Genomic DNA, 110,658 nt, shown 5'->3' on the forward strand with positions numbered 1-110,658 from the left:
CGGTGACCGCGGTGGTATTGGCGAAGATGCGGATATGCCCGGCGGCGTCGCTGCCGTACTCGGTGAACTCGCTCTTCAGGTATTCCACCTGGCGCATGATCAGCCGCGCGTGCTGTAGCAGGCGCTGGCCCGCCGGGGTCAGTTCGACGCCGCGGCTGTCGCGATACAGCAGGCGGCTGCCAAGCTGGCCTTCGAGCGCCTTGACCCGCGCGCTGGCGGCGGCCGGGGAAAGGAAGGCGCGGCGCGCGCCCTGGGTCAGGCTGGGCGACTCGGCGATATGGATGAACAGGCGCAGGTCGGCGAGATCGAAATGCATGGGCACTCCATGGCGTTCGGCAAATCCGAACGCGCCATTGCGTAATTGCAAATTCTCAAAACGCTAGCATCCTATCATTCTCCTCCCATCACCCCCTAGGTCATGGGAAGCCACGCATGAGTGAGTCCGCTTTCGCCCCCTGGATCGGTCGCCAGGAAGAAACCCACGATCAATTGAGCCGCAACCTGGTCAAGCGCATCGCCGCCACCTTCGGCGAGCCGACCCCGGCCCACGGCGAAGCGCTGCCGCCGCTCTGGCACTGGGCGTTCTTCCAGGACCCGGTGGAGGCCGCCGGCCTCGGCGTCGACGGCCACCCGGCGCGCGGCGGTTTCCTGCCGCCGGCGGACGATCGCAACCGCATGTGGGCCGGCGGGCGCCTGGAGTTCCACCAGCCGCTGCGGGTCGGCGGCGAGGCCAGCCGCACCTCGACCATCCTCCGGGTCGAGGAGAAGCACGGTCGCAGCGGCGCGCTGCTGTTCGTCACCCTGCGCCACGACTACCGCCAGGACGGCCAACTGGCGCTGAGCGAAGAGCACGACATCGTCTACCGCGAACCGACCCCGCCCAAGCTCGGCGGTACCGAGGCCTTGCCCGAGGGCGACTGGCGCGAGGCGCTGGAGCCCGATCCGGTGTTGCTGTTCCGCTACTCGGCGGTGACTTTCAACGGCCACCGCATTCACTACGACTGGCCCTATGTCACCGATGCCGAAGGCTATCCGGGCCTGGTGGTGCACGGTCCGCTGATCGCCACCCTGGCCCTGCGCGCGTTCTGCCGGGCCAATCCGCAGGCGCGCCTGCGTCGCTTCGCCTATCGCGGCCTGCGCCCGCTGATCTGTCCCGAGCCGTTCGAGGTCGGCGGCCGCCTGCTCGCTGCCGGCAAGGCCGAGATATGGGTCGGCAATGGCGCCGGCCTGGCCCAGCGCGGCGACGTGGAATTCGACTGAAAGGGCCCCAGCGCCCATCCAACGACAAGAATCGAGGAGTCACCGATGAATCCGAACAGCGAAGAGCTGAACGCGATCCGCGAGGGCGTACGTGCCCTCTGCGCCGAATTCGACGCCGCCTACTGGCGCCGCATCGATGAGCAGCGCGGTTTTCCCGAGGCCTTCGTCAAGGCCCTGACCGACGCCGGCTGGCTCTCGGCGATGATCCCGGAGGAGTACGGCGGTTCCGGTCTGGGCCTGGCCGAGGCCTCGGTGATCCTGGAGGAAGTCAACCGCTGCGGCGGCAACTCCGGCACCGTGCACGGGCAGATGTACAACATGTTCACGTTGCTGCGTAACGGCAGCGAGGCGCAGAAGCGCTTCTACCTGCCGAAGCTGGCCAGCGGCGAGCTGCGCCTGCAGTCGATGGGGGTGACCGAGCCGACCACCGGCACCGATACCACCAAGATCAAGACCACCGCCGTGCGCAAGGGCGACCGCTATGTGATCAACGGGCAGAAGGTGTGGATCTCGCGGATCCAGCACTCCGACCTGATGATCCTGCTGGCGCGCACCACGCCGCTGGCCGAGGTGAAGCGCAAGTCCGAAGGCATGTCGATCTTCCTCGTCGACCTGCGCGAGGCCATCGGCAAGGGCCTGTCCGTGCAGCCGATCGCCAACATGGTCAACCACGAGACCAACGAGCTGTTCTTCGACAACCTGGAGATCCCCGCCGATAGCCTGATCGGCGAGGAAGGCAAGGGCTTCCGCTACATCCTCGACGGCCTCAATGCCGAGCGCACCCTGATCGCCGCCGAATGCATCGGCGACGGCCGCTGGTTCATCGACAAGGCCAGCCACTATGCCCGCGACCGCGTGGTCTTCGGCCGGCCGATAGGGCAGAACCAGGGCGTGCAGTTCCCCATCGCCGAGGCGCACATCGAAGTGGAGGCCGCCGACCTGATGCGCTGGCGCGCCTGCCAGGAGTACGACGCCGGGCTCAACGCCGGGGCCAGCGCGAACATGGCCAAGTACCTGGCGGCGAAAGCTTCCTGGGAGGCGGCCAACGCCTGCCTGCAGACCCACGGCGGCTTCGGCTTCGCCTGCGAGTACGACGTCGAGCGCAAGTTCCGCGAGACCCGCCTGTACCAGGTGGCGCCGATCTCCACCAACCTGATCCTGTCCTACGTGGCCGAGCACCTGCTCGAACTGCCGCGCTCGTTCTGAAGCGGGAGCCGCCCATGCAGATCGACCGTCTCGACCACCTGGTGCTCACCGTCCGCGACATCGACGCCAGCATCGATTTCTACACCCGCGTGCTGGGCATGCGCGCCGTTACCTTCGGCGCGGGTCGCAAGGCCCTCGCCTTCGGTGCGCAGAAGATCAACCTGCACCAGGCCGGGGGCGAATTCGAACCCAAGGCCGAGCGACCTACGCCAGGGTCCGCCGACCTCTGTTTCATCGTCGCCACGCCACTCGAGGCGGTGGCCGAGCAACTGCGCCAGCAGGCCGTGGAAATCCTCGAGGGCCCGGTGCAGCGCACCGGCGCCGGCGGGCCGATCCTCTCGCTGTACCTGCGCGACCCCGACCTGAACCTGATCGAACTGAGCAACCCGCTGTAGGCCGCGTGCCTCGGGACAACTACAAGAGAGCGTTGGTCATGACCGACTACACCCAGCAACTCGCCGGCTTTCTCACCGGCCTGCGCTACCAGGACCTGCCGCCGGCGGTGTTGGCGCGGATGGAAGAATTGTTCCTCGACTGGCTCGGCTCGGCGCTGGCCGGCAAGGGCCAGCATCCGATCCCATTGTTCGAGCGCTACGCCGAACGCATGGGCCCGGCCGACGGTAGCGCGCAGATCCTGCCCAGTCGGCGGCGCAGCTCGCCGTATTTCGCCGCCCTGGTGAACGGCGCGGCTTCCCACGTGGTGGAGCAGGACGACCTGCACAACAGCTCGGTGCTGCACCCCGCGGCGGTGGTCTTCCCTGCTGCCCTGGCCGCGGCCCAGGACCTCGGCCGCAGCGGCGCCGAGCTGATCCTCGCGGCGGTGGCCGGCTACGAGGCCGGCATCCGCATCGGCGAATTCCTCGGCCGTTCCCACTACCGGGTGTTCCATACCACTGCCACGGTCGGCACCCTCGCCGCGGCAGTGGCGGTGGGCAAGCTGATGGACTTCGACCGCGAGCGCTTCGTCGACCTGCTCGGCAGCGCCGGAACCCAGGCCGCCGGGCTCTGGGAGTTCCTCCGCGACGCCGCCGATTCCAAGCAGTTGCATACCGCCAAGGCCGCCGCCGACGGGCTGCTCGCCGCCTATCTCACCGCCGACGGCCTGAGCGGCGCGCGACACATCCTCGAAGGCGAGCAGGGGATGGCCGCCGGGATGTCCAGCGACGCCGACCCCGAGCGCCTGGTGGATCGCCTCGGCAGCCGCTGGGCGTTGCTGGAAACCTCGTTCAAGTTCCACGCCTCGTGCCGCCATACCCATCCCGCGGCCGACGCGCTGCTGGCGCTGATGCAGCGCGAAGGGCTCGATCACTCGCAGATCGCCGCGGTCACCGCGCGGGTCCACCAGGGCGCCATCGACGTGCTCGGCCGGGTGGTCGAGCCGCAGACCGTGCACCAGGCGAAGTTCTCCATGGGCACCGTGCTGGGCCTGATCGCCGTGTACGGCAAGGCCGGCCTCGGCGAGTTCCATCGGCATGCGCTGAGCGACCCGCGGGTCGCAGCGTTCCGCGAGCGGGTCGAGATGCGCCTGGACCCGGATGTCGATGCCGCCTATCCGCAGCGCTGGCTCGGGCGGGTCGAAGTACTCGATCGCCAGGGGCGGCGCCATACCGCCGCCATCGACGAACCCAAGGGCGATCCCGGCAATACCCTCAGCCGCGACGAACTGGCCGATAAGTTCCGCCGCCTGCTGGCGTTCTCCGGCGCGGCCACCGACGCCGAGGCGGAAATCCTCATCCAGCGCGCCTGGGGCCTGCGCCAGGCGCCTTCCGTAGCGCCGCTGATCTGATCAACCGAACCAGCCGCACCTCGTCTTCGACGGACGAGGGCAGGGAGTCCGACCCATGACACAATCCCACCGACCGCGCCCGCTCGACGGCATCACCGTGGTCAGCCTGGAGCACGCCATCGCCGCGCCGTTCTGCACCCGCCAACTGGCCGATCTCGGCGCGCGGGTGATCAAGATCGAACGCCCCGGCGTCGGCGATTTCGCCCGCGGTTACGACGAGCGGGTCAACGGCCTGTCGTCGCACTTCGTCTGGACCAATCGTTCCAAGCAGAGCCTCAGCCTCGATCTCAAGCAGGCCGAGGCGCTGCCGTTGCTGGAGAAGCTGCTGGCCGGCGCCGACGTGCTGGTGCAGAACCTCGCGCCGGGCGCCGCCGCGCGCCTGGGCCTGTCCTACGAGGCGTTGCGCGAGCGCTTCCCGCGACTGATCGTCTGCGATATCTCCGGCTACGGCGAAGGCGGTCCCTACGAGAAGAAGAAGGCCTACGACCTGCTGATCCAGAGCGAGGGCGGCTTCCTTTCGGTGACCGGCGGCGCCGGGCCGAACGAGATGGCCAAGGCCGGCTGTTCGATCGCCGATATCGCCGCCGGCATGTACGCCTACAGCAGCATCCTTTCGGCCCTGCTGCTGCGCGAGCGCACCGGCGAGGGCAGCCGCATCGACGTGTCGATGCTGGAGAGCCTGGTGGAGTGGATGGGCTACCCGATGTACTACGCCTACCAGGACGCGCCGCCGCCGCCGCGCGCCGGCGCTTCGCACTCGACCATCTACCCCTATGGGCCATTCCCCGCCGGCGACGGCGGCACAGTGATGCTCGGCCTGCAGAACGAGCGCGAGTGGCGGGCCTTCTGCGACAAGGTCCTGCGCCGCCCGGAGCTGGCCGACGACGAACGCTTCTCGGCGAACTTCAAGCGCTCGGCCAACCGCGAGGAGCTGCGTGCGCTGATCGTCGAAGCCTTCGCCGCCTTGCCGGCCGCCGAGGTGGTGGCGCGCCTGGAACAGGCGCAGATCGCCAACGCCCACGTCAACGACATGGCCGGGGTCTGGGCGCACCCGCAGTTACAGGCGCGGCAACGCTGGACCTCCATCGACAGCCCGGCCGGGCGCCTGCCGGCGTTGTTGCCGCCGGCCAGCAGCAGCGCCTTCGTTCCGCGCATGGATGCGGTGCCGGGGCTGGGCGGCGACAGCGACGCGCTGCTTGCCGAACTGGGCTGTACCGCGGCCGATATCCAGCGCCTGCGCGCGACCGGAACGGTATGAGGAGGCGGACATGAACCGACAGATCGTGCGCAGCGCGCTGTTCGTCCCGGCGACCCGCCCGGAGCGGATCCCCAAGGCCCTTGCCAGCGGCGCCGACCGGGTCATCGTCGACCTCGAGGATGCGGTGGAGGAGGGGCTGAAGGTCGAGGCGCGGGCCAATCTCCGGCGTTTCCTCGTCGATACGCCGGAAGCCCGGGTGCTGGTGCGGATCAACGCGGCGGAGCATCCCGGGCATGCCGACGACCTGGCGCTGTGCCGCGACCACGCCGGAGTGATCGGCCTGCTCCTGCCGAAAGTGGAGAGCGCCGCCCAGGTGCGCTACGCCGCCGTGGCCAGCGGCAAGCCGGTCTGGCCCATCGTCGAGAGTGCCCGCGGCCTTGCCGCGCTGGGCGAGATCGCCGCCGCCGCGGGGGTCGAGCGGCTGTCCTTCGGCAGCCTCGACCTGGCCCTGGACCTCGATCTCAACAGCGGCAGCAACGCCGCCGAACAGATTCTCGGTCACGCCCGTTACGCACTGCTCCTGCAAACGCGCCTGGCAGGCCTGGCGCCGCCGCTGGACGGCGTCTATCCGGCGATCCAGAACCGTGCCGGACTGGTCGAGGCAGTGCGCTTCGCTCGCGACATGGGCTTCGGCGGGTTGCTGTGCATCCATCCGAGCCAGGTCGAGCCGATCCACCAGACATTGATGCCGAGTCCCGCGGAACTGGAGTGGGCGCGTCGGGTGGCAGAGGCCGGCGCCTCCGGTGCCGGCGTCTTCGTGGTCGACGGCGAGATGGTCGACGCGCCGGTGCTGGGGCGCGCGCGACGCCTGCTGGAGCGGGCCGGGGAGGGTGGCTGAACGCGTTCGACAGACGCGAACGCGGGCTTGAGCAATGGCGAATTCTCCGAACGCGCCGGCTGCGTCAGGCTCGTCGATACCTCGAAAGCACAACAACAATCTGAGGTCACGAAATGTTCAAGACGATGGTACGGGCGCTGTTGTGCGCCCTGGCGATCGGTGGCTCCTCCCTGGCGAATGCCGCGCAGCCGATCGTCATCAAGTTCTCCCACGTGGTCGCGGAAAACACGCCCAAAGGCCAGGGCGCGCTGCTGTTCAAGAAACTCGTCGAACAGCGCCTGGGCGGCCGGGTCGAGGTAGACGTCTATCCCAACTCGTCGCTGTTCGGCGACGGCAAGGAAATGGAGGCGCTGCTGCTGGGCGACGTGCAGATGCTGGCGCCGTCCCTGGCCAAGTTCGAGCAGTACACGCGCAAGGTGCAGATCTTCGACCTGCCGTTCCTCTTCGACGACATCCAGGCGGTCGACCGCTTCCAGCGCAGCCCGCAGGGGCGCGCCTTGCTGACCAGCATGCAGGGCAAGGGCATCCTCGGCCTGGCCTACTGGCACAACGGGATGAAGCAGCTCTCCGCCAATCGCCCGTTGCTGGAGCCGGAAGACGCGCGCGGGCTGAAATTCCGCGTGCAGGCGTCCGACGTGCTCAACGAGCAGTTCCGCCAGCTCCGCGCGATCTCCCGGAAGATGTCCTTCGCCGAGGTCTACCAGGGCTTGCAGACCGGCGTGGTGAATGGCACCGAGAACACCTGGTCGAACTACGAGAGCCAGAAGGTCAACGAGGTACAGAAGTATTTCACCGAGTCCAACCACGGCCTGGTGGACTACATGGTGATCACCAACGCGAAGTTCTGGAATGGCCTTCCGGCGGACATCCGCGAAGAACTGCAGCGGATCATGGACGAGGTCACCGTGCAGGTGAACCTCGAGGCCGAGCGCCTCAACCGCGACGCCCGCCAGCGCATCCTCGCCAGTGGCGCCAGCGAGATCCATACCCTGAGCCCGCAGCAGCGCGCCGACTGGCGCCAGGCGATGCAGCCGGTATGGCAGAAATTCCGCGGCAATGTCGGTGCCGATCTGCTCCAGGCCGCCGAAGCTTCCAACCGTCCCGATTGACCCGTCCGGCCCCGCCCGGCCGGGCGGGGCATTGTGGAGAACGCTGCGATGAATCGACTCGTGCGCGTCTGGAACCGCTTCGAGGAGGGCGCTATCGCCTTCCTGCTGGCGGCGATGACGCTGGTGACCTTCCTCTATGTGGTGATGACCAACGTCTTCACCCTGTTCTACGACCTCGGCGACCGCCTGCCGACACTGCGGGCTCCGCTGTACTCGATGGGCGACGCGATCCTCGGGGTAGCCCAGGATATGTCCTGGAGCAACGCGCTGACCAAGGCGCTGTTCGGCTGGCTGATCTTCCTCGGCATCGCCTACGGCGTACGCACCGCCGGCCACCTCGGGGTGGATGCCCTGGTGCGCCTGGCGCCGCGTCCCTTGCAGCGCCTGATCGGGATACTCGCCTGCCTCTGCTGCCTGGGCTACGCCGGGCTGTTCATGGTCGCCAGCTACGACTGGGTGAAGACCCTGTTCGTCGCCGGCATCGGCGCCGAGGACCTCGACCACTTCGGCATCCTCCAGGCCTACATCGCGGTGGTGGTGCCGGTCGGCTTCGGCCTGGTGCTGCTGCGCTACCTGGAAATCCTCGTCAACCTGTTGCGCGGTCGCCAGCTCGGGCTGGGCCTCGCCGACGAGGCCGCCGAGGCCTCCAAACTGGCCGGCGAAGAGGCCGGGGAGAACCGTCCATGACCGTGCTGATCCTGTTCCTGCTGCTGTTCCTGTTCATGTTCATCGGCGTGCCCATCGCCATCTCCCTGGGGCTGTCCGGCGCCCTGACGATCCTGCTGTTCAGCCCGGATTCGGTGCGCTCGCTGGCGATCAAGCTGTTCGAGACCTCCGAGGCCTACACCCTGCTGGCGATCCCGTTCTTCCTGCTCTCCGGCGCGTTCATGACCACCGGTGGCGTGGCGCGGCGCCTGATCGACTTCGCCAATGCCTGCGTCGGGCATATCCGCGGCGGCCTGGCGATCGCTGCGGTGCTTGCCTGCATGCTGTTCGCCGCGCTGTCCGGTTCGTCGCCGGCGACAGTGGCGGCGGTCGGCTCGATCGCTGTGGCCGGCATGGTCCGCTCCGGCTATCCGCGCGCCTTCGGCGCGGGGATCATCTGCAATGCCGGGACCCTGGGCATCCTCATCCCGCCATCGATCGTGATGGTGGTCTACGCCGCCGCCACCGAGACCTCGGTGGGCAAGCTGTTCGTCGCCGGGGTGGTTCCGGGGCTGCTGCTCGGGGTGATCCTGATGGTGGTGATCTACATCGTCGCGCGGGTCAAGAAGCTGCCGGCGCAGCCGCGCGCCAGCTTCCGCGAGTGGCTGGCCGCCGCACGCCGTGCAGGCTGGGGCCTGTTGTTGCTGGTGATCATCCTCGGCGGCATCTATTCCGGGCTGTTCACCCCCACCGAGGCGGCGGCGGTGGCGGCGGTGTATTCGGCCTTCGTCGCGCTGTTCGTGTACAAGGACATGCGCCTGCGCGACTGTCCCAAGGTGCTGCTGGAGTCGGGGCGGCTGAGCATCATGCTGATGTTCATCATCGCCAATGCCATGCTCTTCGCCCACGTGTTGACCACCGAGCAGATCCCCCAGCAGATCACCGAATGGGTGGTGCAGGAAGGCCTGACCCCGATCGGCTTCCTGCTGATGGTCAACGTGGTGCTGCTGGTCGCCGGCAGCTTCATGGAGCCCTCGGCGATCGTGCTGATCCTGGCGCCGATCTTCTTCCCCATCGCCATGAAGCTGGGCATCGACCCGATCCACCTGGGCATCGTCATGGTGGTGAACATGGAGATCGGCCTGGTACACCCGCCGGTCGGCCTCAACCTGTTCGTCACTTCGGCGGTCACCGGCATGCCGCTGGGGGCGACCATCCGCGCGGCGCTGCCGTGGCTGATGATCCTGCTGCTGTTCCTGATCCTGGTGACCTACGTGCCGTTGATCTCGCTGTGGCTGCCGGGCCTGCTGGGCATGAGCTGAGGTCGCGGCGGCGGGGCGCGGGACGCGCTCCGCCGCTGGCGCAAGGCTACGATCGGCGCGGCTTATAGCTACTATCGGCGCTGTCGCGCAGTGGTAAGACCATGGTCGTATGGTTCGTGGGGTGTGCGCTCGCTACAACTGGGCACAACAAAAACAACACTCACGTACCGAGGTTAAAGCCATGTCTGCGGCATCCCTGTACCCCGTGCACCCGGAAGCGGTGGCACGGACCTTCACCGACGAAGCCACCTACAAGACGATGTACCAGCAGTCCGTCGTCAACCCCGACGGCTTCTGGCGCGAGCAGGCCCAGCGGATCGACTGGATCAAGCCGTTCGAGAAGGTCAAGCAGACCTCCTTCGACGACCATCACGTGGACATCAAGTGGTTCGCCGACGGCACCCTCAACGTGTCGCACAACTGCCTCGACCGTCACCTCGCCGAACGCGGCGACCAGGTGGCGATCATCTGGGAAGGCGACGATCCCGCCGACCACCAGGAAATCACCTACCGCCAGCTCCACGAGCAGGTCTGCAAGTTCGCCAACGCCCTGCGCGGGCAGGACGTGCACCGCGGCGACGTAGTGACCATCTACATGCCGATGATCCCCGAGGCCGTGGTCGCCATGCTCGCCTGCACCCGCATCGGCGCGATCCACTCGGTGGTCTTCGGCGGCTTCTCCCCCGAGGCCCTGGCAGGACGCATCATCGATTGCAAGTCGAAGGTGGTGATCACCGCCGACGAAGGCGTGCGCGGCGGCAAGCGCACTCCGCTGAAGGCCAATGTCGACGACGCCCTGACCAACCCGGAAACCTCCAGCGTGCAGAAGATCATCGTCTGCAAGCGTACCGGTGCGGAGATCAAGTGGAACCAGCACCGCGACGTCTGGTACGACGACCTGATGAAGGTTGCCGGCAGCACTTGCGCACCCAAGGAAATGGGCGCCGAGGACCCGCTGTTCATCCTCTACACCTCCGGCTCCACCGGCAAGCCGAAGGGCGTGCTGCATACCACCGGCGGCTACCTGGTGTACGCCTCGCTGACCCACGAGCGGGTCTTCGACTACCGTCCGGGCGAAGTCTACTGGTGCACCGCCGACATCGGCTGGGTCACCGGCCACACCTACATCGTCTATGGCCCGCTGGCCAACGGCGCCACCACCATTCTGTTCGAGGGCGTGCCGAACTACCCCGACGTGACCCGCGTGGCGAAAATCATCGACAAGCACAAGGTCAACATCCTCTACACCGCGCCGACCGCGATCCGCGCGATGATGGCCGAAGGCAAGGCGGCGGTGGCCGGTGCCGACGGTTCCAGCCTGCGTCTGCTCGGTTCGGTGGGCGAGCCGATCAACCCGGAAGCCTGGCAGTGGTACTACGAGACCGTCGGCCAGTCGCGCTGCCCGATCGTCGACACCTGGTGGCAGACCGAGACCGGCGCCTGCCTGATGACCCCGCTGCCGGGCGCCCACGCGATGAAGCCGGGCTCTGCAGCCAAGCCGTTCTTCGGCGTGGTACCGGCACTGGTGGACAATCTCGGCAACCTGATCGAGGGCGCCGCCGAGGGCAACCTGGTGATCCTCGACTCCTGGCCGGGCCAGGCGCGGACCCTGTTCGGCGACCATGACCGCTTCGTCGACACCTACTTCAAGACCTTCAAGGGCATGTACTTCACCGGCGACGGCGCGCGCCGCGACGAGGACGGCTACTACTGGATCACCGGGCGGGTCGACGACGTGCTCAACGTCTCCGGCCACCGCATGGGCACCGCCGAGGTGGAAAGCGCGATGGTCGCCCACCCGAAGGTCGCCGAGGCGGCGGTGGTCGGCATGCAGCACGACATCAAGGGGCAGGGCATCTATGTCTACGTCACCCTCAACTCCGGGGTCGAGCCGAGCGAGGCGCTGCGCCAGGAGCTGAAGCAATGGGTTCGCCGCGAGATCGGTCCGATCGCCACGCCGGATGTGATCCAGTGGGCGCCGGGACTGCCGAAGACCCGTTCGGGCAAGATCATGCGGCGCATCCTGCGCAAGATCGCCGCGGCCGAGTACGACACCCTCGGCGACATCTCCACCCTTGCCGACCCGGGCGTGGTCCAGCACCTGATCGAGACCCATCGCTCGATGCAGGCCGCCTGACTTCCGCCTGATCCGAAACGACCCCGCGCGGTGCGAGCCGCGCGGGGTCTTTCATTTGGCGCGGGCCGAGGAGGAGGGCGTTTCGAATGGGCTCGCGCCGGGAATGGGGCGGCGGTAACACTTCGGTGATGCGCGCCTGCGCATAATTGGGGCGAGAGGAAACGCCACGCACAGCCAAGGTGCGACACGGGGTAGCAGTCGAGGTGAGTCGTAGCGGCCAAGCCATTGAAGGAGAAGGAATTGGCAATTTATGGCTTGAGATTTGCTTTACTCATTGATTACACTTCGCGCTTTCCGGGCACAAATGTCGCTGCCTGTCAATATCGCCGAATGCCCTCTTCGGTGCTTTTATAATTAGTTGTCGCATTGAAGAAATAACCACTTTCGGCCTGTCGCTAGAATGCCGCTCACCCCAGCTGGCGCCCTGTCCACGAGAAGGCGCCATGCGCAAGAGCCGGTGATCACGCATATCCGTCGGCAGCCTGGGCAAGGTTCTATTTCTCCTGCCAATCGATGCCATCCCCTTCGAAGGAGTTCCAGATGAAGAAGCTCGCACTTCTCGGCGCCCTGGCGCTGTCCGTGCTCTCCCTGCCCACTTTCGCCGCCGACAAGCCGGTGCGCATCGGCATCGAGGCGGCCTACCCGCCGTTCTCGCTGAAGACCCCGGACGGCCAGTTGGCAGGCTTCGACGTGGATATCGGCAATGCCCTCTGCGAAGAGATGAAGGTGCAGTGCAAGTGGGTCGAGCAGGAGTTCGACGGCCTGATCCCGGCACTCAAGGTGCGCAAGATCGATGCGATCCTCTCGTCGATGACCATCACCGACGAGCGCAAGCGTTCGGTCGACTTCACCAACAAGTACTACAACACCCCGGCGCGCTTCGTGATGAAGGAAGGCGCCAGCCTCAACGATCCCAAGGCCGACCTGAAGGGCAAGAAGGCCGGCGTGCTGCGTGGCAGTACCGCCGACCGCTACGCCTCCGCCGAACTGACCCCGGCCGGCGTCGAAGTGGTGCGCTACAACTCCCAGCAGGAAGCCAACATGGACCTGGTGGCCGGTCGCCTCGACGCGGTGGTCGCCGACTCGGTGAACCTCGAGGACGGCTTCCTCAAGACCGATGCCGGCAAGGGCTACGCCTTCGTCGGTCCGCAACTGACCGATGCCAAGTACTTCGGCGAAGGCGTCGGCATCGCCGTGCGCAAGGGCGATAGCGAGCTGGCCGGCAAGTTCAACGCGGCCATCGACGCGCTGCGCGCCAACGGCAAGTACAAGCAGATCCAGGACAAGTACTTCAGCTTCGACGTCTACGGTTCGAACTGACGCTATCCGTCAGAGGTGGCACAAACGTCCGCGACGCCTCGCGCTGTTTGTGCCACTTTTTTATTGACTGGACGCCACTGCTTTAGCGCTGCATTAGCTGCATAGAGGTACCGTTTTGATGATCACTGGCTACGGTGCGACCATCGTCGATGGCGCCTGGCTGACTCTCCAGCTGGCCCTGCTTTCCATGCTCCTGGCCATCGTCCTCGGCCTGCTGGGCGCGGCCTTCCGCCTGTCGCCGGTGCGCTGGCTGGCCTGGTGCGGCGACCTGTACGCCACGGTAGTGCGCGGCATCCCCGACCTGGTGCTGATCCTGCTGATCTTCTACGGCGGCCAGGGCCTGCTGAACTGGGTCGCCCCGCAACTCGGCTACGACGACTACATCGACCTGAATCCCTTCGTGTCCGGCGTCGGCACCCTCGGCTTCATCTTCGGCGCCTATCTCTCGGAGACCTTCCGCGGCGCCTTCATGGCGATTCCCAAGGGGCAGGGCGAGGCCGGCTACGCCTACGGCATGAGCCACCGCCAGGTGTTCTTCCGCATCCAGGTGCCGCAGATGATCCGCCTGGCGATCCCCGGCTTCACCAACAACTGGCTGGTGCTGGTCAAGGCCACCGCGCTGATTTCCGTGGTCGGCCTGCAGGACATGATGTTCAAGGCCAAGCAGGCCTCCGATGCGACCCGCGAGCCGTTCACCTACTACCTCGCCGTGGCCGGCCTGTACCTGCTGGTGACCAGCGTGTCGCTGCTGTTGCTGCGCCTGCTCGAACGCCGCTATTCGGTCGGCGTGAAAACCGCGGAACTGTGAGTCAAGGGGCCCTATCGTGATCTTCGATTTCTCCGTCATCTGGGACAGCCTTCCGCTCTATTTCGACGGCCTGCTGGTTACCCTCAAGCTGCTCTCGATCTCCCTGCTGATCGGCCTGCTGCTGGCGGTGCCGCTAGCGCTGATGCGGGTCTCCAAGCAGCCGCTGGTGAACTTCCCGGCCTGGCTCTATACCTACGTGATCCGCGGCACGCCGATGCTGGTCCAGCTGTTCCTGATCTACTACGGCCTGGCGCAGTTCGACGCGGTGCGCGAGAGCGCGCTGTGGCCCTGGTTGTCGAACGCCTCCTTCTGCGCCTGCCTGGCGTTCGCCATCAACACCAGCGCCTATACCGCCGAGATCCTCGCCGGCAGCCTGAAGGCCACGCCCCATGGCGAGATCGAGGCGGCCAAGGCGATGGGCATGTCGCGCCTGAAGATGTACCGCCGCATCCTCCTGCCGTCGGCACTGCGGCGCGCCCTGCCGCAGTACAGCAACGAAGTGATCATGATGCTGCAGACCACCAGCCTGGCGTCCATCGTCACCCTGGTGGACATCACCGGCGCCGCGCGGACCGTCTACTCGCAGTACTACCTGCCGTTCGAGGCGTTCATCACCGCTGGCCTGTTCTACCTGTGCCTGACCTTCATCCTGGTGCGCCTGTTCAAGCTTGCCGAGCGCCGCTGGCTGGCCTACCTGGCGCCGCGCAAATCCTGATCCGGAGGACCGCATGGAGCGTATCGACCACCTGCTGCCGTGGAGCACCCTGGGAAGCGAGAAGCGCCTGAGCGTGTTCCGCTTCGGCTGCGGCGCGCGCAAGGTCTACATCCAGTCCAGCCTGCACGCCGACGAGCTGCCGGGCATGCGCACCGCCTGGGAGCTGAAGCAGCGGTTGCGCCTGCTGGAGGCGGAAGGCCGCCTGCGCGGCACCGTCGAGCTGGTGCCGGTGGCCAATCCGGTCGGTCTCGGGCAGATGATCCAGGCGCTGCACCAGGGGCGCTTCGAAATGAGCAGCGGGCGCAACTTCAATCGCGATTTCCCCGACCTGCTGGACGCGGTGATCGACAGCGTCGGCGAGCGTCTCGGCAGCGATCCGGCGGCCAATGTCGCGCTGGTCCGCCAGGCCCTGCGCGCGGCGCTGGACGCCCTGCCGCCGGCGACCTCGGAACTGGAGGGCATGCAGCGCGTGCTCTATCGCCACGCCTGCGACGCCGACCTGGTGCTCGACCTGCATTGCGACTTCGAGGCCGCCATCCATCTCTATACCCTGCCGCAGCAATGGCCCGCCTTCGCCTCCCTGGCCGCACGCCTGGGCGCCGCCGTCGGGCTGCTCGCCGAGGAGTCCGGCGGCGGTTCCTTCGACGAGGCCTGCTCGGTGCCGTGGCTGCGCCTGTCGCGCCTGTATCCGCGCGCCGAGCTGCCGCTGGCCTGCCTGGCGACCACCGTCGAACTCGGCGGCCAGGCCGACACCACCGTGCAGCAGGCCGAGGCCAACGCCGCGGCGATCCTGGCCTTCCTCGCCGAGCAGGGCTTCGTCGAGGGCGAATGGCCGGCGGCGCCCGAAGCCTGCTGCGAAGGCTTGCCCTTCGAGGGCACCGAATACGTCCACGCCCCGCATACCGGCGTGGTGAGTTTCCTGCGCCGGCCGGGCGAATGGGTGGAGGCGGGCGAACCGCTGTTCCAGGTCATCGATCCCCTGGCCGACCGTGCCAGCACCGTGTGCGCCGGGGTTTCCGGCGTGCTTTTCGCCATCGAACGGATGCGCTACGCGCAGCCGGGACTCTGGCTGGCCAAGGTGGCCGGTCGTCAACCGATCCGTCAGGGACGCTTGCTCAGCGACTGATTAGCCGAGAACACACACATGTACAAACTGGAAGTCCAAGACCTGCACAAGCGCTACGGTAGCCACGAGGTGCTCAAGGGCGTCTCGCTGGCGGCGAAAGCGGGCGACGTGATCAGCATCATCGGCTCGAGCGGTTCCGGCAAGAGCACCTTTCTGCGCTGCATAAACCTGCTGGAACAGCCGCACGCCGGCAAGATCCTGCTCAACGGCGAGGAGCTGAAGCTGGTGCCCGGCCGCGACGGCGCGCTGAAGGCCGCCGACTCCCGCCAGTTGCAGCGCATGCGCTCGCGCCTGTCGATGGTGTTCCAGCATTTCAACCTGTGGTCGCACATGAGCGCCCTGGAGAACGTCATCGAGGCGCCCGTGCATGTGCTCGGCGTGTCGAAGAAGGAAGCCATCGAGAAGGCCGAGCACTACCTGGCCAAGGTCGGCGTGGCGCACCGCAAGGACGCCTACCCGGCGCACATGAGCGGCGGCGAGCAGCAGCGCGTGGCGATCGCCCGGGCGCTGGCGGTGGAGCCGGAAGTGATGCTGTTCGACGAGCCGACCTCGGCGCTCGACCCCGAACTGGTGGGCGAAGTGCTGAAGGTCATGCAGGACCTGGCCCAGGAAGGCCGCACCATGGTGGTGGTGACCCACGAGATGGGTTTCGCCCGCGAGGTGTCGAACCAGTTGGTGTTCCTGCACAAGGGCCTGGTCGAGGAACACGGCTGCCCGAAGGAAGTCCTCGCCAACCCGCAGTCGGACCGCCTCAAGCAGTTCCTCTCCGGCAGCCTCAAGTAACATTCATCGCAGAGGCCGGCTAAGCTGCTCCCATGACTGCCCAACCCCAACGCATCGGTTTCCTCCTCTGGCCCGCCACCCGCGCGCTGACGCTATCGCTTGCCGAGGAAGCCCTGCGGGCGGCCCGGCGGTTGCACCCCGAGGCGCTCTACGAGCCGCTGTTCCTGCTCGCCGAAGCGCCGGCCGAAGAGGAGGGCTGGCGCCTGCCGGGAACGGCCTGGAACGGCAGGCTGGAGCAATGCTCGCGGCTGTTCCTGGTCGCCGACGAGGCGCCGGCGGCGGTGTCGCCAGCGCTGGGCCTGGCGCTCAAGCAACTGGCGCGTTCGGGAGCGGCGATCGGCGCGCTGTCCGCCGGCATCTACCCGCTGGCCCAGCTCGGCCTGCTCGACGGCTATCGCGCCGCGGTGCACTGGCGTTGGCACGATGACTTCACCGAGCGCTTCCCCAAGGTCATCGCCACCAATCACCTGTTCGAGTGGGATCGCGACCGCATGACCGCCTGCGGCGGCATGGCGGTACTCGACCTGCTGCTGGCGCTGCTGTCCCGCGACCATGGCGCTGAACTGGCCGGCGCGGTCTCGGAAGAGCTGGTGGTGGAGCGCATTCGCGAAGGCAACGAGCGCCAGCGCATCCCGCTGAAGAATCGCCTCGGCTCCAGCCATCCGAAGCTGACCCAGGCGGTACTGCTGATGGAAGCCAATATCGAGGAGCCACTGACCACCGACGAAATCGCCCAGCATGTGTGTGTTTCGCGGCGCCAGTTGGAACGGATCTTCAAGCAATACCTGAACCGCGTACCCAGCCAGTACTACCTGGAGCTGCGCCTGAACCGCGCGCGGCAGATGCTGATGCAGACCAGCAAGTCGATCATCCAGATCGGCCTGTCCTGCGGTTTCTCTTCCGGGCCGCATTTCTCCAGCGCCTACCGCAACTTCTTCGGCGTCACTCCGCGCGAGGACCGCAACCAGCGGCGCGGCGGCAGCGCCTTCGAGACGACCTTCACTCCCGTCGAACGCGGCTGATCGCCAACGGCGCGGCGGTTTCAGCCGGGCTTTGCGACGCCCCGGGAGGCGGATCGCCTCGGGAAGTCGCCGAGTTCGCGACGGGCCGTCGGAATGATCGTCTCCAGCAGTTCCAGCGGAACGTCGCTGGCGAACAGGTTGACCACGAAACGCCGGCCGGCGTCGTCGCGAAAGACCTCGAACAGCGGCTGTTCGCCGCGCCAGCACTCCAGGCCGAGGCCGTCGCGCGGATTGACGTCGGAGGCGAAGACGAGACGGTAGTCGATTCCCTCGATGGGCATGGCTTGTTTCCCTGCTGTTCCCGCCCGCGGGGCGGCGTAGAAGAAGTATGCACCCGAGTGCATCGCGCGTTTACACTGCGCCTTCCCGATGCTTTCTGTCGCATTTCCGAAAGCCGCGGAAATTCCCGGGTTGGCGCTATAACAAGTTGTCGCATGGCGGCAATGCCGGCCCGGTCCCAATCCCTACAATCCTTTCATCGATAGCCGCCTTCAGGCAGGAGAAACACCGATGTCCGCTCCCCATGCGCAGGTAGAACGTGCCGATTTCGACCGGTATATGGTCCCCAACTACGCCCCCGCCGCCTTCATTCCGGTGCGAGGCGAGGGATCGCGCGTCTGGGACCAGAGCGGCCGCGAACTGATCGATTTCGCCGGCGGCATCGCCGTGACCTCCCTGGGCCACGCGCATCCGGCGCTGGTCAAGGCGCTCACCGAGCAGGCCCAGCGCATCTGGCACGTTTCCAACGTCTTCACCAACGAGCCGGCCTTGCGCCTGGCGCGCAAGCTGGTGGACGCCACCTTCGCCGAGCGGGTGTTCCTCGCCAACTCCGGCGCCGAAGCCAACGAGGCGGCCTTCAAGCTGGCTCGCCGCTACGCCAACGATGTCTACGGCCCGCAGAAGTACGAGATCATCGCCGCCAGCAACAGCTTCCACGGGCGCACCCTGTTCACCGTCAACGTCGGCGGCCAGCCGAAGTATTCCGATGGCTTCGGGCCCAAGTTCGAGGGTATCACCCACGTTCCCTACAACGACCTGGAAGCGCTGAAGGCGGCGATCTCCGACAAGACCTGCGCCGTGGTGCTGGAACCGATCCAGGGCGAGGGCGGCGTGCTGCCGGCGCAGCAGGCCTACCTGGAAGGGGCGCGCAAGCTGTGCGACGAGCACAACGCGCTGCTGGTCTTCGACGAGGTCCAGAGCGGCATGGGCCGGGTCGGCGAGCTGTTCGCCTACATGCACTACGGCGTGGTCCCGGACATCCTCTCCAGCGCCAAGAGCCTGGGCGGCGGCTTCCCTATCGGTGCGATGCTGACCACCGGCGAGATCGCCAAGCACCTGTCGGTCGGCACCCACGGCACCACCTACGGCGGCAACCCGCTGGCGTCGGCGGTGGCCGAGGCGGCGCTGGACGTGATCAATACCCCGGAAGTGCTGGATGGCGTGAAGGCCAAGCATGAGCGCTTCAAGTCCCGCCTGCAGAAGATCGGCCAGGAGTACGGCATCTTCGGCGAGATTCGCGGCATGGGCCTGCTGATCGGCGCGGCGCTGACCGACGAGTGGAAGGGCAAGGCCAGGGATGTGCTCAACGCCGCCGAGAAAGAGGCGGTCATGGTGCTCCAGGCCAGCCCGGACGTGGTGCGCTTCGCGCCGAGCCTGGTGATCGACGACGCCGAGATCGACGAAGGCCTGGAGCGCTTCGAGCGCGCCGTGGCCAAGCTGGTCCGCGGCTGAGCGAACCCACGGAGCCCCGGCGCAGGCCGGGGTACCCGATGCGACATCCCGGAGCGGCCCGCGCCGGAGCCGGGAACCGTGCCGCCGTGCGTGGCGCGGGATCTTCCCTGCTGGACGTTCGAAACCGTGGCACAGGAAGGTGCCGCGGTCCCGCGCATGGATGCGGCAATCATCGTTGTCTGAGAAAGGAGTGACGCCATGTTGGTGATGCGCCCCGCCCAAGCGGCCGACCTGCCACAGGTGCAGCGTCTGGCGGCGGACAGCCCGGTAGGCGTCACGTCCTTGCCGGATGACGCCGAACGCCTGCGCGACAAGATCCTCGCTTCCGAGGCCTCGTTCGCCGCGGAGGTAAGCTACAACGGCGAGGAAAGCTATTTCTTCGTCCTCGAGGACAGCGCCAGCGGCGAGCTGGTCGGCTGCTCGGCGATCGTCGCCTCGGCCGGGTTCTCGGAACCGTTCTACAGCTTCCGCAACGAAACCTTCGTGCACGCCTCGCGCTCGCTGTCGATCCACAACAAGATCCATGTCCTCTCGCTGTGCCACGACCTTACCGGCAACAGCCTGCTGACCAGTTTCTACGTACAGCGCGACCTGGTGCAGAGCGTCTATGCCGAACTCAACTCGCGCGGTCGCCTGCTGTTCATGGCCAGCCATCCGGAGCGCTTCGCCGACGCGGTGGTGGTGGAGATCGTCGGCTACAGCGACGAGCAGGGCGAATCGCCGTTCTGGAACGCGGTCGGGCGCAACTTCTTCGACCTGAACTACATCGAGGCGGAAAAGCTCTCCGGGCTGAAGAGCCGCACCTTCCTCGCCGAACTGATGCCGCACTATCCGATCTATGTGCCACTGTTGCCGGATGCCGCCCAGGAGTCCATGGGCCAGGTCCACCCGCGAGCGCAGATCACCTTCGATATCCTGATGCGCGAAGGCTTCGAGACCGACAACTACATCGACATCTTCGATGGCGGCCCGACCCTGCACGCGCGTACCTCGGGGATTCGCTCGATCGCCCAGAGCCGGGTGGTTCCGGTGAAGATCGGCGAGGCGCCGAAGAGCGGGCGTCCATACCTGGTCACCAACGGCCAGTTGCAGGACTTCCGCGCGGTCGTGCTGGACCTGGACTGGGCGCCCGGCAAGCCGGTGGCCCTGAGTGTTGAAGCCGCCGAGGCCCTGGGCGTCGGCGAAGGCGCCAGCGTGCGCCTGGTAGCGGTCTGAAGGAGCCAGTCATGATCGTACGTCCTGTTACCAGCGCCGACCTGCCGGCCCTGATCGAGCTGGCGCGCAGCACCGGTACCGGTCTGACCACCCTGCCGGCCAACGAGCAGCGCCTGCAGCATCGCGTCAGCTGGGCCGAGAAGGCCTTCCGCGGCGAGGCCGAACGCGGCGACGCCGACTACCTGTTCGTCCTCGAGGACGACGCCGGCAAGGTCGTCGGCATCTCCGCCATCGCCGGAGCGGTGGGGCTTCGCGAACCCTGGTACAACTACCGGGTCGGCCTCACCGTGAGCGCCTCGCAGGAACTCAACATCCATCGCGAGATCCCCACGCTGTTCCTGGCCAACGACCTGACCGGCAATTCCGAGCTGTGCTCGCTGTTCCTCCACGCCGACCACCGCAGCGGCCTCAACGGCAAGCTGCTGTCGCGCGCGCGCTTCCTGTTCATCGCCGAATTCCGCCACCTGTTCGGCGACAAGCTGATCGCCGAGATGCGCGGCATGTCCGACGAGGAGGGGCGTTCGCCATTCTGGGAAAGCCTCGGCCGGCACTTCTTCAAGATGGAATTCTCCCAGGCCGACTACCTCACCGGGGTCGGCAACAAGGCCTTCATCGCCGAGCTGATGCCGAAGTTCCCGCTCTATACCTGCTTCCTCTCCGAGGAGGCGCGCGGGGTGATCGGCCGCGTCCATCCGAACACCGAGCCGGCGCTGGCCATGCTCAAGGCCGAGGGCTTCAGCTACCAGGGCTACGTCGACATCTTCGACGCCGGCCCGGCGATCGAGGCCGAGACCGACAAGATCCGCGCCATCGCCGAGAGCCAGAACCTGGTGCTGGCGGTGGGCACTCCCGGCGACGACGCCGAGCCCTACCTGATCCACAACCGCAAGCGCGAAGACTGTCGCATCACCGCCGCGCCGGCGCGGGCCGCCGCCGGCACCCTGGTGGTCGATCCGCTGACTGCCAAGCGCCTGCGCCTGTCGGCCGGCGCCTCGGTACGCGCGGTGCCGCTGTCGGCGCAGAAGCGCGGTTGAAAGCCTGATGGAGGCGTCCCGGCGAGGGCGCCCGAGGAGTCGATGATGAGTACCCATTACATTGCCGGCCAGTGGCTGGCGGGCCAGGGCGAGACCCTGGAGTCCCTCGACCCGGTTGGCCAGGGCGTGGTCTGGTCCGGGCGCGGCGCTGACGTCACCCAGGTCGACGCTGCCGTGCGCGCCGCCCGCGAGGCCTTCCCGGCCTGGGCGCGGCGCCCGCTGGAGCAGCGCATCGAGTTGCTCGAGCGCTTCGCTGCGACCCTCAAGTCCCGCGCCGACGAGCTGGCCCGAGTGATCGGCGAGGAAACCGGCAAGCCGCTGTGGGAGTCGGCCACCGAAGTGACCAGCATGGTCAACAAGGTGGCGATCTCGGTGCAGGCGTTCCGCGAGCGCACCGGCGAGAAATCCGGTCCGCTGGCCGACGCTACCGCCGTGCTACGGCACAAGCCGCATGGCGTGGTGGCGGTATTCGGTCCCTACAATTTCCCCGGCCACCTGCCCAACGGGCATATCGTCCCGGCGCTGCTGGCCGGTAACTGCGTGGTGTTCAAGCCCAGCGAGCTGACCCCGAAGGTCGCCGAGCTGACGCTCAAGGCCTGGATCCAGGCCGGCCTGCCGGCCGGCGTGCTCAACCTGGTCCAGGGCGGTCGCGAAACCGGCGTCGCGCTGGCCGCCCACCGTGGGCTCGACGGTCTGTTCTTCACCGGGTCCAGTCGCACCGGCAACCTGCTGCACAGCCAGTTTGGCGGCCAGCCGCAGAAAATCCTGGCGCTGGAGATGGGCGGCAACAACCCGCTGGTGGTGGAGGAGGTCGCCGACCTCGACGCCGCCGTCTACACCATCATCCAGTCCGCCTTCATCTCCGCAGGCCAGCGTTGCACCTGCGCCCGCCGCCTGCTGGTGCCGCAGGGCGCCTGGGGCGACGCACTGCTGGCGCGCCTGGTGGCGGTCAGCGCTACCCTGCGGGTCGGTCGCTTCGACGAACAGCCGGCGCCGTTCATGGGCGCGGTGATTTCGCTGAGCGCCGCCGAGCACCTGCTCAAGGCCCAGGAGCATTTGATCGGCAAGGGCGCACAGCCGCTGCTGGCGATGACCCAGCCGATCGACGGCGCCGCCCTGCTGACCCCGGGCATCCTCGACGTCAGCGCGGTGGCCGAGCGACCGGACGAAGAGTTCTTCGGGCCGCTGTTGCAAGTGATCCGCTACTCCGATTTCGCTGCGGCGATCCGTGAAGCCAACGCCACCCAGTACGGCCTGGCCGCCGGGTTGCTGTCGGATTCCCGCGAGCGTTTCGAGCAGTTCCTCGTGGAAAGCCGCGCCGGCATCGTCAACTGGAACAAGCAGCTCACCGGCGCCGCCAGCAGCGCGCCGTTCGGCGGTATCGGCGCGTCCGGCAACCACCGGCCGAGCGCCTACTACGCCGCCGATTACTGCGCCTATCCGGTCGCCTCGCTGGAAAGCCCCAGCGTGTCCCTTCCTGCCACCCTGACTCCCGGGATCAGCCTATGAATGCCCATGAAGTGAATTTCGACGGCCTGGTCGGCCCGACCCACAACTACGGCGGCCTGTCCTACGGCAATGTCGCTTCGCAAAGCAACAGCCAGGCGGTGTCCAACCCGAAGGAAGCGGCGAAGCAGGGTCTGGCGAAGATGAAGGCGCTGATGGAGATGGGTTTCAAGCAGGGGGTACTCGCTCCGCAAGCCCGCCCGGATACCGCTGCGCTGCGTAGCCTGGGCTTCTCCGGCAGCGACGAGGAGGTGATCCGCCGCGCGGCGAAGGAAGCGATGCCTCTCCTCGCCGCCTGCAGCTCGGCTTCGAGCATGTGGACCGCCAATGCCGCCACGGTCAGCCCGAGTGCCGACACCGCCGATGGCCGCGTGCATTTCACCGCGGCCAACCTGAACTGCAAGTTCCACCGATCCATCGAGCATCCCACCACCAGCCGCGTGCTGGCGGCGATGTTCAACGACGAGCGGCATTTCGCCCATCACGCGGCGCTGCCGGCAGTGAGCCAGTTCGGCGACGAAGGCGCGGCCAACCACACGCGTTTCTGCAAGGACTATGGCGATGCCGGCGTGGAGTTCTTCGTCTTCGGTCGCAGCGCCTTCGACAGTCGCTTCCCGGCGCCGCAACGCTATCCGGCGCGCCAGACCCTGGAAGCCTGCCAGGCCGTCGCGCGTCTGCACGGGCTGAGCGAGGCCGGAGTGGTCTACGCTCAACAGAACCCGGCGGTGATCGACCAGGGCGTGTTCCACAACGATGTGATCTCGGTGGGCAATGGCGAGGTGCTGTTCCATCACGAGGACGCCTTCCTCGATACCGAGAAGGTCCTTGCCGAACTGCACGACAAGCTGGGCCGCCGCGGCGGCCGCTTCCGCGCCATCTGCGTGCCGCGCGACCAGGTCGCGGTGGAGGACGCGGTGAAGTCCTACCTGTTCAACAGCCAACTGCTGTCGAAGGCCGACGGTTCGATGCTGCTGGTGGTACCGGAGGAGTGCCGGAACAACCCGCGGGTCTGGAACTACCTGGACCAGCTCACCGGCGACGACGGTCCGATCCGCGAAGTGAAGGTCTTCGACCTCAAGCAGAGCATGCAGAACGGCGGCGGTCCGGCTTGCCTGCGCTTGCGCGTGGCGCTGCAGGAACGGGAGCTGGCGGCGGTGAATCCGGGGGTGATCATGAGCGCCGGCCTGTACGACACGCTGGTAGCCTGGGTCGACCGGCACTACCGCGACCGCCTGAGCGAGACCGACCTGGCCGACCCCCAACTGCTGCTGGAGTGCCGGACGGCATTGGATGAACTGACGCAGATCCTTAAACTGGGCTCGGTTTATTCCTTCCAACTCGATTGAGAGCCTCGCCACCATGTCCGATAGCCTGCAACTGATCCTCGAAGATACCGACGGCACCCAGCTGGAAACTTCCTGCACCCGTTTCGCCGTGGTCTGGCAGGGCAAGGAAGTGTGGGTCCAGCAAGCCGGCAACGGCCAGTTGCTGATCGGCGTCGACGTCGAAGACGGCGATACCGAATACACCAACCTGCTGCTGCGGCCGATGGCGACCAACCTGGTCAGCCTGCAACTGGAGATGGAGCCGATCGAAGAGGGCGACGACCACGAGCACGGCCCCGACTGCGGCTGCGACCACACCCACTGACTGAGGACATCCCATGCTCGCCCTCGGCAAACTGCTCGACTTGACCCTGGCCGGCCGCGAGCCGACCGAGAAGATCCAGCTCACCGCCGACGGCACCCGCCTGCACTGGCTGGCCGAGGGCGCGCTGGAAGTCACGCCGATCGGCGCCCGCGATAACGGCGTCGACCTGTTGCTCTCGGCCGGTATCCACGGCAACGAGACCGCGCCCATCGAACTGCTCGAACGGCTGATCCGCAAGGTCGCCGCTGGCACCCTCAAGCCTGCCGCCAGGGTCCTCTTCCTGTTCGGCAACCCCGAAGCCATCCGCCGCGGCGAGCGCTACGTCGAACAGGACATGAACCGCCTGTTCAACGGTCGCCACGAGGAGGGCAGCGGCAACGAGGCCTTCCGTGCCGCCGAGCTGGAGCGCCTGGCCCAGGTGTTCTTCAGCAAGACCGAGCGAGTCCACCTGCACTACGACCTGCATACCGCGATCCGCGGCTCGAAGATCGAGCAGTTCGCCCTCTACCCCTGGGCCGAGGGCCGCCAGCATTCCCGCAGCGAACTGGCCCGCCTGCGCGACGCCGGCATCGAGGCGGTGCTGTTGCAGAACAAGCCGGGCATCACCTTCAGCGCCTACACCTACGGCCAGCTCGGCGCCGAGGCCTTTACCCTGGAACTGGGCAAGGCACGTCCGTTCGGAGAGAACCAGGAGGTCAACCTGGAGCGCCTGGAGCGGAGCCTGGAGCTGCTGATCGACGGCAGCGAGGAACAGCCGGACGGCTCCCGGCTCGACGGCCTCAAGCTGTTCAGCGTGTCGCGCGAGGTGATCAAGCACAGCGACCACTTCCGCCTGCACCTCGACGACGACGTGGCCAACTTCACCGAACTCTCGCCGGGCTACCTGCTGGCCGAGGATATCGGCGGCACGCGCTGGGTGGTGGACGAGGTCGGCGCGCGCATCATCTTCCCCAATCCACGGGTGAAGAACGGCCTGCGTGCCGGAATCCTGGTGGTGCCGGCCAAGCTCTGAGGCGTATCGGCCTTCCCTCTCGATCATGACGGAGCGCTTCGGCGCTCCGTTTCCGTTGCGGCCGGGAAGATTTCCCGACTTCCCTTGTGGCTGTCGGTAGAGCGCCGTAGGATCGGGCTTTTCCGCCGAACCGAGGAGCCCTCCGTGCCTGTCATCGACCTGCGCAGCGACACCGTCACCCAGCCCACCGCCGGCATGCGCGAAGCCATGGCCGCGGCCGAACTGGGCGACGACGTCTATGGCGAGGACCCCACGGTCAACCGCCTGGAGGCCGAACTGGCGGCGCGCCTGGGCTTCGCCGCGGCGCTCTTCGTACCGACCGGGACCATGAGCAACCTGCTCGGATTGATGGCCCACTGCGAGCGCGGCGACGAATACATCGTCGGCCAGCAGGCGCATACCTACAAATACGAGGGCGGCGGTGCCGCGGTGCTGGGCTCGATCCAGCCGCAGCCGATCGACGGCGAGGCCGACGGATCGCTCCACCTGGACAAGGTCGCGGCAGCGATCAAGGCCGACGATTTCCACTTCGCCAGGACCCGCCTGCTGGCCCTGGAAAACACCATGCAGGGCAAGGTGCTGCCGCTCGACTACCTGGCCGCGGCGCGCGCCTTCACTCGCGCGCGTGGCCTGGCCCTGCACCTGGATGGCGCGCGCCTGTACAACGCGGCGGTGAAGCTGGGCGTAGACGCCAGCGAGATCACCCGACACTTCGACTCGGTGTCGGTGTGCCTGTCCAAGGGCCTCGGTGCGCCGGTGGGCTCGGTGCTTTGCGGCAGCGTAGAACTGATCGGCAAGGCCCGTCGCTGGCGCAAGATGGTCGGCGGCGGGATGCGCCAGGCCGGCCTGTTGGCGGCTGCCGGCCTGTACGCCCTCGACCACCAGGTGGCACGCCTGGCCGACGACCACGCCAACGCCGCGCGCCTGGGCGACGGGCTGCGCGAACTGGGCTATGCGGTGGAGCCGGTGCAGACCAACATGGTCTATGTCGATGTCGGCGAGCGGGCGGTCGCGCTGCGCGACTTCCTCGCCGAGCGCGGGGTGCGGATCAGCGCGGCGGCGCGTTTGCGCCTGGTCACCCACCTGGACGTTTCCGCCGAGTCCATAGGACAAGTACTGGATGCCTTCGCGGCCTTTCGTCGCTCATAAGCGAAAAGGTCGGCAATAGGCAATAACTATCGCGCAAATACACTACAACCTTGCCCAAGGGCCGATATAATGCGGCCCTTTGCCGGCGATTCGTGGCCGCCAATTTTCCGTGGAAGAACCTATGAAAAGCGCTGAAATCCGTGAAGCCTTCCTCCGCTTCTTCGAAGAGAAGGGACACACCCGTGTCGCTTCCAGTTCGCTGATCCCGGCGAACGATCCGACCCTGCTGTTCACCAACGCGGGCATGAACCAGTTCAAGGACTGCTTCCTCGGCCTGGAAAAGCGCGCCTACACCCGTGCGACCACCAGCCAGAAATGCGTGCGCGCCGGCGGCAAGCACAACGACCTGGAAAACGTCGGCTACACCGCGCGGCACCACACCTTCTTCGAAATGCTGGGTAACTTCAGCTTCGGCGACTATTTCAAGCGCGACGCCATCCATTACGCCTGGGAGTTCCTCACCGGCGAGAAATGGCTGAACCTGCCCAAGGAAAAGCTCTGGGTCACCGTCTACGCCACCGACGACGAGGCCTACGACATCTGGACCAAGGAAGTCGGCGTGCCCGCCGAGCGTATGGTGCGGATCGGCGACAACAAGGGCGCGCCCTATGCGTCCGACAACTTCTGGGCGATGGGCGATACCGGACCCTGCGGTCCCTGCACCGAGATATTCTTCGACCATGGGCCGGAGATCTGGGGCGGCCCGCCCGGTTCGCCGGAAGAGGACGGCGACCGCTACATCGAGATCTGGAACAACGTGTTCATGCAGTTCAACCGCACCGCGGACGGCGTCATGCACCCGCTGCCGGCGCCGAGCGTGGACACCGGCATGGGCCTGGAGCGCGTCAGCGCGGTACTCCAGCACGTGCACTCGAACTATGAGATCGACCTGTTCCAGAATCTGCTGAAAGCCTCCGCCGAGGCCATCGGCTGCGCCAACGACGACGCGCCGTCGCTGAAGGTGGTAGCCGATCACATCCGTTCCTGCAGCTTCCTGATCGCCGACGGCGTACTGCCGTCCAACGAGGGTCGCGGCTACGTCTTGCGGCGGATCATCCGCCGCGCCTGCCGCCACGGCAACAAGCTGGGCGCCAGGGGCACCTTCTTCCACAAGATCGTCGCAGCGCTGGTCGCCGAGATGGGCGATGCCTTCCCCGAGCTGAAGCAACAGCAGGCACACATCGAGCGCGTGCTGAAGACCGAGGAAGAACAGTTCGCCAAGACCCTGGAGCAAGGCCTGAAGATCCTCGAACAGGACCTCGCCGAACTGCAGGGCAGCGTGATTCCCGGCAACGTGGTGTTCAAGCTGTACGACACCTATGGCTTCCCGGTCGACCTGACCAATGACATCGCCCGCGAGCGCGAGCTGACCATCGACGAGGACGGCTTCGAGCGCGAGATGGAGGCCCAGCGCGAGCGCGCCCGCGCTTCCAGCGCCTTCGGCATGGACTACAACAGCCTGGTCAAGGTCGACGGCGAGACCCGCTTCCTCGGCTATCAGGGCGTCTCCGGCGCCGGGCAGATCGTCGCGCTGTTCAGGGACGGCCAGGCCGTCGAGCGCCTGGAGGAGGGCGAGGAGGGCGTCGTGGTCCTCGACCAGACGCCGTTCTACGCCGAGTCCGGCGGCCAGGTCGGCGACAGTGGCTACCTCGAGGCGGCTGGCGTGCGCTTCGACGTGCGCGATACCACCAAGGCTGGCGGCGCGCACCTGCACCATGGCGTGGTCGCCCGGGGCAACCTGAGCGTCGGCGGCGCGGTCAAGGCCGAGGTCGACGCCTCGGTACGCCAGGCCACCGCGCTCAACCACTCCGCGACCCACCTGCTGCATGCCGCGCTGCGCCAGGTACTGGGCGACCACGTACAACAGAAGGGCTCGCTGGTGGACAGCCAGCGCCTGCGTTTCGACTTCAGCCACTTCGAGGCGATCAAGGCGGAACAACTGAAGGCCCTGGAGGATATCGTCAACGCCGAAATCCGTCGCAACACCGAGGTCGAGACCGAGGAAACCGATATCGACACCGCCAAGGCCAAGGGCGCCATGGCGCTGTTCGGCGAGAAGTACGGCGACCAGGTGCGCGTACTGAGCATGGGCGGCGATTTCTCCGTCGAGCTGTGCGGTGGCACCCACGTATCCCGCACCGGCGACATCGGCCTGTTCAAGATCACCAGCGAGGGTGGCGTGGCTGCCGGCGTACGCCGTATCGAGGCGGTCACCGGCGCGGCGGCGCTGGCCTACCTGAACGGTGCCGAGGAGCAGCTCAAGGAAGCCGCCAGCCTGGTCAAGGGCAGCCGCGACAACCTGCTGGACAAGCTCGGCGCCCTGCTGGAGCGCAACCGCTCGCTGGAGAAGGAGCTGGAACAGCTCAAGGCCAAGGCTGCCAGCGCGGCCGGCGACGACCTTTCGGCGGCGGCGGTGGAAATCAAGGGCGCGAAGGTACTCGCCGCGCGCCTCGATGGTCTGGACGGCAAGGCGCTGCTGGCGCTGGTCGACCAGTTGAAGAACAAGCTCGGCCGCGCAGTGATCCTGCTCGGCGGCGAGCTGGACGGGAAGGTCGTACTGGTCGCAGGCGTGACCCAGGACCTGACCGGCCAACTGAAGGCCGGCGAGCTTATGAAGCAAGCCGCGGCGGCAGTTGGTGGCAAAGGTGGCGGACGCCCGGATATGGCCCAGGGCGGCGGCACCGATGCAGCGAAATTGGACGAGGCCCTGGCCCTGGCCCAGCGCTTCGTCGAGCAAGGGCTCTGATGCCATGCCGGCTCCGCGCCAGAGCGACGCGGGGCCGGGCGGCCAGCGCCCCTTGATGCCCGGCCGGCGGTGCGCCCCGCCAGTCCGGGTAGCGAAAGAATGTGGCAGGTTCAAAAGGGCGCCCTTCACGGAATCAGGCGGTTTGAAATGGCTTTGATCGTACAGAAGTTTGGAGGGACCTCCGTCGGCACCGTCGAGCGTATCGAGCAGGTGGCCGAGAAGGTGAAGAAATTCCGCGAAGCGGGCGATGACGTCGTCGTGGTGGTATCCGCCATGAGCGGCGAGACCAACCGTCTGATCGGCCTGGCCAACCAGATCATGGAGCAGCCGGTTCCGCGCGAACTGGACGTCATGGTCTCGACCGGAGAGCAGGTGACCATCGCCCTGCTCAGCATGGCCCTGATCAAGCGCGGCGTGCCGGCGGTCTCCTATACCGGCAACCAGGTGCGTATCCTCACCGACAGTGCGCACACCAAGGCGCGCATCCTGCACATCGACGACACCCACATCCGCGCCGACCTCAAGGCCGGCAGGGTAGTGGTGGTCGCCGGTTTCCAGGGCGTCGACGGCAACGGCAACATCACCACGCTGGGCCGCGGCGGTTCCGATACCACCGGGGTGGCCCTGGCGGCGGCGTTGAAGGCCGACGAATGCCAGATCTACACCGACGTCGACGGCGTCTACACCACCGATCCGCGCGTAGTGCCGCAGGCCCGTCGGCTGGACAAGATCACCTTCGAGGAAATGCTGGAAATGGCCAGCCTCGGTTCCAAGGTGCTGCAGATCCGGGCGGTCGAGTTCGCCGGCAAGTACAACGTTCCGCTGCGCGTGCTGCACAGCTTCCAGGAGGGTCCGGGCACCCTCATTACTATCGATGATGAAGAGGAATCCATGGAACAGCCGATCATCTCCGGCATCGCCTTCAACCGCGACGAAGCCAAGCTGACCATCCGTGGCGTACCCGATACCCCCGGCGTGGCCTTCAAGATCCTCGGGCCGATCAGTGCCGCCAATGTGGAAGTCGACATGATCGTGCAGAACGTGGCGCACGATAACACCACCGACTTCACCTTCACGGTGCATCGCAACGATTACCTGAACGCCCTGGAAATCCTCAAGCAGACCGCCGCCAACATCGGCGCGCGCGAAGCCATCGGCGACACCAACATCGCCAAGGTTTCCATCGTCGGCGTCGGCATGCGTTCGCACGCCGGCGTGGCCAGCCGCATGTTCGAAGCGCTGGCCAAGGAAAGCATCAACATCCAGATGATCTCCACCTCGGAAATCAAGGTTTCCGTGGTGATCGAAGAGAAGTACCTGGAACTGGCGGTACGTGCTCTGCACACGGCGTTCGAGCTCGACGCGCCGGCGCGACAGGGTGAGTGACGCTGGCAGGCGAAAGGCGCGGCAACCCCGCGCCTTTTGTCGTTTTTGACCGTTTGGCAGGAACTTTCATTCCGGCGGGACTGGTCAATACTGGGTGAAGGATCGCGCTCTTGATTTCTGCGGATCCGCCGCCATTTCTTTTTTGCAGACTGTTGTCCTGAAATATTCGCGTGAGGAGAAAGGAATGCTGATTCTGACTCGTCGGGTCGGAGAGACCCTGATGGTAGGTGACGACGTCACCGTGACGGTACTGGGTGTCAAAGGGAACCAGGTGCGCATCGGCGTCAACGCGCCGAAGGAAGTCGCCGTACACCGGGAGGAAATTTACCAGCGCATCCAGAAAGAGAAAGATCAAGAGCCAAACCATTAATTTTTATCTAATTTTCCCTTTGCAAACGGGGTAAAGATGGGTATCATGCGCCCCGTGTTGCGGAGAGGTGGCCGAGTGGCCGAAGGCGCTCCCCTGCTAAGGGAGTACACCTCAAAAGGGTGTCGGGGGTTCGAATCCCCCCCTCTCCGCCATTCAAGTGTTAGAGGTTGATTCAGGCGGCGAAAGCCATCTTGGTAACTAAGTTACTGATTTGATTGAAAAAATCGCTTGACGGATAAAATCCACAATCTATAATGCGCCCCCACGACGCACTCATAGCTCAGCTGGATAGAGTACTCGGCTACGAACCGAGCGGTCGGAGGTTCGAATCCTCCTGAGTGCGCCATATTTCGAAGGGTTCCTCTCGTCAGGGGCTCGGCGAGCGAAGGATCGACAGTTGCGGTCTTTCACGGTAAAACAAGCGTTACCGGCAGGTGGCCGGAAAAAGCACCGACACGCACTCATAGCTCAGCTGGATAGAGTACTCGGCTACGAACCGAGCGGTCGGAGGTTCGAATCCTCCTGAGTGCGCCATACCGAAAGGGCCTGCAGCAATGCAGGCCCTTTTTTCTTTGCCCGGGATTTTTCTTCCGCCGGAACGCGGCCCCGTCGTCAGGCGGGGCGGGAAGGGGTCAGACCAGCACCGAGTACCAGAACACCCGGCCGATCACGTTGATGTGCTCGGCGGCTTCCTGGGGCTCGTAGCGCTCGTCCGGATGCTCGTCACTGTTGAAGCTGCGAATGCGCAGGCCGCCGCCTGGAAGGCGGTAAAGCAGTTTAACGCGCAGTTGGCCGTCGTGGTCGAAGGCGTACATGTCGCCGTCCTTGATCGTCCGCGCGCTAGTGTCCACGCCTACCGTGCTGCCGTCCGGCAGCACCGGCTCCATGCTGTTGCCGCTGACCGTGACGCAGGCGGCACTGGCCGGATCGATGTTCTTCTTGCGCAGGGTGTACTTGCCGAAGCGCAGCTTGCGCCCGCCGGTCTGCAGGATCACCGTGCTGCCCTTGCCGCCGGACAGCTCGATCTCCTTGTAGAAGGGCAGTTCGATCTCGTCGGCATCCAGGGGCGTTTCGTCGTCCCATGACTCTACTGCGCCAAGCCAACTGGCATTGGGTCCTGCATTCGCCTGGCCGCGCTCGGCGAGCATCTCGCCACGACCTTCCGCCAGCCACAGGGGGTTGACGCCGCAGGCGCCGGCGATCTGCGCGACGAAGCTGGTGGCGCGGGACTTGCCGCGCTCCAGATCGGAAATGGAGGTCTGGGTCATGCCTACCGCCTGGGCAAGCTGGACCTGGCTGAGATGGGCGTGCTTGCGCGCCGCCTTGATGCGATCTTTGAGTTCCATAGGGGGCAAGACTAAGGGTGTGCCTGTGGCATTGCAAGCCTCCGTATATGGGTATTACCATAATTTCAGCGCTTTCCTACTCACCTCGGGTAGGACGGCGGCCCAACACAGCCACTGCGGGTGGCTAATGCGAGCGGCCAGCCAGGTGGGCCGGCCAAGGAGGGAATACCATGTTTCAAAGTACCGAGCAGGCGCTGGCCGTGGCCTACTGGATGTTCGAGCACCAGCCGGGACCGAAGTCGTCGACGGCGATGGTGATCGATGGCCTGCGCGAGCGCTTCGATCGCAGCTTCATCGAACACCTGCCCAGCGGTTTGAGTCCGCACGAATGGCAGGCCCAGGCGGTGATGACCGTGCGTTTCGCCCAGCGCCAGCTGGCTGCGCACCCACTGGAGCTGGCGGTGGTGCGGGCCGAGTTCGCCCGCGGGCGGGATTTCGTCCTTGGCCTGGCGGCTTTGCGCGACTGGCTGAAGCCCGGGGCCGACCCGATCGAGCAGCGGGCAACCCTGGCCTTGCTGATGCGCATGTTCCGTCGTCCGCCGTCGAGCATCCGCGAGATCGAGCGACTCAGCGGGCTGTCGAAGAGCACCCTGCATCGCTGGGACAAGGAATGGCGCGAGCGGGTCGTCGCTTTGCTGCGCCAGGCCTTGCAGCGGCTGGAGGAGCCGATGGCGGAGGTGGGGATCGTGGGCGAGCGCTAAAAAAATTTCTGTATGAAAACGGGTTTTCCCATATTGACGCTATGGGACGATAAAGGTATAAATTCTCCACGATTGAAATTCCTCTGGCCGAAGCCCGCCGATGCGGGCTTCGGCCGTTCCGGGCCCGCCTTTTCGGCGGGCCTTTGCATTTCCGGGAGTCATCCATGTCCGAGCCAAGCTCTGCGGCCTCCGCCGCCAGCGCAATGGCTGGCGTCGGCCTGGCCATGTACCTGCCGGGTATCGATGGCAACGCCTTGCTGGGAGGCTTCGGCGGCGCCATCTTCTTTGTCGTGTTCGCCCGTGACTACAACGCCCTGACCCGCCTCGGCTACCTGCTGGTGTCCTGGGTCGGCGGCTATTACGCCGGAATCGAGGCGCTCGGCCGCGGATTGACCCAGACCAGCGGCATGGCCGCCTTCGTCGCCGCGACCCTCTGCGTGACCGGCGGCATCGGCATGCTCGAGTGGATGCGTGGCGGCGAACTGCCCAGCTGGATGCGCGGGCTGTTGCGCCGCCGGGGAGGCAAGTCCGATGGTTGATCCGCTGTCCACCCTGACCGTGCTGGTCTGCTCGGCGATCTGCATGCGCCTGATCACCTATCGCCGCGCCGGCGCGCGTTTCCGGCCCGGCGTTTCCCTGTGCGCCTACCTGCTGGCGTTGTGCACCGGCTGCCAGGCGCTGGGAATAGTGGCCGGGTTGTATCGTGCCGAGCACCTCTCGCCGTGGATGCTCGGGGTACTGCTGGTGCTGCTGGTCCTGCTGTTGCAGGCGCGCGGCAACCTGGCGCGGGTCCTGCGCCTGCATTGAACGAACGTACTTCGCTCCGGCCTGGCCGGCGGTTGTATCCGCCGCGTCGGTGCCTGTCCGTCATCCATCCATCCTGAAAAGGAGTTCGCCATGTCCAGTGCAACCGTGCGCCTGGATCACGCCGCCCTGCGCGAAACGTTGCGGCAGTTGTTCGGCCTGCCCGCCGGCAGCGTCATCGATGCCGATCAACTGCTGGCCCCGCCGGCCATCCCCTTCATGACCTTGCGCCTGGAGTCCTCGAGCCTGCTTGGCAAGGTGCGGCGGGAGTTTTCCGCCAGTGGCGAGCAGGAGTCCCTGCTGGCCAGTTGCGAGAGCATCTTTCGCCTGACCTGGCATGGTCCCGAGGCGCACCAGTACCTGCAGGATGCCCGCTGCCTGCTGCAGTCAGGCAATGCCGGCGAGCGCCTGCGCGTGCTGAAGGCCAGCCTGCTGTGCCTGACACCCATCGAAAACCTGTCCGTCGTGCAGGATGGCCAGGCGCTGGGGCAGGCTCGTTTCGACCTTGTTCTCGCTCACGAACACGTGCTGCTCGTCGACCTCGAGCGCACCGCTCCCGGGCAGGCCTCCGGGGGGACGGGTGGAACGGCTTCCTAGAGGTCGTTGCGATGCATCGTAGCGATGCCATCCATACATAGAGGAGAGATCCATGGTCATGTTGATCAGTCGTCGCGTCGGCATCGTTCGCCTGGATGCGGTGATTTCCGAAAACCTCGCGCAGGCTGCCGTCAGCGCGCGCGGCGACCAGCTCATCACCATCGTCGGCAGCATTGTCGACCATGCGCCCGCTGGCGAGCCGTTGCCCTCCTTGCTGCCGATGGAGGGAGGCAGCCGCGCGTTGAACGAGTGCCGTGTGCGCAAGGGCATCGCTGCCTTGACTTCACTGCAAGGCGCTTCCGAAACGGTGGACGTGCAAACGGGATTCCACCTGTATCGCGGTCTGTTCATCACGCGCGTTGTTGCCCGGCGAACCGCAGAAAGAGGATTGAGCCTGACCATAACCGCCAGCCAGAGGCGTGCGCGGCGGGCAGGCGGTAGGTTGCTGAAGACTGTCGTCCGTCTTTTCCATGCAGGCAGGGCGACACCCTGCCCGGCACGCTAAGGGCGATGCCGGTCCTGCTTTCATCGGTATGAGGACGGCCCGGCCTTAGCTCCCGGGATCGACTCGCTCCACCCGGTACCTTCCCTTTCCCTTCACACATCCCTCCTGATCGAAGCTCACGCTTCTCGCTCCCCGTCGCTTGTCGGCCTTGTACTGATAACGCACCTCCGCATTGTTCCCGCTGACCCGGTCCGGCTTGCCCAGCGCCCGCTCCACATCGGAGCGGGTCATTCCCGCCATGATCCGCTGCTCCACGATCGCCTTGCGGCGTTCCTTCTCGTCCAGGCGTCTGCCGCAGCGATCTTCTCTTTCTCCGATCACCGCGAGCGGCACGCTTTTCCGGCCGATGGACGCCTTTTTCGTCTTCGTCTCGGCCCTCGGCGTGACGCTCCTGCCTCCCGGCGGCGGGTTGTCCGCCACGACGGTCTCGCCGGCCTGCCCGGCGGGGCAACCGAGTTGGGTGAAGCTGACATGGCCGCTGGCGTCTTCGCAGCGGAATACCGCAGCGGCCTCGCAGGTGGACGCCAGCGAGAGGAGGAGAAGGAGGGACAGGGAACGCATGGCCGGCACTCCGGGTCGGATAAGGGTGAGTGCAGGCTAACGCGTTCCCTTTTTCCGCGGGGCCGAGTGTCCTGAGTGAAATTTCCGGCGTCGCAGTCAGGCGTCGAGTGACGATGAACTTTGTGCCGCAAGCGCTTGTTCTTGCCGCCATTTTGTAACGCGCAAAACGCAAGCGGAGTGTTATCATTATCCGTATCTGCCCCGAGAGGGCCCTTGGAACACCCCCATGGACTTACCCAGTAGAAACTCGAACAGTTTCCCGTTTGACCAATCACGTTTCTGATTGACCCCTTTGGCGTGCTCCGCTACTGGGGGTGGAGCGCGCTATGACCGAAGTAGAAGCCAAGAAGCCGCAGGAAAGCCTGCAGGACCGCCTAGCGCAGGTGGTCGAGCTGCTGCATCGCCACAAGGTGGTGGAGGACCTGACCCATCGTCAGGAAGGCCAGCACCATGACCGGGTGGAAAACCTCGTCCACCGGCAGAATCTCGTAGAACTCCAGCGCAAGCTGGAGGAACTGCACCCCGCCGACATCGCCCACATCCTCGAATCGCTGCCGCTGGACGACCGCCTGACGGTCTGGCAGCTGGTCAAGTCCGAGGACGACGGCGACATCCTCCTCGAAGTCTCCGACGCGGTCCGGGAAACCCTGATCGCGGACATGGACGACCACGAGATCATCGCCGCGACCAAGGACCTGGACGCCGACGAACTCGCCGACCTGGCGCCGGAACTGCCGCGCGACGTGGTCCACGAACTGATGGAAAGCCTCGACGCGCAGCAGCGCGAGCGAGTGCGTTCGGCGCTGTCCTACGAGGAGGACCAGGTCGGCGCGCTGATGGACTTCGAGATGGTCACCATCCGCGAGGACGTCAGCCTGGAAGTGGTGCTGCGCTACCTGCGCCGCCTGAAGGAACTGCCCGGGCATACCGACAAACTGTTCGTGGTCGACTACGACGGCGTGCTCAAGGGCGTGCTGCCGATCAAGCGCCTGCTGGTCAACGATCCGGACAAGCAAGTGCTGGAAGTCATGGCCACTGACCCGGTGACCTTCCACCCGGACGAGGACGGCTACGACGCCGCCCAGGCATTCGAGCGTTACGACCTGATTTCCGCGCCGGTGGTGGACAAGGGCGGCAAGCTGATCGGTCGTCTGACCATCGACGAGATGGTCGACCTGATCCGTGAGGAAAGCGAAAGCGAAGTCCTCAACATGGCCGGTCTGCGTGAAGAAGAAGACATCTTCGCCTCGGTCTGGAAGTCGGTGCGCAACCGCTGGGCCTGGCTGGCCACCAACCTGATCACCGCCTTCGTCGCCTCGCGGGTGATCGGTCTGTTCGAAGGCTCCATCGAGAAACTGGTGGCGCTGGCCGCGCTGATGCCGATCGTTGCCGGCATCGGTGGCAATTCCGGCAACCAGACCATCACCATGATCGTCCGCGCCATCGCGCTCGACCAGGTACAGCCGACCAGCAACAGTCGCAACCGCCTGCTGCGCAAGGAGCTTGGCGTCGCGCTGGTCAACGGCCTGGCCTGGGGCGGAGTGATCGGCGTGGTGGCCTTCTATCTTTACGGCAACTGGGAACTGGGCGTGGTGATGACCGCCGCGATGACCCTGAACCTGCTGCTGGCGGCGATGATGGGAGTGCTGATCCCGATGACCCTGCATCGTTTCGGACGCGATCCGGCGATGGGCTCCAGCGTGATGATCACTGCGATGACCGACAGCGGCGGTTTCTTCATCTTCCTCGGCCTGGCGACGATCTTCCTGATGTAGCCGGAGCGCCACGCGAGAAGCCGCCCACGGGCGGCTTTTTTCATGGCGGTCAGATCAGCGGGGAAACCTTCGGTGGCGACCAGGACAGCACGCTCAGGCAGCGATCGCCGCCATTGACGAAATACTCGTCGACGGCCTTGGTCTCGCGGGCGACGAAGCCCTCGCGACGGCATTCCTGGTCCAGCCAGCCGCCTTGCTCGACCCGGTACAGCCAACCCTCGGATGCCGCACAGGCTGGCCAGAATTCCAGCAGGTCGGCAGCGTCGAGCTGGCGCAGGCCTTCGACTTCGACGAACTCGACGCGCCAGGTGCGCTGGTTGGCGAGGTCGCGGACGAGGATGGTCAGGCCGGCGCGATCCTGGCGGCACTCCAGGAACCAGGGGTCGACGCAGGGCGGCGCCTGGAGCAGAACCGCCAGCAGTGGCTCCGCGCGTTCAGCCACGGACGCGCAGGGTCAGGCCCTTGAGGAAGTTACGCAGCAACTGGTCGCCGCAGGTCCGGTAGTTGCTGTGGCCGGGCTTGCGAAACAGGGCGCTCAGCTCGGGTTTGGAGACCGGGAAGTCGACGCTGTCGAGGATGGCATGGAGGTCTTCCTCCTTGAGTTCGAAGGCGACCCGCAGCTTCTTCAGGATCATGTTGTTGCTCAACGGCAGCTCCAGCGGCGGTAGCGGACGCGACTCGTCGCGACCGCGGCGCTGGATGATCAGTCCGTCCAGGCAGCGCGCCAGGTAGCGGTCGGGGCAGGCCTGGAAGCCGTCTTCGTCTTCCTTCTTCAGGTAAGCCTCGAGCAGGTCCGCTTCGACTTGCTCGCCGAACGGGGCGGCCAGTTCGGCCAGATGTGCATCGGGAAGATCCAGCAGGTAGCGCAGGCTGCGTAGTACGTCGTTGTTGAGCATCGTGCTCTCCGGAACGGTTGGCGATGAAAAGCCCCGCGGGGCGGGGCTCTTCAGGGAGGCTCAGACCAGCTCGGCCCAGAGGTCGTACTCGTCGGCATCGGTGATGCGCACGCGGACCTTGTCGCCCGGCTTCAGCTCGTCGCTGTCGACGAACACGTTGCCGTCGATTTCCGGAGCGTCGGCCCAGGAGCGGCCGACCGCGCCCTGTTCGTCGACTTCGTCGATCAGCACTTCGATTTCCTTGCCCACCTTGAGCTGCAGGCGAGCGGCGGAAATCGCCTGCTGGTGGGCCATGAAGCGTTCCCAGCGGTCCTGCTTGACCTCGTCCGGCACCGGCTCCAGGCCCAGCTCGTTGGCCGGAGCGCCTTCGACGGGGGAGTACTGGAAGCAGCCGACGCGGTCGAGCTGGGCTTCCGTCAGCCAGTCGAGCAGGTACTGGAAGTCTTCTTCGGTTTCGCCCGGGAAGCCGACGATGAAGGTCGAGCGGATGGTCAGTTCCGGGCAGATCTCGCGCCACTGCTTGATCCGGGCCAGGGTCTTGTCCTCGAAGGCCGGGCGCTTCATGGCCTTGAGCACCTTCGGGCTGGCGTGCTGGAAGGGGATGTCGAGGTACGGCAGGAGCTTGCCGGCGGCCATCAGCGGGATCACGTCGTCGACGTTGGGGTACGGGTAGACGTAGTGCAGGCGAACCCACACGCCCATGCTGCTCAGCGCCTCGCAGAGTTCCTTCATGCGGGTCTTGACCGGCTGGCCGTTCCAGAAGTCGGTCTTGTACTTCAGGTCCACGCCGTAGGCGCTGGTGTCCTGGGAAATCACCAGGAGTTCCTTGACCCCGGCCTTGACCAGGCGCTCGGCCTCGCTCAGCACGTCGCCGACCGGCCGGCTGACCAGCTTGCCGCGCATGGACGGGATGATGCAGAAGCTGCAGCTGTGGTTGCAGCCTTCGGAAATCTTCAGGTAGGCGTAGTGGCGCGGGGTCAGCTTGACGCCTTGCGGCGGGACCAGGTCGACCAGCGGGTTGTGTTCGGTCTTCGGCGGCACCACTTCGTGCACCGCGGTAACCACCTGCTCGTACTGTTGCGGGCCGGTGACCGCCAGCACGCTTGGATGCACGTCGCGGATCGCGTGCTCTTCCACGCCCATGCAGCCGGTGACGATGACCTTGCCGTTCTCGGCGATGGCTTCGCCGATCACTTCCAGGGACTCGGCCTTGGCGCTGTCGATGAAACCGCAGGTGTTGACCACCACGACGTCGGCGTCTTCGTAGGTCGGAACGACCTCATAGCCTTCCATGCGCAGCTGGGTGAGGATGCGCTCGGAGTCGACCAGCGCCTTGGGGCATCCAAGACTGACGAAGCCGACTTTGGGAGTGGGGGTGGACATGGCTAACCTCGGTAGGCGGGCGCGCTTGCTGGCGCCTCTGATCAAAAAGTGCGCAATTCTAGCGGCAGCGCCGCGGCTTTTCCAGTCTCCCGTGCAGCTCTTTTCCGGCCCTGGAAAAACTCACCGCGGGCGCTCGGCAATCGGCTCCCCGGCCTTCTATAGTCATAGCAGTCCGTGGCCTCGGCGCTTGCATCGCGGACGGCATGGGCGCAGCATTTGCCGAATTTTTCCGGGGGAAAGCGTTTCATGAGTGATGCAGCGACGCGTGCCGAGGAGACGTCGGAGGGGCATTCCAGCTCTGCCATCGGCCTGATGGTCGGGGCGGTTGGAGTCTGCTATGGGGATATCGGCACCAGTCCCTTGTATACCCTGAAAGAGGTCTTCATCGGCGGCTACGGGGTGCAGGCCAACCACGATGGCGTCCTTGGCGTGCTGTCGCTGATCTTCTGGTCGCTGGTCTGGGTCGTTTCCATCAAGTACGTGATCTTCGTCCTGCGTGCCGACAACCAGGGCGAGGGCGGGGTGATGGCGCTGTCGGCCCTGGCGCGCCGGGCGGCGGCGCCGTTCGGCAGGCTGCAGACCTTCGTGGTGGTTGCCGGCCTGATCGGCGCGGCGCTGTTCTACGGCGACAGCATGATCACCCCGGCGATCTCGGTACTGTCGGCGGTAGAAGGGCTGGAGATCGCCTTCGACGGCCTGGAGCACTGGACGGTACCGCTGGCGCTTATCGTGCTGATCGGCCTGTTCCTGATCCAGAAGCACGGCACCGCGCGGATCGGCATCCTGTTCGGCCCGGTCATGGTGCTCTGGTTTGGCGCCCTGGCGGCGCTGGGCGTCTACGGGGTGATCCAGCAGCCGGAAGTGCTGCAGGCGATGAACCCTGTATGGGCCGTGCGTTTCTTCAGCTCGCATCCCGGCATCGGTGTCGCCATCCTCGGCGCCACCGTACTGGCGCTGACCGGCGCCGAGGCGCTGTACGCCGACATGGGCCACTTCGGTCGCAAGCCGATCGCCCGTGCCTGGTTCCTGCTGGTGCTGCCGGCGCTGGTGCTGAACTACTTCGGCCAGGGCGCGACCATCCTTTCCAACGCCGAGGCGGCGCGCAACCCCTTCTACCTGCTGGCGCCGGGCTGGGCGCTGCTGCCGATGGTGGCGCTGTCCACCCTGGCCACGGTGATCGCCTCCCAGGCGGTGATCTCCGGCGCCTTCTCCCTGACCCGCCAGGCCATCCAGCTCGGCTACGTGCCGCGGATGACCATCCAGCACACTTCCAGCCACGAGCAGGGGCAGATCTACATCGGCGGGGTGAATTGGGCGCTGATGGTCGGCGTGGTCCTGCTGGTGCTCGGCTTCGAGTCCTCGGCGTCGCTGGCGGCTGCCTACGGCGTGGCGGTGACCGGAACCATGCTGATCACCACCCTGCTGATGGGCGTGGTGATCTGGCGCCTGTGGAAATGGCCGCTGTGGCTGGGCGTCCCGTTCTTCTGCGTGATGCTCGCGGTGGACAGCCTGTTCTTCGCCGCCAACCTGCCCAAGGTGATCCAGGGCGGCGCCTTCCCGGTCATCGCGGGTATCGTCATCTTCATCCTGATGTCCACCTGGAAGCGTGGCCGCCAACTGCTGGTGGAGCGTCTCGACGAGGGCTCGCTGCCGCTCTCGGTGTTCATTTCCAGCATGCGCGTGCAGCCGCCGCACCGGGTCCAGGGGACCGCGGTGTTCCTTACCGCGCGTACCGACGCGGTGCCTCACGCGCTGCTGCACAACCTGTTGCACAACCAGGTGCTGCACGAGCAGGTGGTGCTGCTCACCGTGGTCAACGAAGACAGCCCACGGGTTTCGCCGGATCGCCGTTTCGAGGTCGAGGCCTATGGCGACGGGTTCTTCCGGGTGATCCTGCACTTCGGCTTCATGGAAGAACCGGACATCCCGGCTGCCTTGCGCCTGTGCCATCTCAACGAACTGGACTTCAGCCCGATGCGCACCACCTACTTCCTCAGCCGGGAGACGGTGATTCCATCCAAGCGCATCGGCATGGCGCGCTGGCGCGAGGGGTTGTTCGCCTTCCTGCTGAAGAACGCCAACGGCAACCTGCGCTATTTCAACCTGCCGCTCAACCGGGTGATCGAGTTGGGAACCCAGGTCGAGATCTGATCCGCTCCGCTGCAAAAAAGCGCGCCCGATTGGGCGCGTTTTTTGCGCGTTTCTCAGCGCCGTTGCGGCAGCATCCGTACCAGGGTGTTGTCGCGGCTGACGAAGTGATGGAAGAGCGCCGCGGCGGCGTGCAGGCCGATCAGGAAATAACCGGCGTTGCCGATGGTTTCGTGCCATTCCTTGATTTGCCCGGCGAGGTCGGGGTTCTTGTCGACCAGCGGCGGTAGCTCCAGGCCGAAGAACGGTATCGGCTTGCCGGCGGCGCTGAGGATCAGCCAGCCGGCGAAGGGCAGGCCGATCATCATCAGGTAGAGGGCGTAGTGCATCAGCCTGGCCAGCGTCGCCTGCCAGGCGGGGATGGCGGGCTCTATGCGCGGGGTAGGGGTGGCCAGGCGCACCAGCAGGCGCAACCAGACCAGCAGGAAAACGCTCAGGCCAAGCATGAAGTGCCATTGCTTGAGCAGTTCGCGGGTTTCGCTGCCCTTGGGGAAATTGCCCTTCAGTTCGATACAGGCGTAGACCCCGGCGATCAGCAGCAGGGTCAGCCAGTGCAGGGCAATGGTCAGGCTCCCATAACGGGATTCGGTGTTTTTCCAGCTCATCACGGTTCCTTCTCTTCGGCTCTCGGGAGCCCGCTCTGCGGCGGGTCGGCCGGTATTCTCGGCGGCTCCGCTGAAGCCAGCCTGAATGCCCCCGGCAGGCTCAGTCTAGCTGGCGCCGGCCGGGGACAAGAAGGGCGGAGCGGGGAGAGCTTGATCGCGATCAGGCGTCGGGAGCGTTCTCGCGGTCGCGGATGGCCTGGAGCATCTTCTTCGCCAGGGACAGGTAGTCCTCGTCGAAGTGGTGGCCGCCCGGCAGTTCGAGCTTCTCGCCGACGGCCTGGGATTGGGTACAGCCGCTTTCGTCCTTTTCTTCGGCGCCATAGATGCAGAACACCTTGGCTGCCGGCAACCTGGCCATTTCCGGGCCGGTGGCGGCTTCCTCGCCGGCCTTGCCCAGCCAGCCTTCCACTTCGATCTCGAAGCTGCCGGTCCGCGCCAGCGCCAGCAGCAGCATGGCTTTCACTTGCTGCTGGTCCTTTCCGGGCAGGCGGTTGTAGATCGCCGGCAGGATGTCAGCGCCGAACGAGTAGCCGGCCAGGACGAAACGTTTCGCGCCCCACTTCTCGCGGTAGTGTTGCATCAGCTTGGAGAGGTCGGCGGCGCTCTGTTCCGGGCTCTTGTGTTGCCAGTAGTAGCGCAGGGTGTCGATGCCGACCACCGGGTAGCCCATGCTGGCCATATGCTCGGCAGAGTCCTTGTCCAGGTCGCGCCAGCCGCCGTCGCCGGAATAGAACAGGGTGACGATGTCCGAGGGTTTCGCCGCGGGGACCTCGAGTACCGGCAGGGCCTCGGCGTTGCCTTGCAGTTGCAGGCGCAACTGATGGGCGAGCACGTCGGACAGCGGGGTGTCGTAGTCGCTGATGCTGGTTTCCGCGCTCGACTGCTTGCGGACGAAGACTGCGGTGTCGTCGTCCGGGTTGTCGTTCCAGGCCAGCAGCCACTGGCCGTGCGACGCCTGGTGCGGCAGCGGGGCGTCGCAGTCGCGCTCGGCCAGGGCAATGTCGAAGCCGACCGAGAGCGCCTTGGCCTTGTCGTCGTCCTGGCTGGCGAGCCAGCGCCAGGCGGTGGTCGAGCCCGGGCCGATGCCGGCGACCAGGTTCGGCTTGCCGCCGAGGTGGGCAATGACCGCTTCGAGCCGGGACTGCTGCGCCCTGCAATCGCCGTTTTCCGGGGGGAAGTACTGGATCACCCGGGCGGCGCTGTCGTGAGCCAGGTTCAGCATCTGGGCGTCGTTCAGTTGCTGTTCGGGGGCGGCGATCACCACCACCCGCGAGCGCGGCTTCTCGCCGGGTTCGGCAAGGGTGGCGTGGCCGCCGTCGTCGAGGTCCAGGGCTTCCAGTTTCGCCTGGGCCGCCGGTCGGCTCCAGAGCAGCAGGGCGGCACCGACGATCAGCACCAGGGCGGCGACCAGAAAACGGCGCCAGTGACGTTTCACGACAGACATATCAGCGTTTCACCAATCCAGTCAGGCCGCCGGCGATCAGCGCGGCGGTATCGGCCAGGGCCACCAGCGGGTCGAGCCCGGCTGGCACGGCCAGGTAGCGGGGTTCCCAGTCGGGCTGGAACTTGTCCTTGAAGCGTCGCAGCCCCTGGAAATTGTAGAACTGTTCGCCCCGCCGGAAGACCAGCGCGCCCAGGCGCTGGGTCAACGGCGCGCCGCGCCTTGGCTGGAGCCCGGCCAGCGGCACCATGCCGAGGCTGAAGCGCGCGTGGCCCTGGGCCTTGTAGTGGAGGATGAGGCCGAGCATGAGGAACTCCATGGTCAGCTTCGGCGCGTCCGGGTGCACGCGCATCAGGTCGAGGCTCGCCAGTTCGCGGCTGTCGGTCTCCAGCAGGTTGGCGAAGGCCACCGGCTTGCCCTGGTGGCGGACGATGGCGATGCGGAAGAAGTTCAGGTACGTCGGGGTGAAGCGGCCCAGGGAGAAGCCTTTCTCGCGCACCTGCTTGCCGCCCAGCCAGGCGTCCGATATCGCCTTCAGCTCGTCCAGCGGAGCCTGGCCCGGTTCATGGAACTCCAGGGCCAGGCCGTCGCGCTGGCCGCGGTTCCAGGTGTAGCGCAGGTCTTTCATTTCCTTGCCCTTGTTCTCCAGGTCGAAGCGCAGCAGGTCGACTCGCGCTTCTTCGCCGAGCTTGAGGGCGGTCAGGCCAATGTCCATGTAGAACGGCAGGTTCTCGGCACGCACCTGGTAGAACACCGGGCGGGCATGGTGCAGGTCGCAGAGGTCGCGGAACTGCCAGATCAGTTCGGCGCGCTGCATGGCCGGGCCGATCGGGTCGTACAGGGCGATCATGCTGCGACCGCGGCGGGCGTACATGAGGAAAGCGTCGTCGCTCTCATGGAAGAGCAGGGCCTTGTCGCCGGTCAGGGCCAGGCCGCCATCCGGCTGGTCCGAGTGGCGGATGATCCGCGCCGCGCGCTGCAGCTCTTCCGCGTTCGGCTCGCGGATCGCCGGCGGTGCCGCGCGCAGCAGCCAGCCAAGGGCCAGGGCCAGGAGCAGCAGGCAACTGCCGAGGGCGGCGCGCAGGGCGCGCGGGGCGTCGGCGTCCAGGGCGAACTGCCACCAGAGCTGGTTGCTGTAATGCACGTCCTGGTTGGCGAACAGCAGCAGCCAGACCGAGGCGCCGACCACGCAGATGCTGGCGCCTACGTAAAGCGGCGAGAAGGGTACTTCCATCAGCCGGCTGGGACGGTAGAAGGAGCGGCGGAACATGGCGAGCAGCGCGGCGGTCAGGCTCAGCAGGCTGGCTTCCTCCCAGTCGAAGCCTTTCAGCAGCGAAAGCAGGGCGCCCACCAGCAACAGCACCAGGGTCAGGGCCCAGGCGGCCGACAGCCGTCGGCGCAAACCCTGCGCGAGCAGGAGGCAGAGCACGCCGATCAGGCTGGCGACCAGGTGCGAGGCATCGATCAGGCGATGTGGAATGAGGAAACCGAGGTGTTCCAGGCGGGTGTCGATCGCCGGTGTGGCGCCGGAAAACAGCAGCACGACACCGGAGAGGAAGACCAGGATCGCCAGGATCGGTGCGGCGAAACCCGAGGCGACGCGAATCGCCTGGCGCGTCACCCACAACCGGCGCGCTTCGAGGAACAGCAACAAAAGGCAGGCCAGCAGCAGTGGCAGCACCACATAAATCAAGCGGTACAAGAGCAGGGCCGCGGCCAGCGGCGCGGCGCCCAGTTGGCCGGCGAACGCGGCCAGCAGCACCGCCTCGAACACCCCGACTCCGCCCGGTACGTGGCTGAGTACGCCGGCGGCCAGGGCGAGCAGGTAGACCAGCAGGAACGCCGCGAAGGGTGGGGTTTCCGGCAGCAACAGATAAAGGACGGTAGCGGCGGCGGCGACGTCGAGGGCGGTGATCAGCAGTTGCAGCAGCGATAGGCGCAGGCCTGGCAGGCGCAGGCTGCGGCGGCCGAGGCGGACCAGCAGGCTGTCGGGGGACGGCCGTTCTCCCGGCAGGCGGTGCCGGGCCAGGAACGCCACCAGGCCGACAGCCAGCGACAGGACGGCGATCGCGATGACGGCGACCAGGGCGCGGGGCAGGTGCAGCGCCGACGCCGCATCGTCGAGGTCGCAGAGTGCGGCGAGTGCCGCCAGCACCGGCAGTGCGCAGCCCAGGGAAAGGCTGGCAAATAGCGTCATCCGGGCAATTTCGGCAGCGCCGATGCCATGCCGGGAATACAGTCGGTAGCGTACGGAGCCGCCGGAAAGCAGCGACAGGCCTACCGCATTGCCGATGGCGAAGGCGCTGAAGCCGCCGGTGGCCAGGCTGCGCATGGGCAGCGTGACGCCAGCGAAGCGGCTGGCCGACCACTCGTAGCCGAGCAGGATGACGAAGCCGAGGGCGGTCGCGCTCAGGGCGCCGAGCAGCGCCGGCCTGGGCACGTCGGCGATGGCATCGTGGAGGGCGCCGGGATCGATCTCCCGTAGCAGGTGGTAGCAGGCCACCAGCGCCAGGCCGAACAGCAGCAAGGTGAAGACCAGGCCGATGGGCTGGCGGTAGGCGGTAATCCGATCGATCAGCCGGATGCGTTGTGGGGACGCGGGAGAGCTGGGTGGAGCGGGATGTTCTGGAACGGGAGCGTCGGTGCGCATCAGCCACCTCATGGGAATTTGCGCGACAGAGTATGGCCTCTCGGGCGAGTTCCCAAGTGGTCGCAGCAGATTTTTTCTGTGCGGGGCGGCGTCCTGTCACAGGGAGAAGACCGCCGGGTTTTTCAGGAGTTGCGTCGGCGAAGTGGCCGAAGGCCATTTGCTGGTGTTCGTTCAGCGATGGTTCAGCTTGCCGTGGGCATAGTGGCGGCTTGCACTGTCCGACCATTTCCGAGGGGGGAAGGGTGACGATGATCCAGGCGGGCATTCATGTCGGCGCCGGAGTCGTGCTGGGCGTGGCCGCTGGATGGTGGCTGGGGGATTGGGAACAGTCGTTGCAGGTCAAGGATTCGGTGGCGCGGGTCGATTGCCTGTTGTACGGCGCCCTGCTGGTGGTGTTGCTCCGCCACGACGGTTGGTTGCGCCGCCTGGGCCTGTTGGGCCTGGGGCTGTTCTGCGGTTCCCTGCTGGTCTATTCGGTGAATCCGGCAAGCCTGTTCGCTGCGAAAGAGTCCTGGAGCCTTGCGCGGATCTCCATGCGGGCCTTCGGTCCGCTGGTGATGCTGGTCGTGGGGATGGCCTGCGCGCGCCTGGCACACGAGTTGCGCTGACGCAGGCGTTGCGCTCACGCCGGAGTCAGGTGACGCGATTCCTCGCGGTATTCCTTCAACCAGCGCAGCACCTCCACGGCCTCCCAGCGAGAGGGGTCGTACAACGCATAGATCTCGCCCTGGTAGCCGACCACATCGAGCGGCCGGTGGAAGCCGGCGCGCTGGAACAGCGCCTCGATCTCGGCGAAGCAGGTGTTGAAGTGCACGCGGGTGAACGGCGTCTTGCCGTCGGTGACCAGGCCGTCCATCTGCAGTTCGTCCACTGCCTGGCGGATGTCGTCGAGTTCCATCCGGTTCACGCTGCGCTTCAATTGTTCGACGTTCAGCATCTGTCTGTCCTTTCCGTATCCGTTACCGAGCATTCATCGAAGGCTGAGCTGGCTGTACGAATATACAGTTAAATGTGCGATGATGCGAGCGAACGGAGGGCGAGGCGATGCAGTGGAACAGGAGGGGCGGAATGCAAAAAGCCCCGGCGCTATCGCTAGTGCCGGGGCTTTTCGAATGTGGTTGCGGGAGCTGGATTTGAACCAACGACCTTCGGGTTATGAGCCCGACGAGCTACCAGACTGCTCCATCCCGCGTCTGTGTGGGCGCATTCTACGGACTCTCGTCGGGCTGTCAATCGATTTTTCGAAAAAAGTGTTTTTTCTTCAAATGCTTAGCGCTTGCCCAATGTTAGAATTCAGCGCTCCGGGGCAGGCCCGGCGGGGCTTGTAGCGAGATTCCGGTGCGGAAAATCATCCATATAGACTGCGACTGTTTCTACGCCGCCCTCGAGATGCGCGACGACCCCAGCCTGCGCGGCAAGGCGCTGGCGGTTGGCGGTTCGCCGGACAAGCGCGGAGTGGTCGCCACTTGCAGCTACGAGGCGCGAGCCTATGGCGTGCGCTCGGCGATGGCCATGCGCACGGCGCTCAAGCTGTGTCCCGATCTGCTGGTGGTGCGCCCGCGTTTCGATGTCTACCGGGCGGTGTCGAAGCAGATCCATGCGATCTTCCGCGATTATACCGATCTGATCGAGCCGCTTTCGCTGGACGAGGCCTACCTGGACGTCAGCGCTTCGCCGCATTTCGCCGGTAGCGCCACGCGGATTGCCCAGGACATCCGCCGCCGGGTGGCCGAGGAGCTGCACATCACCGTTTCGGCGGGCGTCGCGCCGAACAAGTTCCTGGCCAAGATCGCCAGCGACTGGCGCAAGCCGGACGGGCTGTTCGTGATTACCCCGGAGCAGGTCGACGGGTTCGTCGCCGAGTTGCCGGTGGCCAAGTTGCATGGCGTCGGCAAGGTCACGGCGGAGCGCCTGGCGAGGATGGGCATCCGCACCTGCGCCGACCTGCGCCAGGGCAGCAAGCTGAGCCTGGTGCGCGAGTTCGGCAGCTTCGGCGAACGCCTGTGGGGACTGGCCCATGGTATCGACGAGCGACCGGTGGAAGTCGACAGCCGGCGCCAGTCGGTGAGCGTCGAATGTACCTTCGATCGCGACCTGCCGGACCTGGCGGCTTGCCTGGAGGAACTGCCGACCCTGCTCGAGGAGCTGGACGGACGCCTGCAACGCCTGGATGGCAGTTATCGGCCGGACAAGCCGTTCGTGAAACTGAAGTTTCACGATTTCACCCAGACCACAGTGGAACAGTCCGGCGCCGGGCGCGACCTGGAGAGCTACCGGCAATTGCTCGGCCAGGCCTTTGCCCGTGGCAATCGTCCGGTGCGCCTGATCGGCGTCGGCGTGCGCCTGCTCGACCTGCAGGGCGCCCACGAACAACTCAGGCTGTTCTGATGCTCCTCATGGCCTCAACGAAGTCGCGAGGCTCCGCGGCGACGGCTCTTCCCCTACCGGCAAGGCGCTGAAGCGGCCGAGATCCTGCAGCAGTTCCAGGCGTGCTGCACGGAGTGGGCCGCGTATGGCTTCCTGTTGTTCCACGTCGAGCGGGCGGTCGTCGCCATCGCTCACCGGACCGTGGTGACGGTCCGCGCCACGCAGTGGGAAGCTCACCTTGAAGCCTTCGCCCAGGTAGGCGATGCGCGTGGTATCGGCGCTCACCGCATAGTCGCGATGGTAGTCCGCTGCGAGCAGGTCCTGTCCCAGCGAGTAGTCGCGGGGCGGATTGCGTACGCCCAGCAGCGGCAGGAGCGTTGCGGGCAGGTCGATGTGGCTGGTGATGCCGCGGACGGCACGGGGCGCCTGTCCGGGAATGCTCAGCACGGCGACGGTGCCGGTCTGGTAGCGATTGAACTCGGTATTGTGGCCCCAGCGCGAGCGTTCCATGAACTCTTCCCCATGGTCGCCGAGCACCACTACCGCGGTGTTTTCCAGCAGGTGCTGGTTTTCCAGGTGCTGCAGCAGGCGGCCGATCTGTGTATCGACTTCACGCACGGCATTCAGGTAGCGGTTCTTGATCAGCGGCATCTGCGCCTGGAAATCGGTGGTCAGGTAGTTGAAGTTGACCAGATAGGGGCGGATTTTCGCGGTCTCGTCGCGGAAGCTGTAGTTGGCGTGGCTCGACTCGAGGAACAGGCAGGCGAAGAACGGCCGGTCGGGTAGTCGGCGATCGACGAAGCGCAGCAGGTCGTCGGTGTTCCGGGCGTCGCGCTGCCAGGCAGGCTCCGGGCTATCCAGCACGTGCAGGTCCTGGGGGCGCAGGTTGACGAACACGCTGCGGTCGAAGGGCGGATAGCTGAAACGTTGCGCGGCATTGATCCGGAACTGGTAGTTCTGCTGCCTGAGTACCTCCATGAGCACCGGCGGCTGGCCGGCCTTCAGCACGGCGTCCCAGTAGCCGCCGTGCAGCCCGTAGAACATGCCGAAGACGCCCATCTGGGTCAGGTTGCCGCTGCTGTAGTGGTTGTCCAGGCGGATCGCCCGGTTGGAGAAGTCCCACAGCCTGGGCATGTAGCGCGGATCGAGCATGTCCCCGCGGAGCGACTCGGCGACGATCCAGACGATGTTCAATGGGTGCGCCGGGGCGCTGATCTCCAGCGGCCGGAGAGGATAGTGCAGGTCGCTCTGCTGCTGGAGCAGCTCGCGCTGGGTGGGCGTCGGCTGGATGCCCAGGCTTCGCGCCAGGCTGCGGACGGTCAATGGCAGGTAAAGCGGATAGCGTTCGCTGGCCAGCAGGATCGGCCGGTAGTCGCGCAGGGAGCTGAACGCATAGACCAGGCGTTCGCCCAGGGCCAGGCAGAGGAAGGCCGCCAACAGGTAGCGCCAGGCGCGCCGAGGGAGCGCGGGAAGGCGTTCGCGGCTGACCTGGCAGGCGCTGTACAGCAGCACCTGCAGGCAGAGCAGGGCCAGGGCCGCCAGGCTTGCGCTGAGCAGGGTGCCGTCGCCGCTGCCGAGGCTGGAGAGGCCGCCGGGCGAGACCAGCAGGCCGATGCTGAAACCGTTGAGGTGGAATCCGTACAGGTCGTAGAGGGTGCGGTCGGCGTAGAGCAGTATCTGTACCGCCGCGCTGCCGACGATGGCCAGCACGCCTGCCAGCCACGGACTGAGGCGCACGGGAGGGCGATCATGGAAATGCAGGAGCAGTCGGCAGGCGAGGTACACCGGGACTATATAAAGGAAGGCGTAGCTCAGGCTGGCAGCGACGCTCCAGAGCGGCAGCCAGGCGTCGTCGAAGACGATCCCGTCCTGCAGGCGCAGCACCTGCCAGAGCACCACCAGCCACGACAACAGAAAGAAGCGGTTGAGTGTCTCGGTGCTGGGTGGGGCGAACATCAAGCGTCTCCGGGCGAGGATGCGGAAGCCTAGGGACGTGGTGGTCAAGCGGGAATGAAATGGATGTCAAAAAAATGTAAACGGGCGGCGCCGGGTAGCGCCGCTTCAGGCTTCAGTCGTGCTCGGGAACCAGGCGCAGCGGCTTGCCTTCGGCCGGCCACAGGCGCAGCTCGTCGGACGGCGAAATGTCCCAGTGCTGGACGCTCTGCAGCAGGGCCAGGAAGCGCCGTTCCTGCTCCATGATCTCCGCTGCGCACAGGCGGCGGGTGCTGCCGATGGCGCCGAACTGAAGGAGGTCGTCCTGCAGGGTGTAGCTGGCGAACCAGTGGTTGCAGCCGCCATTGCCGAAGGCGCGGCCCTGGCCGTCGAAGGTCAGGCTGATGTGGCTGTAGTCCATCGTCGGTTGTGCGCCGACCCAGTCGACCTGGTAGGCCTGCTCGGTTTCCAGGGTGGTCTCCTGGCTGGCGCAACCGCCCAGGACCAGGGCGGTGGAGGCGAAGAGGGCGAGAGAGGGTTTCATGGCGTTTCCTTTGCGCATTTCGTACGGGCGATAGTTCACAGACCGTCGGTCGGACGGAGCGTTCGCCCTACTGGCATTTCGGGCACAGGTGCTTGCCTTCGCGGCTGCTCCAGCCCAGTTCGTGAATGCGCTCTTCGGCGGCCGGCGCCAGGGCCTTGCGACCGAGACTGGCGTCCACGGCGAACTCGAAGTCGAGACGAGCCTGGCACTGGTCGCAGTCGACCTGCCAGGTATGGATCGCCAGTTCGCGGAATGCCGGGCCGCGGGCGACCGCCAGCCACTGGCCGGGTGGGTTGATCAGGTGGCGAACCTTTTCCACGGTCAGGCGCATGCTCAGGGTCTTGCTGCCCTTGAGGCTGACCAGCAGCACGTCGTCGGCCTTGATCGAGCCGCCGGTGCCGGTGACCTGGTAGCGCCCCGGGGAGAGCGCGCGGCATTCGTTGAGGGTGTATTGCGGGTTGAGCAGGGTGTAACGGAAATCGTGTTCAGCCATGGAGCCTCCAATCAGCCGCGCATGCTACCACGCCATCAGGCCCGGACCCGATTGCGCGGCGTCCCGTCCTGCCAGGCGGCGATGTTGTCCAGGGTGGTGTCGGCGATCGCCGCCAGGGCCTCGCGGGTAAGGAAGGCCTGGTGGGCGGTCACCACCACGTTGGGGAAGCTCAGCAGGCGTGCCAGCACGTCATCCTGCAGGGGCTGGTCGGAGCGATCCTCGAAAAAGATATCCGCTTCCTCTTCATAGACATCGAGGCCGAGGTAGCCCAGTTGTCCGCTCTTCAGCGCCTCGATCAGCGCCGCGGCGTTCACCAGGGCGCCACGGCCGGTATTGATCAGCATCGCGCCGGGTTTCATCGTCGCCAGGCGCTGCGCGTCGATGAGGTGGCGGGTGTCGGCGGTCAGCGGGCAATGCAGGCTGACGATGTCGGACTCGGCGAGCAGGGCGTCGAGCGCCAGGTAGCGGCCGCCGAGCGCTTGGATGCGCGGATTGGGATAGGGATCGTAGGCCAGCAGCTCGCAGCCGAAGCCGGCCATGATGCGGGCGAAGGTCTCGCCGATCTGTCCGGTGCCGATCACTCCGACGCGTTTGCCGTGGAGGTCGAAGCCGGTCAGCCCATGCAGCGAGAAATCGCCCTCGCGGGTCCGGTTGTAGGCGCGGTGCAGGCGCCGGTTGAGCGTCAGGATCAGGCCGACCGCGTGCTCGGCGACAGCGTGCGGCGAATAGGCCGGGACGTGCACCACCGGCAGGCCGAGCGCTTCGGCGGCGGCCAGGTCGACGTGGTTGTAGCCGGCCGAGCGCAGGGCGACCAGGCGCGTGCCGCCAGCGGCCAGGCGTTCCAGCACCGGCCGCGAGAGGTCGTCGTTGACGAAGGCGCAGACTACTTCGAAGCCCTGGGCGAGGACCGCCGTGTCCGCCTGCAGGTGGGCCTGCTGGAAGTGCAGTTCGAAGCCGTGCCGGTGGTTGCTGGCCTGGAAGCTCTCGCTGTCGTAGGCCTGGGTGCTGAAGAACAGGATGCGCATGGTCAGAGTTCGCTGGAGTCGAGGCTGGTGGAGGAGAGGTGGGTGGTGGCCGAGGCAGTGTCGGCCAGGGCCTCGATGGCCTTGTCCAGCTCGTCCAGGGCCGCGGCCGCCGCCGGATCGTTCTGCTTGAGCAGGGTTTCGCTGGTCTGGCAGGCCGCGCGCAACTGCGGCACGCCACAGTAGCGGGTGGCGCCATGCAGCCGGTGGACCCTCTCGAGCAAAGCGGTGCGGTCGTCGTTGTCGCGGGCCTGGCGAATCGCCTGGCGGTCCGCCGCCAGCGAGGCCAGCAGCATCGCCAGCATGTCGGCGGCGAGGTCGGCCTTGCCGGCGGCCAGGCGCAGCCCTTCCTCGGGGTCGAGCACGCTCAACTGGCCGAGCTGCGGCGCACGGCTCATGCTGGCCAGCGACTGGCCCAGGCTCAGTCCGGTCCACTTCAGCACTACCTGGGCCAATTGCTGTTCGTCGATCGGCTTGGTCAGGTAGTCGTCCATGCCGGCCTGCAGCAATGCGCGCTTCTCGTTGGAAAGCGCATGTGCGGTGAGCGCGATCACCGGCACCGGGCTGACTTCCCGCTCGGCCTCCCAGCGGCGGATCGCCTCGGTGGCCTGGCGGCCGTCCATGCCGGGCATCTGCACGTCCATGAAGACCAGGTCGAAGCGCTCGCGCTGCACTACCTCGAGGGCCGCGTAGCCGCTGTCCACCGCGGTGACCTGGGCGCCGAGGTCGCTGAGCAGGGTCTGCACCAGCAGCAGGTTGGCCGGGTTGTCGTCGACGCAGAGCAGCCGTGGCGGCCGTCCGGAAACCATGGCGTGGGGCTTGTCGCTGCGCGTCGGGCGGACTTGAAGCAACTCCTGCAGCTTGCGTTGCAGCTTGCGGGTGCAGGCGGGCTTGGCCTCGACCTGTTCGTCGGGCAGGGTCGCGTGGTATTGCGCCTGCTCGGTGGTCGGGCAGAGCACCAGGGTCTTGCAGCCGAGCCGTTCGAATTCCCAGAACGACTGGCTCAGCTCTTCCGGCGGATGGATCGCGGCCGAGACGCCGAGCACCGCCAGGCTGATCGGCAACTGGCCGGGCGGCGGGTTGCGCAGGCTTTCCTGGAGGCTGTCGAGGTCGGCGAATTCGCTCACTTCCAGGCCGAAGTCGGTGAGCTGGTGGTGCAGCGAGCGGCGCGTCAGTTCCTGCGGTTCGAGCAGCGCCACGCGTTGGCCCGCGGCCCAGGAGGCGCCCGGCTCCTCGTTGTCGTCGCGACTTTTCGGCAGACTCAGGCTGATCCAGAACTCGGCGCCTTCCCCAGGCGTACTGTCGACGCCGATCTCGCCGCCCATCTGCTCAATCAGGCGCTTGGAGATCACCAGGCCCAGGCCGGTGCCACCGGCTTGCCGCGACAGTGAGTTGTCGGCCTGGCTGAAGGCCTTGAACAAGGCTTGCTGGTCTTCCTCGGAGAGGCCGATACCGGTGTCCTGGACGCTGATCCGCAGCTGCGCGCGGTCGTCGCTTTCGTCCTCGAGCATGGCGCGTACGGCGACGGTGCCGCCCTGGGTGAACTTGATGGCGTTGCCGACCAGGTTGGTGAGGATCTGCTTCAGCCGCTGCGGGTCGCCCTGCAATTGGATCGGGGTATCCCGGTAGACCAGGCTGACCAGTTCCAGTTGCTTCTCGTGGGCGGCCGGAGCCAGCATGGTCAGGGCGTCCTGGATCAGGTCGCGGAGATTGAAAGGGAGGTTTTCCAGAACCAGCTTGCCGGCCTCGATCTTCGAGAAATCGAGGATCTCGTTGATGATCCCCAGCAGGCTTTCCGCCGATTTCTGGATGGTCGTGAGGTAGTCCTGCTGGCGCGGGCTGAGCTCGCTCTTCTGCAGCAGGTTGGTGAAACCGAGGATGCCGTTGAGCGGGGTGCGGATCTCGTGGCTCATGTTGGCGAGGAACTCGGACTTGATCCTGCTCGCCTCCAGGGCCTCCTTGCGCGCCAGGTCCAGCTCGATGTTCTGGATCTCGATGGTTTCCAGGTTCTGCCGTACGTCCTCGGTGGCCTGGTCGATGTTGTGCTGCATTTCCTCCTGGGCGCTCTGCAGCGTTTCCGCCATGCGGTTGATGCCAGAGGCCAGTTCGTCCAGCTCGTTGCTGCCCATCGGTGGCAGGCGGGTTTCCATGCGGCCTTCCTTGAGCTGGGCGACGCCCTGGCTGATCAGTTCCAGCGGCGCGTTGATCGCGCGGCTCATGCGCAGGGCGAGGAGGGCGGTGACGCCGAGGCCGGCGGCGATCAGCAAGAGGCTGGTGAACAGGCTGCGATATCCGCGCAGCAGAGTCCCGTGGTGCGACAGTTCCAGTTCGACCCAGCCGAGTACGCGCTCGTCGTCAGGCTCGGTGGCGCCGGACAGGCTGTGGTGGCGGCCAAGAACCGGTAGCAGGAAGTGCGTGGTGTCCAGTTCGGTGGACATGCTCAAATGGCTGGCGTCGCCGGCCGGGGCGACGGTGAGCATGCTTGGCCCGGCATGGGCGAGGCGTTCCTGGCGGGCGTCGAGGAAGGTCACCGCGCGCACGTCCGGTTGGTCCAGCGCCTCGTTGGCGATGCGGTTGAGCACGGCGGTATCCTTTCGCGCCAGCGCGGTGGCGGCCAGCGGCGCCAGTTGTTCGGCGATCAGTTGCCCGCGCTCGATCAACTGGGCGCGCATGTCGGACAGCTGGACCCAGGTGAAGTAACCGCCAAGCACCATCGCCAGCAGGCTGGTGGGGAGCAGGGTGAGCAGCAGTACGCGCCCCTTGATGCCGAGATCCTTGAACACACGTCTCTCCGTCGAGCCAGATCGGGATGGCCGACGCTCCCCGGCCATACGTTTACCCCGCGCAGTTTAGCGGGTCGCGGAAGGGGAATCTGCACCGATGTGCGCAGCCCGGCGGATTCGGCTTGCGACGAAGCGGAAAGATCGTGAATACTGGCACGATTGCTAATCAATCTTATTTGGCTGCCATGTTCCCATCCCTGACGCCCGACCCCCGACTGCTGGCCATCGAGGACGATCCGACACTGGGCGCACATCTGTTCCAGCACCTCAATGGCAGCGGTTTCGAGGTGACCTGGTGCCGAGACGGGGAAGAGGGGTTGGCGGCTGCGCGCAGCGGCGGCTATGACCTGATCCTGATGGACATCATGCTGCCCGGGCGCGATGGCCTCGAGATTCTTCGCCAACTCCGCCAGGAGCAGGCGCTGCCGGTGATCCTGATGTCAGCCCTGGGCGCCGAGCAGGACCGCATCGCCGGGTTCAGCCAGGGCGCCGACGATTATCTGCCGAAGCCTTTCAGCCTGGCCGAGCTGCGGGTACGCATCGATGCCATCCTGCGTCGGATCGCCCTGGAGCGGGGGGGCGCGCCGGGCCGCTGCGCCGAACCGCTGGCGCGGCCCTCGCTGCAATTCTCTGCCGATGTCTGCGATGTCAGCCTTGGCGAGCGGTTCGCCGGCCTGACGCCGACCGAATACCGCCTGCTGGAAACCTTCCTCGCCGCGGAAGGCGAGACCCTGACCAAGGCCTTCCTTTACCAGCATGTCCTGCACCGCGGTCATACCCAGCATGATCGCAGCCTGGACATGCACGTCAGTCACCTGCGGCGCAAGCTGCAACGCCTCGGTTACGCCGGTCACCAGTTGCATACCGTCTGGGGCAAGGGTTACGTCCTGACACCGGCGCCATGATGCCCAACCGTCATTCGCTGTTCTGGCGCCTGGCCCTGGTGCTGGTGGCGTTCTTCCTGCTATCGGTATGGCTGTCCTGGACCTGGGGACGCAGTGCCGAACTGAAGGGTTACTACCTGTCCGCCGAAGCCCGCTCCGCCTTGGCGGATTATGCGCGGCGAGCCGAACGTGCCTGGCTCGACGATGGCCGCGAGGGCATCGACCGTTGGCTGGCCGAGCCGCGCCAGCGGGCGCTGGACTGGGTGGTCGTGCTCGACGGACGGCTGCAATCGCTGGGCAGTCGTCCGCTCACCACGGAGGAAGCCGAGCGCCTGACTTTCCTGCGGGGCGTCGACTGGCCGATGAGCTCCCGCTCGTTGTCGCGGCCGTTCATCAGCCTGCGCTTCCCCGAACATCCGGAGCAAGGCCGGGTGGTCCTGCGTCTTCCCGCCGAGTTCGTCCCTCCCGGCTTGTCGCCGGCCAAGCGCCTGGTCACCCATGGCCTGGTGCCGGCCGGGCTGGCCCTGCTGCTGGGAGTGTTGCTGTATCGGCGCTGGATAGTGCCGCTGGGACGCCTGCGAGCGCAGGCCAATGCCCTGCGCGGCAACGACCTGACGGCGCGTACGCAGGCAGAGATCAGCCGGCGCAGCGACGAGTTGGGCGATCTGGGGCGGGCGTTCGACCATATGGCCGAGCGACTCGACGAGCACATGGTGTTGCAGCGCCAACTGCTCCGCGATCTCTCCCACGAGCTGCGCACGCCGCTGGCGCGCCTGCAGGTGGCGGCAGAGGGCACGCTGTCCGCGCAGCTCCTGCGCGAGCGCCTGGAGCAGGAGGTACAGGGCATGCAGCAACTGGTGGACAACACCCTGGAGCTGGCCTGGATGGACACCGAACGCCCGGTATTGGCGCTGGAGGACATTTCCATCCCGGCGTTATGGGACCTGCTGGTGGAGAACGCACGCTTCGAAAGCGGCTGGGCCGCCGAGCGGTTCCGCAGCGCTCTGCCCGAGGATTGTGTCGTGCGTGGCAACCTCAATGCACTTGCCCAGGCCCTGGAGAACCTGCTGCGCAACGCCATCCGGCATTCGCCGGAAGGCGGCGTGATCCGCCTGCATGGTCGGCGCGAAGGAAGTTGCTGGTGGCTTTGCCTGGAAGACCAGGGCGAGGGTGTGGCCGAGCACCAGTTGGAGACCATCTTCCGCCCGTTCACCCGGCTGTCTTCGGCACGTACCGGCAAGGGCTTCGGCCTGGGACTGAGCATTGCCCGTCGCGCCGTGGTGCTCCAGGGCGGCCGCCTATGGGCGGAAGCCGCCGATCCGGGGCTGCGCCTGTGCCTGGTGCTGCCTTCTGCCTAGCGAGGCGCAGGTGCCTTTACATTTGGCCTGGATGTAAATGATCTTTACTCTCTTTTGTTAATGATTATCATCCGTGCCGATCTCCTCGGCCGGCCTTGTTCCGGGTCTGCGCCCTGTCCTACCCGTGCCGAGACGTCACCCGCGCAACGCCGGCGACCCAGGCTTCAGAAAAAACGTCAACGTATCCCTCGTGGCTCGCCTGCTACCCGTTTTCCCTCGACAGGAGTAGTCACGCATGTACCCCCAATTCCGTCGCGGCCATCTCGCCGCTGCCGTCCTTTTCGCTTCATCGAGCCTGCTGGGCGGGCAGGCCCTGGCCGAGGACGAGCGCCTGGAAGAACTGGACGAACGCGCCGAATCGGTGGTCCAGCTGGGTGACGAGGTGGTGCTGGGCACCGCCGAACAGGAGCTCAAGCAGGCACCGGGGGTATCCATCATCACCGCCGAGGACATCAGGAAGCGCCCGCCGGTGAACGATCTCTCCGAGATCATCCGCACCATGCCCGGGGTCAACCTCACCGGCAACAGTTCCAGCGGCCAGCGCGGCAACAACCGGCAGATCGACATCCGCGGCATGGGGCCGGAGAACACCCTGATCCTGGTCGACGGCAAACCGGTCAGCTCGCGCAACTCGGTGCGCTACGGCTGGCGCGGCGAACGCGACACCCGCGGCGACAGCAACTGGGTGCCGCCGGAGGAGGTCGAGCGCATCGAGGTCCTCCGTGGGCCCGCGGCGGCACGCTACGGTTCCGGCGCGGCGGGCGGGGTAGTCAACATCATCACCAAGCGCCCGACCGATCGTTTGCGTGGTTCCATGACGGTGTTCACCAACATTCCGGAAAGCTCCAAGGATGGCGCCACGCGCCGCGCCAACTTCAGCCTTAGCGGGCCGCTGACCGAAGCCTTGAGCTTCCGCGCGTACGGCAGCGCGAACAAGACCGATTCGGACGATACCGACATCAACCTCGGACATACCGTCAACCCGAGCCGTACCGTGGCCGGACGCGAAGGGGTACGCAATCGCGATCTCAGCGGGATGCTGTCGTGGCAGGTGACCCCCGACCAGGTCGTCGATTTCGAAGCGGGCTTCAGCCGACAGGGCAATATCTATGCCGGCGATACCCAGAACAACAACGGCACCGCCAATACCCAGGGACTCGCCGACGACGGTGCGGAGACCAACCGCATGTATCGCGAGAACTACGCCATCACCCACAACGGGACCTGGTCGTTCGGTACTTCCAGGTTCGTCGCCCAGTACGACTCCACCCGCAACAACCGTCTGGAGGAGGGGCTGGCCGGTTCCGTCGAGGGGCAGATCGGCGCCGACCGTTCGTTCAGCACCAGCAAGCTGGAGAACTATCGCCTCAGCGGCGAACTCAACCTTCCGTTGCATGCGTTGTTCGAGCAGGTGCTGACGGTGGGCGCGGAGTGGAACAAGGAAACCCTCAACGACCCGTCCTCGCTCAAGCAGGGCTTCGTGGGAAGCGATAGCTTGCCGGGGACCCCCGCGGCCGGCTCGCGAAGCCCGAAAAGCAAGGCGGAGATCCGCGCGCTGTACGTGGAAGACAATATCGAACTGCGCCCCGGCACCATGCTCACCCCCGGGCTGCGCCTGGACGATCACAGCGACTTCGGCCTGAACTGGAGCCCGAGCCTGAACGCTTCCCAAACGCTCGGCGAATACTTCACGGTCAAGGCCGGTATCGCACGGGCCTTCAAGGCGCCCAACCTGTACCAGAGCAACCCGAACTACCTGCTCTATACCCGTGGCAACGGTTGCCCGATCCAGACTAGCAGCGGCGGCTGCTACCTGGTCGGCAACGAGAACCTGGACGCCGAGACCAGCGTAAACAAGGAACTGGGCATCGAGTTCCGGCGCGATGGCTGGGTCGCCGGGCTCACCTACTTCCGCAACGACTACAAGAACAAGATCGTCGCGCCGCTGGATGTCATGGGACAGACCGGGACCGGCAACAACATCCTGCAATGGAGCAACGCGAAGAAAGCAGTGGTCGAGGGCCTGGAAGGCAACCTGCTGGTCCCCCTGCACGAGGACCTGAGCTGGAGCACCAACCTGACCTATATGCTGCAATCCAAGGACAAGGACACCGGCAACCCGCTTTCGGTGATCCCCGAGTACACCCTGAACTCGACCCTGGACTGGCAGGCCAGCGAGCGTCTTTCCACCCAACTGACCAGCACCATCTACGGCCGCCAGGAGCCGCCGAAGCATGGCACCAGCCGCAACACGCCGGTGGTCTCGCGAAAAGAGGTGGGTACCTATGGCATCTGGGGCGTCAGCGCCGGCTACACCTTCAGCGAGAACCTGAGCGTACGGGGCGGGGTAAGCAACCTCTTCGACAAGCGCCTGTACCGCCAGGGCAACTCCTTCGACGCCGGCGCGGCAACCTACAACGAGCCGGGTCGCGCCTACTACGTTTCGATGACCACCTCGTTCTGATCGCCGCGGCCAACGCGCTTTCACCGGCAGGCGCAACGCCTGTCGGACCTTTCTTTGGCGTTGGTCAGGCATCGGCTGTCCAACGCCAGGTTTTCTCTTCGGACGCCTCTGGTCATCGCATCGCATGCCGTTTCGGGCGGTCTTTCGGCTGAATCGGCATGCATGACCGGATATTGCGGTGCTAGGGTCCGGCCCCAGTTTCCCGGTATCATGCTCAGCCTTTACCGTCAGTGCCGAACGAGTGCCTCCATGACCGTGCAGTACCCGACTATCGCCGACTGCGTTGGCAATACCCCTCTGGTGCGTCTGCAGCGCCTTCCCGGGGAAACCTCCAATACCCTGCTGGTGAAGCTCGAAGGCAACAACCCGGCGGGATCGGTGAAGGACCGCCCGGCCCTGTCGATGATCACCCGTGCCGAACTGCGCGGCGACATCCGCCCCGGCGATACGCTGATCGAGGCTACTTCCGGCAACACCGGCATCGCCCTGGCCATGGCGGCGGCGATCAAGGGTTACAAGATGATCCTGATCATGCCGGACAACTCCACGGCCGAACGCAAGGCGGCGATGACCGCCTATGGCGCCGAGCTCATTCTGGTCAGCAAGGAAGAGGGCATGGAGGGCGCGCGCGATCTGGCCGACAAGCTGCAGCGCGAAGGCCGCGGCAAGGTCCTCGACCAGTTCGCCAATGGCGACAACCCGGAAGCCCATTACCACAGCACCGGCCCGGAAATCTGGCAGCAGACCGGCGGCAGCATCACCCATTTCGTCAGCTCCATGGGCACCACCGGGACCATCATGGGCGTCTCGCGCTACCTCAAGGAGCAGAACCCGGCGGTGCAGATCGTCGGCCTGCAACCCATGGAGGGCTCGGCCATCCCGGGAATCCGACGCTGGCCGCAGGAATACCTGCCGAAGATCTATGACGCCAGTCGCGTCGACCGGGTCGTCGACATGCACCAGGACGAAGCCGAGGACATCATGCGCCGGCTGGCCCGCGAGGAAGGCATCTTCTGCGGCGTGTCCTCCGGTGGGGCGGTGGCGGCGATGCTGCGCCTGTCCCGCGAACTGGAGAATGCCGTGCTGGTGGCGATCATCTGCGACCGCGGCGACCGCTACCTGTCTTCCGGCGTCTATGACCCGCGCTGAGCATGTCCATGGCCAGAAATAAGGGCGGGCTGCGCTTCCAGCCCAGCGGTGGTGCGCGCGGTCCCGCGATACCGGTAGGCAAGAAGCAGCGCCTGACCATCGAGCGCCTGGCCCATGACGGCCGAGGTATCGCCCACGAGGCGGGGATGACCTGGTTCGTCAGCGGAGGGCTGCCTGGCGAGGAACTTGAGGCCCGGGTGCTGGGCGCACGAAGCAAGGTGGTCGACGCGCGCAGCGAGCGCCTGTTCAGCAGTAGCGACCTGCGTCGCCGCGAGCCCTGCACTGTAGCGGGTCGCTGCGGCGGCTGCACCCTGCAGCACCTGGAACACGGCGAGCAGTTGGCCCTGAAGCAGCGTACCTTGCAGGAGCAGTTGCAGCGTTTCGCCGGGATCGAGCCGGAAGAATGGGCCGCCCCTCTGGTCGGGCCCGAATTCGGCTATCGGCGCCGCGCTCGGATCGCCGTGCGCTGGGATGCCAGGGCGCGGCGTCTGGATGTCGGCTTCCGTGCCTCGGCCAGCCAGGAGATCGTCGCCTTCGATGAGTGCCTGGTCCTGGTGCCGCCTTTGCAAACGATTGCCCGTGCCCTGCCTGCTCTTCTGCAGGACTTCCGCAAGCCGGAAAGCATCGGCCACGTGGAGCTCTTCCATGGCACGGCCAGTGCATTGCTGTTGCGGCATACGACTGCCCTGGTCGACGAGGATCGCCAGCGCCTGGCCGCTTTCTGCTCCGCACACCAGGCCCAGCTCTGGCTGCAAGGTGCGGAACAGCCCTTGCCGGTGGAGCCGGCCGCCGAACTGGGCTACTCCTTGGGTGACTGGCAACTGACTCTGGCATACCGACCCGGAGACTTCGTCCAGGTCAATGCGCCGGTGAACGAGTCGATGATCCGCCAGGCCCTTGACTGGCTGGCGCCGACCGCCGACGAGCGGGTCCTCGACCTGTTCTGCGGGCTGGGCAATTTCTCCCTGCCGCTGGCGCGCCGGGTGGCGCGGGTAGTCGGGGTGGAGGGCGTGGCGGCGATGGTCGAGCGGGCAGGCGCCAACGCGCTGGCCAATGGCCTTGGCAACGCGCACTTTTTCCAGGCCGACCTGTCCAAAGCGCTTGCCGAAGCGCCCTGGGCGGAGCAAGGTTTTACCGCTGTGCTGCTCGATCCGCCGCGCGACGGCGCGTTCGAGGCGGTACGCGAAATGAGTTCTCTGGGTGCCCGGAGGGTAGTCTATGTATCCTGCAATCCGGCGACCCTGGCGCGCGATGCTGGCGAAATGGCCAGGCAGGGCTATCGTCTGAAGCGCGCCGGAATCCTCGATATGTTTCCGCAGACCGCACATGTCGAGGCCATGGCTTTGTTCGAGGCAGGCTAGGATGCCTGCGTAATCCGACCAGCCCGTTCGAAGGCTGGCGCAGTCATCGGTGGGCTACGCGCACCGTGGTAAAGGGTAGGCAAGATGGTACAGGTGAGAGCGCACCAGCCGGTCAACACCGACGGCAGTATCAACCTCGAGGCCTGGCTGGACCACGTCCAGAACCTCGTCCCCGGGCTCGATCGTCAGGGCTTGCTGGAGGCTTGCGAGTTCGCTCGCGAATCCGAGCAGCGAGCGATCGCCGCACAGAACTCCTGGGCGGAAGGCACGTCCAGCTTCCAGACCGGACTGGAAATCGCCGAGATCCTCGCGGATCTCAAGCTGGATCAGGAGTCCCTGGTCGCCGCGGTCATCTATCGAGGCGTGCGGGAAGGCAAGATCACCCTGGAAGCGGTCAACAAGCATTTCGGGCCGGTGGTGGCCAAGCTGATCGAGGGCGTGCTGCGCATGGCCGCGATCAGCGCCAGCCTCAATCCGCGCCATTCCATGGTGCTGGGTACCCAGGCGCAGGTGGAGAACCTGCGCAAGATGCTGGTGGCGATGGTCGACGACGTTCGCGTCGCCCTGATCAAGCTGGCCGAGCGCACCTGCGCCATTCGCGCGGTGAAGAACGCCGACGAGGAAAAGCGCCACCGCGTCGCCCGGGAAGTCTTCGATATCTACGCGCCGCTGGCCCACCGCCTGGGCATCGGGCATATCAAGTGGGAGCTGGAGGACCTGTCCTTCCGTTACCTCGAGCCCGACCAGTACAAGCAGATCGCCAAGCTGCTGCACGAGCGCCGGCTGGATCGTGAGCAGTACATCGCCAACGTGATGAGCCAGTTGAAGGAAGCTCTCGCGGCCACCGGCGTACAGGCCGATCTCAGCGGACGGGCGAAACACATCTATTCGATCTGGCGCAAGATGCAGCGCAAGGGCCTGGACTTCAGCCAGATCTACGACGTTCGCGCCGTGCGCGTGCTCGTTCCGGAGATGCGCGACTGCTACACCGCGCTGGGCATCGTGCATACCCTCTGGCGGCACATTCCCAAGGAGTTCGACGACTACATCGCCAACCCCAAGGAAAACGGCTATCGCTCGCTGCATACCGCAGTGATCGGCCCCGAGGGGAAGGTGCTGGAAGTACAGATCCGTACCCACTCCATGCACGAAGAGGCGGAGCTCGGAGTCTGCGCGCACTGGCGCTACAAGGGGACCGACGTCAAGGCCAGCTCCAACCATTACGAGGAAAAGATCTCCTGGCTGCGCCAGGTGCTCGAATGGCACGAGGAACTGGGCGACATCGGTGGCCTGGCGGAGCAACTGCGGGTCGATATCGAGCCGGACAGGGTCTACGTCTTCACTCCCGACGGCCATGCCATCGACCTGCCCAAGGGCGCGACCCCGCTGGATTTCGCCTATCGGGTCCACACTGAAGTCGGGCACAACTGCCGCGGGGCGAAGATCAACGGACGCATCGTGCCGCTGAACTACAGCCTGCAGACCGGCGAGCAGGTCGAGATCATAACCGGCAAGCACAGCGGTCCGAGCCGCGACTGGCTGAACAGCAACCTGGGCTACGTCACCACCTCCCGGGCGCGGGCGAAGATCGTCCACTGGTTCAAGCTGCAGGCGCGGGACCAGAACGTCGCTGCCGGCAAGGCCCTGATCGAACGCGAGCTGTCGCGCCTGGCGCTGCCGCCGGTGGATTTCGACCGGCTGGCGGAGAAGGCCAACGTGCGTACCGCCGAGGATATGTTCGCCGCTCTCGGCGCCGGCGACCTGCGCTTGGCGCACCTGGTCAACTATGCCCAGCAACTGGTCGAGCCGGACCGCGACAGCGAGCAACTCGAACTGATCCCGCGCAAGCCGAGCAAGATCGGCCACGGCAAGCGCGGCGACGTGCAGATCCAGGGTGTCGGCAACCTCCTGACGCAGATGGCCGGCTGCTGCCAGCCGCTGCCGGGAGATCCCATCGTCGGCTACATCACGCTGGGCCGTGGGGTCACCATCCACCGCCAGGATTGCGCCACCGCGCTGCAACTGGCGGGACGCGAACCGGAGCGGATGATCCAGGTCAGCTGGGGGCCGGAGCCGGTTCGCACCTATCCGGTGGATATCGCGATCCGTGCCTATGATCGTTCCGGCCTGTTGCGCGACGTGTCCCAGGTGCTGCTCAACGAGCGGATCAACGTTCTGGCGGTGAATACCCGTTCGAACAAGGAAGACAACACCGCGACCATGCAACTGACCATCGAGATTCCCGGTCTGGACGCTCTTGGACGCCTGCTGGCGCGCGTCTCGCAACTGCCCAACATCATCGAGGCGCGGCGCAACCGTACGCCTTGAGGCGAGGCGGAAACAGGCCACGGGCGCTCGCAGGCTGCCCGTGGCCTTTTCGTTTCCGGAAAGGGCAGAATGCCCGGACCGTTCACTGAAGACCCGAGATACCCATGTACCGACTCGACGACCTGCTCCACCTCATGGCGCGCCTGCGCGATCCCGAATTCGGCTGCCCCTGGGATCTCCAGCAGAGCTACGCGACCATCGTCCCGCACACCCTGGAAGAAGCCTACGAAGTAGCGGACGCCATAGAGCAGGGGGATTTCCCGCAATTGCGCGAGGAACTGGGCGACCTGCTGTTCCAGGTGGTCTATTACAGCCAGTTGGCTCGCGAAGAGGATCGCTTCGCTTTCGACGAGGTGGTGGACGGCATCACCCGCAAGCTGATCCGTCGACATCCCCACGTATTCCTCGATGGCGATCTCTATGGCAAGCCCGATGCGGCGAAGCTGGCCGAAGCGGCGGTCAAGCAGCGCTGGGAAGAACTGAAGGCCGAGGAGCGTGCCGCCAAGGCCAAGGAGCCGCAGCAGTTGTCGCTGCTGGATGACGTTCCTGTCGCCCTGCCGGCGTTGTCACGGGCGGCGAAGCTGCAGAAGCGCGCGGCGCAGGTCGGCTTCGACTGGCCGGAAGCGCTGCCGGTGGTGGACAAGGTTCGCGAGGAGCTGGACGAAGTCCTCGAGGCGATGGCAGAGGGTGACGAGGGTGCCGTGGGCGAGGAGGTTGGCGACCTGCTGTTCGTCGTGGTCAACCTGGCCCGGCATCTCAAGGTCGATCCGGAGGCTGCTCTGCGCCAGGCCAACGGCAAGTTCGAGCGGCGATTCCGGTTCATCGAGCGGAACCTGCGCGAAGCCGGCCGGAAAGCCGAAGAGTGTTCGCTGGAGGAACTGGACAGCCTCTGGGGCGAGGCTAAGAAAGCGGAGAGGAGCGCGCCCGGCTGTTAATGGGAAAATTACCGTGGCAGCCGGGCTGCCACGGCATCTGAATCAGCCGAAGATCCAACGATAGAGGATGACCAGCAGGATCACCGCCAGCACCGGGCGGAGGATTCGGTAGGCCTTCGGGTAGGCGCGTTTGAAGCGCTTCACCTGGGCGCCGATGGCATTGCCGCCGCGAATGGCGACCGAGTAGGCCTGGTTGATGCTGCCGACGCGTTCGCCTTCGACGTTCTGCGGTGCGGTCGCACGCCCGAGAATGCCGCTGATCCAGCGATTGAGGCGGGTCAGCAGGCGGGAGCGGAGCGGCCGCTCGATATCGCAGAAGAGAATCACCCGGGTCTGCTCGGTCTCGTTCTTCACCCAGTGGACGAAGGTTTCGTCGAACATCACGTCTTCGCCATCACGCCACGCGTAGGGCTGGCCGTCGACGTAGATGCGGCAGTTGTCCGAATTCGGCGTGGACAGGCCGAGGTGATAGCGCAGCGAGCCGCCGAAGGGGTCGCGGTGCGGATTCAGGTGGCTGCCGCCGGGAAGCAGGGTGAACATCGCGCCCTTGACGTTGGGGATGCGGCTCACCAGCTCTACGGTCTTCGGGCAGAGCTGCTGGGCGGAGGGCAGCGGGCCGTCGTACCAGGTCAGGTAGAAGCGCTTCCAGCCTTTCTTGAAGAACGAGCCGAAGCCGGCTTCGTTATTGTTCAGGGCAGCCCGGATATAACCCTCGTCGAACAGGTTGAGGGCTTCTTCGCGGATGGTTTGCCAATTGTTCTTCAGTTCGTCCAGCTCCGGAAAACGGCTGCGATCCAGATAGGGCTTCGAGGGAACGCTGGAGAACAGGTACATCAGCGAGTTGTAGGGGGCGAACCAGGCGGAGTGGTTGACCAGTTGGCGCAGGAAGGGCAAGCGCGCGCGCCCACGGAAATGGACGAACAGGACGCTGGCGACGAACAGGCCCACCAGAGTGACTTTTACCAGGAGAGAAACGCTCATGCCTTGCTTTCCATGCCTTCGATATCAGGGGCCGGGAGGAGTGCCTGCGGGTGCTCGGGACGGTAGGGAGGGGTCTCCAGGGCATGCGTGGCAGTTTGCGAGCCGCCGAGACTTGCGTTGAGGCGGCTGAGGCTGGAGGATTATACCCCCTGCGAGGGCCGGCTGAACCCCAGTCGGCTGGAAGATTATGCCGCACCCCACCGGGCGTGCCACGCGAGCGAGTCGTTGACGAATGAGCATGTCATTGCGTGACCAGTTGCTGAAAGCCGGGCTGGTCAATGAGAAACAGGCCAAGCAGGCCACCAAGCAGAAACAGAAACAGCAGCGCCTGGAGCACAAGAACCAGGTCGACAAGGACGACTCCCAGCGCCAGGCGGCGGAGCAGGCCAAGGCGGAAAAGCTGGCGCGCGACCAGGAGTTGAACCGCCAGCAGCAGGAAAAAGCCGAGAAGAAGGCCAAGGCCGCGCAGATCAAGCAACTTATCGAAGGGACGCGCCTGCCCAAGCTGGAAAGCGACGACTACTACAATTTCGTCGACGCCAAGAAGGTCAAGCGGATCGCGGTCAACGACCTGATCCGCGACAAGCTGAGCCGAGGCAGCCTGGCTATCGTCAGCTATGACGGACGCTACGAGATCGTGCCCCGGGATGCGGCGGTGAAGATCCAGGAGCGCGATCCGCGGCGGGTGGTGCTGCTCAACGTACAGAGCCAGGAGCCGGACGAAGACGATCCCTACAAGGACTATGTGGTGCCCGACGATCTCATGTGGTGAGGCCCGCATCCGGAGTGTCGCTTGACCGGTACGGATGCCGGTCAACTACCAATTCTGGAATGCGAAGCAGTTCTAAAATAACTACCGATGATTTCGTTTCGATAGCATAATGCCTTTCCTCAGAAATATCCTACGGTTGCCTTTGCGTGCATCTGTGGGCTAGCCGCCTATCGAAAAGGACGTTGGTATGCCTTCCTCACAGCTTCCGGGGGCTTCGCCCTCGGAGATCGATCTCGTTCAGCTGTTCCAGCAATTGTGGGCGTCGAAATGGCTGATAGCGCTGATCGCGGCCTTGGCGACCGCCGCTGCGCTCGCCTACGCGCTGTTGGCTGTTCCAACCTACCAGGTGGATGTCCTGTTGCGGCCAATCCAGACCAAGGCCCTGGAGGCTGTCAATGTCAACGGGCTGTATGCCCTGACTCCGCGGGAAGCGCTGGATCGCGTCGGCAACGAGCTGGCAGCCTACTCCGGCAGGCTGGAGTATTTCGAAGCCCATCCAGAGCTATTCCAGCAATTGAACGCCGAGGGCTTGTCCCCCGAGCAGGCTTTCTGGAAGTTCAACCAGGATGCCTTCAGCATGCAGCAGGCGGACTTGAAGAAGGACCCCCAGGCGGCGCCTTTCTTCCGCTTGTCCATGCAGTATCCCCAGGGCATGGATGGTGCCGCCATTCTCAACGGCATGCTCGCGTCGACCATCGAGAACGAGCGTCAGCGAATCCTGGACGACCTCCAGGCGCGTATCGACGGTCGCCTGCAATTCCTCGAGCAGGATATCGAAGGCAAGCGTGCCAGTTACCAGGCTACCAAGGAGGGCAAGATCGCCCGGTTGCTGGAAGCGGACAGCATCCGGCGGGCCGGCCTGGAGGATGAGCTCAAGGCGTTGCGCGGGCGGCTGAAGATGGTGCGCGATTCGCGTATCCAGCAGCTCAACGAGGCTATCCAGATCGCCACCCGGCTGGGGATCGTCAAGCCGACGACCCCGGGCGCACTGGGAGAGGTCGGGCAGGATGGCTCGCGCAGCGTTTTCCGCACCGAGGTGAATAACCAGCAGATACCCCTGTATTTCATGGGTGTCGATGCCTTGACCGCCGAGCGCGATACCTTGCTCAAACGCAAGGGCGATGACTTCACCGAGCCCCGCGTGGCGAAGATCCAGCAGGAGCTGAAGCAGCTGGAGAACAACCGTGAAGTGCAATACCTGCAGGCTCGAAAGGGCGAGGAGCGTTTCTTCGAAAACATCGACAAGCTGCGTGGAGAGCAGGCGCGCCTCAAGACTCTGAAGGCGAGCGAGCTGAAGATCGAACTGGTGCGGATCGACCAGAAGGCTTCGACCCCTCTGAAACCGATCAAGCCGCGCAAGGCCTTGGTGGTGGCCTTGGGCCTCCTGGGCGGGTTGGTGTTCGGCGTGCTGGTGGCTCTGGTTCGGGCGATGTTGCGTACCCCTCGGCAACGGGTACAGGAAGATAGCCTGCCGCCGGGAGTCGTCAGCCTCGACCGGAGCCTTTCAGGGACCTGAGATCAAAGGTGCGCCCCCGAAGTACGCGGGGGCGCATGGTTCAGGCCGATTCACCTATCTGCCGCAGTTCTTCTTCTTTCTCCAGCTTGATCCGATAGGCGTGGGCGTCATCCTCGTTATGGAAGACGCCAACCAGCAGTCCCTGCTGATGCACGTCCCAGCAGCGGCGGCCAAGCGCACGCAGCTCGCGGGATTTGTGGTCATCGTCACGCTCGGTCACTGTCACACTCATCTTTCTGCTCCAGGGTTGATCTGCATCAAGGCAAATCCAGCCTATTTCAATAGCAGGCTAATCAAATAGCCCTGGAATTGAGAAAAACCTTTTCAGTTTCCAAGGTGTGAAGATGGCATGCCGGATGCTCTGGAACAGGCCTCTTCCCTCAGGCGTATGCGGCCGAACAAGGCCGCTTCCGTGAGGGCGGTAATCGCCAACAGGCGATCCAGGCGCAGCAGCAGAGTCGCTCCTTCGACGGCCACCTCAAGGTATTCCTCCTTGCCGCCGCCTGGCCGAACGGCCCGGGTATGCGTCGTGCGCGCCTCGGCTTCGAAGCGAACACCGTCCTCGAGTTCGAGGAGCAACCGGTAGCGGTAGAGGCAGGCGATCTCCAGGTAGTCATGGAGATCGCAGGCGATCGGGCGGTAGCTGTCCATTGGCCTCAACAGCCTTCCAGGGGAAGGATGTAATGGCCATGGAGCCGAATGGCTTCGGCAACCTCTGCTGTCGCAATCTCGCTGTGGCAGTAGCTGCAATGCCCCTGGCTGATATCGGCCTCGTCTATGCCTCTTCCGGCGAGCCAGCGTCGAGCGAACTCGCCGGCGCGAGCCCCCAGCTCCTCCGTGACCAGGACATCGAAGTGCAGGTAGCGGCCGTCGCGGGTTCGCACATGGGTGTCGAAGATCTTCACCTCCATGGCCGTTCTCCTTATTTCAGATCGCTGAGCGCCGCACCGAAGTTAAGGTGCAGTACCTGTCCGTCGACAACCAGGGCAGGAACCGACTTGACCCCGGCCTTTTCCGCCTCGGCGATGCGTGCCGATTGTTCGGCGAGATGGACCACTTCGATGTCCACCTGCTTGCGATCGAGCAATGGCAGCAAGGAACGTTCGGCTTCGACACAGATTGCGCAGCCGGCGTGGTAGTAGATGGCTTTGGTCATGCTGATTCTCCTGTGGGAAGTTAGTATCGATACGATACGTTTTCAGCCTAAACAAGGCGCGACCTCTTTGTCAAACATGTTTTTAGTCGATACTATATTGGCAAGGAGGTATCCCATGTCCGCCATCGCCCTTTACGATTATCTGGAAAGGCTGACCAGCCTGATGCGTGCCTGGTCCCGCGAGCAGCCGCTGGTGGCTGAGCTGCAGCCGGTGCAGTTGAGCGCCTTGCATTACCTGGCGCGTTGTAATCGCTATTCGGATACTCCGCTGGGCGTGACCGAATACCTCGGCTTGACCAAGGGCACAGTGTCGCAATCGCTCAAGGTGCTGGAAGGGCGGGGGCTGATCAGCAAGCTGCCGGATGCGCGGGATCGGCGCAGCGTTCATCTGCGGCTGACCGATGCGGGGCGCGCGCTGATCGAGGCGGTGATTCCGCCGCAGTTCCTCGAGCAGGCCGTCACGGCACTGGGCGAGAAGGGCGAACACTTGCAAGGCTTGTTGCGTGATCTTCTGGTCGTCATCCAGCGTCAGGAGGATGTGCCTGGTTTCGGCCTTTGTCGGTCCTGCCGGTTCCATCAACGGCGTGCGGGTTCGCCCTTCTGCGGTCTAACCGGGGAGCCGTTGAGCGATGCCGATGCCGAACTGATCTGCCGCGAGCACCAGGCCTGCGGCTGATCCGCGGGCAATAAAAAACCGGGCAATGGCCCGGCTTTTCGTGGGAGGGGGGATCAGCTCTTTTCGCCAGTGACGGTCTTGCCGTCGATGGTGCCTTCCTTGAGCATGATCTGGTATTCCTTGCCGTCGGTTTCCATCTGGTACAGGCGGACCAGCAGGTAGTCCCAGTCCTTGGCGAACCAGAGGATGGTCTTGCGGTTGCTCTTGCCCGGATCACGCACGCGCTCGACCTTGATCGCGTTGATCAGGCCGGCCTGGGTGCGTACCTTTTCCTCGCCGAGAACCCGGAAGTCGTAGGTATCGACATCCTCGCCCTCGATGATCTGGTAGCTCATGCTCTTCTTGCCGTCGGCAACGTCATGCTGCAGGACCAGTTGATAGGTGGACTTGTCCAGTTGACCGCGATTCAGGGGTTGCCGCACCGCATCGCCGCGGTCGCTGCCGAGCACCTGCTTCTGCGACCAGTCGAAGTCCAGCTCGATCTGCTTACCTTTGCCCAGACCCTGGCGGGCGAAGCGGTAGGTCTGCGGCAGGAAGGTGTCGTTCTCGACCTTGAAGGTGCTGACTTCGTTGAGACTGGCCAGCAGCATGGAGGCCTCGAAGTCCAGTTGCCAGCGGCCGTCGCCGAGAGCCTTCAGGCTGCGGGAGGCATTGCCGCTGATGGGCATCTGTTTCCAGTCGGCGGTATAGCTGGCGGTGAACGGCTTCAGCTCGAAGGCATAGGCCGGCAGGGTCAGCAGCGTCAGCAGGAACAGCATGGCTTTACGCATTGCGAATCTCCTTGGTGCGAATCTGATGGCCGGTGGCAGGCAGGGCCTGGCCATCCAGCAGGGCGCCCTGTTCGCCCAGGCGCAAGCGGCCCTCGGCGAACCAGCGCATGGCCAGCGGGTAGATCCGGTGTTCTTCCTCGTGAACCCGTCTGGCCAGGCGTTCCGGCGTATCTTGCGACTCTACCGGGATTACTGCCTGTACGACCAGTGGCCCCCCATCGAGTTCCTCCGTCACGAAGTGCACGCTGCAACCGTGCTCGCGGTCGCCGGCTTCGAGGGCGCGTTGATGGGTATGCAGCCCTTTGTGGCGCGGCAGCAACGAGGGATGGATATTCAGCAGACGCCCCTGGTAATGGCGAACGAAATCGGCGCTGAGGATGCGCATGAACCCGGCAAGGATCACCAGGTGCGGTTCATGGGCATCGATCCGTTGTGCCAGGGCCTCGTCGAAGCTTTCGCGATCGGCATAGGCCTTGTGATCGAGCACCTCGGTCTGGATGCCGGCCTGGCGTGCGCGTTCCAGGCCATAGGCGTCCGCGCGGTTGGAGATCACCGCGCGGATCCGGGCCGGCGTGGCGCCGTCCCGGAGGCTGTCGATCAGCGCCTGCAGGTTGCTGCCGGAGCCGGAAATCAGCACCACGACATTGCAGAGTTTCGGCATCAGTGGTTTTTCAGATTGTTCAGGACCACGCGCTCGGCGTCCGCGCCGCAGGTTTCGATGCGACCGATCTGCCAGGGTTGCTCGCCGGCGGCACGCAGGACTTCCAGGGCTTTCTCGGCGTCGCTCTGGGCCACGCAGATGACCATGCCGACGCCGCAGTTGAGTACGCGATGCATCTCGGTCTCGTCGACGTTGCCCTGTTCCTGCAGCCAGTCGAATACCGCCGGACGGTTCCAGCTGGCGACATCGATCACGGCCTGGGCGTTGTCCGGCAGGACGCGCGGGATGTTGTCCAGCAGGCCGCCGCCGGTAATGTGAGCCATGGCCTTGACCGCGCCGGTCTGCTTGATCAGTTGCAGCAGCGGCTTGACGTAGATGCGGGTCGGCGCCATCAGCAGGTCGGCCAGCGGCTTGCCGTCGAGTTGGACCTGCGCGATGTCGGCGCCGGAAACCTCGATGATCTTGCGGATCAGGGAGTAGCCGTTGGAGTGCGGGCCGGAGGAGGGCAGGGCGATAAGCGCGTCGCCGGCCTGGACCCTGGAGCCGTCGATGATCTCGGCCTTTTCCACGACGCCGACGCAGAAGCCGGCCAGGTCATAGTCTTCGCCTTCGTACATGCCGGGCATTTCGGCGGTCTCGCCGCCGACCAGGGAACAGCCCGCCAGTTCGCAACCGGCACCGATGCCGGTGACTACGGTGGCGGCGACGTCGACGTTGAGCTTGCCGGTGGCGTAGTAGTCGAGAAAGAACAGCGGCTCGGCGCCGCAGACCACCAGGTCGTTGACGCACATCGCCACCAGGTCCTGGCCGATGCTGTCGTGCTTGTTCAGGTTGAGCGCCAGGCGCAGCTTGGTGCCCACCCCGTCGGTGCCGGATACCAGCACCGGCTGCTTGTAGCCGGCCGGGATTTCGCAGAGGGCGCCGAAGCCGCCGAGGCCGCCCATCACTTCCGGGCGTGCGGTGCGCTTGGCCACGCCTTTGATGCGTTCCACCAGGGCTTCGCCGGCGTCGATGTCCACACCAGCGTCCTTGTAGCTCAACGAGGGTTGCTTGCTGCTCATAAATCCAGGCCTATAGGGGTAATTCGGAGATCGGCCGGCCGCCCAGGCGTGCAACGCTGTTTGCCGGTTTTGAAGGCGCGCGATTTTATCAGGCTTGCCACGCAGCGGCCATCTCGGTTGCCGCTGGACGGACTGCTGTTTAAGGTATAGGTCCACTTGCGCGGCCTTCACAGCTCGTCGCCGCCGTTCCCATCCGTTCGTCGAGAGCCCTCCATGCGCATAGCCCGACTCTTCGTTCTCTGTTTTTCCCTGCTAGGCTTGCCCGTCTTCGCGGCAACGGTCCCCAATCTCTACCAGGTCCACGAGCCGGTTTCGTCGCAGCAGCCCGGGGAGCGCGATGCCGGACTGGTGCGAGCCCTGCAGACCCTGCTGGTGCGCCTGACCGGCAATCCGCAGGCGCCGCAGAACCCGGCATTGGCGGGGTACCTGAAGGATCCGCAGCAACTGATCAGCCAGTACGCCTTCGAAAATGGTCCGCCGCTGGCGCTGGTGGTCGATTTCGATCCGACCGCCACCGGTAATGCGCTGCGGGCCGCCGGCCTGCCGAGCTGGGGCGCCAACCGGCCGGCGGTGCTGGCCTGGTGGCTGAACGAAAGCGCCGATGGCAGCTCCCTGGTCGGTGACAACCAGGCCTCGGCCGAACCGCTCAAGCGTGCGGCGCAGAACCGCGGCTTGCCGTTGCGCCTGCCTCTGGCGGATCTCGACGAACAGATCGTCGGTACCCCGGAAAACCTCACCGCCGCCCAACCCGATGCCCTGCGCGCAGCCTCCGAGCGTTATGCCGCCGATGCCTTGCTGGCAGTGGACGCCAAGGAGGCGGACGGCAAATGGCAGGCGCAATGGCGGCTGTGGATGGGCGATTCGCGAGAGCAAGGCCAGGCTGAAGGCGCTACGCCCGACGCGTTGGCAGACAGCGTGATGCTGGCCGTCGGCAACCGCCTGTCCACTCGTTTCGTTGCCACGCCGGAAGCGGCGACCGGCCTGACCCTCCAGGTCCAGGGCGCGACACTGGCACGCTATGCCGAGTTGCAACGCCTGCTCGATCCGTTCGGCGCGCGTCTGGTAGGCGTGCGGGGCGATCGCCTCGACTATTCCGTGAAGGCCAGTCCCGAGCAATTGCGTGCCCAACTGGGCCTGGCGCAGTTGCAGGAAATCCCGGCCGACAGCGTACCGCTGGATGCCTCCGGCCAGCCCGCAGCGCCCAGCGCGGCGGTGCCGTCGTCGACCCAACTGAATTTCCGCTGGCAGTGAGTCGGCGCGCCGATCCGCTTCTATGCAACGGAGCGGGCCGGCGCGCGACCGGCCGATGCTCTGGGCAAGGAGCCTCGGCTATCGGCAAACCTTTGATTTTGCTTGCCTAGTTGCTCATTGTGCGGCCTTGCCGAGGCGTATAAACTTTGCAGCCTTTACGGTGACTCCTGCGGCGTTTTCGGATTGTCCGCCCAGCCTGGCATGAAACCTATTCAGCTTCCCCTCAGTGTGCGTCTGCGCGACGACGCCACCTTCGCCAACTACTATCCCGGTGCCAATGCCGCGGCACTGGGATATGTCGAGCGTTTGTGCGAAGCCGAGGCTGGCTGGGCGGAAAGCCTCATCTACCTCTGGGGACACGACGGCGTCGGCCGCAGCCACCTGTTGCAGGCGGCCTGCTTGCGTTTCGAGCAGTTCGAAGAGCGAACCATCTACCTGCCGATGGCCGATCTGGTGCAGTACGGCCCGGAAATCTTCGACGATCTCGAGCAGTGCGAGCTGGTCTGCATCGACGACCTGGATGTGCTGGTTGGCAAGCGAGAATGGGAAGAGGGGCTGTTCCACCTGTTCAATCGACTGCGTGATACCGGTCGGCGCCTGCTGCTGGCGGCATCGAAGTCGCCCCGGGAGCTGCAGGTCAAGCTGCCGGACCTGAAGTCCCGCCTCACCATGGCGCTGATCTTCCAGTTGCACGGTCTTTCCGACGAGGACAAGCTTCGTGCCCTGCAACTGCGGGCATCCCGTCGTGGCCTGCATCTGACCGATGAAGTCGGTCGTTTCATCCTCAACCGCGGTTCGCGCAGCATGAACTCTCTGTTCGATCTGCTGGAGCAACTGGATCGCGCTTCGCTCCAGGCTCAGCGCAAGCTGACCATTCCTTTCCTCAAGGAAACCCTCGGCTGGTAAGCGTCGACAGTCCGTCGGCGAACTCCCGCATGGCCGTGCCGCAGTCCTTGGGTTTCGCTTGCGGCAGGAAGTGACCGCCTTCTATCCGTCTCTCCATCCATGCGCCGGCAATACTGGAGCGCTGTCCGCAGGCTTCCCGGCGGTCGGCAGGGCAGGAGGGGGCTCCTGCCTTACCATCAGCGTTCCCCGGCGACCCTTCGGTCGTACTGGAATCGCCAGCGCGTATAGAGCAGCGCGGCGCAGAACAAGGTCACGCTGAGTAGCACTTCGGCCCAGCCGAACAGGCGCTGCGTGGGATCGAAGGCGGCGAGTACGCCGAGGATGAAATACAGGTTGACCACGTAGCAGGCCCAGGCATGCCCGCGCGCGCTGCCCATGAGCAGTCCGGGGGCCACCACCAGCAGCGGCAGCAGCTTGAAGGCGAGGACCAGCCAGGGCACCCAGCTCGCCGCACCATGGGCGTCCGCGTAGATCAGGTCGCGAATGAGGATGAGCAGGACCAGGCCGACGAAGCTTCCCAGGCTGATGGCGCGGCTGAGCGCCAGGCGCGGCTGCAGCCACGCTACTTCGGGCAGCGGTTTGTTCTTGCGGGCCATTTCAACTCCCCAGCTTGCCGGCGGTTTCCGCCAGGCGTTTGCCCAGCGCGCGACACAGGGTCAGTTCGTGCTCATCGAGGCTGCGCTTGCCATCGGCGCCGGCGAAGTGGCTGGCGCCGTAAGGCGTGCCGCCGCCGCGGGTTTCCAGCAGGGCGGGTTCGCTGTAGGGAATGCCCAGGACCAGCATGCCGTGGTGCAGCAATGGCAACAGCATCGATAACTGAGTGGTCTCCTGGCCGCCGTGCAGGCTGGCGGTGGAGGTGAAGACCGCTGCCGGCTTGCCGACCAGGCTGCCGGTCAGCCACAGGCTGCTGGTACCGTCGAGGAAGTATTTCAGCGGGGAAGCCATGTTGCCGAAGCGGGTCGGGCTGCCGAGGGCCAGGCCCGCGCAGTTCTTCAGGTCCTCCAGGGTTGCGTACAGCGCCCCCTCCGCGGGGATGTCGGGGGCGACCGCTTCGCATTCGGTGGATACCGCGGGAACCGTGCGTACACGCGCCTCGAAGCCGCCCTGTTCGACGCCACGGGCGATCTGCCGGGCCATTTCCGCGGTAGCGCCATGGCGACTGTAGTACAGCACCAGGATGTAGGGACTGCTCAAGCGAGGATCTCCAGGACTCTTTCCGGAGGCCGGCCAACCACCGCCTTGTCACCCGCGACCAGCACCGGGCGCTCGATCAGCTTCGGATGCCTGGCCATTGCCTCGATGATGGCCTCTTCGCCAAGACTGGGCTCATCCAGGCCGAGGGCCTTGTATTCGTCCTCCCCGGTCCGCAGCAACTGGCGGGCGGGAATGCCGAGCTTGGCCAGGATCGCTTTCAGCTCGGCGGCGCTCGGCGGGGTTTCCAGATAGCGCACCACCTGCGGTTGCAGGCCGCGGGCTTCGAGCAGTTCGAGCGCTGCGCGGGATTTCGAGCAGCGCGGATTGTGCAACAGGATCAGTTCGCTCATGTCAGGGGTCGCATGGCCGGTGAAGTGACGGCTATTCTAACCGCCTCGTCGACCAGGACTGAACCCGTCGGCGCGAAGTACCGCCCCGAGAGGCGAAGAACCGGCGCGACTTCAAGGAGAGGGCATGCGCGAACATTTCAACGATGGGGTCGAGTTCGCTCGCTTCCTCGCTCATCGCTTCGTCACCGACAAGGCTCCCAACAGCGCGGCGGCGCTGACCTACACCACGTTGTTCGCGGTAGTGCCGATGATGACGGTGATGTTTTCCATGCTTTCGCTGATTCCGGCATTCCATGGCATGGGCGAGTCGATCCAGACTTTCATCTTTCGCAATTTCGTGCCTTCCGCTGGAGAAGCGGTGGAAACCTACCTGAAGAGTTTCACCACCCAGGCCCGGCACCTGACCTGGGTCGGGGTGGTCTTTCTGGCAGTCACCGCCTTCACCATGCTGGTGACCATCGAGAAAGCCTTCAACGAGATCTGGCGGGTTCGCCAGCCACGCCGCGGTGTCGGGCGGTTCCTCCTCTACTGGGCGATCCTCAGCCTGGGCCCATTGTTGCTGGGGGCCGGCTTCGCCGTGACCACCTACATCACTTCGCTGTCGCTGCTCCATGGCCCGGACGCGTTGCCGGGCGCGGAGACGCTGCTGGGGCTGATGCCGCTGGCGTTCAGCGTGGCGGCCTTCACCCTGCTCTATTCGGCGGTCCCGAACGCCCGGGTCCCGGTGCGCCATGCCCTGATGGGCGGCGTGTTCACCGCGGTACTGTTCGAAGCCGCGAAAACCCTGTTCGGGCTGTACGTAAGCCTGTTTCCCGGCTACCAGTTGATCTACGGTGCCTTCGCCACCGTGCCTATCTTCCTGCTGTGGATCTATCTTTCCTGGATGATCGTTCTGTTCGGCGCGGTGCTGGTCTGCAATCTCTCTTCTTCCCGTCTCTGGCGGCGGCGCTCGCTGCCCAAGCTGATCGTCCTGCTCGGCGTGCTGAGGGTGTTCCTCCAGCGCCAGCAGCTTGGACAGTCGCTGCGCCTGACCCACTTGCATCGTGCGGGTTGGCTGTTGCCCGAGGATGAGTGGGAGGAACTGCTGGACTTTCTCGAGAAGGAGCAGTTCGTCTGTCGCGCCGGCGGAGGCGAGTGGGTGCTGTGCCGGGATCTTGGCGCCTACAGTCTGCATCGCTTGCTGAATCGCTGCCCCTGGCCCATGCCTAGCCGAGAGCGCATGCCTGCGAGTCTGGACGAGGCGTGGTATCCGCCGTTCCAGCAGGCCATGGAGCGCTTGCAGGTGGAGCAGGAGGCGCTGTTCGGAGAAAGCCTGGCCCACTGGCTGGCGGACGGAACCTCGGGAGCGAAGGTGACGTAAAGTGTCAGTTTGCGGCGAACGATGTGCATGAGGCGCTGCATGCTGCCGGAGGAACCCCAGCAAGCGCAGGGAAAGCGCTGTTGGCACGCTTCTGGCAAACCCTCGTGTGACAGTCGTTTCACTCCGTAGTTCCGCCGAGGTTCCCGTTCATGCTCCCAATGTCGAACAAGGTCGTCCATTTGCATCACAAGGATGAGCAGGCAGCGCTTGAGCGTTTGAACCGGATTACCGGGCTGCAGTTCAGCAGTTGGCCGGAGTCGCTGGTGCCGGCGCGCAGCGTCAGCGAACCGTCGCCTGAGAAAGCGCGGGACGAACCCCTGCTCGATCAGGTGCGCCAGGGCTGAGCGATCCGGCTCAAGCTTCGGACACCTGCTGGGACCTGTTTTCCTGCTCCACCGCTTGTACGAAGAACTCCTCCACGACCAGTCGGGAAAAGGCCGTCGCCGACTTCAGGCGTACCTGCATGTTTTCCACTTTCTGCCGTACGGGCAGGCGGGCAATGCCGGAAAGCAGGATGCGTTGCTGGCGGTCGATTCGTCCGTGATCCACCGCCACTTCGCGCTGGCGCCCGCCATCCAGATAGCTGACCACCAGTGACACCAGCAGGTCGCAGGCATCCGGAAGATGTAGCCAGGCGGCAATGTTGTAGTCCGCGACCAGGCCCTCGTGGGCTGTCAGGGTCGGGCGTGCGGCATCCACCAGGTGTGCGGGGACGCTTCCGATCAGATGGTCTTTCATAAGCAGCAGTGTGTCCGTTTAAAAGGGCTTCGGACTCGTCGCTCTCGACTTCTCCCCAAGTCGATCCTGCCGATGCCTGGGCATACGGCCGGTTGAGTCGTCGTGTCGTGTGTGGCACGCGGATTATAGGGGTGGTCCTTTGCGTCAAACTGTGCGGTTCGACGGCGATCGTCGTGACTCTTCTCGCACTTTGTGCCTTGTAGGAAGTATCGGGGCTTCTTCTTCCCATATTCGTCTCCACTCGGTTTTGCAGAGGTGGATGGCTTCCAGTAAGGTCTCGCCATAGTGCCGCGCCGGGTTGCCCTGGTCCGGCCGAAGTTTTCCTGACTCGAGAGGTTCCTGACATGGGGAGTTGGCTACGCCCGCTGGGCGCTGCTGCGGTGTTGTTTCTCGCGGGCTGTTCGGCGGATTACGGAGTCGACCAGGACGGGCGTCCTGTCGCTGCGGAGCAGTTGGACGGGCATTGGCTGGTGGTCAATTACTGGGCTGACTGGTGCGCGCCCTGCCGGACCGAGATTCCGGAGATGAATCGCCTTGCGCAGGTGCTGGAAGGGCAGGGCGGGCGCGTCATTGGCGTGAATTTCGATGGCCTGCGCGATGCCGAGTTGAAGAAGTCGGCCGATGGCATGGGGATTCGCTTCACCGTGCTGGCCGATGATCCGGCGCCTCGCTTCAAGCTCCCTCGCAGCGAAGCGTTGCCCGTCACCTATATCGTCGATGCTCGGGGGGAAATGCGTCAGCGTCTGCTGGGCGAGCAGACGGCCGATGGCATATTGAAACAGCTCGAGGCTTTGCGGGAGGGACGCTGATGGCGAGGATCTGCTTGCATGCCTATGTCGGCGGCCGGGTACAGGGCGTCGGTTTCCGTCAGGCGACCCGGGAAGAGGCTGATCGCCTCGAACTCGACGGTTGGGTGCGAAACCTGGATGACGGGCGTGTCGAAGTCGTCTGGGAGGGTGAGGAGGACCGGGCGAAAGCCCTGGAGCGATGGCTGGGGCGGGGCCCGCGGCACGCGGAGGTCTCTGCGGTCGAGGTCGAGCAAATGCCGCTGCAGGGGATCGCTGGCTTCGTCGTCCGTCGCTGACGAGGCGAGTTCGCCGTCAGGGCGTCTCGCCAGGGTCCGCGGCCAGGCGACCGGCATCCCGGAGCAGGGCATGCATGAACTGCTGCTGCAGTTCGGGGTCGTTGCGCGTGAGCTCGATCAGGCTCTGTTCCAGTTCGCTGGCTTCTTCTTCCAGGCCCAGCTCCGCGAGGCGTTTCACCCGATGGACCCAGTGGTGGACGTCATCGCCTTCCAGGTCGTCATAGATCAGGGCGTGAGCTTCCAGGAGCTTGCCGCGCAGGCTGCGGCTGACGCGGAGGCTGGCATCGGCGCGGGTACCATCCTGTGGGTCGCTCACCGAAAGGTGTATCTGCGAGATGCGGCTGATGTCCTGTTCGGCGAAGGGGCTGTCGAGCAGGTTGAGGCGCAGCACGCCATGACGGTCGGTAAGCAGTTCGTTGAGTTCCTTGCCGGAACTGACCAGGACCGGACGCTCCGCCCAGGGCAGGCTGGAGTATTCCAGGCGCTTGTCGCGCTGTTTCTCGTCGATGCTCGCGAGATTCTGTTCGGCGCGACCGTTGGATTCCACGTTCATGAACGGATTCACCCCGGCCAGTCCGTAGTTGATCCAGCCGTGGGTGATGTTGTCCGGTACGCTGCCGAAGGTCACCACGTTGACGATGTTCGCTCCGACGCCGGCCACCAGCGCCACCGCGCCCAACGGGATCTCGTAGATCTCCCGCCAGGCCTGGTACGGCGTATAGCGGTCGTAACGGCGCGTCACCTCGAACTCGGTGACCTCGAAGGACTTCTGGTCGTTGATCCGGACCCGGCGCTGCGGCAGTTCGAGCACATCGGGCTGGCCGACATCGACTTGCAGGGTGTGTTCGAGCAGCTTCCGCTCGACGCGCTCCTCATGCTCGCTACGCTGCGGCAACTGGTTGGCGCAGCCGCTCAGCAGAAGGCCGCCGCACAGGGCGGCGGCGAATAGGCGCAGGGGTCTTCCGGTGGGCATCGTTACGCTCAGCGGCTGAGTTTTTCGGTGATGAACGACATCAGTTCGCCGATCGGCAGGTTCTGCGACTCGCTGTCGCGGCGGCCCTTGTATTCCAGGACGCCTTCGCTGAGGCCGCGGTCGCTGATCACGATGCGGTGGGGAATGCCGATCAGCTCCATGTCGGCGAACTTCACCCCGGGGCTGGTCTTCTTGTCGCGATCGTCCAGCAGCACTTCGAAACCGGCTGCGGTCAGCTCGGCATAGAGCTTGTCGGTCGCCTGCTTGACGCTCTCGGTTTCGTACTTCAGCGGTACCAGGGCGATCTGGAACGGCGCCAATGCGCTTGGCCAGAGAATGCCGCGCTCGTCATGGTTCTGCTCGATGGCGGCGGCGACCACGCGGGATACGCCGATGCCGTAGCAGCCCATGATCAGGTTGACCGGCTTGCCCTGTTCGCTCAGGACGCTCAGCTTCATCGCTTCGCTGTACTTGGTGCCAAGCTGGAAGATATGACCGACCTCGATGCCGCGCTTGATCACCAGGGTGCCCTTGCCGTCCGGGCTGGGGTCGCCTTCGACGACATTGCGCAGGTCGGCGACCTCGGGCAGCGGCAGGTCGCGCTCCCAGTTCACGCCGAAGTAGTGCTTGTCCTCGATGTTGGCGCCAGCGGCGAAATCGCTCATCAGGGCGACGGAGCGGTCGACGATGCAGGCGATCGGCAGGTTGACCGGGCCCAGCGAGCCGGGGCCGGCACCGATGGCGGCACGGATCTCGGCCTCCGAAGCGAATACCAGCGGGCTGGCGACCAGCGGCTGGTTGGCGGCCTTGATTTCGTTGAGCTCGTGATCACCGCGGACGATCAGGGCGACCAGGGTGCCTTCTTCGGCGCCATGCACCACCAGGGTCTTGATGGTTTTCTCGATCGGTAGCTGGAAGCCGTCCACCAGGGCCGCGATGGTCTTGGTGTTGGGCGTGTCGACCAGGCGCATGTCCTCGGTGGCGCTGCCGCGGGCGCTCTCGCGCGGCACGGCTTCGGCCTTCTCGATGTTCGCGGCGTAGTCGGAGCTGTCGCTGAAGACGATATCGTCCTCGCCGGAGTTGGCCAGCACGTGGAACTCATGGGAGCCGCTGCCGCCGATGGAGCCGTTGTCGGCTTGCACGGGACGGAAATCCAGGCCGAGGCGGGAGAAGATCTTGCTGTACGCCTGGTACATCCCGTCGTAGGTCTGCTGCAGCGAGTCCTGGCTCAGGTGGAAGGAATAGGCGTCCTTCATGATGAATTCGCGTCCGCGCATCAGGCCGAAGCGCGGGCGGATCTCATCGCGGAACTTGGTCTGGATCTGATAGAAGTTGATCGGCAGTTGCTTGTAGCTGTTCAGCTCGTTGCGCGCGAGGTCGGTGATCACTTCTTCGTGGGTCGGGCCTACGCAGAATTCGCGCTCGTGGCGGTCCTTCAGGCGCAGCAGCTCAGGGCCGTATTGCTCCCAGCGCCCCGACTCCTGCCACAGCTCGGCCGGCTGCACCGCCGGCATCAGCACTTCCAGGGCGCCGGCAGCGTTCATTTCCTCGCGGACGATGGTCTCGACCTTGCGCAGTACCCGCAGGCCCATTGGCAGCCAGGTGTAGAGACCCGAGGCCAGGCGACGGATCATGCCGGCGCGAAGCAGCAGTTGATGGCTGATTACCACCGCGTCGGCGGGGGTTTCTTTGAGCGTGGAAAGCAGATACTGACTGGTACGCATCTTTGGCCGTTATGTCGGTTGTATCGGGAGGAATGGCTGGGCATTGTACGGTGCCGGTCTGGCTGCGTACAGGGCGCCGGCCATCGATGATGAGGAGTCAGCAGGCAATGAACGCGGCGCAGGTACAGGCGTTGATCCGCATGGGGCTACCCATGGCCGAGGACATCGATTTTCGTGTCGAGCGTCTCGACGAACGACATGCGCTGGCGCGCATACCTTTTCACGGCAAGCTGGTGCGTCCCGGTGGAACGCTGTCCGGCCCGACCATCATGGCGCTGGCCGACGCGGCGATGTACGCGGTCATTCTCGGGCGTCTCGGGGCGGTCGAGATGGCCGTGACCTCGAACCTGAACATCAACTTCCTCAGCAAGCCCAGGCCCGAGGACCTGTTGGCCGAGGCGAGCATCCTCAAGCTGGGGCGGCGCCAGGTCGTCTGCGAGGTCGGGGTGTTTTCGCAGAGTAATGAGGAAGACCTGGTGGCCCATGTCACCGGTACCTACGCCCTTCCTTTATAGGCGCGTTGCCGCCAAGAAGAAAAAACCCGGCGATGCCGGGTTTTTTCGTTGCCTGTCGGTCGATTACAGGATCGACAGCGGATAGTCGACGATCAGGCGGAACTCGTTCTGGTCGCCTTCGCCCTGGTCGGCGTTGGCACGGTGCCAGGCCTGGCGGATGCGGAACGACAGGTCCTTGGCCGGACCGGACTGGACCACGTACTTGGCTTCGAGGTTGGTTTCGTGGTGCTTGCCATCCTCGCCGTAGCCGTAGTTCTTATAGCCGACGTTGTTGTCAGACATCTTGGTGCCATCGATGTCCTTGCCATTGATATAGCGGACCATGAAAGTCAGGCCGGGAACGCCATAGGAGGCTAGGTTCAGGTCGTAGCGAGCCTGCCAGGATTTCTCGCCAGGGCCGTTGAAGTCGGAGTACTGGACAGAGTTGGCGAGGAAAATCGAGTCGCCACCTGCGCCAGAGCCGTTGCGGCCGAAGCCGATATAATCAAACGGCTGATCGCCATGGACCTTCTGGTAGGCCAAGGTGAAAGTGTGCGCATCCAGAGTGTAGGCTGCCGCCAGGGACCAAGTGGTGTTGCTGATGTCGCCGGCCTTGGCCTTGCCTTCATCGTTTGTGCGGTAGATGTTGAAATCGAAGCCCAGCGATTGGTCGGATGCCAGTGGGATGGTGTAGTTGCTGTTCAGGTAATACTGGCGATAGATGTCTTCGAGTTCGGCGCCGTACAGGGAGGCGCTGAGGTTATCGGTGATTGCGTAGCGGCCCCCAATGAAATCGGCGCTCTTGGCGGTCTCGCCTGCGTAGGTGGCATAGAGTTCGCCACGCGATTTGACGGTGGTCGGCTCCTTGCCCTCGGTGAAGTGGCCTGCCTCGAGGTCGAGCCCTTCGAATTCGCTGCTCTGCAGCTGGAAGCCGGTCGCGGTCTGCGGGAACAGGCGGCTGCCGCCAGCGGCGAAGACCGGGGCGGTCGGTTGCATCTCGCCCCACTTCAGCATGGTCTTGGAGATGCGCACCTTCACGGCGCCGCCGGCGCGGCTGTAGTCATCGCGCGGCTTGCCGTCGTTCATCACCGGCAGGTTGCCGGTGCCGGTCTTGTCGGAGGTGCCGTCGAGCTTCAGGCCCAGGTAGCCGAAGGCATCGACGCCGAAGCCCACAGTGCCTTGGGTGAAGCCGGATTCATAGGTGGTGAGGAAGCCTTGGGTCCAGTCGACGCGGTCCCCGCTGCCGCTCTTGCCGTCACGGTTGAAATAGTAGTTGCGGAGCAGCAGGTCGAGGCTGCTGTCTTCGATGAACCCCTTCGCTTCGGCCTGATCGCTGACGAATGCGTCGGCCACGGCGAACTGAGTGCTACCTGCGGAAACCGCCAGTGCAATGGCGCTCCACTTCATCACTTTCATTGTGATTGCTCCTTTGGTTTTGAAATTATCTCTGCCATCACAGTGCCGCAGTGACGGCTAGTTCTTCTTGTCGGCGCTAACTTATAGCACGCAGTGTTTCTTGGCGATAGTTGAGGTTCCGAAGCGACGGATTCTTTACCGTGCTGTCGCAAAATTGCATGACGCATGTCGCATCTGCGTAGGTGCGCAGTTGAAAAAATGACGTATGTCGCGGGGTTGGTCACTCTTGTTGAGGTCGCTTCTCAAGTCGCTTTTCCCGATTGGCGGGGCCTTGTAATAAAAATGTCATGTTCCGTACGGCCCCTCTTACTGTGATGAAAGAGGTATAAGCAAACTCCGTGCACAAATTGGAAAATGGCTTCGCCTATGTATTCCAGTTGGTCTCTTCGAGAGCGAGGCTATTCTGTTTGAAAGCAAACGAATTATGCTTTGAAACCTGATTGTAATCCGTCTGCTTCAAGGGTTGGTTGCCATCGAGTTGTCTGTGGCGAATGCGTTTGTATCCACGGCATGTCTTATGTTCGGCGTCGCGCTGTATTCATTTGGCCGGCATCTTATGGGGCGTTCGGCTGGAGAGGCGCGCCAAGCTGGGGCGGGCGGATGTGTGGGCTTGCTTTGGCCGGGCGGCGAAGTATCCTGCGCGGCAGTTACGGCGGGGCCCTTCCCGGAGGGAGGGGCTAAGCTGTCCATGAACGACGGTCGAACAGGAGAGGTCAGTATGTTCGCTTTGGATCCCCGGCTGGAGCAGGACACCCTGTTGCTCGGCGACTTTCCCCTCAGCCGCCTGCTGCTGATGAACGATGCCCGCTATCCGTGGTTCATCCTGGTGCCGAGGCGGGAGGATGTCACCGAGCTGTTCCAGCTCGATGTCGATGACCGGCAGGCGCTGTGGCGCGAGGCCACGCTGCTGGCAGAGGTTCTCAAGGACACCTTCCGTGCGGACAAGATGAATGTCGCTAACCTGGGCAATGTGGTCAGCCAGCTTCACATGCACGTGATCGTCCGGCGACGTGGTGACGACGCCTGGCCCGGCCCTGTCTGGGGGCGCCATCCGGCTCGGCCTTATTCTTCCGAGCAGGTCGAGGCGATCCGCGGCAAGTTGCGGATGGTGCTGACCGACGGCTTCCGTTTTGCCGGGGAGGCCTAGATGGAGCTGGACGCGCGCATGGATGACCTGGAATGCCGCCAGGCTTTCCAGGATGACACTTTGCAGGCTCTCAACGATGTGGTGGTCGAGCAGCAGCGCAGCATCGAGCGACTGCAGCTTCAGGTCGCGGCATTGATCAAGCGTCTGGAAGACGTCCAGGGGCTGGTGGGCGAGGCGGGGGAAGACGAAGCGCCTCCTCCCCATTATTGAATGCACAAAAAACCCGCCGTTCGGCGGGTTTTCTGTTTTTCGCGGCGGTCAGCGGCGGGAGGCGATCACGTCTTCCGCCTGCAGGCCCTTGTCCCGTTGTACCACCGAGAACTCCACGCGCTGGCCTTCGATGAGGATGCGGTGGCCTTCGCCGCGAATCGCTCGGAAGTGGACGAAGATGTCCTCGCCCGAATCGCGGGAAATGAAGCCGAAACCTTTTGAGGTGTTGAACCACTTCACGGTACCGGTCTCCCGGTTGCCGCTGTCCTGGCTGCCGCCGAGGGCTGCCGGGGCGCTGGCGCTGCGCGAGACCGGCTTGCCGGGTTTCAGGCTGCCCGCCAGTTGCAGGGCCGTGGCCAGCACCAGGCTTAGCAGGGGCAGGACGATCGCCGGCTGGTCGGCGATGGTCGGCAGCGGCGCCAGCAGGATCAGTGCCTGCAGGACGACGCCCAGGACCAGCAGGGCGGCTGCGCCGGCCTGCAGCGGGCGGGTTGGATGTGACGATTGCAGTACGGGAGCGAAGAGCAGGTTGATCAGGCCCAGAATGGCCAGGTAGATGGCATCGGGATGTTGCAGGAAGGGTGTGGCTTCGGTTCTTAGGCTGGGAATGAAGGACAGCAATAGGGCGGCGACGCCCGTGACCAGAAGGACGATTTTCAACATGTCAATGAGTTCACCTTGATGGGGTAACGATCAAGTAGCCGGACAGCGCTTCGGTGCATGAAACGAAAGGTGCGGAAGGAAGGCCGGCCTATGCGCGTGACGCACGGCGGCTATTTAACAGGAAAGCAGGAGGCTACTCAAATCAAGCGGTTGGCGCCGGAGGGGGAGGGCGGGACCCTGAGGCGGGCCCCGCTTTCTATCGAGCGATCGACGATCAGCTGGCAAGAAGGCTGCGCAACATCCAGGCGGTCTTTTCATGCACCTGCATACGTTGGGTGAGCAGGTCGGCGGTGGGTTCGTCGCTGACCTTGTCCAGCAGCGGGAAGATGCTGCGGGCGGTGCGCACCACGGCTTCCTGGCCCTGGACCAGTTGCCGGATCATCTCCTCGGCTTCCGGAACGCCTTCCTCCTCCTTGATGGACGACAGGCGGGCGTAGGCGGCGTAGGTGCCGGGCGCCGGGAAGCCCAGGGCCCGGATGCGCTCGGCGATGTCGTCCACGGCAACGGCCAGTTCGGTGTACTGGCCTTCGAACATCAGGTGCAACGTGTTGAACATCGGGCCGGTGACGTTCCAGTGGAAGTTGTGGGTTTTCAGGTAGAGGGTGTAGGTGTCGGCCAGTAGCCGCGACAGGCCCTCGGCAATGGCTGCGCGATCCTGTTCGCCGATTCCGATATTGATTTCCATGGCGTTCTCCTTTCAGTCGGCCTTGTGAATGGGGCACTCCGAAACAGTTGGAGTGAGGCTAACACAGGGTTTTTCCCAGCGCTCTTGGTCTATGTCAAAGGCGGCGATAGGGAGAATCTATTCCGACTGCCCGGTCAAGCGAATGGTTCGCAGGGGGAGGCGAAATGCTTCCGTTCAACGGCCTGGCTTCCCGCGTGACAGGCCGGCGGGGCTGGCTGCAAGCCATGGATTTTTCAGGCTATAATCCCCGCCTTCAATGCGAAGTGGGCCCGGATGCGGGTGCTTCGCCGTTGCCGTTCACCGGGCAGCGCGGGAGATGTCCTTCCGGGGGCGTACCGATGGTTCCGGTGCTCGGTCAGGGCCGGCGAGAGCCCGGCAATGGTCGCCAGGCAGCCGGCGGCTCCACAGAATCCAAGACTTACGAGAAGCGAACCACACCATGATGCGCAGCCACTATTGCGGCCAACTGAACGAGAGCCTGGACGGCCAGGAAGTCACCCTTTGCGGTTGGGTTCACCGCCGCCGCGACCATGGTGGAGTGATCTTCCTCGATGTGCGCGATCGCGAGGGGCTGGCCCAGGTGGTGTTCGATCCGGACCGTGCGGAAACCTTCGCCAAGGCCGACCGGGTGCGCAGCGAGTTCGTGGTGAAGATCACCGGCAAGGTGCGCCTGCGCCCTGAAGGCGCGCGCAACCCGAACATGGCGTCTGGCTCCATCGAGGTACTGGGCTACGAACTGGAAGTGCTGAACCAGGCCGAGACTCCGCCGTTCCCGTTGGATGAATATTCCGATGTGGGCGAGGAAACGCGCCTGCGCTACCGCTTCATCGACCTGCGTCGTCCGGAGATGGCCGCCAAGCTGAAGCTGCGTGCGCGCATCACCAGCAGCATTCGCCGCTACCTGGACGACAACGGCTTCCTCGACGTCGAGACCCCGATCCTCGGCCGGCCGACGCCGGAAGGCGCGCGCGATTACCTGGTGCCGAGCCGTACCTACCCGGGCCACTTCTTCGCCCTGCCGCAGTCGCCACAGCTGTTCAAGCAACTGCTGATGGTCGCCGGCTTCGATCGCTACTACCAGATCGCCAAGTGCTTCCGTGACGAGGACCTGCGTGCCGACCGCCAGCCGGAATTCACCCAGATCGACATCGAGACCAGCTTCCTCGACGAGAGCGACATCATCGGCATCACCGAGAAGATGGTGCGCCAGCTGTTCAAGGAAGTGCTGGATGTCGAGTTCGACGAGTTCCCGCACATGCCGTTCGAAGAGGCCATGCGCCGCTACGGTTCGGACAAGCCCGACCTGCGCATCCCGCTGGAGTTGGTGGACGTCGCCGACCAGTTGAAGGAAGTGGAGTTCAAGGTCTTCTCCGGTCCGGCCAACGATCCGAAGGGGCGTGTCGCCGCCCTGCGTGTACCGGGCGCCGCCTCCATGCCGCGCAGCCAGATCGACGACTACACCAAGTTCGTCGGCATCTATGGTGCCAAGGGCCTGGCCTACATCAAGGTCAACGAGCGCGCCAAGGGCGTGGAAGGCCTGCAGTCGCCGATCGTGAAGTTCATCCCCGAGGCCAACCTGAACGTGATCCTCGATCGCGTTGGCGCGGTCGACGGCGACATCGTGTTCTTTGGCGCCGACAAGGCCAAGATCGTTTGCGATGCCCTGGGCGCGCTGCGTATCAAGGTCGGCCATGACCTCAAGCTGCTCACCCGGGAGTGGGCGCCCATGTGGGTCGTGGACTTCCCGATGTTCGAGGAGAACGACGACGGCTCGCTGTCCGCGCTGCACCACCCGTTCACCTCGCCCAAGTGCACCCCGGCTGAGCTTGAGGCCAATCCGGGCGCGGCACTTTCCCGCGCCTACGACATGGTGCTCAACGGTACCGAGCTGGGTGGCGGTTCCATCCGTATCCATGACAAGTCCATGCAGCAGGCGGTGTTCCGTGTGCTGGGCATCGACGAGGCGGAACAGGAAGAGAAATTCGGCTTCCTGCTCGACGCGCTCAAGTACGGTGCGCCGCCGCATGGCGGCCTGGCCTTCGGCCTGGATCGCCTGGTCATGCTGATGACCGGTGCATCGTCTATCCGCGAAGTGATCGCCTTCCCGAAGACCCAGAGCGCTGGCGACGTCATGACCCAGGCACCGGGTTCCGTGGACGGCAAGGCCCTGCGCGAGCTGCACATTCGCCTGCGCGAGCAGCCGAAGGCCGAGTGATTCGAATCAACCCGCGGAGGCGCCGCTTGCGGCGCCTCCTGCCGAGAGAGCAATACGGAGTGAGTTATGGCTGGTCATTCTAAATGGGCCAACATCAAGCACCGCAAAGAGCGGCAAGATGCCAAGAAAGGCAAGATCTTTACCAAGCTGATCCGTGAGCTGACCGTCGCTGCAAGGCAGGGCGGCGGCGTCCCGGCGGACAACCCGCGTCTGCGCCTGGCCGTGGACAAGGCGCTGACCGCCAACATGACCCGCGATACCATCGATCGTGCCATTGCGCGCGGCGTCGGCTCCAACGATGCCGACAACATGGTCGAGCTTTCCTATGAAGGTTATGCGCCGAGCGGCGTAGCGATCATCGTCGAGGCGATGACCGACAACCGCAACCGTACCGCTGCCGAAGTGCGTCATGCCTTCAGCAAGTGTGGCGGCAACCTGGGCACCGATGGTTCGGTCGCCTACATGTTCGAGCGCAAGGGACAGATCAGCTTCGCTCCCGGCGTGGACGAGGAAGCGCTGATGGACGCGGCCCTGGAGGCTGGCGCCGATGACGTGGTAGTCAACGACGATGGCTCCATCGACGTGTTCACCACCTTCGCCGACTTCATTTCGGTGAACGAGGCGCTGGCCGCCGCCGGATTCAAGGGCGACGAAGCCGAAGTCACCATGATCCCTTCGACCACCGCGACCCTGGACCTGGAAACCGCGCAGAAGGTGCTCAAGCTGATCGACATGCTCGAGGACCTGGACGACGTGCAGAACGTCTATTCCAATGCCGATATCCCGGACGACGTGATGGCGCAGCTCGGCTGAGCCGATCGGAGCGATAACGCGAAGCCGGAAGTGGGGTACGCTTGATGCGTTCGAACCCCGCTTCCGGCTTTTAGTATCCAGCTTATGACTTTGATTCTAGGGATTGACCCGGGCTCGCGCATCACCGGCTTCGGCGTGGTGCGGGAAACGGCGCGCGGTTGCGAATACGTGGCGTCCGGATGTATACGGACCGGTAATGGCCCCTTGCACGAGCGTCTACACGTGGTGTTTCGCAGCGTCCGCGAGGTGATCCGCACCCATGGCCCGACGGCCCTGAGCATCGAGCAGGTGTTCATGGCGCGCAACGCCGATTCGGCCCTGAAGCTGGGGCAGGCGCGGGGGGCGGCCATCGTCGCGGCAATGGAGGAGGGGTTGAGCGTGGCGGAGTACACCGCCTCGCAGGTCAAGCAGGCAGTCGTGGGGACCGGCGGTGCAGACAAGCAGCAGGTGCAGATGATGGTCATGCATCTGTTGAAGCTGACCCAGAAACCGCAGATAGATGCTTCCGACGCCCTGGCCATCGCCCTGTGTCATGCCCATACCCAACAGAGTCTGGTCCCCCATGGCCTGGTGGGCGCACGCCGACGTGGCGGGCGCCTGCGTCTTTGAATAAGGAAAGCTCTTCGTGATCGGACGCTTGCGTGGCACCCTGGCGGAGAAACAGCCGCCACACCTGATCCTCGATGTGAATGGCGTCGGCTATGAAGTGGAAGTGCCGATGACGACCCTCTATCGGTTGCCTTCGGTGGGCGAGCCGGTGACCTTGCATACCCATCTGGTTGTGCGTGAGGATGCGCACTTGCTCTATGGCTTCGCCGAAAAGCGCGAGCGAGAGCTGTTCCGTGAGCTGATCCGGCTCAACGGCGTGGGTCCGAAACTGGCCCTGGCGCTGATGTCGGGCCTGGAAGTGGACGAACTGGTGCGTTGCGTCCAGGCACAGGACACCTCCACCCTGGTGAAGATCCCCGGTGTTGGCAAGAAGACCGCCGAGCGCCTGCTGGTGGAGTTGAAGGACCGCTTCAAGGCTTGGGAAAACATGCCCACGATTGCACCGTTGGTGATGGAACCCCGTGCCAGCGCTACAGTCTCAAGCGCCGAGGCCGATGCAGTCAGCGCGCTGATCGCCCTCGGCTTCAAGCCACAGGAAGCCAGTCGTGCCGTCGCAGCCGTACCGGGAGAGGATTTGTCCAGCGAAGAAATGATCCGCCAGGCCCTGAAGGGCATGGTCTAGGTGGCGCCCGATGATCGAGCCTGATCGCCTCATATCCGCCGTTTCCGGTCGCGAACGCGATGAGCAGCTGGACCGCGCCATTCGCCCGCTGAAGCTGGCCGACTACATCGGCCAGCCCAGCGTGCGCGAGCAGATGGAGCTGTTCATCCATGCCGCGCGCGGCCGCCAGGAGGCGCTCGACCATACGCTGATCTTCGGTCCGCCGGGGCTGGGCAAGACGACCCTGGCGAATATCATCGCCCAGGAAATGGGCGTTTCCATCAAGAGTACTTCCGGGCCGGTGCTCGAGCGTCCCGGCGATCTCGCCGCGTTGCTGACCAACCTGGAGGCCGGCGACGTCCTGTTCGTCGACGAGATCCACCGTCTTTCGCCCATCGTCGAAGAAGTGCTGTATCCGGCCATGGAAGATTTCCAGCTGGACATCATGATCGGCGAAGGGCCCGCGGCCCGCTCCATCAAGCTGGACCTGCCGCCGTTCACCCTGGTCGGCGCGACCACCCGTGCCGGCATGCTGACCAATCCACTGCGCGATCGCTTCGGTATCGTCCAGCGCCTGGAGTTCTACAACGTCGAGGACCTGGCGACCATCGTCAGTCGGTCGGCCGGCATTCTCGGCCTGGAGATCGAGCCGCAGGGCGCGGCGGAAATCGCCAAGCGCGCCCGCGGTACGCCGCGAATCGCCAATCGCCTGCTGCGCCGGGTACGCGACTTCGCCGAGGTCCGGGGGCAGGGCGACATTACCCGGGTGATCGCCGACAAGGCATTGAACCTGCTCGATGTGGACGAGCGTGGCTTCGACCACCTCGACCGTCGTCTGTTGCTGACCATGATCGACAAGTTCGATGGCGGGCCTGTAGGAATCGACAACTTGGCTGCGGCGTTGAGCGAGGAGCGGCACACGATCGAAGATGTACTGGAGCCCTATCTGATCCAGCAGGGCTACATCATGCGGACACCGCGGGGGCGCGTGGTAACACGCCATGCGTACCTGCACTTTGGCCTGAATATTCCGAAAAGGTTGGGGCCGGGGGTGACGACGGATCTGTTCACGTCTGAAGATGGTAATTAATTGCATTTGTGGGCGATTGCCGATTGGCAAAGCCGGGACTTGGTTCTAGAGTATGCGCGCGCAACACGGGGGAAAGCCGTTCCAGCAGCGTTTCCGGGTCTATTACGAGGACACGGATGCCGGCGGCATCGTCTATTACGTCAACTATCTCAAGTTCATGGAACGGGCTCGGACCGAGCGGCTGCGAGCTTTGGGGTTCGCCCAATCGCAACTGGTCGGCGACAATCTGCTGTTCGTCGTGCACTCCGCCGAGGCGCGTTACCACGCCCCGGCCAAGCTCGATGATGAACTGCTTGTCAGCGCCGAGGTCGAGGAGTTGAACCGGGCGAGCCTGAAGTTTCGTCAACAGGTTCGTCGAGCGTCGGACTCCGTCCTGCTCTGCGAGGGGCGGTTCCTGGTGGCGTGCGTGCGAGCGGACACCCTGAAGCCACGTGCTATCCCCGAAACGTTGCGTGCGGCTTTTGCCGGAAGCCCGGATTCTTTTTCAGCAGGAGATTAAAGTGGAACCGAACGTCGTCGACCATACCTCCATGTGGAGCCTGATCAGCAACGCCAGTATCGTGGTGCAGCTGGTCATGCTGACCCTCGTGGCCGCCTCGGTCACATCCTGGATCATGATTTTCCAGCGCGGCAATGCCATGCGCGCCGCCAAGAAGGCACTGGATGCTTTCGAAGAACGCTTCTGGTCGGGCATCGACCTGTCCAAGCTGTACCGCCAGGCCGGTAGCAATCCGGACCCGGACTCCGGCGTCGAGCAGATCTTCCGTGCCGGCTTCAAGGAGTTTTCCCGTCTGCGCCAGCAGCCCGGCGTCGATCCCGATGCGGTGATGGAGGGCGTGGCGCGCGCCATGCGTGTGGCCATCTCCCGTGAGGAGGAGAAACTCGAAGCCAGCCTGCCATTCCTGGCAACCGTCGGTTCCACCAGCCCGTACGTCGGCCTGTTCGGTACCGTCTGGGGTATCATGAACTCCTTCCGTGGCCTGGCCACCGTGCAGCAGGCAACCCTGGCCACCGTCGCCCCGGGTATCGCCGAAGCGCTGATCGCTACCGCCATCGGCCTGTTCGCCGCGATCCCGGCGGTCATCGCCTACAACCGCTTCTCCGCACGTTCTGAGATGCTGATCGGTCGTTACTACACCTTCGCCGACGAGTTCCAGGCCATCCTGCACCGCAAGGTGCACACCAGCGACGACTAAGACGACTGAGAGGTAAGCCGATATGGCAAGGGTTCGTCACAAGCGCAAGCCGGTCGCGGAAATGAACGTGGTGCCTTACATCGACGTGATGCTGGTACTGCTGGTGATTTTCATGGTGACCGCACCGATGCTTAACCAGGGGGTCAAGGTCGACCTGCCGAAGGTGTCCAGCGAGGCGTTGCCTCAGGACAACAACAAGCAGGTCCTGACCCTTTCGGTGAAGGCCGACGGTTCCTATTACTGGAACGTCGGCAGCGAAGTGGATACTGAAAAACAGACCGATAGTGCCGTGTCGTTGGAACAGATGACCGATGCAGTCACCAAGATCATGAGTGCCCGTCCGGACACCCAGGTATTCATCCGCGGCGACAAGGCGGTGAACTATGGTGCGGTGGTTGGCGCCATGGGTGCCTTGCAGCAGGCCGGTGTGCCCAACGTCGGGTTGATTACCGAGGCCCCCTGATCTTGAAGCAACAGTTCGAACGCTCGCCTTCCGAGAGTTATTTCTGGCCCGTCGTCCTGGCGGTGGTCCTGCACGTTCTGATCTTCGCCATGCTGTTCGTCAGCTGGGCGTTTGCTCCGGAGCTTCCTCCCTCCAAGCCGATCGTGCAGGCCACGCTCTACCAGCTCAAGTCGAAGAGCCAGGCGACGACACAGACCAACCAGAAGATCGCTGGCGAGGCGAAGAAGACCGCCTCCAAGCAATACGAAGTCGAGCAGCTCGAACAGAAGAAGCTCGAGCAGCAGAAACTCGAGCAACAAAAGCTGGAACAGCAGCAGGTCGCTGCTGCGAAAGCGGCGGAACAAAAGAAGGCTGACGAGGCTCGAAAGGCCGAGGCCCAGAAAGCCGCCGAGGCGAAAAAGGCCGATGAAGCCAAGAAAGCTGCCGAGGCCAAGGCCGCCGAACAGAAGAAGCAGGCTGACATAGCCAAGAAGCGCGCCGAGGACGAGGCCAAGAAAAAGGCCGCTGAGGACGCCAAGAAAAAGGCAGCCGAGGACGCGAAGAAGAAAGCGGCCGAGGAGGCCAAGAAGAAGGCTGCTGCGGAAGCGGCGAAGAAGAAAGCCGCCGTCGAGGCCGCCAAGAAAAAGGCCGCCGCCGCTGCCGCGGCAGCCCGCAAGGCTGCCGAGGACAAGAAGGCGCAGGCATTGGCCGAGTTGCTTTCGGATACGACCGAGCGCCAGCAGGCCCTGGCCGACGAGGTGGGCAGCGAGGTCACCGGCAGTCTCGACGACCTGATCGTCAACCTGGTGAGCCAGCAGTGGCGGCGTCCTCCATCGGCGCGTAATGGAATGAGCGTAGAAGTACTGATCGAAATGCTGCCGGACGGTACCATCACCAATGCCAGCGTCAGCCGTTCGAGTGGCGACAAGCCTTTCGACAGTTCGGCGGTGGCGGCGGTGCGCAACGTCGGCCGTATTCCCGAGATGCAGCAATTGCCGCGGGCTACCTTCGACAGCCTGTATCGTCAGCGCCGCATCATCTTTAAACCGGAGGATTTGAGTCTGTGAGTACCCTGATTCGCATTGCGCTGTTCGCCCTGGCCCTGATGGCAGGTGCTGCGCAGGCTGCCGACCCGCTGGTGATCTCCAGCGGTAACGACCGTGCCATTCCCATCGCCGTGGTGCCGTTCGGCTTCCAGGGGGGCAACGTGTTGCCGGAAGACATGTCCAATATCATCGGCAACGACCTGCGCAACTCCGGCTACTTCGAGCCGCTGCCCCGGCAGAACATGATCAGCCAGCCGGCGCAGGCCAGCGAAGTGATCTTCCGTGACTGGAAGGCAGTTGGCGTCAACTACGTGATGGTCGGCAACATCGTGCCTGCCGGCGGACGCCTGCAGGTGCAGTACGCATTGTTCGATGTCGGCACCGAGCAGCAGGTCCTGACCGGCAGCGTGACCGGCAGCACCGATCAGCTCCGCGACATGTCGCACTACATCGCCGACCAGTCGTTCGAGAAGCTCACCGGTATCAAGGGCGCGTTCTCCACCAAGATGCTCTATGTCACCGCCGAGCGTTTCTCGGTCGACAACACCCGCTACACCTTGCAGCGCTCCGACTACGACGGCGCCCGCCCGGTGACCCTGCTGCAGTCGCGCGAGCCCATCGTGTCGCCGCGCTTCTCGCCCGATGGCCGCCGTATCGCCTATGTCTCCTTCGAACAGAAGCGCCCGCGTATCTTCATCCAGTACGTCGATACTGGCCGTCGTGAGCAGATCACCAATTTCGAGGGCCTGAATGGCGCTCCGGCATTCTCCCCTGACGGCAACCGCCTGGCCTTCGTCCTGTCGCGCGACGGCAACCCGGAAATCTACGTCATGGACCTTGGCAGCCGCGCCCTGCGCCGCCTGACCAACAACCTGGCGATCGATACCGAACCCTTCTGGGGCAAGGACGGCTCTACCCTGTACTTCACCTCGGACCGTGGCGGCAAGCCGCAGATCTACAAAATGAACGTGAACAGCGGTGCCGTGGACCGGGTAACCTTCATCGGCAACTACAACGCCAACCCGAAACTCTCGGCCGACGAGAAGACCCTGGTAATGGTCCACCGCCAGCAGGGCTACACCAACTTCCAGATCGCCGCCCAGGACCTCCAGCGCGGCAATCTGCGGGTGCTGTCGAACACCACTCTGGACGATTCGCCCACTGTTGCGCCCAATGGCACCATGCTAATCTACGCCACCCGCCAGCAGGACCGGGGCGTGCTGATGCTCGTATCCATCAACGGACGCGTACGGATACCTCTCCCTACCGCTCAGGGCGATGTGCGCGAGCCTTCCTGGTCCCCTTACCTGAACTGACGGTCGCCAACGGTTACAAACTTATACACTGGGGTTCATTAGGAGTTACATGATGGAAATGCTGAAATTCGGCAAATTTGCTGCGCTGGCTCTGGCCATGGCTGTGGCTGTGGGTTGCTCCTCCAAGGGCGGCGATGCTTCCGGTGAAGGTGCCAATGGCGGCGTCGACCCGAACGCAGGCTATGGCGCCAACAGCGGTGCCGTTGACGGCAGCCTGAGCGACGAAGCCGCTCTGCGTGCGATCACCACCTTCTACTTCGAGTACGACAGCTCCGACCTGAAGCCGGAAGCCATGCGCGCTCTGGACGTACACGCGAAAGACCTGAAAGGCAGCGGTCAGCGCGTAGTGCTGGAAGGCCACACCGACGAACGCGGCACCCGCGAGTACAATATGGCTCTGGGCGAGCGTCGTGCCAAGGCCGTTCAGCGCTACCTGGTGCTGCAGGGTGTTTCGCCGGCCCAGCTGGAACTGGTTTCCTATGGTAAAGAGCGTCCGGTCGCTACCGGCCACGACGAGCAGTCCTGGGCTCAGAACCGTCGCGTCGAGCTGAAGAAGTAAGAAGTCGTTATGCCCAAGCACCTGCGTGTCCTGACGTTCCTCGCGCTCAGCCTGCCATTAGCGGCCTGGGCGGAAGTTCCTGTGTATGACGGCGTTGCCGCCAACAATGGCGGCAACGTTCCTCCTTCCGGGTATGGCACGGCAGGTGCCGGCGGCGCCTTTGCCGGAGGTGGGGTGACAACCCCCACCTCCGTGCAGGGCGAACTGTTCATGCAGCTCCAGCAGATGCAGGACGAGTTGGCTCGCCTGCGTGGCACGCTCGAGGAGCAGCAGAACCAGATCCAGCAGCTCAAGCAGGAAAGCCTGGAACGCTACCAGGACCTCGACCGTCGGATTTCCGGTGGTGGCGCTCCCGCTGCACAGAATTCCGCACCCGCTGGCGCCATCAACGCCAATGGGGCGCCTGCGGCTCCCGCAGGTAACAACGCACCGGCGCCGAGCAGCGAGCCGGGCGACCCGGCGAAGGAGAAGCTCTACTACGATGCGGCCTTCGACCTGATAAAGAGCAAGGATTTCGACAAGGCGAGCCAGGCGTTCAATGCCTTCTTGCGCAAGTACCCGAACAGCCAGTACTCCGGCAACGCCCAGTACTGGCTCGGCGAGGTGAACCTGGCCAAGGGCGACCTGCAAGGTGCCGGCCAGGCCTTCGCGCGGGTCAGCCAGAGCTACCCCAGCAGCCAGAAGGTGCCCGACTCTCTGTACAAGCTGGCGGACGTCGAGCGTCGCCTGGGTAACAACGACAAGGCCAAGGGTATCCTCCAGCAGGTCATTTCCCAGTACCCAGGCACTTCGGCCGCTCAACTGGCGCAGCGCGATCTCAAGAACCTTCGCTGATCCCGTTCCCGATGAACAAACCCGCGCCTGTCGCGGGTTTTTTCGTTAGAATCGGCGCCCCGTGAAGCTGCATGGTTTCAGCTCGGCTGATCTTCGTGCCTCTCCACGCGAGACCTTCCGGGATTTCGAGCGCCACGACAGGATACGTCCCGTGGCGCTCCTTCATTTACCGCAACGGAGGCGGACGACCTGTTCAGTCGTCACGCCCGTGGCTGAATATGCAACAGACCCTGCGCATCACCGAGATTTTCTACTCGTTGCAGGGGGAAACACGTACCGCCGGCTTGCCGACGGTCTTCGTGCGCCTGACCGGCTGCCCCTTGCGCTGTCACTATTGCGATACCGCCTATGCCTTCAGCGGCGGCGACGTCGTTAGCCTGGACGCCATTTTCGAGCGGGTTGCCGCCTACAAGCCCCGCTACATCTGCGTGACCGGCGGGGAGCCGCTGGCCCAGCCGAATTGCATCTCTCTGCTGGAACGGCTCTGCGACGCCGGCTACGAAGTTTCCCTGGAAACCAGCGGGGCTCTCGACGTGTCACGGGTCGACCCGCGCGTAAGCAAGGTTCTCGACCTCAAGACGCCGGGATCTGGCGAGGTCGGACGCAACCGATACGAAAATATCCCGTTGCTGACCGACAACGATCAGGTGAAGTTCGTCGTCTGTTCGCGAGAGGACTACGACTGGGCGGTATCCAAGCTGATCGAGTACCGCCTCGACCAGCGTGCCGGTGAAGTCCTGTTCTCGCCGAGCCACCATCAGGTCAGCGCGCGAGAACTGGCCGATTGGATCGTGGCCGACAACCTGCCGGTCCGCCTGCAATTGCAACTGCACAAGATTCTCTGGAACGACGAACCGGGCCATTGAGACGAGGAATTCATCATGAACCAGAAGAAAGCGGTCATCCTGCTCTCCGGCGGCCTCGACTCCGCCACCGTTGTCGCCATGGCCAAGGCCGACGGCTACGCCTGCTACACCATGAGTTTCGACTACGGCCAGCGCCATCGCGCCGAGCTGCAGGCCGCCGAGCGCGTGGCCCGGCAGTTGGGCGTGATCGAGCACAAGGTGATAGGGCTCGACCTCAATGGCATGGGCGGCTCGGCATTGACCGACGAGAGCATCGCGGTGCCCGAGTCGCCTAGCGAAGGTATACCGGTGACTTACGTGCCGGCGCGCAATACGGTGTTCCTCTCGCTCGCCCTGGGCTGGGCCGAGGTCCTGGATGCCCGTGACATCTTCATCGGTGTGAATGCGGTGGATTACTCTGGTTATCCGGATTGTCGCCCTGAATTCGTCGAGGCTTTCGAGCGCATGGCGAACCTGGCAACCAAGGCGGGCGTGGAAGGCAATGGCTTCCGCATCCAGGCGCCGCTGCAGTATCTGTCCAAGGCGCAGATCATCCAGGCGGGCGTGGCGCGCGGGGTGGATTACGGCCTGACGGTGTCCTGTTATCAAGCCGATGAGCAGGGACGTGCGTGCGGCAAATGCGATAGCTGCCGGCTGCGTGCGGATGGCTTCGCGGCGGCTGGTATTTCCGACCCGACGCCATATTTCTGAAAAAAATTCACGAGGGGTGTTGTTTTTACGTTAGAAATCAGTATTATACGCCTCGCGTTGGGTCGTTAGCTCAGTCGGTAGAGCAGTTGGCTTTTAACCAATTGGTCGTAGGTTCGAATCCTACACGACCCACCATTTTCTGAGGGGCGAGTTGCGTAGGTCTAGGAAGGGGGTGTTGCACCGTTCTAGCCTTGCAGCCGTCTGGGCCGAACATTAGGCCCGCATTGACGTGATGTCAATATGGAATAGCCCGCCTTTATAGGTGGGCTTTTCTGTTTCTAAGGCCCTGAAACCATTCTGCAGGCGTAGCAATGCGCTCCCGACGTAATCAGCGATTACAGAGGGTACTTTGGTATTGGCCTTGAAATTGCCCGGCTCTGCCAGCATGCCGGCGCTGGAATCCAGGCGCTCTCGGTAATTCCAGATTTTTCCTACAGGCCTAGCGATCTGCTGGGAGGCGCGGCTACCTTTCGTCCGGTAGCCGGCCCTCAGTACCGGTATCGCTAGGCGAGATTGCTTCGGGCGGCAGATCCCCATCCGCCTGATCCGCCTGATCCGCTTGTTGCAGCGGGAGCCGCGGATGCCGAGGCGGCACGGTTCGATAAGTGTTGAGCCATCAGAGTGAACAGCACGCTTTGCTCGAAGGTGTCAGGTGGCTGTGGTAGCGCTTCTGCTTCCCACGCGGTTGGACCTCCCTGAATGCCTTTCCCTGGTGTGTGCTCTCTTGGTTCAGCAAGCTCTGTCCAGGCCTCCGCTGGCGGTACTTCACCCACTCGAGCGAGAGGTTGCCCGCATGGCTTCGGTTTGGCAGAGGCCTGCGGGGAGCCGCTGTAATCCACCTTCCTGACGTTCTCCAGCGCGCCTTGGGCCAGGCTTCTAGCATGTAGCACGGCACGCATGTCTGTAGTGGTCAACCCATCCCGGACAGTGGGTTGAGTTTTTCTTCGGCCACCGCAGGTGGTAACCCGTCGTTGAATTGATGCGGCCTGATCCAGTTGTAGCGGTGCATCAAGTAATGACTGATGTCCCGTTGGGCCTCCTGCGCCGTCAGGTAACCCGTTGACGGGACCCACTCCGACTTCAGACTGCGGAACAGGCGCTCCATCGGCGAGTTATCCCAGCAATTCCCTCGGCGACTCATGCTCTGCTGCATCCGATAGCGCCAGAGCCGTTGCCGAAACAGGCGGCTGGCGTACTGGCTGCCCTGGTCTGAATGGAACAGCACCTGCTGTGGCTTGCCGCGCTGTTCGTAGGCCATGTCCAGGGCCTTGATCACCAGTTCGGCATCCGGCTTGGCCGAGAACGCCCAGCCGATCACCCGCCGGGTATGCAGATCCAGCACCGCGGCCAGGTAGTGCCAACGGCCTTGCGCCCAGACGTAGGTGATGTCGCCACACCACACCTGATTGGGATGCTCGGTCGCGAATTCGCGGTTCAGCCGATTCGGGATATCCGGCCGCTCAACCGTGGCCTGTTTGTAGGCGTGCGAGCCCGGTTGCTTGCTGACCAGGCCCAGCTCACGCATCAACCTACGCACTCGGAAACGGCCGATGGTCACGCCCTCTTCGCGCAGCATGCCCAGGATGCTGCGGCTGCCGGCCGAGCCCCGACTCTGGCTGAACAACTGGTTGACCTGGCTGCGTAGCACAATGCGACGAGCATCGACCCGACGACGTCGAAGACGGTGGACGTAGTAGCAAGACCGCGCCACATCGAAAGCTGAACAGACCACTTCCACCGATTCCTGCTCACTCAACTGGTCTATCAGCGCGTACGATCGAGTTCGTCCGACATCAAGAGAGCGGTAGCCTTTTTTAGGATCGCTTTCTCCCGCTCCAGCCGGTTGATCCGGGCTTCCAGTTCCTGGATCTTCTGCTGTTCGGGCGTCAGCGCCTTGCTCTTCGGGGTCACGCCTTGGCGTTCCGCCTGGAGCTGTTTCACCCAACGGCGCAAGGCCGAATCCACCACCCCCAGCGAACGGCAGGCGTCGATATGGCTGTAGCCTTGGTCCAACACCAGGGCCGCGGCCTCTCGTTTGAACTCGGCGGAAAACGTACGTCGTTGCTTGCTCATCAGACACCTCTTTCACGGCGAGGATTCTCGCCTAAATCGGTGTCCGGGATCAGTAGACCACTACACTGCCGAAACAGTTATTTTTGTTGCTAAGAGGCAGGAAGGCTGCGCTGAGATTCCTACTAGTGAATTAGATAGTTGTTGTCTTCTGAAACAGAACTGAAGCGAAATTGGGGGTAGGGTTTTTCTAGGTGAAGGGTAACTATTTAGAATTACAAAGGTGTGACGCAAATGTTGTATTTTTCTTGCGGTATGAAGATGGGTGGTTGGGTCGGATATAGGTACTTCTCTCTATTTTCTTTAATTGCTCTTATCTATGGGTGTGTCGGTGCTGGAGGTGGATCGGATGAGATTGGGCAGCACTGCTTTGAGAGAGAGCAAAAGCTTTCCGGAGTTAATGATAATGAAGAGGGGAGTGTGAGGTTGAATCGGCTGAACTGCGATCCAATTGAAGGTCGTGTTCTTGAATCAGAGAAGCTGATACGAAAGCCGCCCAATGAGCTGGGTATTCACTGAATGAATAATTTTAGCCTGGAGAGGTCTTTTTGAAAATGAAAAAATCACTTGTTATGTCGACTGTACTTTTGGTGGCTAGCAATTTCGCGTGTGCTGATGAGGGCTCAAATGATGGAAGTGAGATATGTCGGGCGCAGGGTGGAGTTGAAATAACAAGTCTGGGGGAAGTCTCAAAGGGTGTGGATGTTGAAGATGTTGTAGTTTGTTCGATTCTTCCAAGTAATATGAAGTCGAGTCAAAGAGCGCCTACACTCCCTCCTCTGCAAAGGATGATCATTTCGGCAATGCCTTCACCAGGAACGGTCACTGTTTCTGCCAGCGGAGATAGGAAGTTCACAACATCTTGCCGGGCAAATCTTTATGCTCCACGTTATGCCAATTTCTATCCAGACGGTGTTAGCAGGGGAACATCAGATCTACGATGTGTTGGTTACAATACACCCGGGAATTCATCTCAAGGGTGTAATGTGTCATGGGTCGGCCCGACCGACATTCAATTGGGTGTTGAGCCATATGGCGGATCTGTTGTTGTAAACTATAGTTGCACTGCATTCAAAATAACGATTCCAGTGATAATGAGCTACAGTTATCGTGATGGGCGGGCAGTGTATGGTGAGGTCCAGAATGTGTCAGGAATAATAAATGTGGTTTTAAACTAAGGATGCGCCTTAGTAGGCTTATATTTCAAGGTGTTCAGCTTGTGAATGTGCTGCAGGGCACTCTATAGAGTGCCCTGCATAGGCTGGAAGTCGTTTGGCTGAGGGCTAGTCTTTCGAGTTCGATATGGCACGTTGATGAAGGCTGGTAAAAAGTCCTGTCTGTGTGGGTGGCAGGCGAGTGGCGCGTTCAGACGCTAATGTGGAGTTCAAGGTAGGGTTCCGACGCCGAGGATCCTGTTTGGGTGGAGTCATTTGCTGAGCCATGCAGTTGTAAGACAGGCTACGTGCTCCATTGACTTGGACCTCGATACACGAAGATTCAGATTGTTCATCCGAGTGTGACTCTGCGGGCGGGGAGGCAACAGCCTGCTGTGCCAAACCAACTATAGGCAACAAGAATATAATTCGAAGAATTTTAATAAACATACCAATCTCCTTAAACCTGAGGGTTGGATGAGATTCAATAGTAACCTCAAGTTATGAGGAAAGATGAACCGCCTATCGTTTTGTAGTCTTGGTTAGGTCAGGCACGCGCTAGTGAGTAGTACCAAGAGTAAGCCGATAGCCAGGGGCGTGGTGGCCCATTTGGGGAAGCGATGAAGAGGTGCGGGCTTGTACCGGTTCGAGGAAGGAATAGACAGCAGACAGGATCGCTTGCGATGGGGCAGCAGGAAACCATCAGCCCGTCCGTATCCAGAACTGCTGCTTGCAGCGTTAGGGGTGACTCCCTCATGTCCTAGAGGGCATAATCCCTGTATGGGAGTGGCTAACTGATATTAAGGAGTGGTCGAAGTCATGGAACGCTTGCTCGAGAGCATTTACATCAATGCCCGGCCGGCTATGGAGTTGAGGCTTAGCCTCACCAGCTCCGGCCGCAAGAGAATTGTAAAGGTTGTGGATGGGGAGGAGGTCGAGGTTCTGTCAGGTGAAGTGCAGGGCATCCTGGAGGCCCAAAAGAGGGATGTTGGAATCCTCGCCGATTTCTTAGCCAAGAGTCTCTTGGCGCGACGCTAGAGATCCTTGGCTAGCCAGTCTATCGCCGACAGCAACGTGGTCTCGTCGGCCATGCCTTCAAGCTTCACGCTTCGTCCCGTCTGGTTGTCCTGGATGACGAGGGTCGGGGTCGCTGTAATGCCGTTCGACCGTGCAGTGTCGATGTCCGTCTTGATCAACTGGTCCACCAGGTCCATGTCTTTCGCACATTTCTCCAGTCGAGCCTGGTCCAGATCAGGAAAGTCCAATGTGCCGCCAGGCAGCCCGCCCCCGTTGCCGGCCGACTGAGCGAAGATCGCATCGATAGCGCTCCAGAATGCTTTAGCGCCGCCTTGGATCCCCGCGCACTCCACCAGGCGAGCCTGGTGGCGGGCCGCCTCGCCATGCATCTGCAGGGGAAGATGGCGCCAAACCAGGTTCACGTCCGTGTGGCTGTCTACCCAGCGCTTAAGCCGCGGGGTGTAGACCTTGCAGAAGGGGCACTCCAGGTCGGCGTATTCATTGATCGTCCAGCGCGCTTTCGCGTCGCCGTAGAGGCTGTGGACTACCCCCGGTACGATAGACATTCCCGGCCTACGCTTTGAGCATAGGAGGAAGTCCATGAGCATCCAGCGATTCACCCCGGAATTCAAGGCCGAAGCCGTTAGGCAGGTCATCGAGCGCGGATACTCAGTCGCGGAAATCGCCGCGGGCTTCGGCGTCTCTACTCACAGCCTCTACAAATGGGTAAAGGCTGTGACCCCCGACAAGTCGGAGAAACAGGCCAGCGAACTGTTGGAAGCCAAGAGCGAAATCCTGCGGCTGCGGGCCCAAATGCGTCGCCTTGAAGAAGAACGGGACATCTTAAAAAAACCGAGCGGCTCATCACATACTGCATGGCGTCCTTGACGCTCGGGTTCATGCTCGACGGGATGGTTACGTCGATGATCTGGGCCATCAGGTCGCGTTGACCGGCATCAGGCTGGGTGCTGACCAGGGTGTAGCGCCCGTAGCGCACTACGGGCTCTTTCTCCGGCTGCACACCGTTTGGATACAGGTCCGGAGAGAGCAGGTCTGGATTGCGGCTGCTGTCAAAGGCTGGCCTAGCCGGCTCGGCCTTGTGGGTCGTGCAGCTGGCGAGCAGTAGGCACAGCGTGAGAGTGGTCAACTGCCTGGTCATTGAAACCCCCTTTGATGATGGGGCACACAATGGCAGGCCAGTCGCCATGCCTCAGCAGGAAATACTCGGCAACAGGGGAGGGGATTTCTCGATGACTAGGCAGAGGGTGAGCGAGGCAGGCGTAAGGGAAACGGATTAGGAGCGATGAAGGTTTTTCATGTTACGCCTACTAAAGGGAGCTAGGTGGGAATCGTTGTTAGAAATGGATAAGATAGAAGTTCTAATCGTTTAGAACGCTTTGTTGAACTCAGGTCAGACAGAACGGGGTGCTAATTGAGCTTTAAATACTATTGGGCTAAGTTTTTCTGGGGAGCTTTCTTCTTTGTTTTAGTGGCTTGGAAAGGCTCCGTATTTCCCAGCCTGGCATCAGTTAACCCCTTGGTAGTGGCTGGGCTCAGTACTATCCTGTTTCCTTTCTCGGTAAAGCTTGTTGAAGACTTCGCTTTAAAATATACGGAAAGAGAGTTCTGGGTCACGGGTTTTTTCTCCGAAACCCCTGCCAAAACAGGTTTGTATGCAGTCTTTTATTTGTCTTGTTATTTGTTTTCAATTCCCTTGGGGATGGTTTTTTTATTCTATAAGTATGGAAAGGCCTCGTAGGGTTTAATGAGGCCTTGCTTGGTTTTAAATGGATATTACAAGATTGTTTGCTTTTTCTAGAAGGTCTTCGTCAATCATCGCCCCGGTAACTGCCATTACCAGTGCGAACCCCAGAATGCCTATAGGAGTGGCTGTTGCCGTGGCAAATGCAATACCCACAAGCCAACTGGCGGCCGCACCAGCAGCTAGTGTTTCAATTTTTACAAAGAATGGTTTCCAGTCCCCGGTTTCCGTAGATATCTTGAACTCTTGGTACAGGCTGGCGGCGTCAATAGCTTTGCCTACAACTCCAAAGCCTTTGCTAAATTTCTCAAGGCTCTTCGCCATCATCTGCTTGTCTAGAGAATCAAAGGCTTTGGCAATGGCTTGCCTATCTTTAAGGCTAAGTTTTTTATTTAACGCATCCTTGTGCTTTTCAAACGACTTGATTGCTTCCGCCGAACTCCTGATATTTTTCCCCCTGGCGCCTTCGGCCAGTTGGCGCGCCATCTCCGATGTTCGTGCGCCAAATTTCTCAGTTACTTCCTTATAAAATTCGGCAGTAAATTTAATAGCATCTTGCAACGCTTGTTCCTCGGCCGCCTTGCGTTCTGCTTCTGTCCTGCGTCGTGTCGTTTCGGCGTTCAGCTTAACTAAGCGGGCCTGTAGACTGGCTATCTCATCCACAAGTAGCTCACCATTGTAGATGGCTTTCTGCTTTTCTAGAGGGGTTGGGGAATTCTTGATAAGAGTATTGTTTGTGGTCTGCAGCTGCTTTTTATCAGCAATTGCTTGCGTAACCAGTCTTGTGGCACGTTCAAGCCATTGCTCTGGCGTTGGACTGACCAATGGAGGCAAAGCACTTCCCGCTTGATCAAGCTCGGATTGTACTTTCATCTCGAGATTCGCCTTTCGGGTTCTGTAGTCCCGCTCCAGTTGAGAGAGGTCCTCTTTTTCCTTTAGCGCTTTTTGCTTGTTGAGCTCCTGTCTTAGCACTTTTACCGCTTCAGAGAGTGAATCTTGTTTGTAGTAGGCAACCGCCCGCTCCAGTTCATCTCTAACAAGCTGCTGAAAAGGGTACTTCTTTCTTTCTTCCCAAGAGTTCTTCTCCCAGATCTTGACCCAGGCCTCATAGATGGAGAGGCTTGACTGCTTTTCGTAGTCAATGAATGGGCCTTTGGTAAAGGTCTTTTTGTATCCTTCAAGATCAGATTCCATCTTGTGCAGGACTGCCGACATGACATCGACTCGCTCTTGCCTTGTGGCCTCCCTTTTTCCTTGAGTGATCTGCTTTAGCAAGCCATCGACTTGATCAGATACTTTCTTGTTGATCTCCTTCTTTTCTTTTGTTCCTTGTTCAAAAATAGATCGGACTGGATAATAAATGTTTTTCTGTAGATATATTTCTCTTTGAATTAAGTCGCCAAACATATTCCCGGCAACGGCCGCGCTATCGATAGGGGGAACCTCGTATGCGTATTGATCGTCTGGACCTTGTGCGACAATAACCATGGAACCAGGTACTTCGTTGTCATTGGACATTTAGACTTCTCCATTGGTGAGTGTGGTACAGAAACAGTGCCGATTCAGTTCTAGAAATTGAACCCCATGGCTTCAATGTGCGGGCAATACACTAAGAAGGCACGTCAATGCGCTGTGATATAGTGGTAATAATCACGGTTGCTTAAACTCGATATTCAGGAGTGGGATTGGCTGAGCCCACGGGATATTCCCTAAGAGTCATGTATCTCTGATAACGAGTTCATGCGCGCAAGATTCACGCTGGGTATGTGATGCTCTCTGCAAAATTCAGCTACTTGATCCGCAACACAATTCAAGGGTGAAGATATGACCTGCTCCCCGATTTCAGTACCACGCCGAACTTAGTAGAGTCCGTTTTCCGAGCAGAAGACGGCAGTGAAAAAGCGTTTTACCGAAGAGCAGATTCTCGACTTCCTCAAGCAGGCGGAGGCCGGTGTACCGGTGAAGGAACTGTGTCGCCGACACGGCTTCAGTGATGCCTCGTTCTACACCTGGCGGGCCAAGTTTGGCGGTATGACCGTGGCGGACGCCAAACGGTTGAAGGATCTTGAACTGGAAAATAGCCGATTGAAGAAGTTGCTCGCCGAGGCCCACCTCGACATCGAGTCGCTGAAAGTGGTCGCTCGGGGAAAAGGGTAAGCCCGACAGCACGGCGGGAGGCGGTGCAGGAGATGCAGGCGCGAACCGGCATCTCCGAGCGTCGTGCCTGTCAGTTGATCGGGCTGTCCCGCTCGGTGTTGCGCTACCAGCCGCGAGCCAGTGTGCAAAACACCGAGCTGCAAGCCCAACTGGTGGAACTGGCCCAAGAGCGCCGGCGCTTTGGCTATCGCCGCCTGCACATCCTGCTGCGGCGTGCTGGCGTGCAGGTCAACCACAAGCGGATCTATCGCCTGTACCGCGCTGCCGGCTTGATGGTGAAACGGCGGCGCCGCCGCCATGGCATCGCGGTGGAGCGCGAACGTCTGAGTTTGCCGAGCGCACCAAACCAGGTCTGGTCGATGGACTTCGTCTTCGATGCACTGAGCACCGGGCGGCGGATCAAATGCCTGACGGTGGTCGATGACTTCACCAAGGAGTCGGTCGGCATCCTGGTGGAGCACGGTATCAGCGGCTTTCGCGTCACACGGGCGCTGGACGAGATGGCGCGGTTTCGCGGCTACCCGAAAGCGATCCGCACCGACCAGGGGCCCGAGTTCACCGGCAAGGCACTCGATCAATGGGCCTATCAGCGCGACATCAAGCTGAAGCTGATTCAGCCTGGTAAGCCCACGCAGAATGCCTTCATCGAGTCGTTCAACGGTAAGTTCCGGGACGAATGCCTCAATGAGCACTGGTTCTGTTCGCTGGCCGAAGCGAGAATCCGCACCGCGGCCTGGCGGCGGGATTACAACGAACACCGACCGCACAGCGCGATTGGCAATCTCGCCCCGGCAGAATTTGCTGCAAGTTGGCGAACTCGCCAGCAGCAGCTGAAGCAGGAAAAATTAATATCAACCCCAGGGCCTACTAACTAGGCAGCGGTACTAAAACTGGGGGCAGGTCACGAATCCTACACGACCCACCATATTAGAAAGGAGTTTCTGTAGATCTCCGTAGAGCTCACAACTTTAGCTTCGGAGCTGCAGTATGTCTTGGCCAGGAAACTGGCCAGAATCGACCGAGTCGATATGAAAAGCCCGCCCGACAAGGCGGGCTTTTCTGTTTCCGCAGTCCGGATATCTCATCCCCAGCGCACCGCAACTCTTATCCTTATCGACATCGGGAAGAAGGCCGGTTTCGCGCTTCCGCCAGTCATATCGGTACTGGCAGCCGCTTTCCCGTTCGTTCTGGCGTGTTCCTGTCAGACCCCGCGCAGCCTGGTGAACTGGTGCACGGCTATCCGAGGATTTGTCAGCGGACCGGGACTCCCATAGAGTGAGGTTCCTTTCCTGGCGACCGGATGAGTGACCCGATGCCGACCCCGGTTTTCATAAAGAGAACGGTACTGTTTGGCGACTGTGATCCCGAAGGGATCGTCTATACGCCACGTTTTTCATACTTTGTGCTGGAAGCGGTGCAGGAGGCGCTCGGGGTCTGGCTGGGCGGCCCGGGGCTCAGAACCCTCCTGGGGTTCAGGATTCTTCCCCCGGCGAGAGCGTTCTCCCTGGAATTCCTGCATCCGGTCACCTGGGACGACGAGCTCACGATGCAGGTGGGCGTGTCGAACGTGGGGACGCATTCTTTCTCGTTTTCAGTCGAAGGACGTCTTTCGCCGGACGTGGTGGCGTTCACTGCGAGCCTGACGCAGGTCTGTGTCTCCCCGGATACCCGCGAAGTCATGGAGGTCCCCGCGCAGCTCCGCGCGCTCCTCGCATAGAGACACATTCTGGCTATTCGTCGCGGCGCTGGCTACGGCCGGCAGGACGCTGCGAGCGGCATGCCGCTGACCTGCTCCGTGGCGCTCCGGAGGAGGGCGGCAAGCCGCCTTCCTTCATTTCTACTCGTTGCCGAGCATCGCATCCAGATCGCGCATGGTCTGTTTCTTGGCCTGGACGCCCTGCAGTTCGACGAACATTGCCTGGACGGTCTGCACCATGCGCGCAATGGGCATCTTGCCCAGCGGCAACATCTGGTTGTTGTCGCGGATGGCCGGGGCGCAGACGAAGGCGAACGAGCGTTGCAGCCAATAATCGTATTTCTCCGGGTCGATCCAGCCGTCGACGGTTTTCACGTTGGTGATGACGTTGTCGATGCGGCGCATGGCGCGCGCGTTGTCGAAGCGAACCCTGCGCTCCTTGCACTTGAACTGGACCTCGTAGGCCGTCAGCGTCGGCATCGACCGGTCTTCGAATAGCTGGATGATCTGCGCCGACTGGATACCTTTGGGTTGCTGCAAGATGCCGGTGGCGTTGGCGACGAATACCTCG

At 63.9% G+C, this 110,658-nt stretch carries 110 protein-coding genes, 5 tRNA genes and 3 pseudogenes (2 of these 118 running past the window's edge); 78 read left to right on the top strand and 40 right to left on the bottom strand.

Features of this window, described 5'->3' with window-relative positions; all coding sequences use genetic code 11:
• Positions 1-316, bottom strand: partial view of a LysR family transcriptional regulator gene (locus HMPREF1224_RS35085; RefSeq protein WP_003085908.1) — the beginning only. Its footprint begins 581 nt before the window's first position; the window shows 316 of its 897 coding nt (coding positions 1-316); its start codon is at positions 314-316; its stop codon lies off the left edge, out of view.
• 116 nt (positions 317-432) lie between these two features.
• On the opposite strand from HMPREF1224_RS35085, the gene HMPREF1224_RS35090 reads away from it, so the two are divergent.
• From HMPREF1224_RS35090 to argR, 16 genes are all read left to right on the top strand, one after another.
• Entirely contained in the window at positions 433-1,260 is an 828-nt protein-coding gene (locus HMPREF1224_RS35090; protein ID WP_010793879.1) for an HTD2 family dehydratase, read from the top strand.
• A gap of 45 nt (positions 1,261-1,305) precedes the next feature.
• On the top strand, positions 1,306-2,466 hold the full coding sequence (locus HMPREF1224_RS35095; RefSeq protein WP_010793880.1) for an acyl-CoA dehydrogenase family protein: 1,161 nt from the start codon (positions 1,306-1,308) through the stop codon (positions 2,464-2,466).
• Positions 2,467-2,480: 14 nt separating this feature from the next.
• Complete coding sequence (locus HMPREF1224_RS35100) at positions 2,481-2,861, top strand: VOC family protein (RefSeq protein ID WP_003085915.1); 381 nt, start codon at positions 2,481-2,483, stop codon at positions 2,859-2,861.
• A 38-nt stretch (positions 2,862-2,899) separates the two neighbouring features.
• A complete protein-coding gene (locus tag HMPREF1224_RS35105; RefSeq protein WP_010793881.1) occupies positions 2,900-4,252 on the top strand; it encodes an MmgE/PrpD family protein in 1,353 nt (450 codons plus the stop codon).
• A gap of 55 nt (positions 4,253-4,307) precedes the next feature.
• On the top strand, positions 4,308-5,510 hold the full coding sequence (locus tag HMPREF1224_RS35110; protein ID WP_010793882.1) for a CaiB/BaiF CoA transferase family protein: 1,203 nt from the start codon (positions 4,308-4,310) through the stop codon (positions 5,508-5,510).
• A gap of 10 nt (positions 5,511-5,520) precedes the next feature.
• Positions 5,521-6,348, top strand: a complete 828-nt coding sequence (locus tag HMPREF1224_RS35115) for an HpcH/HpaI aldolase/citrate lyase family protein (protein ID WP_010793883.1) — start codon at positions 5,521-5,523, stop codon at positions 6,346-6,348.
• A 113-nt stretch (positions 6,349-6,461) separates the two neighbouring features.
• Positions 6,462-7,457, top strand: coding sequence for a TRAP transporter substrate-binding protein (locus HMPREF1224_RS35120; RefSeq protein WP_010793884.1), 996 nt, complete (start codon positions 6,462-6,464; stop codon positions 7,455-7,457).
• A gap of 48 nt (positions 7,458-7,505) precedes the next feature.
• A complete protein-coding gene (locus tag HMPREF1224_RS35125) occupies positions 7,506-8,144 on the top strand; it encodes a TRAP transporter small permease (RefSeq protein ID WP_003114245.1) in 639 nt (212 codons plus the stop codon).
• Complete coding sequence (gene dctM / locus HMPREF1224_RS35130; protein ID WP_003085927.1) at positions 8,141-9,424, top strand: C4-dicarboxylate TRAP transporter large permease protein DctM; 1,284 nt, start codon at positions 8,141-8,143, stop codon at positions 9,422-9,424. The genes HMPREF1224_RS35125 and dctM overlap by 4 nt, the downstream gene beginning before the upstream one ends.
• Before the next feature lie 181 nt (positions 9,425-9,605).
• Positions 9,606-11,561: an acetate--CoA ligase gene (acs, locus tag HMPREF1224_RS35135; protein WP_003110260.1), complete on the top strand. Its 1,956-nt coding sequence runs from the start codon at positions 9,606-9,608 to the stop codon at positions 11,559-11,561.
• Positions 11,562-12,101: 540 nt separating this feature from the next.
• Positions 12,102-12,881, top strand: a complete 780-nt coding sequence (locus HMPREF1224_RS35140) for an ABC transporter substrate-binding protein (protein WP_003085932.1) — start codon at positions 12,102-12,104, stop codon at positions 12,879-12,881.
• A gap of 118 nt (positions 12,882-12,999) precedes the next feature.
• On the top strand, positions 13,000-13,689 hold the full coding sequence (locus tag HMPREF1224_RS35145) for an ABC transporter permease (RefSeq protein WP_003085934.1): 690 nt from the start codon (positions 13,000-13,002) through the stop codon (positions 13,687-13,689).
• A gap of 16 nt (positions 13,690-13,705) precedes the next feature.
• Entirely contained in the window at positions 13,706-14,404 is a 699-nt protein-coding gene (locus HMPREF1224_RS35150; protein WP_003085936.1) for an ABC transporter permease, read from the top strand.
• A gap of 13 nt (positions 14,405-14,417) precedes the next feature.
• Complete coding sequence (locus HMPREF1224_RS35155) at positions 14,418-15,530, top strand: M14 family metallopeptidase (protein ID WP_003159660.1); 1,113 nt, start codon at positions 14,418-14,420, stop codon at positions 15,528-15,530.
• Between the two features lie 18 nt (positions 15,531-15,548).
• Positions 15,549-16,313, top strand: a complete 765-nt coding sequence (aotP, locus tag HMPREF1224_RS35160) for an arginine/ornithine transport ATP-binding protein AotP (RefSeq protein WP_003085940.1) — start codon at positions 15,549-15,551, stop codon at positions 16,311-16,313.
• Positions 16,314-16,345: 32 nt separating this feature from the next.
• Entirely contained in the window at positions 16,346-17,335 is a 990-nt protein-coding gene (gene argR / locus HMPREF1224_RS35165) for a transcriptional regulator ArgR (protein WP_003085944.1), read from the top strand.
• Positions 17,336-17,355: 20 nt separating this feature from the next.
• Here the strand turns inward: argR and HMPREF1224_RS35170 are convergent, their stop codons facing one another.
• Entirely contained in the window at positions 17,356-17,679 is a 324-nt protein-coding gene (locus HMPREF1224_RS35170; RefSeq protein ID WP_004348302.1) for a hypothetical protein, read from the bottom strand.
• 166 nt (positions 17,680-17,845) lie between these two features.
• Between HMPREF1224_RS35170 and aruC the strand changes: the two genes are divergently transcribed.
• From aruC to HMPREF1224_RS35240, 14 genes are all read left to right on the top strand, one after another.
• Entirely contained in the window at positions 17,846-19,066 is a 1,221-nt protein-coding gene (gene aruC, locus HMPREF1224_RS35175) for a bifunctional succinylornithine transaminase/acetylornithine aminotransferase (RefSeq protein ID WP_003085948.1), read from the top strand.
• 198 nt (positions 19,067-19,264) lie between these two features.
• Positions 19,265-20,281 carry an arginine/ornithine succinyltransferase subunit alpha gene (gene aruF, locus HMPREF1224_RS35180; protein ID WP_003085950.1) on the top strand — a complete coding sequence of 339 codons (1,017 nt, stop codon included), beginning with the start codon at positions 19,265-19,267 and terminating at the stop codon, positions 20,279-20,281.
• An 11-nt stretch (positions 20,282-20,292) separates the two neighbouring features.
• The gene (gene astA / locus HMPREF1224_RS35185; RefSeq protein WP_003112607.1) at positions 20,293-21,315 is read left to right on the top strand and encodes an arginine N-succinyltransferase; all 1,023 of its coding nucleotides are present in this window, start codon (positions 20,293-20,295) and stop codon (positions 21,313-21,315) included.
• 42 nt (positions 21,316-21,357) lie between these two features.
• On the top strand, positions 21,358-22,824 hold the full coding sequence (gene astD / locus HMPREF1224_RS35190) for a succinylglutamate-semialdehyde dehydrogenase (RefSeq protein WP_003125126.1): 1,467 nt from the start codon (positions 21,358-21,360) through the stop codon (positions 22,822-22,824).
• The gene (gene astB, locus HMPREF1224_RS35195) at positions 22,821-24,167 is read left to right on the top strand and encodes an N-succinylarginine dihydrolase (protein WP_003085956.1); all 1,347 of its coding nucleotides are present in this window, start codon (positions 22,821-22,823) and stop codon (positions 24,165-24,167) included. Before astD ends, astB begins: the two co-directional genes overlap by 4 nt.
• Before the next feature lie 13 nt (positions 24,168-24,180).
• Positions 24,181-24,471, top strand: coding sequence for a hypothetical protein (locus tag HMPREF1224_RS35200; RefSeq protein ID WP_003085959.1), 291 nt, complete (start codon positions 24,181-24,183; stop codon positions 24,469-24,471).
• A gap of 13 nt (positions 24,472-24,484) precedes the next feature.
• A complete protein-coding gene (astE, locus tag HMPREF1224_RS35205; protein WP_003112605.1) occupies positions 24,485-25,483 on the top strand; it encodes a succinylglutamate desuccinylase in 999 nt (332 codons plus the stop codon).
• Between the two features lie 144 nt (positions 25,484-25,627).
• Positions 25,628-26,632: a low-specificity L-threonine aldolase gene (ltaE, locus tag HMPREF1224_RS35210; protein WP_003112603.1), complete on the top strand. Its 1,005-nt coding sequence runs from the start codon at positions 25,628-25,630 to the stop codon at positions 26,630-26,632.
• Between the two features lie 121 nt (positions 26,633-26,753).
• Positions 26,754-29,378, top strand: a complete 2,625-nt coding sequence (gene alaS, locus HMPREF1224_RS35215; RefSeq protein ID WP_003112602.1) for an alanine--tRNA ligase — start codon at positions 26,754-26,756, stop codon at positions 29,376-29,378.
• Between the two features lie 147 nt (positions 29,379-29,525).
• Positions 29,526-30,764 carry an aspartate kinase gene (locus tag HMPREF1224_RS35220; protein ID WP_003085971.1) on the top strand — a complete coding sequence of 413 codons (1,239 nt, stop codon included), beginning with the start codon at positions 29,526-29,528 and terminating at the stop codon, positions 30,762-30,764.
• A gap of 184 nt (positions 30,765-30,948) precedes the next feature.
• Positions 30,949-31,134, top strand: coding sequence for a carbon storage regulator CsrA (gene csrA, locus HMPREF1224_RS35225; RefSeq protein WP_003085981.1), 186 nt, complete (start codon positions 30,949-30,951; stop codon positions 31,132-31,134).
• 61 nt (positions 31,135-31,195) lie between these two features.
• Positions 31,196-31,286 (top strand) — tRNA-Ser (locus HMPREF1224_RS35230).
• 117 nt (positions 31,287-31,403) lie between these two features.
• Positions 31,404-31,480 (top strand) — tRNA-Arg (locus HMPREF1224_RS35235).
• 111 nt (positions 31,481-31,591) lie between these two features.
• A tRNA-Arg gene (locus HMPREF1224_RS35240) sits at positions 31,592-31,668 on the top strand.
• A 98-nt stretch (positions 31,669-31,766) separates the two neighbouring features.
• On the opposite strand, the gene alpR is transcribed toward HMPREF1224_RS35240, so the two are convergent.
• Positions 31,767-32,480, bottom strand: coding sequence for a transcriptional regulator AlpR (gene alpR / locus HMPREF1224_RS35245; protein WP_003085982.1), 714 nt, complete (start codon positions 32,478-32,480; stop codon positions 31,767-31,769).
• A 170-nt stretch (positions 32,481-32,650) separates the two neighbouring features.
• Here alpR and HMPREF1224_RS35250 point away from each other — a divergent pair, with 170 nt between their 5' ends.
• The 5 genes from HMPREF1224_RS35250 (at position 32,651) to HMPREF1224_RS35270 (ending at position 35,087) form a co-directional block, all read left to right on the top strand.
• Positions 32,651-33,181: a hypothetical protein gene (locus tag HMPREF1224_RS35250; protein WP_003085984.1), complete on the top strand. Its 531-nt coding sequence runs from the start codon at positions 32,651-32,653 to the stop codon at positions 33,179-33,181.
• Positions 33,182-33,345: 164 nt separating this feature from the next.
• Positions 33,346-33,720, top strand: coding sequence for a phage holin family protein (locus HMPREF1224_RS35255; protein WP_003104765.1), 375 nt, complete (start codon positions 33,346-33,348; stop codon positions 33,718-33,720).
• Positions 33,713-33,988: a phage holin family protein gene (locus tag HMPREF1224_RS35260; RefSeq protein WP_003085989.1), complete on the top strand. Its 276-nt coding sequence runs from the start codon at positions 33,713-33,715 to the stop codon at positions 33,986-33,988. Before HMPREF1224_RS35255 ends, HMPREF1224_RS35260 begins: the two co-directional genes overlap by 8 nt.
• A gap of 90 nt (positions 33,989-34,078) precedes the next feature.
• Positions 34,079-34,582, top strand: coding sequence for a phage neck terminator protein (locus HMPREF1224_RS35265; protein WP_010793886.1), 504 nt, complete (start codon positions 34,079-34,081; stop codon positions 34,580-34,582).
• 52 nt (positions 34,583-34,634) lie between these two features.
• On the top strand, positions 34,635-35,087 hold the full coding sequence (locus tag HMPREF1224_RS35270; RefSeq protein ID WP_003159666.1) for a hypothetical protein: 453 nt from the start codon (positions 34,635-34,637) through the stop codon (positions 35,085-35,087).
• 45 nt (positions 35,088-35,132) lie between these two features.
• Here the strand turns inward: HMPREF1224_RS35270 and HMPREF1224_RS35275 are convergent, their stop codons facing one another.
• Entirely contained in the window at positions 35,133-35,648 is a 516-nt protein-coding gene (locus tag HMPREF1224_RS35275) for a DUF4124 domain-containing protein (protein WP_010793887.1), read from the bottom strand.
• A gap of 326 nt (positions 35,649-35,974) precedes the next feature.
• Here HMPREF1224_RS35275 and mgtE point away from each other — a divergent pair, with 326 nt between their 5' ends.
• Positions 35,975-37,423, top strand: coding sequence for a magnesium transporter (gene mgtE, locus HMPREF1224_RS35280; RefSeq protein WP_003085996.1), 1,449 nt, complete (start codon positions 35,975-35,977; stop codon positions 37,421-37,423).
• Positions 37,424-37,472: 49 nt separating this feature from the next.
• On the opposite strand, the gene HMPREF1224_RS35285 is transcribed toward mgtE, so the two are convergent.
• The 3 genes from HMPREF1224_RS35285 to rimO are packed head-to-tail and all read right to left on the bottom strand — an operon-like array spanning position 37,473 to position 39,702.
• The gene (locus HMPREF1224_RS35285; protein ID WP_003085997.1) at positions 37,473-37,865 is read right to left on the bottom strand and encodes a hypothetical protein; all 393 of its coding nucleotides are present in this window, start codon (positions 37,863-37,865) and stop codon (positions 37,473-37,475) included.
• A complete protein-coding gene (locus HMPREF1224_RS35290) occupies positions 37,858-38,319 on the bottom strand; it encodes a YehS family protein (protein WP_003104756.1) in 462 nt (153 codons plus the stop codon). Before HMPREF1224_RS35290 ends, HMPREF1224_RS35285 begins: the two co-directional genes overlap by 8 nt.
• A 60-nt stretch (positions 38,320-38,379) precedes the next feature.
• Positions 38,380-39,702, bottom strand: coding sequence for a 30S ribosomal protein S12 methylthiotransferase RimO (gene rimO / locus HMPREF1224_RS35295; RefSeq protein ID WP_003086001.1), 1,323 nt, complete (start codon positions 39,700-39,702; stop codon positions 38,380-38,382).
• 246 nt (positions 39,703-39,948) lie between these two features.
• Between rimO and HMPREF1224_RS35300 the strand changes: the two genes are divergently transcribed.
• A complete protein-coding gene (locus HMPREF1224_RS35300) occupies positions 39,949-41,853 on the top strand; it encodes a potassium transporter Kup (RefSeq protein WP_003104754.1) in 1,905 nt (634 codons plus the stop codon).
• Between the two features lie 53 nt (positions 41,854-41,906).
• Here the strand turns inward: HMPREF1224_RS35300 and HMPREF1224_RS35305 are convergent, their stop codons facing one another.
• The 3 genes from HMPREF1224_RS35305 to mprF form a co-directional block, all read right to left on the bottom strand.
• Complete coding sequence (locus HMPREF1224_RS35305; protein WP_003112597.1) at positions 41,907-42,455, bottom strand: cytochrome b; 549 nt, start codon at positions 42,453-42,455, stop codon at positions 41,907-41,909.
• 160 nt (positions 42,456-42,615) lie between these two features.
• Positions 42,616-43,899, bottom strand: coding sequence for a virulence factor family protein (locus HMPREF1224_RS35310; protein WP_010793888.1), 1,284 nt, complete (start codon positions 43,897-43,899; stop codon positions 42,616-42,618).
• A 1-nt stretch (position 43,900) separates the two neighbouring features.
• Positions 43,901-46,546, bottom strand: a complete 2,646-nt coding sequence (gene mprF, locus HMPREF1224_RS35315) for a bifunctional lysylphosphatidylglycerol flippase/synthetase MprF (RefSeq protein ID WP_010793889.1) — start codon at positions 46,544-46,546, stop codon at positions 43,901-43,903.
• 248 nt (positions 46,547-46,794) lie between these two features.
• Between mprF and HMPREF1224_RS35320 the strand changes: the two genes are divergently transcribed.
• Positions 46,795-47,154 carry a PA0921 family PhoP regulated protein gene (locus HMPREF1224_RS35320; RefSeq protein ID WP_003104747.1) on the top strand — a complete coding sequence of 120 codons (360 nt, stop codon included), beginning with the start codon at positions 46,795-46,797 and terminating at the stop codon, positions 47,152-47,154.
• 14 nt (positions 47,155-47,168) lie between these two features.
• Here the strand turns inward: HMPREF1224_RS35320 and HMPREF1224_RS35325 are convergent, their stop codons facing one another.
• Complete coding sequence (locus HMPREF1224_RS35325) at positions 47,169-47,483, bottom strand: hypothetical protein (RefSeq protein ID WP_003086015.1); 315 nt, start codon at positions 47,481-47,483, stop codon at positions 47,169-47,171.
• 178 nt (positions 47,484-47,661) lie between these two features.
• A tRNA-Met gene (locus HMPREF1224_RS35330) sits at positions 47,662-47,738 on the bottom strand.
• Between the two features lie 146 nt (positions 47,739-47,884).
• On the opposite strand from HMPREF1224_RS35330, the gene dinB reads away from it, so the two are divergent.
• On the top strand, positions 47,885-48,934 hold the full coding sequence (dinB, locus tag HMPREF1224_RS35335; RefSeq protein WP_003086018.1) for a DNA polymerase IV: 1,050 nt from the start codon (positions 47,885-47,887) through the stop codon (positions 48,932-48,934).
• A 6-nt stretch (positions 48,935-48,940) separates the two neighbouring features.
• Here dinB and HMPREF1224_RS35340 read toward each other — a convergent pair whose 3' ends face one another.
• The 5 genes from HMPREF1224_RS35340 to gacS all read right to left on the bottom strand — a co-directional run bounded on the left by HMPREF1224_RS35340 (position 48,941) and on the right by gacS (position 55,687).
• Positions 48,941-50,869: a DUF3413 domain-containing protein gene (locus HMPREF1224_RS35340; RefSeq protein ID WP_010793890.1), complete on the bottom strand. Its 1,929-nt coding sequence runs from the start codon at positions 50,867-50,869 to the stop codon at positions 48,941-48,943.
• Positions 50,870-50,981: 112 nt separating this feature from the next.
• Positions 50,982-51,389: an META domain-containing protein gene (locus tag HMPREF1224_RS35345; protein ID WP_003086021.1), complete on the bottom strand. Its 408-nt coding sequence runs from the start codon at positions 51,387-51,389 to the stop codon at positions 50,982-50,984.
• Positions 51,390-51,456: 67 nt separating this feature from the next.
• Positions 51,457-51,882, bottom strand: a complete 426-nt coding sequence (locus HMPREF1224_RS35350) for a hypothetical protein (RefSeq protein ID WP_003086023.1) — start codon at positions 51,880-51,882, stop codon at positions 51,457-51,459.
• A gap of 35 nt (positions 51,883-51,917) precedes the next feature.
• On the bottom strand, positions 51,918-52,907 hold the full coding sequence (locus HMPREF1224_RS35355) for a 2-hydroxyacid dehydrogenase (RefSeq protein WP_003086027.1): 990 nt from the start codon (positions 52,905-52,907) through the stop codon (positions 51,918-51,920).
• Positions 52,908-52,909: 2 nt separating this feature from the next.
• Complete coding sequence (gene gacS, locus HMPREF1224_RS35360; RefSeq protein WP_003102426.1) at positions 52,910-55,687, bottom strand: two-component system sensor histidine kinase GacS; 2,778 nt, start codon at positions 55,685-55,687, stop codon at positions 52,910-52,912.
• A gap of 185 nt (positions 55,688-55,872) precedes the next feature.
• On the opposite strand from gacS, the gene pirR reads away from it, so the two are divergent.
• The 7 genes from pirR (at position 55,873) to mazG (ending at position 66,166) form a co-directional block, all read left to right on the top strand.
• Positions 55,873-56,592, top strand: coding sequence for a response regulator transcription factor PirR (pirR, locus tag HMPREF1224_RS35365; RefSeq protein WP_003102425.1), 720 nt, complete (start codon positions 55,873-55,875; stop codon positions 56,590-56,592).
• Positions 56,592-57,929: a sensor histidine kinase PirS gene (gene pirS / locus HMPREF1224_RS35370; RefSeq protein WP_010895528.1), complete on the top strand. Its 1,338-nt coding sequence runs from the start codon at positions 56,592-56,594 to the stop codon at positions 57,927-57,929. Before pirR ends, pirS begins: the two co-directional genes overlap by 1 nt.
• Before the next feature lie 235 nt (positions 57,930-58,164).
• Positions 58,165-60,393: a TonB-dependent siderophore receptor PirA gene (gene pirA / locus HMPREF1224_RS35375; RefSeq protein ID WP_003117107.1), complete on the top strand. Its 2,229-nt coding sequence runs from the start codon at positions 58,165-58,167 to the stop codon at positions 60,391-60,393.
• 249 nt (positions 60,394-60,642) lie between these two features.
• Positions 60,643-61,542: a cysteine synthase B gene (gene cysM, locus HMPREF1224_RS35380; protein WP_003102419.1), complete on the top strand. Its 900-nt coding sequence runs from the start codon at positions 60,643-60,645 to the stop codon at positions 61,540-61,542.
• Positions 61,543-61,550: 8 nt separating this feature from the next.
• Positions 61,551-62,903 carry a 23S rRNA (uracil(1939)-C(5))-methyltransferase RlmD gene (gene rlmD, locus HMPREF1224_RS35385; protein WP_003102417.1) on the top strand — a complete coding sequence of 451 codons (1,353 nt, stop codon included), beginning with the start codon at positions 61,551-61,553 and terminating at the stop codon, positions 62,901-62,903.
• A gap of 84 nt (positions 62,904-62,987) precedes the next feature.
• A complete protein-coding gene (gene relA / locus HMPREF1224_RS35390) occupies positions 62,988-65,231 on the top strand; it encodes a GTP diphosphokinase (RefSeq protein WP_003086042.1) in 2,244 nt (747 codons plus the stop codon).
• Positions 65,232-65,335: 104 nt separating this feature from the next.
• The gene (gene mazG, locus HMPREF1224_RS35395) at positions 65,336-66,166 is read left to right on the top strand and encodes a nucleoside triphosphate pyrophosphohydrolase (protein ID WP_003086045.1); all 831 of its coding nucleotides are present in this window, start codon (positions 65,336-65,338) and stop codon (positions 66,164-66,166) included.
• 42 nt (positions 66,167-66,208) lie between these two features.
• On the opposite strand, the gene lpxO2 is transcribed toward mazG, so the two are convergent.
• Positions 66,209-67,147 carry a lipid A hydroxylase LpxO2 gene (lpxO2, locus tag HMPREF1224_RS35400; protein WP_003086047.1) on the bottom strand — a complete coding sequence of 313 codons (939 nt, stop codon included), beginning with the start codon at positions 67,145-67,147 and terminating at the stop codon, positions 66,209-66,211.
• Between the two features lie 232 nt (positions 67,148-67,379).
• Here lpxO2 and HMPREF1224_RS35405 point away from each other — a divergent pair, with 232 nt between their 5' ends.
• Both HMPREF1224_RS35405 and HMPREF1224_RS35410 read left to right on the top strand, forming a co-directional pair.
• Positions 67,380-67,919 (top strand): DUF2058 domain-containing protein, encoded by a 540-nt coding sequence (locus HMPREF1224_RS35405; RefSeq protein ID WP_003086049.1) that lies wholly within the window; start codon positions 67,380-67,382, stop codon positions 67,917-67,919.
• 187 nt (positions 67,920-68,106) lie between these two features.
• Positions 68,107-69,435, top strand: coding sequence for an LPS O-antigen chain length determinant protein WzzB (locus HMPREF1224_RS35410; protein ID WP_003112588.1), 1,329 nt, complete (start codon positions 68,107-68,109; stop codon positions 69,433-69,435).
• A gap of 40 nt (positions 69,436-69,475) precedes the next feature.
• On the opposite strand, the gene HMPREF1224_RS35415 is transcribed toward HMPREF1224_RS35410, so the two are convergent.
• From HMPREF1224_RS35415 to HMPREF1224_RS35430, 4 genes are all read right to left on the bottom strand, one after another.
• A complete protein-coding gene (locus HMPREF1224_RS35415; protein ID WP_003112587.1) occupies positions 69,476-69,667 on the bottom strand; it encodes a hypothetical protein in 192 nt (63 codons plus the stop codon).
• A 92-nt stretch (positions 69,668-69,759) separates the two neighbouring features.
• The gene (locus HMPREF1224_RS35420; RefSeq protein WP_003112586.1) at positions 69,760-70,086 is read right to left on the bottom strand and encodes a Rho-binding antiterminator; all 327 of its coding nucleotides are present in this window, start codon (positions 70,084-70,086) and stop codon (positions 69,760-69,762) included.
• A 5-nt stretch (positions 70,087-70,091) separates the two neighbouring features.
• Positions 70,092-70,346, bottom strand: coding sequence for a DUF2024 family protein (locus tag HMPREF1224_RS35425; RefSeq protein ID WP_003086057.1), 255 nt, complete (start codon positions 70,344-70,346; stop codon positions 70,092-70,094).
• An 11-nt stretch (positions 70,347-70,357) separates the two neighbouring features.
• A complete protein-coding gene (locus HMPREF1224_RS35430; RefSeq protein ID WP_003086058.1) occupies positions 70,358-70,591 on the bottom strand; it encodes a glutaredoxin family protein in 234 nt (77 codons plus the stop codon).
• Between the two features lie 115 nt (positions 70,592-70,706).
• On the opposite strand from HMPREF1224_RS35430, the gene HMPREF1224_RS35435 reads away from it, so the two are divergent.
• On the top strand, positions 70,707-71,267 hold the full coding sequence (locus HMPREF1224_RS35435) for a MarR family winged helix-turn-helix transcriptional regulator (protein ID WP_003112585.1): 561 nt from the start codon (positions 70,707-70,709) through the stop codon (positions 71,265-71,267).
• A 53-nt stretch (positions 71,268-71,320) separates the two neighbouring features.
• On the opposite strand, the gene HMPREF1224_RS35440 is transcribed toward HMPREF1224_RS35435, so the two are convergent.
• The 3 genes from HMPREF1224_RS35440 to purM are packed head-to-tail and all read right to left on the bottom strand — an operon-like array spanning position 71,321 to position 73,759.
• Positions 71,321-72,037, bottom strand: coding sequence for a DUF3108 domain-containing protein (locus tag HMPREF1224_RS35440; RefSeq protein ID WP_003086061.1), 717 nt, complete (start codon positions 72,035-72,037; stop codon positions 71,321-71,323).
• Entirely contained in the window at positions 72,030-72,698 is a 669-nt protein-coding gene (purN, locus tag HMPREF1224_RS35445; RefSeq protein WP_003112584.1) for a phosphoribosylglycinamide formyltransferase, read from the bottom strand. The genes HMPREF1224_RS35440 and purN overlap by 8 nt, the downstream gene beginning before the upstream one ends.
• Entirely contained in the window at positions 72,698-73,759 is a 1,062-nt protein-coding gene (purM, locus tag HMPREF1224_RS35450) for a phosphoribosylformylglycinamidine cyclo-ligase (protein ID WP_003112583.1), read from the bottom strand. Before purM ends, purN begins: the two co-directional genes overlap by 1 nt.
• Positions 73,760-73,972: 213 nt before the next feature.
• Here purM and HMPREF1224_RS35455 point away from each other — a divergent pair, with 213 nt between their 5' ends.
• Both HMPREF1224_RS35455 and hda read left to right on the top strand, forming a co-directional pair.
• A complete protein-coding gene (locus HMPREF1224_RS35455; protein ID WP_003112582.1) occupies positions 73,973-75,010 on the top strand; it encodes a DUF2066 domain-containing protein in 1,038 nt (345 codons plus the stop codon).
• Positions 75,011-75,211: 201 nt separating this feature from the next.
• A complete protein-coding gene (hda, locus tag HMPREF1224_RS35460) occupies positions 75,212-75,916 on the top strand; it encodes a DnaA regulatory inactivator Hda (protein ID WP_003102398.1) in 705 nt (234 codons plus the stop codon).
• Positions 75,917-76,092: 176 nt separating this feature from the next.
• Here the strand turns inward: hda and HMPREF1224_RS35465 are convergent, their stop codons facing one another.
• From HMPREF1224_RS35465 to arsC, 3 genes are read right to left on the bottom strand one after another with little or no spacing between them, the layout of a single operon-like run.
• A complete protein-coding gene (locus tag HMPREF1224_RS35465) occupies positions 76,093-76,512 on the bottom strand; it encodes a DUF2069 domain-containing protein (protein ID WP_003086072.1) in 420 nt (139 codons plus the stop codon).
• A gap of 1 nt (position 76,513) precedes the next feature.
• The gene (gene wrbA, locus HMPREF1224_RS35470; protein ID WP_003115189.1) at positions 76,514-77,110 is read right to left on the bottom strand and encodes an NAD(P)H:quinone oxidoreductase; all 597 of its coding nucleotides are present in this window, start codon (positions 77,108-77,110) and stop codon (positions 76,514-76,516) included.
• On the bottom strand, positions 77,107-77,460 hold the full coding sequence (gene arsC, locus HMPREF1224_RS35475) for an arsenate reductase (glutaredoxin) (RefSeq protein ID WP_003112580.1): 354 nt from the start codon (positions 77,458-77,460) through the stop codon (positions 77,107-77,109). Before arsC ends, wrbA begins: the two co-directional genes overlap by 4 nt.
• Positions 77,461-77,584: 124 nt before the next feature.
• Here arsC and HMPREF1224_RS35480 point away from each other — a divergent pair, with 124 nt between their 5' ends.
• Together HMPREF1224_RS35480 and HMPREF1224_RS35485 are read left to right on the top strand one after the other, a co-directional pair.
• Complete coding sequence (locus HMPREF1224_RS35480) at positions 77,585-78,820, top strand: YihY family inner membrane protein (RefSeq protein ID WP_003112579.1); 1,236 nt, start codon at positions 77,585-77,587, stop codon at positions 78,818-78,820.
• Positions 78,821-78,978: 158 nt separating this feature from the next.
• Entirely contained in the window at positions 78,979-79,164 is a 186-nt protein-coding gene (locus HMPREF1224_RS35485; RefSeq protein WP_003112577.1) for a hypothetical protein, read from the top strand.
• Between the two features lie 10 nt (positions 79,165-79,174).
• On the opposite strand, the gene HMPREF1224_RS35490 is transcribed toward HMPREF1224_RS35485, so the two are convergent.
• Positions 79,175-79,558 (bottom strand): hypothetical protein, encoded by a 384-nt coding sequence (locus tag HMPREF1224_RS35490; protein ID WP_003109947.1) that lies wholly within the window; start codon positions 79,556-79,558, stop codon positions 79,175-79,177.
• A gap of 344 nt (positions 79,559-79,902) precedes the next feature.
• Between HMPREF1224_RS35490 and HMPREF1224_RS35495 the strand changes: the two genes are divergently transcribed.
• Both HMPREF1224_RS35495 and HMPREF1224_RS35500 read left to right on the top strand, forming a co-directional pair.
• Positions 79,903-80,367 (top strand): TlpA disulfide reductase family protein, encoded by a 465-nt coding sequence (locus HMPREF1224_RS35495; protein WP_003102387.1) that lies wholly within the window; start codon positions 79,903-79,905, stop codon positions 80,365-80,367.
• Entirely contained in the window at positions 80,367-80,642 is a 276-nt protein-coding gene (locus tag HMPREF1224_RS35500; RefSeq protein WP_003102385.1) for an acylphosphatase, read from the top strand. The genes HMPREF1224_RS35495 and HMPREF1224_RS35500 overlap by 1 nt, the downstream gene beginning before the upstream one ends.
• A gap of 16 nt (positions 80,643-80,658) precedes the next feature.
• On the opposite strand, the gene HMPREF1224_RS35505 is transcribed toward HMPREF1224_RS35500, so the two are convergent.
• Both HMPREF1224_RS35505 and HMPREF1224_RS35510 read right to left on the bottom strand, forming a co-directional pair.
• The gene (locus tag HMPREF1224_RS35505) at positions 80,659-81,615 is read right to left on the bottom strand and encodes a hypothetical protein (protein WP_003102379.1); all 957 of its coding nucleotides are present in this window, start codon (positions 81,613-81,615) and stop codon (positions 80,659-80,661) included.
• 8 nt (positions 81,616-81,623) lie between these two features.
• Entirely contained in the window at positions 81,624-83,339 is a 1,716-nt protein-coding gene (locus HMPREF1224_RS35510) for a proline--tRNA ligase (RefSeq protein ID WP_003102377.1), read from the bottom strand.
• A gap of 107 nt (positions 83,340-83,446) precedes the next feature.
• Here HMPREF1224_RS35510 and HMPREF1224_RS35515 point away from each other — a divergent pair, with 107 nt between their 5' ends.
• Positions 83,447-83,854, top strand: a complete 408-nt coding sequence (locus tag HMPREF1224_RS35515) for a PaaI family thioesterase (RefSeq protein ID WP_003086091.1) — start codon at positions 83,447-83,449, stop codon at positions 83,852-83,854.
• 63 nt (positions 83,855-83,917) lie between these two features.
• On the opposite strand, the gene oprD is transcribed toward HMPREF1224_RS35515, so the two are convergent.
• Entirely contained in the window at positions 83,918-85,249 is a 1,332-nt protein-coding gene (gene oprD, locus HMPREF1224_RS35520) for an outer membrane porin OprD (RefSeq protein ID WP_003112576.1), read from the bottom strand.
• 718 nt (positions 85,250-85,967) lie between these two features.
• Here oprD and HMPREF1224_RS35525 point away from each other — a divergent pair.
• Both HMPREF1224_RS35525 and HMPREF1224_RS35530 read left to right on the top strand, forming a co-directional pair.
• Complete coding sequence (locus HMPREF1224_RS35525) at positions 85,968-86,396, top strand: HIT family protein (protein ID WP_003107742.1); 429 nt, start codon at positions 85,968-85,970, stop codon at positions 86,394-86,396.
• Positions 86,397-86,606 (top strand): SlyX family protein, encoded by a 210-nt coding sequence (locus HMPREF1224_RS35530; protein WP_003086099.1) that lies wholly within the window; start codon positions 86,397-86,399, stop codon positions 86,604-86,606. It begins immediately after the preceding gene.
• A gap of 48 nt (positions 86,607-86,654) precedes the next feature.
• Here HMPREF1224_RS35530 and HMPREF1224_RS35535 read toward each other — a convergent pair whose 3' ends face one another.
• On the bottom strand, positions 86,655-87,269 hold the full coding sequence (locus HMPREF1224_RS35535; protein ID WP_003106665.1) for a cold-shock protein: 615 nt from the start codon (positions 87,267-87,269) through the stop codon (positions 86,655-86,657).
• Between the two features lie 214 nt (positions 87,270-87,483).
• Positions 87,484-87,954: a Dps family protein gene (locus tag HMPREF1224_RS35540; protein WP_003086103.1), complete on the bottom strand. Its 471-nt coding sequence runs from the start codon at positions 87,952-87,954 to the stop codon at positions 87,484-87,486.
• Positions 87,955-88,393: 439 nt separating this feature from the next.
• Between HMPREF1224_RS35540 and aspS the strand changes: the two genes are divergently transcribed.
• From aspS to HMPREF1224_RS35615, 15 genes are all read left to right on the top strand, one after another.
• Positions 88,394-90,169: an aspartate--tRNA ligase gene (aspS, locus tag HMPREF1224_RS35545; protein WP_003123218.1), complete on the top strand. Its 1,776-nt coding sequence runs from the start codon at positions 88,394-88,396 to the stop codon at positions 90,167-90,169.
• A gap of 66 nt (positions 90,170-90,235) precedes the next feature.
• Positions 90,236-90,982: a YebC/PmpR family DNA-binding transcriptional regulator gene (locus tag HMPREF1224_RS35550; protein WP_003086107.1), complete on the top strand. Its 747-nt coding sequence runs from the start codon at positions 90,236-90,238 to the stop codon at positions 90,980-90,982.
• An 84-nt stretch (positions 90,983-91,066) separates the two neighbouring features.
• The gene (gene ruvC / locus HMPREF1224_RS35555; protein ID WP_003112575.1) at positions 91,067-91,591 is read left to right on the top strand and encodes a crossover junction endodeoxyribonuclease RuvC; all 525 of its coding nucleotides are present in this window, start codon (positions 91,067-91,069) and stop codon (positions 91,589-91,591) included.
• A 16-nt stretch (positions 91,592-91,607) separates the two neighbouring features.
• A complete protein-coding gene (gene ruvA, locus HMPREF1224_RS35560) occupies positions 91,608-92,213 on the top strand; it encodes a Holliday junction branch migration protein RuvA (RefSeq protein ID WP_003086122.1) in 606 nt (201 codons plus the stop codon).
• Between the two features lie 10 nt (positions 92,214-92,223).
• Positions 92,224-93,282: a Holliday junction branch migration DNA helicase RuvB gene (ruvB, locus tag HMPREF1224_RS35565; RefSeq protein WP_003086123.1), complete on the top strand. Its 1,059-nt coding sequence runs from the start codon at positions 92,224-92,226 to the stop codon at positions 93,280-93,282.
• A 52-nt stretch (positions 93,283-93,334) separates the two neighbouring features.
• Positions 93,335-93,781 (top strand): tol-pal system-associated acyl-CoA thioesterase, encoded by a 447-nt coding sequence (gene ybgC, locus HMPREF1224_RS35570; RefSeq protein ID WP_003086124.1) that lies wholly within the window; start codon positions 93,335-93,337, stop codon positions 93,779-93,781.
• 1 nt (position 93,782) lies between these two features.
• On the top strand, positions 93,783-94,478 hold the full coding sequence (tolQ, locus tag HMPREF1224_RS35575) for a protein TolQ (protein WP_003086125.1): 696 nt from the start codon (positions 93,783-93,785) through the stop codon (positions 94,476-94,478).
• Positions 94,479-94,500: 22 nt separating this feature from the next.
• Positions 94,501-94,941, top strand: coding sequence for a protein TolR (gene tolR / locus HMPREF1224_RS35580; protein WP_003086126.1), 441 nt, complete (start codon positions 94,501-94,503; stop codon positions 94,939-94,941).
• Between the two features lie 2 nt (positions 94,942-94,943).
• The gene (tolA, locus tag HMPREF1224_RS35585) at positions 94,944-95,987 is read left to right on the top strand and encodes a cell envelope integrity protein TolA (RefSeq protein WP_003117096.1); all 1,044 of its coding nucleotides are present in this window, start codon (positions 94,944-94,946) and stop codon (positions 95,985-95,987) included.
• Entirely contained in the window at positions 95,984-97,282 is a 1,299-nt protein-coding gene (tolB, locus tag HMPREF1224_RS35590) for a Tol-Pal system beta propeller repeat protein TolB (protein ID WP_003112572.1), read from the top strand. The genes tolA and tolB overlap by 4 nt, the downstream gene beginning before the upstream one ends.
• 52 nt (positions 97,283-97,334) lie before the next feature.
• A complete protein-coding gene (gene pal, locus HMPREF1224_RS35595; protein ID WP_003111417.1) occupies positions 97,335-97,841 on the top strand; it encodes a peptidoglycan-associated lipoprotein Pal in 507 nt (168 codons plus the stop codon).
• Positions 97,842-97,850: 9 nt separating this feature from the next.
• The gene (ybgF, locus tag HMPREF1224_RS35600) at positions 97,851-98,675 is read left to right on the top strand and encodes a tol-pal system protein YbgF (protein ID WP_003120698.1); all 825 of its coding nucleotides are present in this window, start codon (positions 97,851-97,853) and stop codon (positions 98,673-98,675) included.
• A 218-nt stretch (positions 98,676-98,893) separates the two neighbouring features.
• The gene (gene queE / locus HMPREF1224_RS35605) at positions 98,894-99,541 is read left to right on the top strand and encodes a 7-carboxy-7-deazaguanine synthase QueE (protein WP_003112571.1); all 648 of its coding nucleotides are present in this window, start codon (positions 98,894-98,896) and stop codon (positions 99,539-99,541) included.
• Between the two features lie 15 nt (positions 99,542-99,556).
• Positions 99,557-100,231, top strand: a complete 675-nt coding sequence (queC, locus tag HMPREF1224_RS35610; RefSeq protein WP_003111415.1) for a 7-cyano-7-deazaguanine synthase QueC — start codon at positions 99,557-99,559, stop codon at positions 100,229-100,231.
• 59 nt (positions 100,232-100,290) lie between these two features.
• A tRNA-Lys gene (locus HMPREF1224_RS35615) sits at positions 100,291-100,366 on the top strand.
• A 368-nt stretch (positions 100,367-100,734) separates the two neighbouring features.
• On the opposite strand, the pseudogene HMPREF1224_RS45980 reads toward HMPREF1224_RS35615, so the two are convergent.
• A pseudogene (locus HMPREF1224_RS45980) lies at positions 100,735-101,130 on the bottom strand (recombinase XerC); the annotation flags it as partial.
• 11 nt (positions 101,131-101,141) lie between these two features.
• Positions 101,142-102,304, bottom strand: a protein-coding gene (locus HMPREF1224_RS35625) for an IS3-like element IS222 family transposase (RefSeq protein WP_086006801.1) whose coding sequence is annotated in 2 segments (ribosomal slippage) — positions 101,142-102,049 and positions 102,049-102,304 — 1,164 coding nt in all. Because the reading frame shifts where the segments join, the coding sequence is not laid out codon by codon here.
• A gap of 1,970 nt (positions 102,305-104,274) precedes the next feature.
• Here HMPREF1224_RS35625 and HMPREF1224_RS35640 point away from each other — a divergent pair.
• On the top strand, positions 104,275-104,493 hold the full coding sequence (locus HMPREF1224_RS35640) for a hypothetical protein (RefSeq protein WP_003112568.1): 219 nt from the start codon (positions 104,275-104,277) through the stop codon (positions 104,491-104,493).
• On the opposite strand, the gene HMPREF1224_RS35645 is transcribed toward HMPREF1224_RS35640, so the two are convergent.
• On the bottom strand, positions 104,490-105,074 hold the full coding sequence (locus HMPREF1224_RS35645; protein ID WP_094775650.1) for a DsbA family protein: 585 nt from the start codon (positions 105,072-105,074) through the stop codon (positions 104,490-104,492). The genes HMPREF1224_RS35640 and HMPREF1224_RS35645 overlap by 4 nt on opposite strands.
• Here HMPREF1224_RS35645 and HMPREF1224_RS35650 point away from each other — a divergent pair.
• Positions 105,073-105,330, top strand: a pseudogene (locus tag HMPREF1224_RS35650) (transposase); the annotation flags it as partial. The gene HMPREF1224_RS35645 and the pseudogene HMPREF1224_RS35650 overlap by 2 nt on opposite strands.
• On the opposite strand, the pseudogene HMPREF1224_RS46235 reads toward HMPREF1224_RS35650, so the two are convergent.
• Positions 105,308-105,631 (bottom strand): annotated as a pseudogene (locus tag HMPREF1224_RS46235) (pilus assembly protein PilL); the annotation flags it as partial. The pseudogenes HMPREF1224_RS35650 and HMPREF1224_RS46235 overlap by 23 nt on opposite strands.
• A gap of 330 nt (positions 105,632-105,961) precedes the next feature.
• Between HMPREF1224_RS46235 and HMPREF1224_RS46240 the strand changes: the two are divergent.
• Complete coding sequence (locus HMPREF1224_RS46240) at positions 105,962-106,231, top strand: colicin E1 immunity protein (RefSeq protein ID WP_185957974.1); 270 nt, start codon at positions 105,962-105,964, stop codon at positions 106,229-106,231.
• 24 nt (positions 106,232-106,255) lie between these two features.
• Here the strand turns inward: HMPREF1224_RS46240 and pyoS5 are convergent, their stop codons facing one another.
• Positions 106,256-107,449, bottom strand: a complete 1,194-nt coding sequence (pyoS5, locus tag HMPREF1224_RS46245) for a pyocin S5 (protein ID WP_094775651.1) — start codon at positions 107,447-107,449, stop codon at positions 106,256-106,258.
• 678 nt (positions 107,450-108,127) lie between these two features.
• On the opposite strand from pyoS5, the gene HMPREF1224_RS35665 reads away from it, so the two are divergent.
• Together HMPREF1224_RS35665 and HMPREF1224_RS35670 are read left to right on the top strand one after the other, a co-directional pair.
• Positions 108,128-109,266, top strand: a protein-coding gene (locus HMPREF1224_RS35665; protein WP_086005743.1) for an IS3-like element ISPa32 family transposase whose coding sequence is annotated in 2 segments (ribosomal slippage) — positions 108,128-108,377 and positions 108,377-109,266 — 1,140 coding nt in all. Because the reading frame shifts where the segments join, the coding sequence is not laid out codon by codon here.
• A gap of 437 nt (positions 109,267-109,703) precedes the next feature.
• Positions 109,704-110,108: an acyl-CoA thioesterase gene (locus HMPREF1224_RS35670; RefSeq protein WP_003112559.1), complete on the top strand. Its 405-nt coding sequence runs from the start codon at positions 109,704-109,706 to the stop codon at positions 110,106-110,108.
• A 120-nt stretch (positions 110,109-110,228) separates the two neighbouring features.
• Here the strand turns inward: HMPREF1224_RS35670 and HMPREF1224_RS35675 are convergent, their stop codons facing one another.
• A protein-coding gene (locus tag HMPREF1224_RS35675; RefSeq protein ID WP_003112558.1) for a hypothetical protein crosses the window boundary here: on the bottom strand, positions 110,229-110,658 show its 3' portion. The gene runs 131 nt beyond the window's last position; the window shows 430 of its 561 coding nt (coding positions 132-561); its start codon lies off the right edge, out of view — the gene reads right to left on this strand; it ends in the stop codon at positions 110,229-110,231.

Source organism: Pseudomonas sp. P179 (assembly GCF_000478485.2).
GTDB classification, from domain to species: domain Bacteria; phylum Pseudomonadota; class Gammaproteobacteria; order Pseudomonadales; family Pseudomonadaceae; genus Pseudomonas; species Pseudomonas aeruginosa.

Coding starts and splice junctions, on each gene's coding strand:
- HMPREF1224_RS35325 (WP_003086015.1), bottom strand. CDS start 47,483: ATGCTGAACGTCGAACAATTGAAGCGCAGCGTGAACCGGATGGAACTC.
- HMPREF1224_RS35120 (WP_010793884.1), top strand. CDS start 6,462: ATGTTCAAGACGATGGTACGGGCGCTGTTGTGCGCCCTGGCGATCGGT.
- purM (WP_003112583.1), bottom strand. CDS start 73,759: ATGAGCAGCAAGCAACCCTCGTTGAGCTACAAGGACGCTGGTGTGGAC.
- HMPREF1224_RS35515 (WP_003086091.1), top strand. CDS start 83,447: ATGAACGCGGCGCAGGTACAGGCGTTGATCCGCATGGGGCTACCCATG.
- pyoS5 (WP_094775651.1), bottom strand. CDS start 107,449: ATGTCGGCAGTCCTGCACAAGATGGAATCTGATCTTGAAGGATACAAA.
- HMPREF1224_RS35405 (WP_003086049.1), top strand. CDS start 67,380: ATGAGCATGTCATTGCGTGACCAGTTGCTGAAAGCCGGGCTGGTCAAT.
- pirA (WP_003117107.1), top strand. CDS start 58,165: ATGTACCCCCAATTCCGTCGCGGCCATCTCGCCGCTGCCGTCCTTTTC.
- HMPREF1224_RS35540 (WP_003086103.1), bottom strand. CDS start 87,954: ATGGAAATCAATATCGGAATCGGCGAACAGGATCGCGCAGCCATTGCC.
- HMPREF1224_RS35220 (WP_003085971.1), top strand. CDS start 29,526: ATGGCTTTGATCGTACAGAAGTTTGGAGGGACCTCCGTCGGCACCGTC.
- queC (WP_003111415.1), top strand. CDS start 99,557: ATGAACCAGAAGAAAGCGGTCATCCTGCTCTCCGGCGGCCTCGACTCC.
- ruvB (WP_003086123.1), top strand. CDS start 92,224: ATGATCGAGCCTGATCGCCTCATATCCGCCGTTTCCGGTCGCGAACGC.
- HMPREF1224_RS35265 (WP_010793886.1), top strand. CDS start 34,079: ATGTCCAGTGCAACCGTGCGCCTGGATCACGCCGCCCTGCGCGAAACG.
- HMPREF1224_RS35500 (WP_003102385.1), top strand. CDS start 80,367: ATGGCGAGGATCTGCTTGCATGCCTATGTCGGCGGCCGGGTACAGGGC.
- HMPREF1224_RS35525 (WP_003107742.1), top strand. CDS start 85,968: ATGTTCGCTTTGGATCCCCGGCTGGAGCAGGACACCCTGTTGCTCGGC.
- HMPREF1224_RS35480 (WP_003112579.1), top strand. CDS start 77,585: ATGCGCGAACATTTCAACGATGGGGTCGAGTTCGCTCGCTTCCTCGCT.
- HMPREF1224_RS35490 (WP_003109947.1), bottom strand. CDS start 79,558: ATGAAAGACCATCTGATCGGAAGCGTCCCCGCACACCTGGTGGATGCC.
- argR (WP_003085944.1), top strand. CDS start 16,346: ATGACTGCCCAACCCCAACGCATCGGTTTCCTCCTCTGGCCCGCCACC.
- aotP (WP_003085940.1), top strand. CDS start 15,549: ATGTACAAACTGGAAGTCCAAGACCTGCACAAGCGCTACGGTAGCCAC.
- mgtE (WP_003085996.1), top strand. CDS start 35,975: ATGACCGAAGTAGAAGCCAAGAAGCCGCAGGAAAGCCTGCAGGACCGC.
- HMPREF1224_RS35495 (WP_003102387.1), top strand. CDS start 79,903: ATGGGGAGTTGGCTACGCCCGCTGGGCGCTGCTGCGGTGTTGTTTCTC.
- queE (WP_003112571.1), top strand. CDS start 98,894: ATGCAACAGACCCTGCGCATCACCGAGATTTTCTACTCGTTGCAGGGG.
- HMPREF1224_RS35485 (WP_003112577.1), top strand. CDS start 78,979: ATGTCGAACAAGGTCGTCCATTTGCATCACAAGGATGAGCAGGCAGCG.
- hda (WP_003102398.1), top strand. CDS start 75,212: ATGAAACCTATTCAGCTTCCCCTCAGTGTGCGTCTGCGCGACGACGCC.
- HMPREF1224_RS35290 (WP_003104756.1), bottom strand. CDS start 38,319: ATGCTCAACAACGACGTACTACGCAGCCTGCGCTACCTGCTGGATCTT.
- ruvC (WP_003112575.1), top strand. CDS start 91,067: ATGACTTTGATTCTAGGGATTGACCCGGGCTCGCGCATCACCGGCTTC.
- HMPREF1224_RS35275 (WP_010793887.1), bottom strand. CDS start 35,648: ATGCGTTCCCTGTCCCTCCTTCTCCTCCTCTCGCTGGCGTCCACCTGC.
- pal (WP_003111417.1), top strand. CDS start 97,335: ATGGAAATGCTGAAATTCGGCAAATTTGCTGCGCTGGCTCTGGCCATG.
- HMPREF1224_RS35550 (WP_003086107.1), top strand. CDS start 90,236: ATGGCTGGTCATTCTAAATGGGCCAACATCAAGCACCGCAAAGAGCGG.
- HMPREF1224_RS35640 (WP_003112568.1), top strand. CDS start 104,275: ATGGAACGCTTGCTCGAGAGCATTTACATCAATGCCCGGCCGGCTATG.
- pirR (WP_003102425.1), top strand. CDS start 55,873: ATGTTCCCATCCCTGACGCCCGACCCCCGACTGCTGGCCATCGAGGAC.
- HMPREF1224_RS35345 (WP_003086021.1), bottom strand. CDS start 51,389: ATGAAACCCTCTCTCGCCCTCTTCGCCTCCACCGCCCTGGTCCTGGGC.
- HMPREF1224_RS35420 (WP_003112586.1), bottom strand. CDS start 70,086: ATGGACAGCTACCGCCCGATCGCCTGCGATCTCCATGACTACCTGGAG.
- oprD (WP_003112576.1), bottom strand. CDS start 85,249: ATGAAAGTGATGAAGTGGAGCGCCATTGCACTGGCGGTTTCCGCAGGT.
- HMPREF1224_RS35170 (WP_004348302.1), bottom strand. CDS start 17,679: ATGCACTCGGGTGCATACTTCTTCTACGCCGCCCCGCGGGCGGGAACA.
- HMPREF1224_RS35260 (WP_003085989.1), top strand. CDS start 33,713: ATGGTTGATCCGCTGTCCACCCTGACCGTGCTGGTCTGCTCGGCGATC.
- HMPREF1224_RS35200 (WP_003085959.1), top strand. CDS start 24,181: ATGTCCGATAGCCTGCAACTGATCCTCGAAGATACCGACGGCACCCAG.
- HMPREF1224_RS35100 (WP_003085915.1), top strand. CDS start 2,481: ATGCAGATCGACCGTCTCGACCACCTGGTGCTCACCGTCCGCGACATC.
- HMPREF1224_RS35435 (WP_003112585.1), top strand. CDS start 70,707: ATGTCCGCCATCGCCCTTTACGATTATCTGGAAAGGCTGACCAGCCTG.
- HMPREF1224_RS35250 (WP_003085984.1), top strand. CDS start 32,651: ATGTTTCAAAGTACCGAGCAGGCGCTGGCCGTGGCCTACTGGATGTTC.
- aruF (WP_003085950.1), top strand. CDS start 19,265: ATGTTGGTGATGCGCCCCGCCCAAGCGGCCGACCTGCCACAGGTGCAG.
- aruC (WP_003085948.1), top strand. CDS start 17,846: ATGTCCGCTCCCCATGCGCAGGTAGAACGTGCCGATTTCGACCGGTAT.
- HMPREF1224_RS35410 (WP_003112588.1), top strand. CDS start 68,107: ATGCCTTCCTCACAGCTTCCGGGGGCTTCGCCCTCGGAGATCGATCTC.
- HMPREF1224_RS35530 (WP_003086099.1), top strand. CDS start 86,397: ATGGAGCTGGACGCGCGCATGGATGACCTGGAATGCCGCCAGGCTTTC.
- HMPREF1224_RS35670 (WP_003112559.1), top strand. CDS start 109,704: ATGCCGACCCCGGTTTTCATAAAGAGAACGGTACTGTTTGGCGACTGT.
- aspS (WP_003123218.1), top strand. CDS start 88,394: ATGATGCGCAGCCACTATTGCGGCCAACTGAACGAGAGCCTGGACGGC.
- HMPREF1224_RS35415 (WP_003112587.1), bottom strand. CDS start 69,667: ATGAGTGTGACAGTGACCGAGCGTGACGATGACCACAAATCCCGCGAG.
- HMPREF1224_RS35155 (WP_003159660.1), top strand. CDS start 14,418: ATGGAGCGTATCGACCACCTGCTGCCGTGGAGCACCCTGGGAAGCGAG.
- HMPREF1224_RS35645 (WP_094775650.1), bottom strand. CDS start 105,074: ATGGACTTCCTCCTATGCTCAAAGCGTAGGCCGGGAATGTCTATCGTA.
- HMPREF1224_RS35425 (WP_003086057.1), bottom strand. CDS start 70,346: ATGGAGGTGAAGATCTTCGACACCCATGTGCGAACCCGCGACGGCCGC.
- HMPREF1224_RS35255 (WP_003104765.1), top strand. CDS start 33,346: ATGTCCGAGCCAAGCTCTGCGGCCTCCGCCGCCAGCGCAATGGCTGGC.
- lpxO2 (WP_003086047.1), bottom strand. CDS start 67,147: ATGAGCGTTTCTCTCCTGGTAAAAGTCACTCTGGTGGGCCTGTTCGTC.
- dctM (WP_003085927.1), top strand. CDS start 8,141: ATGACCGTGCTGATCCTGTTCCTGCTGCTGTTCCTGTTCATGTTCATC.
- HMPREF1224_RS35350 (WP_003086023.1), bottom strand. CDS start 51,882: ATGGCTGAACACGATTTCCGTTACACCCTGCTCAACCCGCAATACACC.
- astB (WP_003085956.1), top strand. CDS start 22,821: ATGAATGCCCATGAAGTGAATTTCGACGGCCTGGTCGGCCCGACCCAC.
- ybgC (WP_003086124.1), top strand. CDS start 93,335: ATGCGCGCGCAACACGGGGGAAAGCCGTTCCAGCAGCGTTTCCGGGTC.
- HMPREF1224_RS35430 (WP_003086058.1), bottom strand. CDS start 70,591: ATGACCAAAGCCATCTACTACCACGCCGGCTGCGCAATCTGTGTCGAA.
- HMPREF1224_RS35440 (WP_003086061.1), bottom strand. CDS start 72,037: ATGCGTAAAGCCATGCTGTTCCTGCTGACGCTGCTGACCCTGCCGGCC.
- pirS (WP_010895528.1), top strand. CDS start 56,592: ATGCCCAACCGTCATTCGCTGTTCTGGCGCCTGGCCCTGGTGCTGGTG.
- rimO (WP_003086001.1), bottom strand. CDS start 39,702: ATGTCCACCCCCACTCCCAAAGTCGGCTTCGTCAGTCTTGGATGCCCC.
- HMPREF1224_RS35095 (WP_010793880.1), top strand. CDS start 1,306: ATGAATCCGAACAGCGAAGAGCTGAACGCGATCCGCGAGGGCGTACGT.
- acs (WP_003110260.1), top strand. CDS start 9,606: ATGTCTGCGGCATCCCTGTACCCCGTGCACCCGGAAGCGGTGGCACGG.
- HMPREF1224_RS35310 (WP_010793888.1), bottom strand. CDS start 43,899: ATGTCTGTCGTGAAACGTCACTGGCGCCGTTTTCTGGTCGCCGCCCTG.
- HMPREF1224_RS35145 (WP_003085934.1), top strand. CDS start 13,000: ATGATCACTGGCTACGGTGCGACCATCGTCGATGGCGCCTGGCTGACT.
- csrA (WP_003085981.1), top strand. CDS start 30,949: ATGCTGATTCTGACTCGTCGGGTCGGAGAGACCCTGATGGTAGGTGAC.
- mprF (WP_010793889.1), bottom strand. CDS start 46,546: ATGCGCACCGACGCTCCCGTTCCAGAACATCCCGCTCCACCCAGCTCT.
- purN (WP_003112584.1), bottom strand. CDS start 72,698: ATGCCGAAACTCTGCAATGTCGTGGTGCTGATTTCCGGCTCCGGCAGC.
- HMPREF1224_RS35125 (WP_003114245.1), top strand. CDS start 7,506: ATGAATCGACTCGTGCGCGTCTGGAACCGCTTCGAGGAGGGCGCTATC.
- HMPREF1224_RS35110 (WP_010793882.1), top strand. CDS start 4,308: ATGACACAATCCCACCGACCGCGCCCGCTCGACGGCATCACCGTGGTC.
- HMPREF1224_RS35090 (WP_010793879.1), top strand. CDS start 433: ATGAGTGAGTCCGCTTTCGCCCCCTGGATCGGTCGCCAGGAAGAAACC.
- relA (WP_003086042.1), top strand. CDS start 62,988: ATGGTACAGGTGAGAGCGCACCAGCCGGTCAACACCGACGGCAGTATC.
- HMPREF1224_RS35300 (WP_003104754.1), top strand. CDS start 39,949: ATGAGTGATGCAGCGACGCGTGCCGAGGAGACGTCGGAGGGGCATTCC.
- arsC (WP_003112580.1), bottom strand. CDS start 77,460: ATGAGCGAACTGATCCTGTTGCACAATCCGCGCTGCTCGAAATCCCGC.
- mazG (WP_003086045.1), top strand. CDS start 65,336: ATGTACCGACTCGACGACCTGCTCCACCTCATGGCGCGCCTGCGCGAT.
- cysM (WP_003102419.1), top strand. CDS start 60,643: ATGACCGTGCAGTACCCGACTATCGCCGACTGCGTTGGCAATACCCCT.
- astE (WP_003112605.1), top strand. CDS start 24,485: ATGCTCGCCCTCGGCAAACTGCTCGACTTGACCCTGGCCGGCCGCGAG.
- HMPREF1224_RS35535 (WP_003106665.1), bottom strand. CDS start 87,269: ATGTTGAAAATCGTCCTTCTGGTCACGGGCGTCGCCGCCCTATTGCTG.
- HMPREF1224_RS35465 (WP_003086072.1), bottom strand. CDS start 76,512: ATGGCCCGCAAGAACAAACCGCTGCCCGAAGTAGCGTGGCTGCAGCCG.
- rlmD (WP_003102417.1), top strand. CDS start 61,551: ATGGCCAGAAATAAGGGCGGGCTGCGCTTCCAGCCCAGCGGTGGTGCG.
- HMPREF1224_RS35455 (WP_003112582.1), top strand. CDS start 73,973: ATGCGCATAGCCCGACTCTTCGTTCTCTGTTTTTCCCTGCTAGGCTTG.
- HMPREF1224_RS35305 (WP_003112597.1), bottom strand. CDS start 42,455: ATGAGCTGGAAAAACACCGAATCCCGTTATGGGAGCCTGACCATTGCC.
- ybgF (WP_003120698.1), top strand. CDS start 97,851: ATGCCCAAGCACCTGCGTGTCCTGACGTTCCTCGCGCTCAGCCTGCCA.
- astA (WP_003112607.1), top strand. CDS start 20,293: ATGATCGTACGTCCTGTTACCAGCGCCGACCTGCCGGCCCTGATCGAG.
- alaS (WP_003112602.1), top strand. CDS start 26,754: ATGAAAAGCGCTGAAATCCGTGAAGCCTTCCTCCGCTTCTTCGAAGAG.
- tolR (WP_003086126.1), top strand. CDS start 94,501: ATGGCAAGGGTTCGTCACAAGCGCAAGCCGGTCGCGGAAATGAACGTG.
- HMPREF1224_RS35115 (WP_010793883.1), top strand. CDS start 5,521: ATGAACCGACAGATCGTGCGCAGCGCGCTGTTCGTCCCGGCGACCCGC.
- HMPREF1224_RS35270 (WP_003159666.1), top strand. CDS start 34,635: ATGGTCATGTTGATCAGTCGTCGCGTCGGCATCGTTCGCCTGGATGCG.
- HMPREF1224_RS35355 (WP_003086027.1), bottom strand. CDS start 52,907: ATGCGCATCCTGTTCTTCAGCACCCAGGCCTACGACAGCGAGAGCTTC.
- HMPREF1224_RS35340 (WP_010793890.1), bottom strand. CDS start 50,869: ATGTTCGCCCCACCCAGCACCGAGACACTCAACCGCTTCTTTCTGTTG.
- astD (WP_003125126.1), top strand. CDS start 21,358: ATGATGAGTACCCATTACATTGCCGGCCAGTGGCTGGCGGGCCAGGGC.
- HMPREF1224_RS35505 (WP_003102379.1), bottom strand. CDS start 81,615: ATGCCCACCGGAAGACCCCTGCGCCTATTCGCCGCCGCCCTGTGCGGC.
- HMPREF1224_RS35320 (WP_003104747.1), top strand. CDS start 46,795: ATGATCCAGGCGGGCATTCATGTCGGCGCCGGAGTCGTGCTGGGCGTG.
- HMPREF1224_RS35510 (WP_003102377.1), bottom strand. CDS start 83,339: ATGCGTACCAGTCAGTATCTGCTTTCCACGCTCAAAGAAACCCCCGCC.
- alpR (WP_003085982.1), bottom strand. CDS start 32,480: ATGGAACTCAAAGATCGCATCAAGGCGGCGCGCAAGCACGCCCATCTC.
- HMPREF1224_RS35140 (WP_003085932.1), top strand. CDS start 12,102: ATGAAGAAGCTCGCACTTCTCGGCGCCCTGGCGCTGTCCGTGCTCTCC.
- HMPREF1224_RS35105 (WP_010793881.1), top strand. CDS start 2,900: ATGACCGACTACACCCAGCAACTCGCCGGCTTTCTCACCGGCCTGCGC.